This is a genomic window from Acinetobacter lwoffii (genome assembly GCF_022967985.1).
Taxonomy (GTDB): Bacteria; Pseudomonadota; Gammaproteobacteria; order Pseudomonadales; family Moraxellaceae; genus Acinetobacter.
Genome location: NZ_JALJVC010000016.1, coordinates 1 through 90,439, shown reverse-complemented (window position 1 = coordinate 90,439; position 90,439 = coordinate 1). Strand labels below are relative to the sequence as shown.

The following is a 90,439-nucleotide window of genomic DNA, read 5'->3' as shown; positions in this document are numbered from 1 at the left end:
CAAGGTGACAGCTTTGTCTGCGTCGAAAAGTCTAAAAATGTGACTTACTATAAAAAAGAAATTTTCCATCCAGATGCTTGGAATCATGATTATTACGTCTGTGAAAGCACCACAGATCAGCAAGCACGCAACTGGGTTTATGATATTCCATCCCGTTAATTGCATCTATTCAGGCTATAAATTAAACAATTATTAGAAGCAATAACTTGCATTACATTTCTGTGGTTGATTTTTCGTCCATGTTTCCTAAAACTGTATGAAAATAAAGCCAATAGGGAATGTTATGACTTATGAAATAGATGCCTTTGGCACTCTAGTAATTGCTGTTTTTTTCTTTTTATTGGGCGGTATCTTGTTAGTAAAATTAGCTTCTTTAGGAACTATAACTTACCTGAACCTGTAATCGGTGGTTTAGTCGCAGCGATTACGGCCTTTATTCTCTATAAATTGTTTAATATCAGTGCCACATTTGACGCACAAATTCAAACTATCCTAATGCTGATGTTCTTTACTTCTGTTGGCTTAAGTGCAGACTTTTTGAAACTGAAAGAAGGTGGAAAATCGCTCCTGACCTTCTTGGTCTGTGTCATTTTATTTGTAGTCGTGCAAAATGCGGTTGGTATGAGTTTAGCTACAGCGCTTGGACTTGACCCATTGATCGGGTTGATTGTTGGTTCTGTCACATTAACGGGTGGCCATGGTACCGCCGGTGCCTGGGGCGAGGTTCTGGAAACTCAATATGCGATCCAGAGAGCAGTTGTCCTTGGTATGGCAAGTGCTACCTTTGGCTTGATTATTGGTGGACTTGTGGGCGGTCCAGTTGCCAAGTTCCTGATTAAACGCAACCAACTGGCTGAAACATTAGCGCAAGAGACCAATGAACAGCAGCTCGAATCGCACATTAACACCGCACCCTTTGAGTATCCAAAGAAAACCCGATTAATTACATCCAGTAATGCCGTGTCGACTTTGGGGATGTTTGCCCTGTGTGTTTTTGTCGCCAATCAGATGACAGACTTCAGTCAGGGAAGATGGTTTGAATTGCCCACTTTTGTATGGGCTTTAAGCACAGGTGTGATTGTGCGTAATGTCTTGGAGCATGTGCTAAAAGTCGATATCTTCGATCGTGCAATCGATGTATTTGGCAATGCGTCTTTATCTCTGTATTTATCTATGGCTTTACTATCACTGCAACTCTGGTTACTGGCCGATTTGGCAGGTTCGCTCATTACCATTTTGTTGGCGCAGACAGCGGTATTGATTTTATTTACCGCAATTGTGACCTTTAGAATTATGGGCAAAAATTACGATGCAGCAGTATTAGTAGCAGGGCATTGTGGTTTTGGTATGGGGGCAACACCGACAGCGATTGCCAATATTCAGGCGGTGACCAATAGCTATGGTCCATCACATAAAGCTTTTTTAATTGTACCGCTGTGTGGTGCATTTTTTATTGATATTGTGAATGCTGTGGTGATCCAAAGCATCATTGCATTTTTCGGCTAAATGTTAATACGTTTTTAAAATCATACATGCAATAAAAAGCCCCATGGTTAAGTGCTATCCCAAATAGCTGAATTATAATAATATTCTATGGGGTTTTTTAATAAGACTATATAAAACAATAAATTAAATAAAAATGAATAACATGATACACCCTAAAAACTTCTTCTTAAATCCATTCTAATTGAACATATTGGACGTTTTGGACGAAAAATAAGTTAAGATGAAAGACTATTTACGCCAAGATTACGCCAGAAATGAAACTACCAAAAGCAAGGAAACGTGGAGAGTCATACCGCATTGAACTGATGTTTAATGGTAAGCGCATTAGTGCTACGCGAGATACTGAAAAGGAATGTGAGCAATGGGCCATGCTCAAAATTCTAGAATTAAAAACTGAGCAAAATAAAAATCAGAGCGAAGTCAAACAACACTATCCATTTTCCGCATTAATGCATAAGTACTATGAGGAAATTGGAAGGCATAAGAAATCTAGCCGAACCATTAGAATCTCAATCAAGCAGTTTCTTGATACTTATCCCGTCATCTCGGAAATGTCAGTGCACGACATTACGCCACAAATTCTGACTGACTGGCGCAACTCAAGATTAAAAAGCGTGAGTGTTGGTACTGTGCTTCGTGATATATCTTTATTTTCTGCCATCTTTACCTATGCACAGAAAGAGCTTTTCCTTATTGAAAGTAATCCGTTCTCCATGGTTAGCAAACCATCTCAGCCAAAATCAAGAAATCGACGCATAAGCAATGCTGAAATTGATTTGGTGCTAGAGGCTCATAATTATGCGAGAGGGCAGATCCCAACCGAGATACAGCATTTTATTGCCTGGGCTTTTCTTTTCGCTATTGAAACAACTATGCGGCAAGGGGAGATACTATCCATTAAAAGGTCGAATATCCATAAAGACTATATCCACCTGCCTGACACAAAGAATGGCCATTCGCGTGATGTGCCGTTAATGGATAGTGCGAAAGAGTTATTAAAATTAATTCCAGACAATGGGTCTGACAAGCTAATTGAAATAAGCAGCAGCACTTTTCAAAATACGTTTAGCAAAAGGGTGAAAAAAGCAAATATTAAGGAGCTGCATTTCCATGATACCCGACATGAAGGGATTACCAGATTGGTTAAATTAAGAAAGGTGCCAATTGAGATTCTAATGAAAATTACCGGTCACAAGACTGCCGGTATTTTGATTAATACTTATTATAATCCCACAGCAAGCGAAATCAGTGAGATGCTGAACGGGTCTAATTGACCCGTTTTGATCCGCGTTTATTTCTTTGTGGCTTTGATAGGATCATCATGGCCACCTTGGTTTCATAAAGGTGCTTACCTTCAGTTCCTTGGTTATAGCCTTCAAGCTTTTTGATGATTGTGGTTTTGGTTAATCCATATTTCTCAACCAACCACGACACTGGAACTAAAGCGGGCAAATCCTCCATCTTAAGTTGAACAATTTTCCCACCAAAGATGCTCTGTCCAAGATAAAGCTGAGGCTCAACATCAGCTTCAACTGTAATGGTGTACTTAAGCGCTCCCATCATGACACCTCCATACAACTTTCTACATCTGCGATGGCTTGTTTAATTCGAATCCAATATGGTTCTGAATAACAACCTGAAATCATGTGTTCATATTCAGCAATTTCTACAGACTCAAAATCCTTTTCAATTAACTCATGACTTTCAACAAGGCGACGCAAACCAACAGCATCAATTAAAGTTGGCTTGTCCCATGTATCTCCAGGCATGTATATCTTGAACTCACTCGCATCATCCATGCAATGAAGAACTTTTTTGGCTTCTTTTATCCCAAACTTCTTCACAAACTCGTTCGCTTTCAAGACACTTCTCCCAAACTCTTCACCACGCCATACTGATCAAACTTCGCGATATATGACGAAAGCATGTGGTAATACAGGTCAGCATTGCTATTAATCTCAAGAATCACGCCAGTACCATTGTTCACGCGCTGCCTTAAAGTTGCCTCCAGCTTGCGAACAAAGTCACTGTGCAAGTGATGTGACTCACTCGCAATGCTGTATAAAGATCCGGTCTGGCCTGCATCCAAAGCCAAATTGAAAGGCTTCTCTTTATACAGTTGATCAATGATGTGGTTGGCCACAGCAATGTTTGTTTGTTGAATTTCAGTCATTGGCTGGCTCCTGTGGTTCGATTGCTGGATCATTGCCCAACACAGACCAATGTGTGATTAATTCCTGGTTGAGTGCGTCACCATCTTCTATAGATGAGAAGCCCCAAGGTGACTTCCATTTTGCGACCAATTGTTGGTTCATAATAAAGATCTGGTACGGGCCATCAATGCGAGGCGATTCAACTGTGTAATCTTTCCACTCCGGCACCGCTTGGGCTTTGGCTGGAACAACAAGAAAACCAGCTTCATTAATTGCCTTCAAAACTGCTTCTGCTTGCTCATCACCCCATTCATGGGAGTTGCGCAAAATTGCGGTTTTTACGACTTCTTTAATATCCATCACGCCACCTTCACATCTAAATAATCAGGGTTATCCAGGTGTTCTTCATATTCATCGAATAGCACCTGACATGCCGCATTACCTGTTAAATCTTTCTTTAAGAGCACGTAACTCAGTGTCTTGCGTGTGCCTTTGCCGCTAAATGTCGAGCTGCCATCCGCAAGTTCATTTTTGGCATAACCCAATTTTTCTAGCCAAAGCTTAAAGCCAACTTCATGCTTCTTTTTAATTCTGAAGATCATTTGTACCCCCAGGTGTTCGCAAAATTTCGAAGGCAATCATCAATACCGAATAGGTTGATGTTGCGGTAAGTTCTAACCCGACCTTTGTGCTGCACAAGCAGCACGCGGGTCATAGAAGAGTAGGAATAACTCATGGCGTTAGCGCCGCTTCTTGTGCTTCATACGCTGAATTAATCTGACTGATCTGCTCCTCAGTCATCTGAGCCGTGAAGGGCTCAAAGCGTGAAGCCATAATTGCGTTAAGTGATTCCAGATCGGTCGTGTTGCTGATCTCGTTAATTACTGACTGAATTGATTCATCGGGAAAAGCCTGGGCAGCTTTTAGCTCTTTACGCTTGGCTTTAAACACTTCGCCGATTTCAGACTTAGCTGGCTCACCTAAATTCAACTCAGCAATGTCAGCACCGATCTGATCGAGTTCCTTAAGAGAAGTGGCGTTATCAATACGTTGGTAGTACGGGGTTAGGTCAATTTCTGTAGCCACCGACTCGACAGCATCTTTCTTTTTGGCCATGCGCGCTTTCAGCGATGACGATCCGCTATTTGCCTTCGTTGTACTGGTTTCTGGTGCAGTGGGAGTAATATCAATTTCCTTATCTTTTTCCTCCTCAGCAATTGCCATACCCTTGAGCACATCTGGAAAAACATCACGTAGGGCATAAGAGCGAGCACGTAGCTTTAACATGCGTTTTGGATACTGCGTCCAAGGCCCCTGTTTACCTGATAGACCTGCCTTTTTCGCATCCTCCATTGTGAATACTGAAGCAACTGGTTCTTCATTTTTCCGCTTCACAGTTACAGTGGCTTTTTGACCATCTTCGGAAATTTCCTCGCGGATGAAATCGAGCAGACCGGATCCACGAACAAGGGCAAGCATTGCATCACCCCAGATAGAAGGGCGACCATTAATCACGGCAATGTTTTGCATAGCTTGTAATGGCTGCAAGCCAATTTCAGCACCCCATTGCATAGCAACAAGAATGTTCCCAGGCTTGCGCTGGTAGTCCTTCGGCACAATGTCAGACTCGGCAAGGATGCCGGCAATCTGCATTGCTTCTTGCAGGTTGTTCGGAGTTAAGAAATTAACGGCAGCGTTTTGGCCTGTTTTAACAATTGAGTTCATATTCTTCTACCTTAAATCTTAATTAATGCGCAGCACGCGAGTGCTTGAAGTCTTCACAAATTGTTCGTAAATATCCGGGTGAGCGGCTTTCAGTGCTTTGCTATCTAGGGTGTTGCGTTCTTGGTATTTGAATGTTGCTAGACGCTTTTCCTCAGCAATAATCATCTCCGCATCTTCCATGCGGGTGCAGATTTGTAGCTTGAGGGTATCTAACTCACCACTGGCTTCTTTGATCGTGGCGTTTAGGTCCTTATATTCAGCGACCAGCTGAGCAAGGTCGTCATCTGCCTGTAGTGCCTGATCAGGATTATGAGTAGACCAGCGATGCAGAACATCATCAAACGTGGTTGGAGCTGGTGGGACGTCAGCCTGAACATGCTCATTCCAGAACTTTGAGCATTCATCTGTAAGCATTTCAAACAGCTCAGGATCGAATGCGACTTGATAGCTACGGAACTTCTGACCACCGATCAGCACACCCAAGCCACACATCGAAGCGCCTGTAATACCCATATACCACTGCACTTGCGTCAGGTAGTAATCTGGCACCTGTTCAGACTGCTCATCACCCCACAATTTAGCCAGGTACTGGTTAGCAGTCTTGCATTCCAGAATACGGTCAGTAGTCAGCTTTCCATCTTTGATACGGACATTACCTGCAATTTCTGGATTGATAATGGCACGGTCAATATTGGCACGCATCCAGTCATGTTCAGGGTGGGCGATTGTTGCATTAACACGCTGCACCTTAACGCCATTACGTTTGGCATACTCTTTGGCTACGATGTCCTCCAGCATGTTGCCCCAGTACGCAGGCTCACTGGTACTGTCTTCCAGTTCAGAGCGACCTGTCTTATCCAGCCACAATTGATAGGGAGAGCTGTATTTGCTCAAGCCTAAGATTGCCGCTACATCAGAACCACCAATACCAAGACGGCGTGATTGCAACCATTCTTGACGAGCATCTTCGATGCTTTGTAAATTTACTTGAGTATTCACTTCACACCCCCAACTGCCTTAACAATTGATTCCGCTTGATAAGCAGATTGTTTTTCGGCTGCATGAAGAATCATTACTGAAAGGCCAAAAAATACTGAAAATAGAACCATCCACGCAGCTAAGTTTTTAGTGATTTCCTTTGCTACAGATTGTTTGGGTTCTGGATGTTGATACAATCGCTCAGATGTTTGGCGCGACTGGCCGAACTCCGGCAGGTTGCTTTGAATAGGATTTTTGTTCATAATTGATCTCGCAGTTATCTGTAAAAGCGCTTCGGGTCTCAAACTTCGGCGCTTTTTTGTTGTCTACGAGAACTAAAGTAAGTTAACTTACCTAATAAGTCAATACAAATGGTAATAAAAATTACTTTTGTGTTTTAATAGACAAAAGAAAACCCATCACAGGGATGGGTTGGATGGAGTCATTAGAATGATTGGTATTACAAAAGAAGGTCAGTTAATAGAGGTAATGGATTCATCTCCACTAACCGGGGTGAAACTTATCGGTGTTTTAATTACTAATCCTAATGATTTAAGCGAAAACCATTTAAATATCGCTAATCACTTTTACCACAAAGATTCCCAACAACTTCATAAGTTAGTCCTAGAGGCTTTACGTATAAATCTGAATCACCACCATTTGTCGAGTGAGCAACCTTAACAACTTCATATAAAACCCCTTCGTCATTTTCATCTATTTCAATCCATTCACCTACGCGAGGATGGGTTTTGAATTGTCTAGCATAGAGTGATTTTGGTTTAGTTTCAGATATATCAATAACAATTAATTCAAGCATAAGTTCTCCACCCGATCCAAGAGCCGCTCGGGTTGCAGCATTTGATTAACTTTTATTAATGTTTTATAATCCATACATGGACCGGGGATTCCCAGTCGGCGAAAGGCTCTAGCGTTATGTTAGGGCCTTTTGTTTATTTATTATTTGGGAAATACTTTTAACCCATAACCGCGATATCCAGTTCCAACTCCCTTACGGCCATTCGCGCTATAAAATTTATACTTCAATACATCAAATGCTCTATTAACCTGTTCTGGCTTTAGGACATGATTACCTATAGGTCGTGCAACCAAATCAGCAATTTGCAGTCCCGATGAATTTACTTTTTTTGAAGCCATTTTGATTTCAAATGGTAGGCAAATTTTTTCGTAATTATTTCCATCACAAACCCTCCTAAATTCAAGTTCTAAATCCCTATCTTCCTGTAATCCGCGTTGTTCAAATACGATGAACGTTTTCTTATCCTGCTGATTTTTCTCTACTAAGAACTTATAAATGCGCTCTAAGCCGAACTCTAAAGCAATAAAATATGGGTTTTTAGGAGTCGCATATCTTTGAATTAAAATATCTTTTCTAACAACACATGAGATTAAAATAAAATCTGTTTCTTGCATTAATTCGGTGAGGTCACTTAAGAGCGCTTCTTTTTGGTCTTTGGATGAATAATTCTTAAAATCTCCCGTACCTTTAAGAATATCTCTTTCATGCATCACAATAATGTCGTGACCAAAATGCTTAAATTTAAGCTGCTCCAATTTCTTGATTACAGTTTCTGTGTAATATCTTTTATGAAAAATACAAAAGGCCAGAACAAATACAGGGTACTTTGCATTGTACCCATTTACGGTATGGTCCCCACTTTCATCAACATAAACAATATAATCGCTAAATTCCATACCACATCCCAATACCGACTAAGCCGCACATAGCGGCCAATCCCAACTACATAAAAAGCTGAATACGCTTAAACTTTTTATTTGCTTCAATTTCTGTTTTATAAAACTTGTCTTTATCAGTCGAATCCATAAATTTAGCAAAAGTATTGGATTCGAGTAGCCGGTATAGAAATCTTTCACCCGTCTGAAGTACTACAGTCAACAGGTGGTGCTGATAAAGCACATGACTGATCTTGTGGGAATTGATTTCAATTTTTTGCATATCACACTTCCCATAATTAAAATTGTGTTCAACCCAAGCCGCCTATAGCGTCTTTTAGTCACCGGTGAATTATTTTTCAAACATCCCGATATAATCCAACGACCTTACCAACAAGCTTGCAACCCAGGATCAATGGCATAGTCTTTTCCGGCCAATCAGGATTTAAAGGTTGTAAATACATATTGCCACTTTCAACAATCAACTTTTTGAAAGTTGCTTCTGCATCACCTTCGCAAGACATAATCACCAGATCGCCAGTTTTCAATTCATCTGGCTGAAAATCAGGATTTACATAAATCTTATCGCCTGGGCGAAAGTCTGGGAGCATTGATTCGCCCACGACTTCCAACCCATAGCCATTCTTTCCACACTTTGGATTTGGCGGAAGCCATTCATCAAATTGTGTACCTGCAGGAACGGATTCGACAGAAGTCCAGCTGCCTGCTTGAACCCATGAAATAACAGGGACAAGGCGACCAGCAAGTGGGAGGGGAATGCTAATATTATTGTCAAAGGAAGAGCCCCCTTTACCATTTAAAAGGTAATCAGAAGTAACCCCTAAAACTCTGGCTAAAGCCATTAAACTATCGTGCTTTGGAAGGTTTTCATCTTTCTCCCAATAGATTACGGATGTTTTAGAAACACCAATTGCATCAGCTACTTGTTGTTGAGTTATTTTTTTATTTTTTCTCAAGGCTTTAAGCCGAGTACCTAAAGTTTCCATAAATTCAAGCCGATCCTGTTTGTAAGAAATCTTACCATTTGACTAGGTAAGTTTTATGCTGTTTAATAAGGTAAGAAAAGTTACCATTGAGGCATTATCTATGACCAAATCAGAAGCTTTAAAACTCTTGAAATGTAATGTCACTGAGTTGGCAGACAAACTAGGCATTAGTTCGCAAGCAATCAGCCAATGGCCTGAGCAAAAAATTCCATTAGCGCGTGAATATCAAGTGCGTGATTTAGCAAATGGATTAAAACCTCTAGATTCCACTGTCTCAAACGTAGCTTAAGCCATAGCTAACTTACAAAAACGTTCAAAGGAATCTTAAATGAACATAACTGATGCGGCATACAACACTGTTCATGATTATCCAGGTGGCGCAAGTGCAATAGCTCCACGTCTAGGAATTAAAAGCCCAGCTGTGCTTAACAGCAAAGTTAATCCAAATACCGATACACACCATCTCACATTAGCGGAAGCCTCCAAGATCATGGCTATCACTGGTGACTTTCGTATTTTGCAAAGCCTGAATGCGGAACATGGCAAGGTATCCATTGATCTACCAGTAATACCTGAATGTCGGGATATAGCATTAACGGATCTTGTCTTAAGCATTGGGATGGGGGGAGGTGATGTTTGCGCAGTCTTCAAGGAAATGATGGCAGATGGACGTATAACACAAGGGGAAGCAATGGATATGTCAAAAGTAATTCATCAGCTTCATATGCTTTTAGCTGAACTGGATACACAAGTTCATACCTGTGTAGAAAAAGAAAAAGCCTGATTTCGTGGATCAGGCTTTATCAATTCAAAACTTTAGAGGGCATTGAATATGAAATCAAATTTAGCACACAAGCAGGGGGTAGACAACGATATTTCGTTACACCCATCCACTGCTAAAAAATTAGAGCGACAAGCCATGTCGAAAAAAGATGATGGGTATTCACCCTTGCCTAATTTCATCTGTGACGAAGGTTATCTGGCTGTATTAAGTGGGGATGCTATTAAGTGCATCGTTCTACTAAATCGTCACATCAAAGGATTTCACTTGGATCAAAAGTCATTAGGTGAAACCTTGGTGATGAAGATCACTGGAATTAAGGACAAGCGGACTGTACGCAAATGTATGGCTGATTTAGCTAAATACCAATTGATCAGCATCACTAAAACCTTGGGTAAAAGCAGCTCTTACGCACTGACTTTAGGTGATCGTATTTCTATTGAAGCAGTAGCATCAAATGTAACTACATCTAATGCAGTTACATCAAATGTAGTTACATCTCATGTCACCACACCAGTAACATCAAATGCTACTACACCAGTAACATCAAATGTCACCACCACTAGTGACATCAAATGTCACTCTGTAAAAGAAATAGATTTAAAAGAAAATATTAAAGAAAACTTTAAAGAGAAAAACACGCAAGAAAATTCAGTTGATCAGGTTCTGAATCTCTGGACACCAGATTTACATTCTCTGAATTCCTGGTTACAGAGATCAGGTGAAACTCCGATGACCCAAGAACTGGTGAATCAGATTTTACTTGAAGTGAATGCTCACTACGAACCACGTTTGAACGCAGGTCAGATTACAGACACCCAGATGTATTCAAACTTCGTGAAGTGGATCAAGCGAAAGTTCACTCAAAAACAAAATTCACACTCTACAGCACCCGCCCAAAACAACCGCAACGTAAATCAAAACTGGGGCCAGGTTCAACAATACGCACCCGCAACCGATGACATCGACTTGGAGGGCTTAGTATGAATGCAGCAGCTCTACTTGGTTCAAAAATTCAGATCAGCTCTGAATACTGTGACCGCCACCAAATGCAAAAAGTTCAACTGGGTAACCAGTCAATTTGCAAACAGTGTGCATCTGAAATCTTAAATCAGGCCCATCAGGATCATGCAGCCTCTGTCAATCAGATGGTTCGTGAAAAGCATTTTGAAGGCGCGAAGTTACCAGGTCGTCATGCAAACAGTGGTTTTAAGGAATACATCACCACTAACGACGGCCAGAAACATGCCAAAGCTCAGTGTGTGAAATTCACTAAAGACTTTCTGGAAGGCATCACTCTCAATCTGATTATGGCGGGTCGTACTGGTACTGGAAAAACCCATTTGGCATGCGCAGTCGCTCGCAACGTTCTGGAGGCGCGTAAATACGCCCGCTACGTCACTTCTGAAGATATGGCTAATGAGATTGCCAACGCTTGGAAAAAAGCCGATGACAACGAAGCCAACGCAATCTGGCGCTATACCGATTATGACCTTCTGATTCTGGATGAATATGGATTGCATGATCGCCATGAAAACCGCCTGCAACTGGTTCACAAGGTTTTATATGCGCGTTATGACGCAGGTAAGCCGACCATGCTGATTTCAAATATGACCAAGGATGATTTGGCGACTGATTTGGGTGATCGACTATGGTCCCGGTTCCAGCATGACGGATTGGCTGTGGTTGAGTGCAATTGGATGGATCGGCGTGTAGGGGGTGGGGTGTGAATACAACAATTGAAGAATTCTTGAAAAATGGTGGCGAGATTAAGCAAATTGATTCTGATGATCAGTCAAAAATCCATAGGAAAGTTAGCTTTGAAGATCAGATAAGTTTGATGCTTTTTGCTTGTTATGCCACTACGCCATTTTCAGTGAAGGATGTGCAAGAAGCTGTTTTTGATTTTCATAGAACCACTATTTACAGCCTGCTTCAGGAGCATGTCAAAGGTGGTTATTTGGAGCGTGTATCAGAGAGTCATTACCGTGCAACTGCATATGCCAAAGACATTATGAATGTAAAGGGTGAAATTGCCGTATGAAGGATCTAAACAAAGCGCTGATGTTTATTTTCATGGCTATTGGCGCCGTTGTATTGAGGATGTGGTGTGAATGACCAGCTACTCAATCGCTGAATACAAAAAGATGGTGAAAGCCACCAGACCAAAAGTGCGCTCCAAGCGTCCTAAGGTGAAAGGCGAAAAAGTACCGAATGAGTTTGAAGCGAAACTGGCCAGAGAACTCAAAACTTTAAAAATTGAGTTTGAGCAGGAATTTGAGTTTCACCCAAAGCGGAAATGGAGAGCTGATTTCCACCTGGTAGGAAAAAAGATACTGGTAGAGGTTGAAGGTGCGATCTGGAGTGGAGGAAGGCATACCAGAGGCAAGGGGTATATCGGGGACATGGAAAAATATAACGCAGCAACAATGATGGGTTTTCAAGTAATACGGTTTAGTACAGATCAAGTGAAGTCAGGTTTAGCGATACAGCAAATTGAGAAGATGGTAGGGGATTTGGGATGAATGCGACGGTAAAGGCAGAAGTAATGGATTGGGCGAAGTACAACATTGATGGGTGGTTGGAACAGTTTGGGGCATGGTGTGAAACCGTTCGGATGAAGGGCGGAGATTTGCCAGATGGGTTACATGTAAATCAAATTTATTGGTTGATCCGTGAGGCTGATAAAACTCCGCGTAACTCTAAATGCTATATCAAGTGCGAGATTAGTGATTTTGAAGCGGATAAAGTTCAGGAATTACTGAAAGGTGTATTTCAGGCCGATACAGCGGATTTTACAACTAAGTTTGCTTTAATGTGTTTAGTGAAAAACAAAGTGGAAAATAAAGGGCTGAGTCGAGTGGCTCAAGAAACCAATCAGTCGAAAGCTCAGGCAGCAATTATGGTGAGTTGTGCTAAATTCTATCTTTCAGGACATGATAAAAGGCTGAAAATTTAAATGGGTAGAATAGTCATTACCTGTGGGAAGGCTAGTTATTGGCTGGCTTTCGGCATGATGAGGGATGGTAAGTTTCCTCTAGAAACGGTGGTAAATAAATTTATAGATGGAGATACGGGCTATATTTATATTGAGGCTGATGAATTGGAAATCAATGAAATTGAAATACCTCAGGTAATGAGAGCAGTATCAAGCTTGGTAAAAGAAAAAGAGCCTAAAATTAACGTGTTTAAGGATTGACCGTCTAGACGAGATATGGCATATTTCTGTTATAGTGATCGAAGTGTACGTTAAAGCACTAGATTGATTTAAAAGCTCGTCAAATGGTGGGCTTTTTTGACATTATTTATTCATAAAATTAAGTGATAATGCCTTTTTGTTTTTGAGCTCTAATTGAAATGGCGATTTTAACTGTTAAAAAACTAGAAGATACTCTCGGTAAATTAGTGGCTGAAGGCGAAAAGCCTGAAAAGATTTTATTAGGCTATAAAGCGTATGGCGAGCTAATGAATGATCGTAGCTTTTTTGAGGAAGTGGCTGGCTCGGCAATGGATCCAAACAAGCGAAAATATAAAAATATTAAAATTAAAGTCACTCAAGACGAATACCAGTTTAACGTGAAATGTCAAAAATAGGTTTAAGCATCAAGGAAAGCTCGCCAAATGGTGGGCTTTTTTAATATTTCTTTAATCAACAAGATGTCATACTTGGAACTATATTCAGAGCAAGTGAGTATAGTCTTGGAACGTAAAAATCTTATATTTGTAGGCGGAATATTGTTCACGTCCATATTTTTATTATTTTTCTGCTTCTATCAGTATAGGTCTGATAAAAAAAGACAGATTGAAAATCTTGAGAAGGTAGTTGAAAAGATAGAGGCCTCCAAATAGATTTCTTGAGGCTAAACTGAAAGCTCATTTCAATATAGGATTTTTTTTGATGATTAGAATTTATTATTTGAAAAGAAAATTAACTCAAGCTCAACATTTGAAAACATTTTCTTAGTATTTTCTATACTTTCTGGTTAAAGCGTTAGTGCTATATTGTTTTTGCGATAAGAAGAAGATGCAATACGAAGAAAGTGACTACAGCACTGGCCCACTTATTTGACGAGTAAGTGGGCTTTTTATTGAACAAATAAAATGATTTTTACTGTTGATTAAAAAATAAACTTAGATAGAATAGTCACCTAGATTCTATGCTGTAGAGTCTTTCTAATTCTGCCTCCTTTCCCTATAAAGGAGGTATTTTTTTGCCTATATTTTTCTTATGTCATGTGTTGCTACATTGTTTGATAGGTCACATTTAATAGTGAATTGATACAAGCATCTATAATTAAAAAACATAATATTCTGATAGATTAAAATTACAACAAAAAGTCTGGAGGTTTGTATGACACGTATACCAAACGGAACACAGGTTATTCATCATATCTCACTTTTCGATCATGCTTACTATAAGGAAGAGAATGGAGTCTTAAGGGTTTGGAGCAAGGGAGAGTGGATAGAGGCACTGATACCCAGTATTAATAAAATGATTGATAACGGTTTTGAATTAGAAGTTCTTCATAGCTAAGAATGTTCAGGTGATGAGGAATTGTTTTCCCGCTTAATAAGCTGTAATGACCCCATTTTTTAGTGGGGTTTTTAATATCAGGAGAAAAGTATGCTCCAATTTATATTCTGCTTATTCGGTCTTCACGGTGTAACTGAGATCAGTGATAACCAGAAAGAGTGCCGTGATTGCTTGAAAGAGGTTGGGTGATTACCCCTTGGTCTAAAGAAGCAAATAATTATATTTAGTTAGATAAATTATTTGCTAAGATACAGGTGTATAAAAACAATGAAAGAAATTGTTGACCTGACATGAGCCTGCTTAATTTGGGAGAGTTAAGTGGGTTTTTTTAAATTTCAATATTTAAAGAAGTGTATTAACATTGTTGATATGGCTAGGCTTGCTCAAGCCGACCTAGGTATCATCCTGCTTTTATATGTTAAAGATAGAAGCTTATGAAAATTATTTATAATGTGTCACTTATTATTGCAGCAGTGACTTTGACTGCTTGTGCAGGTACTCCTGATACAGAAATTGTTCACAAGCCTGAGATGATGAAAAAATGCGTGCCTGAAAGTGCAGCAAAATTAGCACGTACGACATTATCGAGCGAGGCTGATATCAAATCAAAAACAAATTCTGAGGTTGTTAGACTGGTTGCACCGGGCCAACCTATAACTAAAGATTATCATCCAGGACGAGTTACTGTAATTGCTGATCCACAAACCCAAACTATTCTTAAGGCATTTTGTGGTTAAAATTTAAATCTATGCATAGAACCTCCTTTGGGAGGTTTTCCCGTTATCACTGTTAAAAGTCTGGGGAATGCACTAGATAACTATTGCGACAGTTCATTATTTTTCTGATTAAGCAGAATATATAGACTGTTGTTAAGCCTGCAACCGATACTTTCTTATTCGGTATGATTAATTTTTTATTCCAACAAGACAGAAACTTATGAAAATTATCCAGAATTTATCTTTAATTCTAGTAGCAGTTACATTGACGGCGTGTGCAAATAATCCTGAACAGATGCCTTCTCATCAACCAAATACGATGACTAGCTGTGTAGCAGAGGAAGCAACCAAACTTGTTGGACAAACTGGTTTATCTGAAGCAGCAATTAAAGCCAAGACTAATGCTGAAATTGTACGTATGGTAGCACCTGGCCAACCGGTAACTTTAGATTACCGTTTAGAGAGAGTTACGGTAGTAACTGACCCACAAACTAAAATTATCGTTCAAGCATCTTGTGGCTAATAGCTCAAGACTGAATAATAAAAAACCATCTTCGGATGGTTTTTTATTGGGTAATATTCATGGATCCAGACCTCTATAAATGCTTAACCGCCAAAGGCCCAATCAAAACCAAACCCCGCAATAAACCTCTACCTAAGGCTAGAGAAAAATATTTAGAAGCTGAAGAAACCTTATTTCAAGAATTAGAAGAATACCGAATTGGCTACAGACGGAAGTTTCAATTTGAATCAACCAAAAATTGGCGGTTTGATTTTTATATTGTGAAGTTGAATCTTCTTATAGAAATTGCGGGCAGTCCATGGGCGGTTGGTCGCGGCGGAAGAAAGATAGCGAATTCATTTAATAAGTATGATCTTGCTGAAGATCAAGGTTATATATTTGTGCGTCTTGAACCCCATCAAATTGAATCAGGTTATGCAATTAACTGGATTCGAAGTCAGTTAGAGAGATTAGAAGATGGAACAGTTCAGACCATTCCCACCGACGGATCTGATTGATCAGGCCGAGGAAGAAGAAGCCATTCGCTTGGCACCTGCACCAGAGCTTAAAGAATGGGTTATTAAAAACTGGCTCACTTTAGGTGGTGAACTTCATAACCCGGATCATGACCATATTGCTGAATTACTCCATGACAATGAAGAGTTCCTTGCATTCGCCTGGGCTTCATCGGCCGCCGTAGCGAAAAAACGTATGGTGCTTGGGCAATGTGAAAAGGTCATGTTTAACGTGGGTGGCTGGAAGAAAGCACGCCAGGAACAACAGATGCGGGATTGGTTCGGCTTTGTACCTCAATATCTGATTACTGTGGATGCTGCTTTCTGTGAACAAGCCTCAGATCGTGAATTCTGCCGTTTGATTGAACATGAGCTGTATCACATTGGTGTAGAGCGGGATGCTGATGGCGAAATTATCTATAGCGATATGACTGGACTGCCTAAACATTATTTGGCTGGCCATGATGTCGAAGTGTTCTTTGGTGAGACCAGACGGTGGGGTGCAGACGAGTCTGTCAAACGACTTTTGGAAATTGCTAAGAATGCGCCGTTTGTATCCGAAACAAGTATTGCTGCGTGTTGTGGGAACTGTGTGATTAATTGAGCCTAACGGCTATTTTTTTTTGCCTATCTTGTACGACGTAGAACGACAAAGAGGTGTTTATGGCAGCATTAAAAGAGCCTGTAAAAATGTTTATAGTTCAGTCTCTTGCTTGCTTTGAAACCCCTCAACAAGTAGCAGACGCGGTAGAAGAAATATATAAGATCAAGATTGATCGAAAACAATGTCACAGTTATGACCCGACAAAATATGCAGGTCGTAATCTCAGTAAAAAGTTAAAGGATTTATTTGAGCAAACTCGCAAAGAGTTTCGTGAAAATATTGATGATATTGCGATTGCTAACAAGGCGTTTCGTTTACGTGAGCTTCAGAAGATGTATGAGGATTCTGGAAAAAATAAACGGGCAAAACAAAATCTGCTGAAACAGGCATTCCAAGAAACAGATGGCCGTGTGACAAAGCAAGAAATTACTGGTCCAGACGGCGGGCCTATTCAGCAAGAAACCAAATCAACACATCAATTCACACCAGATGAGCTTAACGGACTATCCGCTCAAGAGCTTTCGCGTTTAGCAATTAATGGCAAGTTATGACTTATGCAATCGAAGATATAGCGCCACTAATTAAAGAGTGGACGATCAATACACGTCTGCCTGAAATCATTGAAGAAATGAAACGGCGTTATTACTACCGGATGCTGATAGAGCAGAATGAACTAAGTCGAGAGGCTGAAATCTACAGATGTAAGAATGATCCGGCTCATTGGTTTAATCACTGGGTATGGACTTACGATCCACGGGGCATGCCTTTTGGACTGCCTGCGAATATTCCTTTTGTTTTGCGTCCTGGTCAGGTTGAACTCGTTGATTGGCTGATTGAACGTGAAGGTACCCAGACACACGGTTTAATTGAAAAAAGTCGTGACGAAGGGATGAGCTATGTAGTCTTGGGCTTTTATTTGCACCGGTGGTTATTCGTTGAAGGCTTTGCTGGTGGCGTCGGTAGTCGTAAAGAAGATCTGGTTGATAAAAAAGGCGATCCGAAAACGTTACTGCACAAATTTAGGGATATGTTTTCCAAGCTGCCAGACTGGATGAAACCTAAAGGCTTTGTCGAGAAAGTGCATGACAACTACATGCGAATCATCAACCCGGACAACGGCGCAACGGTTACGGGTGAGGCTGGTGACAATATTGGCCGTGGTGGTCGTACCACAATGTACTTTCTGGATGAATGGGCATTCGTAGAGCGGCAAGAAGCTGTTGATGCTGCCATTTCTCAAAACACAAACGTACATATCAAGGGATCTACACCAAACGGTATTGGGGACAAGTTTCACCAAGATCGTTTTAGTGGTCGTTACGCCGTTTTTACGATGGCATGGCGTGATAACCCAGATAAGAATTGGCAGGTCGAATTTAATGGCAAATTAATTTACCCCTGGTATGAAAAACAATTAGCCACTCTTGATGACATTGTTTTAGCTCAAGAGGTTGATATTGATTATGCCGCCTCGGTAGAAGGTGTGTTGATTCCATCAGCATGGGTACAAGCTGCCGTTGATGCTCATCTTGAATTAGATATTCAGCCGTCAGGGGAATGTATAGGTGCGCTTGATGTGGCAGATGAGGGCAAGGATAAAAACTCTTTTGCCGCACGTCATGGCATCGTACTGCAGTATTTGGATACTTGGTCAGGCGTTGGTGATGACATCTTTGGCACAACTCAGAAAGCTATTGATGCTTGTCTTGATCTACGTTTGAACTCGTTTTATTACGATGCCGATGGTCTTGGTGCTGGTGTGCGTGGTGATGCCCGAGTCATTAATGAGCAAAATAGATCCAAAGGTATTCCGGAGATCGAAGCAAATCCATTCCGAGGCTCAGGTGCGGTGCACAACCCGGAGCAGGAAATGGTTGAGGCGCGTAAAAACGTAGACTTCTTTGCCAATCTTAAAGCTCAGATGTGGTGGTCATTGCGTATCAGATTTCAGAATACTTATCGAGCCTTACAAGGTATGCAATATGACCCAGACAATCTTATTTCGCTTTCTACCAAAGATATAAACAAGCAGGAGCTTGAACAGCTCAAGCGAGAGTTATCACAACCCACTTATACGAAGAATGGTGCAGGCAAAATCCTAGTCAATAAGCAACCGGACGGGGCATTGTCTCCAAACCGAGCAGACGGCGTCATGATTTGCTTTAGTGATATCCGTGAGCGAAAACGGAAAAAACCTGCAGGTGCAGGTACTCGAACCTATTGATAAGGAAAAAACATGGCAAAGTCTAAAAAGGACAAAGCGTCAAAGAAGGCTTTGTCTTACGGCAATTTATACACTCAAGAAGCAGTCACTCAGTTTCTGGTGAACTTTGGCAAGCAACCAGATACTGATGAAGTGCTGCGCAAAGCTGGAATTACACGCCACAGATTGCGTGTACTGCTTGATGATGACGAGATTGCACAAGTAGTTGAAACACGGATTGATGCACTTTTAGCAACGCCATTGCGAATTGAACCAAATGATACGGATGAAGCGGAAAAGCTGAATCTCATCCTGAAAGAATGGTTCCATGAAATTGCGACTGCTGCCATGAGTGCACTGTTCTTCGGGTACTCGGTTCAGGAAGCTGTATATGAGCTAAAGTCGGAAGGTTATATTGGTTTGCAATGGATTGGTGAAAAACCGATGCAATGGTTTGAGCCTAAGAATGATGGTCGGCTAATCTATCGTCAGGATGGAAACAATGCAGATCATGAGGTAGATCAAGCATTCAAATTCTTCTTAACACGCCGTAAAGCCACATACGAACAGCCATATGGTAAAGCGCTATTAGCCACGCTGTATTGGTTATTCTTCTTTAAGCAGAATGGCTTCAAATTCTGGGCGAAATTCCTCGAACGTTTTGGAACACCAATCTTACTGGGTAAGTGCAAAGATACTGAAACTGATGATATGAGCAAAGCCTTGTTAACTGCTCATGCTCAAAGCGTATTATCGATTGATGCAGATGATGATGTTCAGATTCTTTCCGCACCAGGAACAAACGGTTCAGCAGGGGCAGCGTTTGAGGCATTTAATAATCAGCTGATTCGTCAGATCCAGAAAGTTGTACTAGGGCAGACGCTTACCAGCGGAACAGATGGGAAGGGAAGCTACAGTCTTGGTCAAGTGCATGAAAATGTACGAATGGATAAGCTTAAATCTGATATTAGGCTTGTCACACCGACTTTACAGGCTGTGGTCAATGCTCTATGCGCTTTAAACGGTTGGGGTGATTATGAAGTAATGCTTGGTGAAAAGCCAAAACCGCTGAATAAGGATCAGGCTGAGCGTGATGTTCATTTAAAGAATGCTGGGGCCAACCTTTCTAAAGATTATTTTATTCGTGAGTACGGACTGCAGGATGGGGATCTGGTTGAGCAAACACAAACTGCCTTCAATCAATTCTCTGCAGTACCGCGTCAGGCATTCAACTTTAAGGCATCAGCAAACAAGCTTTCACCTGAACAACAGGAAGTTGAAGAACTGACTGATGGCCAGGATGAATTGCAGCTACTGAAACCGGATCAGGTCAAGGAATTAGTATTCAAATCTGATAATCCTGAAAGTCTGGCTTATAACCTGATGCAATTAATACCTGGTGCAACTCAGACACAATTCACGGCCAATCTGGATCAGGCTTTGTATGCTGCAGATGTATTGGGGTATGTGACGGCTCAAAATGGGAAGTAAGTTATGCAACCAGTCACGTTCCTTGAGGCGCTTCGGTACGCTCATAGCAAAAAGATCGTGCTGCCTGATGAGTTTTATTCGATGGATCTAAAGACTCGGCAGATGGCAACCACGGTTAGCTTTCTATCGAGTCTTGAACAGATTGAGACGGTCATTAAGGCAGTGAATAAATCGATTGCCGACGGCGGTACTTTCAAGGATTTTCAGAAGTTGATTGAAGAATCTGAAATCATTCTGCCAAAGCACTACCTGGACAATGTATTTCGTACGAACATCCAAAGTGCTTACGGTCATGGTCGATGGATCCAGCAGCAACGGAACAAGAAACGCCGTCCTTATCTAATGTACTCAGCTATCGATGATAGTCGGGTGCGTCCTAGTCATTTGGCTTTGAACCGGATCGTATTGCCTATTGATCATCCGTTCTGGCTGACACATTATCCGCCGTTGGGCTTTCGTTGCCGGTGCACCGTAATTGCTTTAACAGAGAAACAGGCGCTGAAATACGGCATTACACCTGATGATCAGTTACCAGAAATTGCCGAGGCTTTGGATTGGAGTTCTCATCCATTGCAGTTTGGTGAACTTGAATCTTTAGTTGATAAAAAGATCAGTGCTTCAAGTCTAGATAAGCAATATCTCCTCGAGCAGAAGGAACTTATAAGAGCTGAGTGGACGGCGAGTAAAAAGCTGACCAGTCTGTTCGCTCCAATGGATGATAAGGCTCGGGACCTATTCGACACAGTGGCCAATACGGTTATTCCTCTTGATCCGAGTATCCGACCTAGTGCGATTCGGACTCTCCTTGATTATGTACAGGGAAATGATGCTTCACTGAGCAGCTACTTAAACTCTGCTACAAGCTCTCTGGCTGATGATGTACTTAAGCGCTGGCTGAGTACCGACATGACAGCTATTCAAATTGTGGCGAGCAATACAGCTTCAACCGTGGTGGGTGCTGCGACACTTAATCAAGTAGCGGCTTATCAGGTGGGGCAGACAGTTCAATTGAATGCGCCGTTACTGATGGTTGATACAGCTTCAGATATCGTAATCAAGATTGAGAATGCAAAAGGTTTAGGTATTGATCTGGATGCACTGAATGCTGGCAACGGCGTTCTCATGCCGATGGGATTGTCTTTTGAAGTGGTTTCGATTGAAACGGTTGAAGGGCAAATGGTTTATACACTCAAGCCCTTGTTGAACTAATTTAAAAATGAATATGACCGCCTTCTGGGCGGTTTTTTTATGGAGCATGAAAAATGCCAGATCCAAATGAAGAACGGCTGAAGTATTTATTCAATGCCTCAGCAATCGAAGTACCGAAAGCCGAAGAAGGGCAAAAACGAAAATTCAAAGGCACTGCCTATGCCGGTGGTCGTGTAGATGGTCACTGGTATTGGGGACGCTCAGGTGTGGTCTTTGATCTTGATGGGATTGAGATTGATAAGCCAACAGCCTTACTTGAAGAACACTTTGGTTCAAGTCGAATTGGTGTTGTTCAAACCGTAGATACCAACGGGAAGATTGATGTATCAGGTGACTTTCTCACGAATGCAAAAGCACAGGAAATTGTTCAGGACTCCGATGATGGTTTCCCTTTCCAGATGTCCATGATGATTGATCCGGGATCTGTTGAGGAAGTTTCTCAAGGCAAGACAGTCATTGTGAATGGTCAGTCGTTTGAAGGCCCAATCACAATTTTCCGTCAAAACCGCATTCGTGAATTTACGATCTGCTCGACTGGTGCTGATCGCAATACATCAATCAAAGCCTTCTCGGGCAAAGCTAATCCAAACCCAACCAAAGAGGACACAGACGTGACCGAATTAGAAAAAGCACAACAGGCCAAAGAGCAGGCAGAGCGTGAACGTGATGAAGCACTGGCTGAACTGAAACAATTCAAAGCACAGAAACGTGCTGATGAAATTACAGCTTTAGAAACTGAGCTGAAAACACAGTTCAGTGCTGAAGATAAAACGGCTTATACCAATATGGATGATTCAGTTTTTGCCTTTACTGCAAAGCAACTTCGTCAGTTCTCGGTAGGTAGTCAACAGCAGCCAGCTGCACCACAGCCACAACAAACACCAAGTATGAATCCAGCATTTGCTCACTTGTTTACTCATCAAGCAAACCCGGGGCAGGGTGGTCAAGCTCCACAAGGCTCGGCTTTAGATCAGGCATTCAATCAGTTTATGGCAGCGCAGCAACAAGGAGCTAAATCATGAGCCAAGTATTAACAGGCACTATTGAAAATAAACAGCTAGTGGTCGGTGATGGCGTACGTACAGAAAATGCCAAAGTAAAAACTGGTACAGCATATAAGCGCGGCGATTTACTTAACGTAGATGCCAATAATGTGGCTGATCATCCTGCAGTTACCACGGGTGTGGTGGGTGACTGGAATGCTATTGCTGTATCAGATTTCACAGCAGAGCAAGCTACTTACCATGCTGCAAATAATTTTGAAATGCCGCTCTATGTACAGGGTGCATTTGATATTGCAGTAGTAACAGTGAATGGAACGCCGCTGACCACCGCTCAATATGATGCTGTACGCGCACAAGCATTAAAAAACAAAATCGAACTTCGTAAAGTTGTGGGGAACTAAGACATGAGTCAAACTTTTACATTTCAAAATGCACCGGTTGAATTGCTGGATGTGCCACAACTTTTATTGTTAACAGATACCACTCAAAAAGTTGATACCTGGTTGATGGATCGCTTCTTTCCACAACGTGTTTCATACACTAAAAAAGAAGTACCAGTTGGTGAGTTAAATACAGCGACTCCACTTGCGCCGTTTGTTACCCCAACTGCAGCAGGTCGTCAAATTAAAGTGGGTGAATCTGGCAACGTGAAATTCGTTAAGCCGGCTTACCTGAAACCTATGATGACGGTCATGCCAAGTGAGGTGCAGAACACAGCGCTTATTGCACGTTTACGTCGATTTGGTGTAATTGCGACCGGTTCAAATCGTTTGTCTGATGCGGATCTATTGCTGATTGATCAGGCTCAAAAGGCTTTATATCTTCGTCAGTCAATTGAAAACCGAAAGCTATTAATTGCGCGTGATGTGCTTCTCTACGGTAAAACTACTTTTGCTTCTGCAGACTTCCCGATGTACGAAGTGGACTATGAGCGTAATCCAGCTTGTAACTACGCACCATTAATTAAATGGGGACAGGTTGGTGCTACTCCAGTGAAAGATATTCAAGCCATGATTGACTTGTCTATCGAGCACTCAGGTACATCACCTATCATGGCCTTGACCACATCTAAGGTATATAACACCTTAATCAAGGATCCAGAGTTCAAGGAGAAGTTCATTGCGCCGTATGCTGGTATCAGTGTTCCATTAACTCCGACTTTCGATCAAGCTGATAAGCCCCAATTCCGTGGCACAGTGGATAACATTGAAATCTGGACTTATGACGTGAGTCACAATATGGGCGGCTCCTCTGATCGCTTTATTCCTGAAGACTTTTTTGGTCTTGTTTCGGATGCGAATGGATGGATTGCACATTGTGCATTACAAAACGTTGAGGCATTTGGCCAAGCTCTAGAATTCTATTTGGGTCAGTGGCAAGAAAAGAACCCTTCAAGTATTCAGATGCTTGCTGAATCATCTCCGCTTGCTGTTCCAAACAACAAGAACGGTTTAGTCGGCGGTCGTGGATTCGTTTAAGGAGTAATACATGTCGAAGTACATTGCAAAACAATCGATCGGACATTTTCGTCCAGGTCAGGAAATCAAAGGGCTTGAAGCTAAACAACTTCAGGCCCTTTTAGCATCTGGCGCTATTGAAGAATATCAAGAGCCGGAAGAACCTAAGGCAGATGGCACGGCCGCACGCTTGGCTGAACTTGAAAAGTCCAATGCTGAGTTAACAGCAGCAAATAAAACCTTAACTGAAGCCAATCAGGCAGCAGTTGCGGACAAGGCCAAGGCTGATCAAGAAGTTGCTGAGCTAAAGGCAAAAGTGGCTGAACTTGAAAAGGTGAAACCTGCCGCAAAACCTAAAGCCGGTGAAAAACCTGCTGATGAAACCAAATAGGTGATCTATGTATGCGACTAAAGATGATTTAGTCGCTCGATTTGGTGAAAACGTACTTAACCTTGCGCTCATGTTTCCTGCTGATGCTCCAGATCCATTAGACACAGCATTGCAAGATGCTTGTGAGGAAGTGGACGGATATCTAGCAGTACGTTACCCATTACCCTTGCCCAATGTGCCTAATAATTTAAAGCGAATAGTGTGTGAAATTGCTCGCTATAAACTTTATTTCGAGGAAGCACCTGAAGCTACCGAAGTCCGTTACAGGATGGCGATAGATTTCTTAAAGGGTGTGCGTGATGGTAAAAACTCACTGGCAATTCTAGATACCAGTAACCAAATCAGCGACGACCAACCTAAAGGGCGACCTTCGACGGCGCCAGTCGGTACTTCATATACCGGTGGTGTATTTGGGGATTCTATCCTAGATCAAATGCCCAGCATGAAGTGAGGTGTTTATGGCTTTTGCAATAACCATTCAGGCAGATAGTTCACCTATTGAAGCGGTGCTGAATCAATTAGGTGACTTTGATTCACTCAAGAGCCAGTTGTTTGATGAGATCGGTGCTGGGCTTGAAAGTAGTGTCCACAATCGGTTTTTAACCGGTACTGGTGTGGATGGTAACCCGTGGAAGATTTCATGGAGAGCCAAGCTGCAAGGTGGCGAAACACTGCGTGATACTGGTCGTCTAATGAATTCCTACACACACAATGTACTTTCAAGTGGTGTGGAGGTGGGTACAGATGTTGTGTACGCACCACATCTGCATTACGGCGCAACAATCCTGCCCAAGAATGGCCAATACATCACTTTTGCAGTGGGTGGCCAATATCGGAAAGTTAAGCAGTCGATTTTACCGCCTCGGACTCAACTCGGTCTTGATGCTGAAGATGAGGTTATGGTTTTGGATATTGTTGGGAGTTTTATAGATGAGCACCTTCTTCGCGGTGCGTGATGAGATTGCAGAAAAGCTGAAAGAAATTCCAGAATTTAAGCAGATCTATACGCCGTTGAATTCAGTCACCGTAACCGAGATGTCGCAGGTCACGCCGTCAGCACATGTCAATTTTGTCCGCATAGACAAGAAAGCTAGTGCAGGTCGTGGAAGCATCAATCAGATCGGTCAGCAATGGGCGGTTACGGTTGCATGCCGCAATGCTCAATCTCAAATGACCGATGGACGTGCTGTAAGTGATGAAGCGGGGCTTTTGACTGAAAAAGTAATTCAACTACTTTCCGGTTGGCAGCCTCAAGCATCACGCACAACACTGGATTTCATATCGGTTCGGGATGGTTATAGTCCGGGCTTTGCATACATCACTATTATTTTTGAATCACAGAAATTCATTTAGGAGCCAGTCATGGCAAAACAATACAAGGCAACTCAGCCTGTCGGTCGCTTTCAAAAGGGCGATGTGGTAGGTGGGCTAGATGATGCACAAATCCAAGATTTATTGCAGCGTGGAGTGATTGAGGAAGTCAAGCAATCACAAAAAGCTACAGTAACAACTAAAACAGAAAAAGAGGTGAAAGCAGATGTCAAAGCCTGATTTAATTTCATTACAGGGTGAATGGTTTGCAGCAAAATATGTTGAAGGTGTGGTAGGTGCATTGTACCCGATGGGCAATACGACTGACGCTGCTATTGCAATTACTACTGAAAGTACAGACCATTACACATCGAAAGATGGTACACGTGCAAAAGATATGGTTCTGCGCAAAGCAACCGGCGTGACTGGATCCATGACTGCTGAAGAGGTAACTAAGCAGAATAAAAATATTGTGTTCAGTGGTAATACAAATACAGTTGCTGAGTCCACTATTACTGATACCACACTTGGCACTGTAACCGTGGGGCAAATGATTAATCTTGGAAAGCGCAACCTGAGCAGCGTTGTGTTCAAATCTGGTGAAGATACAGTCGGAGCATCAACGTATGTGCTCGATCCGGTATTTGGAACTGTGATTTTTAATCAGGCACCAGCAGGACCAGTTGTTTGGTCTGGAACGTCTGGACCTGTTGAACGTACTTCAATTGCAAACAACCTCGGTAATGAGTATGCCTTGTTATTTAAGGGCATTGACACAGTAACCGGGGATAAGCTAGCTGTTGAATTATGGCGTGTTCAATTTTCACCAGAAACTGAATTTGCGCTGATTAATGAGGATTTTGCTAGCTTTGACCTTGAATTTGAATGTCTTGCTGATTCAACCAAAGCGCAAGATGCGCAGTTAGGCCCATTTGGTGTGGTTGAGCGTTTTAAAATCGCAGCATAACCCCACGCAGGCACAAAGAACTCCACGGCGCTATGCGTCTTTTTTTGTGCCTGCCTTATAGTAATAAGTCTTAAAACATTTAAGATGAAACTTAATAAATAGTAAAAAATAAAGATTATGTAATCTTTTGTTATTCTAATTTTCATCTGATGGGGATATAAAAGATATTCAGTTCATGTTAAGAATAAAACTGCTATGACTAAAATAGAAATATTTGTCTCCATCCTAGCCGTAATAATTATTTCTACTTTTATTTATTTTGTATGTCAGTAAGTTAGTAAGCTAAGAACCGCCTTTGGGGCGGTTTTTTGATAAGTGGAAGTTTCACCTGGATATATAGGGTCAATTTTAAAAAGACTTAAAATAGTAAAACATAACTTTACAAATCCACTCTCCCGAGGCTTTAAATAAGATTGAAAATTAATGTAAAGTGTCGCCCTTAATACATGGGGATATTATGAAAAATTTAAGCTTATTCTTTTTTATTGTGATTTTAGCTGGGTGTGGACACAAGGAATCTAGTGGTCAGCATCTTGATTTAGAAACAAGCAAAAAGGAACAGCTTGAATTTGCAAAAGAAGCTACAAAAGAATTTATTCCCAACCCTGATTCGGCAAAGTTCCGCAATCAAATAGGAGAGTGTGGAGAGGTAAGCTATAAAGAAGCAGATAGTGATTATGTTCCCTTCCAGCGTTTCATTGTGCTTCAGAAAAATATAGTGCTTGTAGAAAATCAGACGGATCAAAAGCAATTTGAGTTGTCATGGAAGAGTGCTTGTACGCCAAGCTGGAATTAATTAAAAAGCCCTTTAATTAAGGGCTTTCTTTTATTCACCAGATGATTCGGATTTTTGGTCCTTACCATCTCCATATTCTAAAGCAACCTGTTGCGCTTCAGCTGCGGCAGTGGCTTCTATTGGAATCGAGTCAGCTGCGATAGCCACGGTACCAGTAAATCCCATTAAAGCTAAGATTAGAATTTTCGAATACTTTTTCAATTGAATTTCCTCTACGTTTCTAAGACCTAATTTCAGTGTAGAGAATGATTTAAATCACGGATGTATCAGCTATGTCGGGATATGTAAGATATTCAGGTCTAAAGTTATAGGTTTCTAGGTTTGCGTAAGAATGCTTTTCTGATGAAATTATTTTGTAGATTTGATTAACGAAATGTTAGTAATTTTCACAACATAGACGAGTACTAGACTAAATCTTTAATAGAAAGCACCTTCGGGTGCTTTTTTAATGTCTAAAATTTATTTCAGAGACCCATCATGAATGATTTTTTCCTAGCAACGAATCGGAACCTCAAAATCAATGACATTGAAGTACGTCAGATCCAGATGAAAGACTTCGACACTTGGGCAATGCATGCTGAAGTATTGAAGAACTTCATCAAAGACCAAAATAATTCAGATGAGATTTTGACAGGGCTATTTAAAGCTCACGGTGTGCAGGTCATTTCGACTGTGGCATGCGTCACCGATCTGGATCATGAATCACTGGTAGAACTTGCTGCTGATGAGCAAAGATTCAAAGATCTGCTTAAAGCAGTGCTTCTCGTTAATCAGGCTTACTTCAAATATGAAAAGCCAAAGCGTGGAGCTAAAAAGAAAGATGACTCGACTTGGTTTGATTCATTCCAGTTTCTGGTATCCATGGGCCATCAGCATAGCGAGATCATGAAAATGACCTACGGCGCATTCCAGGGCTACGTTAAGGCTGCAAACAAGATGTATAAACAGGGAATCTTTAATAACGCCGTAGCTGCACGTGTGGCACAATCTGATAAGAAAGGCTTTGAGTCATTTAAGATAGAAATGGTTTCTGATTGATCGTGCAGCGCCCTAAAGTTATGATTGGAAAATAACTATTTAGGGGGTTATTGTGAAAAAATTATTATTAGCTTTATGTTTGGTGTCGGGGTTCACGTATGCAGAAAGGACAACTACCAGCATTCGCACTCCATCCGGTGATTTGGTAAGAATTGGGGATAGTCATCAGGCACTTAAAAGTAAACTTGAGCTTGGTAAGCCGAGATTCTACGTCCTGGAAGATGGAAGACTTCACTGTGCAGCTACTGAATATGTAAAAAGTGTTGATCTTCAGGAGTACACCATCATTTTATGCCGAGACAGAATTGTGAAAATCTTATGGCGTAATTTGTAATGAAAAATAAATTAATTGCAGTATTCCTTTGGTTTTTTGGGGTGGTCTTTATTATTAGAGGGTTGTCACTGCTTGGCGAGAGCTTTTTAGGCAGTATATTTATGATATTGGCTGGTATTTTGATGTTACCCCCAATTCAGAAAAAGATAACTGAAATAAGTCCATCTATTAAAGGTCTCTGGTTGGGTGTGGGTATATTTTTCTTATTAGGTTTTTCAGGCATACTCCTTCAAGCTTCTGAAGAGAAGGCTTTAAAAAATGGAACAGCAAGTCCTGAGCTGCTAGCTCGTGAAGCAGACCGTAAAGCACGCTCTGAAGAGCAACAAAGGATCGAGGCTGAACGTGAGGCCACTAAATTAGCTGAGAAAGAACGGCGTAATCGGGAGAGAGAGGCACGTGATCGTGCTATTGCAATGCAGGTGGATGCTGAAATTGCATTGAAGAACTTCCTGAAAGATCCTGAAAGTGCACAAATACGTAATCAGAACGGTATGTGTGGTGAAGTAAATAGCAAAAACAGTTTTGGTGGTTACACTGGGTTCAAACGATTTATAGCAAGTCCTGCGATAGTTGCTATCGATGGGGAGAATATAGAATCTAGTGAGTTTCAAACTGTATGGGAAAAGTTTTGCACATAATGCTTAACATCTAATTTTTATAACCCTGCCCCTGAGCAGGGTTTTTTATTGCGCAAAGTTCAGAGGTTTATATGTCCGGTAAAAACTTAACCTTCAAATTGATCCTGGATGGAGATTCCAAGGGATTAGTACAGAATGCTAAAAGTGCAGAGAAGGCTTTTAGTGATTTACAGCAGGCAATTAAACAGGGGACAGCCAGCTTTGAGGGTGAGGCTAAAAAGACATCGGATGCTGTTTCTAAAATTGTGCCGAAAGAATCCTTGGAATTAGCTGATAAGCTGAAAGCCACACTAAACGGTGCAACGGAAGCAATCAAAGGTGCAGGGGATGGAGCTAAAGAAACAGCTGATAACTTCAAGGACTTTGGTAGTAAGGCTGAGAAAGCACTTGAGCAACTAAAAGCTGATCTGGTTGGAGCAAAGCAATCACTCCAAGAATTTTCCAAAACCAATGCTTCACCACACGATATTGAAGCAGCTAAGCAAAAGGTAGACCAGCTGGAGCAGGAGGTAGAGCAAGCTGAGGTAGCATTCAATGAGTTTGACACCGCTGTAAATAAAGCCAATACAGAACTCAAGGAAACCAGTAGTGCAGCTGATAAGGCCAAACAAGGGTTTAATACCGCCAAGGCAGCAGTAGGGACACTGGCAGCAGGATTAGCAGGCCTGGGTCTTGGTCTTACTGTTAAAGAGCTATTACAGACAGCCGATGCTACACAGCAGATGGGCGAGCGTATCAAGAACGCTACTAATAGCACAGAAGAATACACCATGGTGCAAGCTAGGTTGTTAGATCTGGCCAATAAGACCTTCCGGCCACTCCAAGAGGCTCAGGAGGTGTATCTAGCGACAGCTGGTACGATGAAGTCGCTGGGCTACACCACAGAGCAAATTCTAGCGGTTACAGAGAGTCTATCACTATCTTTTACGCATAATGCCACTAGGGCAGACCAGGCATCATCAGCACAGGATGCTTTAGCAAAATCCATGGCTAAGGGTGCAGTGGATGCAGATGCATGGATGTCAATTATTACGGGTGCAGATAATGTCGTAAAAGACATGGCTGAAAGTACTGGGCGCACCGAAGAAGAAATTCGCCAGCTAGGAGCAAGTGGTAAAGTCTCAATTAAAGAACTCACTACGGCGCTTATTGAGTCAAGAGATCGCAATGAAGAGTTGGCCAACTCAATGGAGAATTCTACAGCCGATGCAGCAGTAGCACTTAGGAACAACTTAACAGACGTTATTGCTAAGCTAAATGAAAAACATCAGATCTCAGCTCGGCTATCAGAGGCCATGCTTACATTGGGTGGGGATATGAGCTGGCTCACCACCTTGTTTGAAGATGCTATAGGTGCTGTAGAGGCCATAACAGAACGATATGCAGGGCTAGAGTCAGAAACTCAGGCATTAAAAGACGCTTTGAGTTCAACTTATGAGCTATTCAAGAGCATTATATCTGGAGCTTGGGAACTAGGAAAAACTATAGATGATGTATTAGGGGCAGCATTCACAACCTTTGCATCCCTGCTTGGCTCATTTGTTGGTGATGCCACATCTGCTGGAGAGCAAGTAAGTTTCTTAACAAGGGTTTTGCAAGGATTATCACTTGTTTTTGGCATGGTTGAAGATGGCATAGCAGGCATTAAGATTGGACTTAATCTGATTACAGGCGCGTTCTACACTTTGGCCTCAGCAGCCAATAGTGTTATGGCAGCAATCACATGGGGTGATGTGAGCAAGCAATTTGCTGCCAATGCTGATCTGATGAAAGACAAGGCTAAGCAGTATTATGCTGAAGCAGACAAAGAGGCTATGGGGTTTAAGTCCAAATACGTTGAACGCCTAGAGGAGATGTCCAAAACTGAGCAGCAGAAAAATCAGGAAAAGGCTGATAGCGCCAAAGCTACTCTGGAGAAGATCGATGCAGACGAGGCATCTAGTGCACAGAATCGGATTAAGGCAGCACAGGATTATGCCAATGCAGCCATAGCAGCCAATGAAGGCGTGCTATCAGAACAGCTCAAGTCCGAACTAGCGGCCAAGGGCTACGCCGTAGCAATGGATGAGGCAGGGAAGGTCACAGTTGCTGCTATGGATGCTGCGGGGCAGAAACTGACAGAGGCACAGCAGAAAACTGAAGCCATTAAAGTGGCTACGGAAAACCTCAGAATAGCGGATGAAGAATATCTGGCATTTCAGAAGCAAGCCGCTATTGAGCGCGCAGCTCTAGAAAAGCAGATCCAACAAGCCAAGGCTTCTGGTGACCTGAACGAGCTTAAACAGGTTCAAGACAAGATCAACCAGATCAACACCAAGGAGCAAGAGCTACAAACTAATCGAAATCAGAGACAGACGGAGTTACTGGCACTTAACCAGAAAACGGCTGACGGCTCTGCCACGGCGTACACAAGAGCTTCTGAGCTGGCCCAAAAATTTGGGGTAGATCTAGATAAAGCGCTTAACAAGGTATCTGAACAGTTTACTAAATCTAGCGAGGATATAGATAAGCTAGGTGTGGACCTGAAAGAGCTTGGTGTCAATGGTAAACAGGCCGGTGATGTCACCTATGAAGCATGGTTAAAATGGCTGGAAACAGCGAAAAGCCAAGCTGAAATTGATATGGCCAAAGCAAAACTTCAGGAGTTCGGGGACCAGGGCAAAGTTTCAACAAGTCAGGTAGAGCAAGGCCTCATTGCTATCAAGTTGCAGGCTCAAGGACTACCGGATGATATTGACCCGGTAACCGAAGCTTTCAAGCGTCTAGATATTCAGACCAAAGAGCAGCTCAAGCTTTCCGCTCAACAAGCTTTGATGGATTACATCACAATCCGGGATAGCGGCAAGGCTACAGCTGAAGGTATCCAGAAAGCTTACGAAAAAGCCGCTCAGTCTGCCGCTGCATCTGGTGATGCTGGCGTTATTGCTGCAACCAATGCTGCAAATGCTGGGCGTAATCTTGAAATTCAAATTGATGACACAGGCGTTGCTGCCGTCAAATCCATGGATGAGTGGGAAAAATCTAATCACCGCGTCAGAGATTCTGCACGCGGTATTGGTGATGGGTATCGTCATGCTGGTCAAATCGCAAGAGAGGAGGCCAAAACTTCCACTGAGGCTTGGGCTGATGCAGTCAATAAAGCCAAAGGTGATTTCAATAAAGAGATGAAACGTCAAGGCGAAGCATTGAGCAAGGGAATTTATGGATATGACTCCTATACCAAGGACGATGTCTTATCTCAACTCAAGAGCAAAGGCTACAGCGATAAGGAAGCACAAAAGCTTGCCGGCACCATCTGGTCTAAGGCTTTGGAAGCAGATCGTGATGCTAAAGCTCAAGGGCTTGGTAAGGATGGCAATCCAGCCATGAAAGCATTAATCAATGCTGAATTTGATCGGGCGGCAGCGAATGGTCTGACCACTCAGCACGGTACCAACAAGATCAACGAATTACTTCGTAGTATCAATATGTCTTCAACTGGATCGAGTGGCCTGAATGACTATGCGCCGTCTATTCCTTCGGTGCCATCTGTCAGAGATACTAGTCAGCCTACCAAAGAAGTTACTTATAACTTTGATTTCAATGGTAAGCAGATGCAATTTAGTGGACCAGCAGGTCAGGAGTCTTTAATGAATGAGCTTGTGAATCAATTAAAAATACAGGCGAGATCTACATGAAATTAATCCGCTTAAGCACATCCGAAACCGTCCCATTAGAGGACGGTTTTTTATGGCCTGATGAATTCTCCTGGAAGGCCATTGAGCAGAATCAAGGCTATACCATGGATGGCTCCCTGATCATTCAGGAAGGCAAAAAGAAGTCTGGTCGGCCAATCACCTTGCAACCGGCTGATCCACAGATGGGCTGGATCAAGCTGCGCGAACTGCGGACTGTTTTGGAGTGGTCCAAGCTGCAGGGTGAGAATTTCAAACTGCAGTTTGAGCAACCACATGATAGCCGTGAATTCACTGTCAAATTTAACCACCAGGATGGGGCTTTAGAGGCTGCACCGGTGAAAGGAATTCCGGCCGTTTCGCTGGATGATTATTTTAATGTGACCTTGCGCTTTACGGAGTTAGACGATGGCGATTGAAACCAAGGATTTAGTAATCTACAAGTCTGAACGCTTGACGGATAACTCGGATGGCGGTGGTAAGTATTCCGGTGTTGTGGTGCAAGATGGCATCAGCAACAACCTATTCAATGATGTGTCCGAGATGGATCGAACCATGGGTGATGTATCAAAGCGCAAGGTCTTTCCAGCGGTTACGACTGAAGACACTGATTTACTCATGGGAGCAACAGTCTTTATATCTGAGCTGCCAAAGGATCCAAACGTATCAGCATTATTGTTCAGCACCAAAAGCTGGACGGATGAACGTCAGTCTGCTCAAAACCGGGTAGAAAACTACTTGGCCAAAGGTGGTCAGATTGCCGGTATACCACTGGACACGCATTGGCAGGGCATGTCATCACTGCAAGTGGCCATGTTTCCGCAAGAAACTGAGTCCTCTGTGGGGGATACCATTGTGCTGATCAGTGATGAGGGTAAGGCCTTAGAACGTGAGCAGTATGTGCGTATTACCAAGGTTGAGACCCGTACTGCAATCATGGTCATCGATGGTAAAAATGTTGAATACAAGATTGCCACTTACTCACTCAATGATGCATTGGAAATAGATTTTGTAGGGCTTTCATCACGTCAGTGGTACAACGGTGAGAAATCAAAAACCATTATCCGGGATACGATTGTTGCTGATACCGGTCTGTACTACTCATCCACTGCATTAGCATCTGATGCGAATGTAGGTGAGTTCACAGTCAATGCCCAAAGTATCTTTGCTCAGTTAATTCCATCTGCTCAGACTGAAACGCCAATTATTGATGTGAATGCAGCGGGTGAAAGTGTGGTACTGGTCGCAGGTAATGAAAGCACTATTACAGTCAATTACCCGAATATGGTGATTGGTGTCAGCCAGAACCTTTACATTGGCTCTGCGGTAATTCCATCAAGTCTGTCTTTTAGCTTGCAAGGCCAGCAAATTAATGACCAAGGTGGGTTGTTAAAGAATACTCAAGGCACGCAAGTCGGTACGATTGATTATCAACGTGGCTTAATCCAATGGACTGCAGCAGCACCGGCTGGAACCATGAGTCTGAATATTGCATTCAAGCCCGCCGCTGCACCGAATCAGTATTACCAAAGCTACGCCATTCCGGTGACCCAGAATAACCAGAGTACCAGTTGGACCGGAGTATTGATTCCAATCCCTGCACCGGGAGCTTTATCAATTTCCTACATGTCACAGGGCAAGTTCTATGAACTTAAAGATGATGGATCAGGCCAATTAAAAGCTTCAAGTTCGTCTTTTGGTTCAGGCATGATCAACTATGAAACAGGCTCGTGGCTATTAACCACTGGTGCACTGCCTGATGTAGATACGCCGATTTTGCTGAACTGGGGCACACCAATTGTCACTTTCGTGCGATCTAATTTAAGTGTGGAAAAAGCAGCATTTGAGTTTGACTTAGGTCGACCAGGTGTATTGCCGGGTATTACGATTAACTGGATGCTTGAAGGTGTTGCCAAAACTGCCACATCAAATGCTCAAGGCAAGTTTACTGGTGATGCGACAGGTGAAATCAACTATGCCACCGGAGTTGGAAAGATCATCCCAAGCAAGCTACCCCAAAAAGGCACAGCTTTCTCCGTGATCTATAACTACGGGTCGTCAATTAATCAATCCAAACTAGATATTACCCCTGCTAATCAAAAGCTGACCTTTACCATTGGTACCGGACCAGCAATTCAGCCAAATAGTGTTGAGTTAAAAATTCCACTTCAAAGCAATGAGGGTATTACAGGGTCTGTAACCCTGACAGATGTGCCAGTGAATGCCACCATGGGGAATTTAGTGAATAGCCGTGGTCAAGTGCAAGGCACCATTCTCTATGCTACTGGCGCAGTTGAAGTCACACCAAAAAGTACAGCAAGCAGATTTGTGCAAACCTTTACACCTATGGCTATCTATTCGGCTGCCTAGCGAGGAAATATGTCTTTTTATTCTCCACAAACATCAGACATTCAGGGTCAGCAGGTTGAACTAAAAGCCCTTAATACTATTGATGTTCAAGTTAAATACCGTGATACATCCGGCTCCAATTCAGCAACCCACACCGTGACGGCCAACAAGTTAAAGCTGAATCTATCCTCTGGCTTTGATGAGCAGATTTTGACAGGCTCAGCCCGATTCAAAGTTGGTGCGGACACTTATCTAGATCGCACTGGCTTGCTGTATCGCAATGTAAATCCGGCGAATAACAGCGGGATTCAGTCTGGTGTGATCCAGTATGGTACCGGTATCGTTGAAATCGACTCATGGACACCGAATGCAGATAACACAATTACTCTGGAATCCTTGACCACTACAACTGACTTGTTGCCAGTCAATAAGATTAGCTTTAGATCGCCGATCATGCCAATCCGACCACAGTCTTTAACCGTGGTGGTGGGTACCATTGAATTTGGTCAGCTCACACTAACCGCTGATGAAAATGGGATAATTGAGACCAGTCGGGCGCATGGTCAGGTGAACTGGGATAATGGCTTTGTGACGATTTACTTCTACACTAAAACCAAGATCACTGAAGCCAACCGGACAGAGATCGAAGCGAATGACTGGTATGATCCACTGCTGGAATATCAGGAGGGGGCAGATACTTATATCAATGTCCCAGTCTGGGTCGATGCTTCATCCGTACGCTATAACGCAGTCGCTTATACCTATATTCCACTGGATTCTGAAATTTTAGGCCTATCAGCAACTCGTTTGCCGATTGATGGCCGGGTGCCGATCTTCCGGATTGGCGGCATCGGAATTGTCAGCTCAAGCAAGGCGCAAGAGTTACCAAATGCAATTGCAGGGACCACATATGACCTGAACGATCAGCGTATTTCATGGGCTGAACTTGAAGATGCTAACGGAACGAAAGTAGCTTTCGATTTATACACAGTTGATTATGATTATGGCCGTGTGACGTTGGGTGGTGATTTTGTACTGGGTAACCTGGTTGCACCGCTGACAGTGAAATATCGTTACCAAGACATGGGATTGATCCGGGATGTACAAATCAATGGTCAGTTGACCTTCACCAAGCCTTTAACGCATAACTATGATGCGGTGGATACCATTGTTGGATCGGCGCTGGTGATTGGTGATATGCAGGCACGTTACACGCGTAAGTTCGTACAAGGATCATGGAGCAATGCCTGGGCTGACGAACCAAGCTCAAGCATTTTAGCGAACTATAATGACTCGCTCTATCCACTTCAGGTGACTAATAAAGGAGCGATTCAAGAGCGCTGGGCATTGATCTTTACTGACGCACAATCATTTCGCTGCATTGGTGAATACTCTGGCCAGATTGGTACCGGTACCACCAATGCAGACTATGCACCAATCAATCCCGTCACTGGTGTGCCGTACTTCACCATTAAAAAAGAAGGTTGGGGTAGTGGTTGGGCTAATGGTAATGTCTTGCGCTTCAATACGATTGCCGCAAACTTTCCAGTCTGGGTGATTCGCACAGTGAAACAGTCTGAGCCGGCAGTATTGTCAGACCAGTTCCAAATCATGCTGCGTGGTGATATTGACCGCATGGTTTAAAAGTTAAATCAAATATGGCCGCTTTAAGCGGTCTTTTTTATGAGTAAAAAAAGATGGCAGGTTTAGTAAAGCATTATCAAAACTCTATGCAAGGTATCCCGCAACTGGGCAATACGTGGGGTTCCATGATCAGGCTGCTTGATGCGGTATTGGTGAATGGCTTTAACCATGTACCTATACTGGGATTAACGAAAGCAAACGCAGAATCCATCACAGCAACAATTAATCTGGGTAGCAGCCATGGTTTTATTGATCGTCAGGTGGTGCGCATTGCTGGATCTACAAACGGATGGGATGGTGATTATAAGGTTTTAAGCGCAGATAGCACATCAATCACAGTTGAGTGCACCGCCACACATGCGAGTGCAATTTTAGGCACAGCAACTTGTTTTACTGCACCACTGGATTTTGAAATTGTGCATCAGACCCCGGCAGAATCAACAACTCCAAAACGCGCATATCGCTCTACAAACACTGAATCACTTGGCTTAATTTTACTTGTGCATGATTTTTGCTCCTCTGGTGCCAATGCGTCGGGGGCAAAATTTGCAAAAGTGGGCATTGTATCCAGCATGTCTGATATTGATACGATTACAGGTATTCAGATGCCGTATTCTGAGGCAAATCCACAGCGAAACTGGACATTCAGTGGTGGCATGCATGGTTGGGCAAAATGGTACTACAGAGTTCAAAATACGAACGCAAGTGTGCAGGATTCTGTAGCCCCGCCAAACACGAATGCGGCATTCAATATGGTTGGTAATGATGAAACATTCTTTATTGATTGCTTGGTTGGTGGCTCAACTGGTTATGCACTATCAGGCGTTGCAGAGTTTCATGATTCACATCTTAATGCCAAAAATATAGCACTATTTGCAGCCGGAATAATCACACCGAGAACGGAAACATGGTATTACCAAGCCAATTCTCAAGGTGCTTATTTAAAATCGATTTCGGATGGTCATGCATCAACACAAGTGAGTGCCAATATTTTCTTTAATAAGGACGGATTAAATATCCCTGAGCCACTCACAAAAAACATAACAATCGCGGCCGCGTCACAAAGTGACAGTATTCTTGTTGATGCTGTTGTATTTGATAACAACAACAATCCGCGTGGTGTAGTTCCATTTGTAAAAAATCATGTTTCAACCACAAGCAAAATTACATATCTTCAAGATGCTGGTAAAACTGTTTTCCGATACATATCCGATCAATATGCAACCTTACAGTATGCATTAACATTGGAGAATGAGTAGTGTTATTAAAGGTTGGAGTGCATAAGGAATCAACAAGCCAGCAGCATGTGATTGCGGGGCAAATTTTTGAGCTAGGGGTGCCAGTTTCTCGGCTAGTATATGTATTTTCCAGAAACTCAGGGAGGCTGCTTGCAGGAACAAGAAGTGATCCAAATGGACACTATAAGCTATATGTACCTCGGGATATGGCTTATACCATAATCTCAAAAGATCCAAACCGAAAATTTAACGCAGTCATTCAAGACAACGTGGTGCCAAAATGAGTAAAACATCAGTCAATGCTCAGCTTGCCATGATTCAAGCCTTTGCAAATTTTATGGATAGCGGTAGCCAAAGTGCTACCGTTATTTTTTATGAGGGTGTGCAGCCTGCCAGCCCTGCGGTTGCAGCAGATTCGAATAATGCTTTGGTAACACTGAATTTTCCAGAGCCATGTATTAAAGAAGTCACAGCCAGTTATGTAGAGCTTCATCCAACCGACACAGCAACGGTTATTAAAACTGGTACCGCAACTTGGGCGCGAATCTACAACGGTGCTGGCGGGGTCGCTGCCGATCTTACTGTTGGCACAGATATATCTTTAGCGAATACCAATCTGGTTGTGGGTGGTACCTTGTCTATCCAATCAATAAAACTCAGACCTTAATTTAAAAGGGTGCTCATGTGGATTTTAAAAATAAGCTCGGCACCGTTGATGCGCATAACCTAAACCTAAACTTTAAGCCTGATAATACTGATAGCCATAACATCATTCTGAATTTTGAGCATCTAGCCGACGGATCGACCAATCTCAATTTCGGTGATGATGTTTCTGCTGTAATCGATACAGTACTTGATACTGAGTTTTCACTTGAAGTCACAGCAGTCTATGCAGATAGTGGTGCAAACACTGCAGTTATAGACACGGTAATTGATATTGAGTTCAGCTTTGATGTTGTCGCAGTCTTTAAAGAGAACACCGATGTCATTGGGCACATTGATACAGTTTTAGATAAGAGCTTTAGTTTTGAAATCGAAGCGGTATTTAGTGAAAACCTGTGCACGATTGATACGGTTTTAGATACTGGGTTTTCATTCGAAGTTAAAGCACTATTCGATATCAATCATCTGGTGGGCGTGTCTTATGGCTTTGATATGCGATATAAGAAAGCCATCGCAGCCTTGAGCACCACAGAAATACCATGGGCCAAGCCTATATTAAGAGTCTCAAATGAGGCTCTTTTTTATGACCAGGGTTTGGTGATTTCCAATCAGAAAAATATTCAATATGAGCAAGCAGGGTCATTGAATCGCGCGGTTAGATCGATACATGAGCAAGCAACCGGTTTAAGTTCAGATGCATATGTGATTTGGGAAGAGGGTGATAAACGCTTTATTCATCAGCGATATGTGCATGAAGAAACCGTCAAGCTGCGTCATAACCGAGAAACAGTCTGGCAGGAGATGATCCGCCGGCGCAAGACGTTTACTTATTCGCATGAAGTAGCTCAGGTCTTTGAGCACCGTTTTTCATTTGAGTGGGATAAAGGCCTTGAGATTGTCACCAAGTCAGATTTGCCCTGGGATAAAGCCAAAGCGATTCATTATCGCAAGCATCCGGTTGTGCCTTGGCCAAAGCCTGAACCTCAGCCATATCAGGGTAGTACAGATTTAAACTTTATCTGTCTCTGTCATGACGTTGATTCACACAATGTTATTTTAAATTTTGGTGCAGATGACTGTATTCCAGCACTGCCGAACAGAAACTGGTGGTATATCGTGAATACATTAACAGCCGAGCGATTGGATACCGGCGAAAAGATCCAGGTGATGGATGGTACCTACAGTGCCAGCCGATCACAGTGGTGCTGGACCTATTCTGTGACAGTTGCTCATACTGAAAAGGAAAAACTGCAGCCGATTGATGACCAGCCGGTGATTCTTAAGGTCATGATCAATGGATATGAGCACCATATTTTATTGGAAGATCCAGAAGAAACCCGGCGTTTTGCCAGTGTTTTATATACTTATCCTGGTCGAAGTGTGACTGCATTAAATTCTGATAAATATGGGCCTTTACGTTCGTTTATTCAGGATAACGAGAGAACATCAGTGCAACTGGTTCAGGCTGAACTGGATCGAGCGAATAGCGGTACCAGTTTGGATTGGAAGCTGATTGATGAACTGGGCTGGATCGTGCCTACTGAAAGCCTGAGTTATGCGGAACTTGCACCCATCGATGCAATCAAGCAGGTGGTTGATGCAGGTGGTGGCTTTATCTATAGCCAGAAAGCCGGCAATATACTGTCGATTTTGCCCCGATATCAAAAAGGCTATTGGGATTCTTTGACCGTTGATGATTACGACATTCTATTGTCTGAAAGCCTGGTGATGCAGCAGAACATCAAGAAGAACGATGAATACATTGCTGACTTTAATGCCATTACCATAGTGAATAGTCGAAGTGGCGAAAGCCTGAAGGTACAGCAACGTGGTACCTCGGGTGATGTGCCGCTAGAAACAGTCACGGGGCCATTATTTAATGTGGTATCGGGTGCCAGCTATGGCAAAAATGAACTGGTGAAAGCCAACATTCAGGAGTTGCACACCTTTTCTGATATTCCAGTCAGTCAGGAAATTGGCGAGATGCTACCCGGCAAATCGATTGCATTTAATGGCCAGTGGTGGGGCGTGATTGATGGGGTGAGTGGCAGCTTTTCGCATGAAAAGGTGAATGAAACCATTACCGTGGAGCGTATCAGCCGTGACTAATCCTTTATTTGAACTGCGCAAGCTGCTTAATCCGACCCATGCTGAGTACATCGGCACCATCACATCAGTGAAGCATCCAGAGTATCGGGTGCAGATCGATGGTGGATCTGGTCCAGTGCTTTGCACATCAGGCACAGCTTATAACCTGGGTGCCAGAGTATTTATCTCAAATCAGGTGATTTTAAGGCCAGCACCAACTGGTCAGCATTCAGAAATTGAAGTTTAAGTAAAAAATACCAATCGCACCCAACCGGGTGCTTTTTTATTGCCAAAAAATAGGGGTATGTATGACTAAAGGGGATGTATATGGACTTTCTTAGTCAAGTATTGGAAAGCATAAAGAACCATTCACACATCCTTTTTACAGGTGTGCTGGGGGCAACTTTTGGCTTTCTATTAAGTAAGGAGCCTACTCGGGATCGCTGGATAGGATTCTTTGCCGGCTTCATTTTATGTGTGGTCTTTGCTAAACCGGCAAGTTTATTTCTTGCTAGCGGTAACTACCCAGAGCTATTTGGTTTCATTCTGGGCGCTGCTGGTAAAAGTACAGCTGAAGCATTGCTGAGTTTGGCTCGATCAAGAGTTCTTGGTTTAGTCAAAAAGGAGAGTGAAGATGCTGCTAATCATAAGTAAAACAGCTTTGGTGTTATTTATAGTTTCGTTTGCAATCATGGTGTTCCATCCAAAAATTAAACTACCAAAGCACATCGATTTTCTTTTGATGCTGTCAATTATTTTTGGGGTGGCGCTCTTTGTAAAAGATGACTATTCACCTAGTCCAGCCGGAACTCTTTTTTACACCACGGTAAGTATTGTATTTGTGCTTTTCACCCGACAGCTTTATATCTGGGGGAAGGAGGGTGCACGTCCTAAATTTTTTAATACGGATAAAGATGATGAACACCACTCAAATTAAAAAACTCCAAAGAGCAGTAGGTGTGCATGATGACGGCATCATTGGCCGTGGCACATTGACTGCAGTATTTAAAAAACTAGGTGCCAGTCAAGCGCGTGCTGAAGAACTTGGTCTGGCTGCCAATGTTCACATGCGGACCTATGGCATCCTGGACAACTCACTTCGCTTTATTCACTTTCTTGCACAGCTGGCACATGAGTCCGGCAACTTCCGCTATATGGAAGAAATCGCGTCAGGTGCAGCGTATGAGGGGCGAAAGGATTTAGGCAACACACAGCCAGGGGATGGCAAGCGATATAAAGGCCGTGGACCAATTCAATTGACCGGCCGTACCAACTATCGCAAGTATGGGCAGCAGCTCGGCATCGACTTTGAAAACAATTCTGAAATTGTGGCAATCCCAAGTATCGGCCTTATGGTTGCTTGTAAGTTTTGGTCTGATAATGGCTTGAATGCCTTGGCTGATAAAGATGATGTGCTGACCATCACGCGCCGGATCAATGGTGGCACCAATGGCCTTACAGATCGTAAAGCGCACTTAATGAAATTAAGAGCACTTGTTTAATAAAATAGATAAATGCCCTCACATGAGGGCTTTGTTTATCATTAAAATAAGTGACTGGTTATTAATTAATCCTCAGAATCCCTTCCCAACTAAAATAGTTCTGAGTCAGGTTTTGTCTGGCCATTGCCCATGCGCGACCATGCATTTTGCATGGGCCAATTGCTATTTTCTTATCTCCAAATCTCACCTTAACCTGCTCAAGGGCAGATTGAAGTTTCTCATTTTTCTCTATTTGAGTACTATCAGATAGAAGGTCATATATGTATGTCGATTTTGGCTCGATTGCGGTCAATATCACACCACATTTCTTAAACTCGATTCCTTCTTGAAACAGCTCATTCATTCGCTTCATTACAGCCCGGTTCATAACAGCAGCACAGTCAGTCGGCTCAGCAAATCCGATATTGATCGACTTGTTATAGAAAGGCCTGTTCTTATCAAAAGGATTGGATTGGGCAAAAGCAATCACACAACCACAAAGAGATTCATCTTCTCTTAACCGCTTAACAGCGTTATGCAGGTAATCACTCATTGCCTCAGATAATGATTCAATATCGGTTACCCGTGCGCCAAATGAGCGTGATGAAATGATTTGCTTCTTGGTTGGCGCAGCCTGCTCAAGTTCGATACATGAAATCCCTTGCAGTTCCATGACAGTCCTCTGCACGACCACTGAAAACAGTTTTCCCATTTGATGTGGATTAGAAGTGGCTAAATCAAGAACAGTATTAATACCTAAGCCTTTTAGTTTTTTACTATGCTGACGACCAACTCCCCAGACTTCGGAAACATCAATCAAACTCGAAAAATAATCTCGGTGCTTCGGATCCATAGAAACCAGATCACAAACCCCATTAAAGCGTTTAGCCTTTTTAGCCATATGATTGGCAAGCTTTGCTTCGGTTTTTGATCGACCAATACCAACACAAACCGGTAATCCGATCCACTGCAAGATCCGCTGTCGCATATTTTGCGCATATTCAACCAGGTCATAATTTTCAGAATAGGCAGTAAGCTTTAAAAAGCACTCATCAATCGAATAAACTTCCTGTTCACCTGGCGCCACGTAATCAGCCAGAATTGAATGGAAACGTTGAGACATTTCAGCATACAAAGCATAGTTACTCGAAAGTACCTGTACATTATGTTTTTCGACAATATCCCTAATCTGGAATAGGGGAACACCCATCTTAATACCAAGATCTTTTGCTTCTTGGGAACGTGCAACTGCACAGCCGTCGTTATTTGAAAGAACAATGACCGGCACATCTTTAAGTTTAGGATTAAATAGGCGCTCACAGCTTACATAGCAATTATTTACATCAATGAGCGCGTATATTTCATTGTTATAGCTCATCTGAATTTCTTGATTACATTTGTGACTACACCCCAGATTTCAAATTGCTGACCTTCTTGGGGATGAATATCTGGATAACCCTCATTCTCAGCTTTCAACCAGCAACCTTTCGCATCAATAATTAGCCGTTTCACTGTCAATTCATTATCGATACTGGCAATCACAATATCTCTATGCCTAGCCTGAATACTGCGATCTACAACCAAGGCGTCATTAATATCAATTCCTGCATTTAGCATAGAAAGAGAATCCGCACGAACAATAAAAGTAGCATTCGCATTATTAATGAGGTACTCATTCAGATCGATTTTTTTATCAATATAATCTTGAGCGGGCGAGGGGAATCCAGCTTGAACGCGTTCGGTTGCCAAGGGTATTTCTATTTTTGTGACAGGATCAAACTGACGGATATCACTAATTTCATTTTCTTTTTTAAGAGATTCTAGGTATTCTTTAATATCAAGAATTTTAGATTCAGGCACTCGAATAACTTTAGTCTCTTCAGACTTTTTTCGACCGGCTCCAGCACGAAAGCCCCCATGAGTACTGTTCATAACTTTACGACTCCTTGATTTTTGTAACAATAATCAAGATTGTAAAGATTCAATAAAAATCAAACAAATAAAATAAATCTTTTAAATTCAAAGATGCGTCATAGAGTGACGCAAAATTATGATATTTCGGATGAACGGTTACAGTACTAATTGACTTGGTAAAGACTCTTAGGCAGAGCTGCACAGCCCATTCAATTACGACGAATGTGAATGTGGGGATATGTGTGAGGGTAGTCTAAGCTCTATAATACTGGCGTAGCTCTTCAATTACAGATCTATATTTCATCCTGCTATTTTCACACACCTCATTATACTTTTTAATGAAATCATCAGGCATAGGGGCATGAAGATCCCTAAACGTGTTATCTACAACCCCATAATATTCCTCTAGATCATCAATAACTTTTTCTAAGTTTGGTAAAATTTTTTGGTTATATTCATTTTTTGGTATTATGTGGCCTAATATAGATAAGGATGAAGCCATAATATCTATAACACCTCTAAGCTTATCCAAGTTGATATCGAACTCCTGCGCATAAAAAACCTTGTTAGGTGAACTTAAATAATCTACAAAAAAACTGTTAATTCTAAGAAGAGTTAAATCGCAATCGTAAATTGAATTTATAACTTTCATGCAAAGTTGTGCATCCATGTTTTTATTGTGACTGATTCTCCAATCATTAAATAAATAAGCAGCAATAAAAGCAGCCCAAAGGGTCGCAACCCCTCCAAAATAACTACCTAAAACATTAATAGCCTCCCTAGCTGCATTAGGTGAATCGAAACATAAAAATAAAACCCAAAATAAAATATAGGTTGCTGCGAATATAGACACCCCGCCGACAACACTTAAAGCCAATGGATTGATTTTTTTCAACTCCACACCCCACTCAAAACCACATAATTACTCTTTAAATTTAAACCCCACCCAGATTCCTTCCTAAAAACCTCTCCATTCTTAATCGTGTGCTCTATGTAAAAGTAGGTCCATGTTTTCATTTTTCCATCCATTCTTTTTATTTCAAGATGAGTGATATAATAAGCATAAACAAGAAGTTGTTAGCTGTGGATAACTTTAGGATTACGCCAGTTTTTCGCCAGTTATTTATAAGTATTTGTTTTCAGGCAATAAAAAGCCCCATGGTTAGGGGCTAGTCGTATATAGGTCAAGCCCATATACTGTAAGAGGCTCATCTCAAACTAAGCGTATTAGAACACAGCAGCCTGCAAATAACCATCTAAATCTGATTTAAACAGCCAATTGTTGCTCAATCACCGGCCATAAATTCTGATGCGATTTCTTAAACATCAGCATATGACCAATGGCCTTATAGGCATAACTTTTAGGTTTAAGTTCAATTATTTGAGTTTTTGCGTTCGGATATAAACGCAGTAAATCTTTCACGTTGGCTTCCGTGGCAATTTCATCATCCGATGACCAAATCGAGGTAATCGGGCAGGTGATTTGAGTATGAAAATCTGCTTTAGGTGATACAAGTTTACCGACCGCATTCATCACATAGCCCGGTTTACTGCAAAACAGTGCCCATTCTCGTGCCACATCTTTAGGCAGGTTTTCACCCATACCAATCGCTTGAGTCGGGCCATAGCCTTTAGTGATGCGTGCCAGTGGGAAAATAACATTAAACATCACTGGCGCAAGTAACTTGGTTTTACCTTTGAGTCCTTTCACATGTCCAGTAGAGCCAGAGACGGCCACCACTTTTGCGACTTTATCGTAATTTGGCACAATACCTAAAAGCTGACCACCGGCACTATGTCCAAGTAGTATCACTTTTCTTGCATTGGTACGCGTTAATAAAGCATCAATCGCGGCCGGTATATCCAGTTGACCCCATTGCACAATACTGGCTTTTGAATTTTTCAACGGGCCATGTAGTGAATCACCAATCCCCCGGAAATCAAAGACCATAACGGCATAGCCTTGAGCTTGTAACCACACACAAAACTGATGATAAAACTGTTTAGTAATGCCAGTTGCCGGACAGACTAATACTGGAAGTTTGTCAGTTTCAGAAATAGCTGCATAAAAACGTGCACTTAAGCGATAGCCATCTTGGCACTGGAGAGTCAATGTTTCAAATTCAGACATACGTTACACTATATTTTTTAGAATCCTGATGAAGCTTTTACTGTATAGATTTTTAGCAGGGTAGCTCGGGGAAAACATGACTTTAAAGTCAGTCAAATAATAAACATGGAATGATCTTATGCAGCTAATGGAACTTGAGCTGGCCGTTAAAATCGGCATTATTTTTAGTGGAATCTTCTTGTGGATCGGGATGTTTACTGGTGTCTGGAAATATTGGCAGATCCGTCAATCACCTCAGTCACGTGCACATTATTATGTCGATATTGCCCATCGTAGCAGCCTACTTTATGCGCCCGCGACCTTAATTTTGGCAATGCTGGCCTATTGTTCAGTGTTACCGAGTATGGTGAATCTGATTTGCGTACTAGTCAATATTCTGTTTTTTAGCTTCTCGATTGCCGCTTATATGCTACATGGTTTTCTGCAAGACACGACGAATCAGTTTAAACAACCGCATCAGCTGGGTAAGTTTCATTTGCCAGGAAGTTTGATGACTTTAGCCATGCTAGGTTTAATTATCGCAGAATTGGGCGGGACGGGGATCTTGCTCTATGGAGCATTTATCGGATTATTTTAATGTTCTTTTTATAGTTATTCTGAAAGGATGCTGGAATTCTTGAAAGTTAAAACACTTTTTTCACCAGATGGATGACTGGCCAAATCATCCATCTGGGCTAATTAAAAATTTGATTATCGGTATTTCTGGTCTATGGCAGCCCATAGGAAAAACGCAGCTGAGACAATCAGTGCATAGCCGAAGTATTCAAGTTTTAAATTACCTTGAATTAAGCAATGGACGGTTAAAGTCAGCATGAGTGCAAAAGTGGTGCATATAAATGTCACCAGATTGGTGTTGTTGGCTTTAAGAGCGTCAATGAAGACTTGCTTGTTGAAATGTAATGATAACATCTCCATCCCTCCCATTTATTTATGTTATTGAAGATTAAAGCAGATTTAATCAGTCAGAATTGAATATATAGTTGTACTGTTTAATTTGAACCTTTGCAACTGCTGTGGCAGGCTTTTACAGTCAAAATGGCCATCTTTAGTCGTATAACCACATAATCACTTGATTAGGCAAGAATTATATTTTCAGATTTCACCTCCAGTTAATTTTGGAAATAAGATGTAGTCATCATTTAATTAATGCGACCAGATAGAAAATGCAAATTTTACGCCAAAGATATGTAGGGTTAATCAATACTTTGTAAGTCTGCGTATGACTCGGAAGGGAACTTGGTTTAAGTTGGCAACAATAAGTATCTAACATCAGAAAATCAAAAGTTCTGTTTATATTTATATAAAAAATAAAATAATTAAAGTGCGATCTTATTTATAGAAACGATTTTTTATAGAAAATCTTAGTATCAAGATTTACAGCGGTGATTTGATGTCATCATTAAGAAACAATAAATGTCCGTTTGGATAAAACCTGACAATTATTGATCACGCTCAAACCGGATTTTGGGTAAAAATACGATTTTTCAGACATCCTAGAAATTTTAGTTTCTAATACGGTCAATCACAGCTGTAATCAGCAATACAATCATGGACGGGATAAACCAGGCCAGACTCTGTTCTGATAGAGGTAAGTTTTGCAGTAATGCAGGCAATTCAAAGCCAGCGACTTTTAATCCGTCAAAAATACCAAAGATAAAGGCTACCAAGGTCGCTGGTGCAATCACATGAGCTGGTTTCTTGAAGAAGCTTGCACAGAAGCTCAGCATAATGACGCTAATTGCAGGTGGATAAATCGCGCTCAAGACTGGAACCGAAACAGCAATCAGTTTGGTTAAACCCAAATTTGAAATCACCAGTGAGAAGCCCACTAGAATGAATACAAAAATCTTGTACGGAATCTTGGTCAAGCTGGAGAAATACTCAGCGCAGGCACAGGTCAGACCAATTGCAGTCACCATACAGGCAATAAAAATCATGCCAGACAGGAAGTAAGCACCCATATCGCCAAAAGCATGTTGTACATATGCATGCAGGATAATGGCACCATTGGCTGCATTGGGGGCAATCTCATGGCTACCCAGTCCAAGTTTAAACAGACTTAAATACACCAGAGTTAAACCAATACCAGAGATAATGCCGGCATTGACCGCATATTTGGTAATCAGTTTTTTATCGGTTACGCCACGTGAAGTAATGGCTTTGACAATCACAATACCGAAAACTAAAGCGCCTAAAGTATCCATGGTTAAATAACCATTCACGATGCCTTCAGTCACTGGACTGGTAACGTAATTATCGATCGCTGTAGGCGGATTACTGGCAGGAATCATCACGGCTGCTACACCCAAAATTATCAAAGAAATAATTTTAAGTGGCGACAGGAAATAGCCGACAGTATCCAGAATCTTGTTTGGATATAAGGACACGATGGTCACCACAGCAAAATAGATGATGCTGTAAATGAGCAGACTGCCAGATTCATTGCCAAAGTAAGATGAAAAACCGATTTCATAAGAAACGGTTGCGGTACGTGGCGTCGCAAATAAAGGACCAACAGCTAAGTAACAGATTACAGTCAGCAAAATACTGGCTGCTTTGCCCAGAGGCGAGCTTAGTGCCTGAATGGAGCCTTCAACGCGAGACAACGCAATAATGGTAATCACGGGTAAGCCGACTGCTGTAATAAGGAAACCTAAAGCAGCGAGCCATACGTGTTCACCGGCTTGTTGAGCCACAATCGGTGGGAAGATAATGTTGCCCGCACCAATAAACAGTGCAAAGGTCATAAAACCTAGGGCGACAATATCCCGAGTACGCAGACTTGTCATAAAGGGAGATCAATAGAACAAAAGAAAGCGATTTTAGTGTATATGTCCAATTTTTTGGAGTTTATTTTAAGGCTGGAAGCCTTGATTCTAGTGAGTTTGCGGATCACATAACCGGTCATTCAAATCTTGGTAGAAATATATGTTTGATAATTCGCTGAAAAATATATTTTTCCTTACAAGCTCAAAAAATATCTGCACTTGATATCAAAATATGTCAGTTATTGTTTGTACAAATAAACAGCAGTGAAAATTCCTATTTCAAGGAAAATTGCTGTGCCGAAACTCAACAACTGCCACATATTTCGCAAAAAAGGGATTATAATTCAGGGATTCATAGTGAGGATAGGTATATGCGCGCTCCAGCGATTAGTCTTAAAACTGAGCAAGATGTTGAAAAATTGCGGATATCTGGGCGTTTGGCTGCAGAGGTTTTAGCGATGATCGGGGAGCATGTCAAGCCAGGTGTCACGACTGAATATCTGGATGATCTCTGTCAGGATTTTATTGTAAATACATTAAAGGTGACGCCAGCCAATATTGGCTATTATGGCTATACTAAAACCACCTGTATTTCACCGAATGAAGTGGTTTGTCACGGCATTCCATCATCGAAACTCGTTCTGCAAGATGGCGATATTATCAATATTGATGTTGCCATTATTAAAGACGGTTATTTCGGTGATACCAGCCGGATGTACTATGTTGGAACTCCATCTCCAGAAGCCAAGCGACTGGTCAATACCACTTATGAAGCCATGGTGGCCGGGATTCATGCGGTGAAGCCGGGCGCGACCTTGGGTGATATTGGTTATGCGATTCAAACTGTTGCACAACGTGAAGGCTATTCCATTGTGCGTGAATATTGCGGTCATGGCATCGGCAAGGTCTATCACGAACAGCCAAACATTCTGCATTATGGTCAGCCAGGTCAGGGCATTAAATTGGTTCCGGGAATGGTGTTTACTATTGAGCCAATGGTGAATATGGGCAAAGCTCGCGTCAAAGAGCTGAAAGATGGCTGGACTGTGGTCACCACGGATAAATCCTGGTCTGCCCAATGGGAACATATGGTTTATGTGACTGAAACCGGGTTTGAAGTCTTGTCGCCTTGGCCTGAAGGCACAGGTGAGTATCCGGAAATTTAAAATATTGATTGAATGATCTTTATTAAGATAATCCACTTACATAAATTACAACTCACTCGTTCTTGCTGACGAAAACATACAAAACACTACATTAAACAGTGGTTTAGGATTTTATATCTGATTAAACTAAGAGTCAGATACATAGGTTCCCTTTTTTTCGCTCACTATGCTGTAGTGAAAGTTTCTCTAGCTCATTTTTCCCCAAGAATGAGCTATTTTTTTGTCCAGTTTTTCTCAAAAGTACTTCACTTAGCGCTGATTTAATTCAGCAACCAGATAATCAATAAAGACCCGGACTGCGGGCAATAAGCCGCGACGTGAAGGATAAACCACATGGAAAATACCATGTGGTGCTTTCCAGTCAGGAAGCACCCGAACCAGTTCACCACTTGCCACGTACTGCTCGACCACGTTATCTGGCAACAAAGTGACGCCTGAGCCTGACGCGGCCAGTTGTGCCAGCATATTTAGGTCAGAACCCATGACGGTGGGACTGACACGGATTTTTTTCTGTTCCTGCTGTTCATTTTGTAAGGTCAGAAACTGTTCGGTATGGTCTTCGGCCATACTCAGGATTTTATGCTCAGCCAGTTGCTCAGGGTTTTTCAGTTCACCAAATTCGTTTAAATAACCCTGACTGGCGAATAAGTGCTGCTCAATTTTTTCAAACTGGCGAATCACCAGATTCGGATCATCATCCAGGCTGGAACGGACACGTAAGGCCAGATCAAAGCCTTCATTGATAATATCGACCCGTCGATTGGTGATCATCATCTGGACTTTAATTTCAGGATATTTTTTCAAAAAATCCGGCAGAATTTTTGCCAGTTCGTTTTGGGCAATAGAGACGGGCAAGCTGACTTTAATAGTTCCGCGCGGTTCGGTACTCAGGTGGTCCACCAGATCATGCGCCGCCTGTGCAGCACTCAGCATAACTTGGGCATGCCGGTAAATATTCATGCCGATATCGGTGACGGCAAAATGACGAGAACTGCGCTGAATCAGACGTACACCCAGACGCTCTTCCAGATTAAACACCCGACGGCTGAGTTTGGATTTGGGAATATCGGTCGCACGTTCGGCTGCACTAAAGCCGCCATGTTCCACCACCTGAGCGAAACAGTAAAAGTCATCCAGATCAGACAGCATGGTTTAATTCCATCCTTGCAACGATAAGCTGATTAAAAATTGATTGTTGCATACTGTCAATCAGAGAATGCAGCATATAAAAAAAATTTAATTCCCGGATTTCAGTAAACCTAGCAGTGTTTGCATGCCATCGGTCGCGTTTTGGGGGATTTTGTAAAACTGTGCAGGCAAATGCTGCTGCTCGGCTTTCGGGTCGATGTAATAGGCCGGACATTTCGCAGGAATCTCATGAATTAACCCGGCAACTGGATAAACTTGAAGGCTGGTGCCAATCACCACGAAAATATCGGCATCCTGTACACAGTCTTGAGCTTCTTCATACGCGGGTACGGCTTCGCCAAACCAGACCACATGAGGACGCAGCGGATAGCCTGCCTTACAAAAGTGTTGATTTAAATCTAATTCAGAGCCTTCAATTGGATAAAACTCGGTTGTGCTTTGTGCATCGGGGCCTGAGCTTTTGGCCAGGCGAATATTGCCATGTAAATGGATCACCTTGGAGCTGCCGGCACGTTCATGCAAGTCATCAATATTCTGGGTGATTACATGCACATCAAAGTTATCTTCAAGATTGGCGATCAGCTGATGGGCTGCATTTGGCTGTGCTTCCAGAATGTTTTTACGGCGGGCATTATAAAAGCGTTGTACCAGTTGTGGGTTTTTGGCCCAGGCTTCGGGTGTGGCGACTTCTTCTATACGATGCTGTTCCCAAAGTCCATCACTGTCACGAAAAGTATTAATGCCACTTTCGGCGCTCATGCCTGCACCGGAAAAGACCACCAGCTTTTTCATTATTCTGTCTCCTGAATCTTTAGGTAGCTGAACCGCTAGATTGCGAATTTTCTTTCAAGAAGATGCCAAGTTCTCGGGAAAATTTTAGCGGTTCAGTCAGTAAAGGCGTATGGCCAGACTTGCTGAAAATTATCTGTTTGGCATGAGGCAGGCTTTCTGCAATCAGGCGCTGACCTTCAAAAGGATACAACTTGGATTGTACACCGCTAAAGAAGGTCACCGGACAGCTAAGCTGAGCTAGAGCCTCGCGGTAATCTTCACGATGATATAAATAATTATTGATATACCACGCCATATAATCCACCCGGCTGGAAGGTAATAACAGGCTTTGCAGGCGAGGTTGATTTAGGATAAATGCGAAAGCTTTCAGACTATATTTTTGTTCATTTTGTAGCTGAATAAACTTTAGCCATAGGGCAGCGATTTGTTTACGTACCGAAATGTCGAGATCGCGGATCAATTCAACTTGCTGGTATTGTGCAAGTAGGGCAGAGAGCTGCTGCAGGATGTCGATAAATTCCTGATGACGTGGACCAAAAAGTCCAAAAGCCCAAGCATCATCGACCGGAATTTTAGGTGTTTGATCGATATGTAAATAAGCAGAAATCTGACTGGAAAAGTTGCCATAATGTATGCCGTGCATTGCTGTGGTTGCGCCCATAGAGTAAGCAAGCACAATGAATTTATCTAAATTGAGCTGTTGAATTACCGACTGAATATCCAACCAGTGACTGGAAATCGCATCCCTATCTGGCGGAATTTTACAGCGACTGGAAGCCCCAAAGCCGCGCCATTCTGGAATAATGAAACGGAAATTTTTCTGATGCGGATAGAGAAAAGCTTTCCATTGCCAGCTCAGCATGCCAAGTCCAGAGAGTACCAGTACCGGCTGTCCCCGACCGTATTCGCGTACAAACAGCTGTTCACCATCGGGCATGCGATAAAAGGGCATGTGTGTCTCCGTATTTATAATTGTTGTGCGTCAAATTGTTGCAGTCGCGGAATAACCTGTTCCAGCCAGGAAATCCAACCCAGTTCCTGATCAATTCCCAGTTGCAGAATCATTTTATGAATATATAAGGTACGGTCAGTTTTGTCCGCTTGAGCAAAGTCTTTGGCAAAAATCTGCTGATAGGTTTTCAGTTTTTCTTTATGCAGTTCCAGATGGCGTTCCAGTTCTGCCAAGGTGTTATTGCCACCAAGTTGGGCTTCGGCACGCAGACGTACCATTAGTTCTTCGCGCAGTTGTGCCGGTGGGCTTTGTTGTAGCATCCAGTTGGCCAGTTCTTCCCGGCCCAGACGTTTTACCTGATAAGTTTTTTTGCGGCTATTCGAGTCTTCCTCTTCTATCGTCGAAATCCAGCCTTTTTGCAGCATGGCATTCAGCTCGCGATAAATCTGCTGATGAGTGGCATTCCAGAAGAAGCCCATGGAACGGTCAAAACGGCGAGCCAGTTCGATTCCGGTGCTAGGTTTTTCAATCAGGCTGGTCAATAAAACATGCGCTAAAGACATAAACGTCTCAAAAAAGTGACTCGGGATTATTATGCAACATGTTGCATAAAAATCAATTCTGGCATATAAATTAGTGCAACAAGTTGCATTAAACTGGAAAGATTGAGGGATCAAACTGCCAGTTGCTAAAACAATAGCCAGCCTAAACGCATGCTCAGGAGTTGAAATGTCTAAATATCCGAATTTACTTGCCCCATTGAACTTGGGTTTTACCACACTTAAAAACCGCGTATTAATGGGTTCCATGCACGTTGGTCTTGAAGAAGCACCCGGCGGATATGATCGGATGGCAGCTTTTTATGCAGAGCGCGCCAAAGGTGGAGTCGCTTTAATCGTCACCGGCGGGATTTCACCAAATGATCATGGCGTAACGTTTCATGGCGGTTCCAAACTTGACACCATTGAAGAAGCTGAAAAGCATAAGGTGATTACCCAGGCCGTACATGAAGCGGGCGGGAAAATTGCCATGCAGATTCTGCATACCGGACGTTATTCTTATCAGGCTGAAAATGTCGCGCCATCCCCAATTCAGGCACCGATCAATCCAGTCAAACCGCATGCTTTAACTTCGGCTGAGGTGCAGCAAACCATTGATGATTTTGCCAATTGTGCCAAGCTGGCTCAATACGCCGGTTATGACGGTGTAGAAATCATGGGCTCGGAAGGCTATCTGATTAACGAATTTATTGCAGCACGTACCAACCATCGTGATGATGAGTGGGGTGGAAGCTATGCAAACCGCATCCGTTTCCCGATTGAAATCGTACGCCGTACCCGTGAAATGGTCGGTGAGAACTTTATCATTATTTATCGCCTATCTATGCTGGATCTGGTCGAAGGCGGTTCAACTCTGGAAGAAGTCATCCAGTTGGCCAAAGAAATTGAAAAAGCCGGTGCGACCATTATCAATACTGGCATTGGCTGGCATGAAGCGCGTATTCCGACGATTGCCACCAAAGTGCCACGTGCAGCCTTCACTTGGGTCACGCGTAAGCTGAAAGGTCAGGTGAAGATTCCTTTAATCACTTCAAACCGTATTAATACTCCGGAAATGGCTGAATATGTATTGGCGTCTGGTGATGCTGATATGATTTCTATGGCCCGTCCGATGCTGGCAGACTCTGAGTTTGTCCTGAAAGCGGAGCAGGGTCGTAGCGATGAGATCAATACCTGTATAGGTTGTAATCAGGCCTGTCTGGATCATATTTTCTCAATGAAAATTGCCACCTGTCTGGTCAATCCACGTGCCTGCTATGAAACAGAGCTCATTTTTAAAGAAACCAATGTAGCAAAAAATATTGCCGTGATTGGTGCGGGTCCTGCAGGTTTAAGCTTTGCTGTATATGCAGCAAATCGCGGTCATCAGGTGACGGTATTTGAAGCCGCTGCTCAGATTGGCGGGCAGTTTAATATTGCCAAGACCATTCCGGGCAAGGAAGAGTTTTATGAAACCTTGCGCTACTTCAAGCGTCAGATTGAATTACAACCACGTATCAAATTGCAACTGAATCATAAGGCGAGTCTGGAAGAGCTGGCTCAGTCAAGCTTTGATGATATTGTGGTGGCAACAGGCGTGACACCACGTCAGCTTGAGATTCCAGGCATTGATCATGCAAAAGTACTGTCTTATCTGGACGTTTTGAAAGAACGTAAGCCGGTGGGTCAGCGAGTTGCCATTATTGGTGCAGGCGGTATTGGTTTTGATACAGCCGAATTCTTGAGCCATGAAGGGGAAAGTGGCAGTATCAATCCGGAAAAATTCTATGATGAATGGGGTATTGATACTGACTATGAAAATGTCGGTGGCTTAAAAGCTGCAAATGTAGAAAAACCGCAACGTGAAATTTATTTATTGCAACGTAAAGCTGCTTCAGTCGGCGCGAGTTTGGGTAAAACCACAGGTTGGATTCATCGTACCGGTTTAAAACACCGTGACGTAAAAATGATTGCGGGCGCCAATTATGAAAAAATTGATGATCAGGGCTTACATATTGTCGTGAATGACAAGCCTGCTGTGTTGGAAGTCGATCACGTGATTATTTGTGCCGGTCAGGAATCTTATACCGCCATGTTTGATGAGCTAAAAGCGGCGGGTAAAAATGTGCATCTGATTGGTGGAGCGAAAGAAGCGGGTGAGCTGGATGCCAAGCGTGCAATCCGTCAGGGTGCTGAATTGGCGGCGGTGATCTGAAAATATTAAAACCTGCTTTTTCCCCTCTCCTTTATTAAAGGAGAGGGTTAGGGAGAGGATTTGTAAGAAAGAATCCCCCCTTGCGAAGCAGTACTTCTCACCTTTAATAAAAGGGGGAATTCTTTCAATTAAAAGAAAGAAGTATTTAAGCTTTTATTAAAAAATATCAAAAAAGAAGGAATCCAAAATGACCATCGAAAATACCAGAAAATCCATTGCACGCTGGCATGAGATGCTGGAAACCCGTGATATGTCGATCTTGAATGAACTACTTGCTGAAGAAGTGGTATTTCGTTCGCCTGTGGCTTTTCAGCCTTATCCTGGAAAACAGGTGGTATTTTTTATTTTGACCAATGTCATTCAAGTCTTTGAAAAATTCACCTATCACCGTGAATTTATAAGTGAAGATGGTAACAATGTCGTACTTGAGTTTTCTGCCAATGTGGGCGATAAAAAACTAAAGGGAGTTGACATGATTCAGTTTAATGAAGAGGGGCAGATGATTGATTTTGAAGTCATGATTCGACCTAAGTCCGGACTTGAAGCCTTGGCTGTACAGATGGGCCAGCGGATGCAATCATTCCAAGCTAAAACTTAATTCGAACTATTGATTCAAGTCGGCATGAAATTTGTAAATCACAGCTAGTACAACTAGAGGGGGATGACAGATGAAAATGTTGCTTAAAAAATTGGGTCAGCTTTCCAGTGAGTATCTGGATCGTTTCAGTGGAGCAGACGAGCCGACCCTGTATTACAATCCGAATGGTGTATTTTCAGGACTCATTGAGCGCTTACCGCAGCTGCAACAAAAATATCGTCCTACACCTTGGTTAGCCAATGCACACGCACATATTCTGTATTTCGATTTAATTAAAAAACGTACCATTAAGCTGAAATATGACGCGCTTGAACAGCTGAAAATGTCAGATGGCGGAATTACCGGTATTGCCTGGTATGGACTGGATCTTCCTGCAAATACCCCTACCATTGTTTTATTGCATACGATAACCGGTTCTCCTGAATCAATGCGTGAACTGGTTCGTGATCTGCATAAATATACGGGTTGGCGTGTTGCATTGTGTTTACGCCGTGGTCATGCAGATTTACCCATGCCTGTGCCTAAAATGAACCTGTTTGGTTCAACTCAGGATTTGCGTGAACAACTCTTGTATATACAGGACAGATTTCCTCAGTCCGATCTCTATGGGGTTGGCTCTTCTGCGGGTACGGGATTGTTAGTGCGTTATCTGGGCGAAGAGGGTGAACAAACCCCATTAAAAGCAGCTTTTGCTTTATGTCCTGGCTATAACACTGAAACTGGTTTTGCCAATGTGCATCCGTTTTACAGTAAAGTTATGGCCAAAAAACTGATTAAGCGCTTTATTCATCCTTATCAGGAAACCTGGCAGGTCTGCCCAAGCTGGAAACAGTTATTAGAAGTTAAAGATCTGTCCGAATTTGAAAAACTCTATTTTGAACTGGCCGGATTTACGGATTATGCCAGTTATACCCAGGCAACCAATCCGATTTATGTATTTGAAAGTATCAAAATTCCGCTGATGATTTTAAATGCGGAGGATGATCCGGTTTGTCACATCCGAAATTTAGAACCTTATAAAGAAAAAATTCGGGCGATGTCCAATATTATGGTGATTACCACCAAAAAAGGCAGTCATTGCGGCTTTTATCAGGGCTTGATGCAAACCGAATCTTGGGCTACCCGACTAATGGCAGACTATTTGATTCACTTATCTCGTGCACCGGCAACAGTATCTGCTTAAAAAGTTCCAATAAAAAACCCAGCATCTGCTGGGTTTTTTGATGAATGATCCTGTAATTAGTCAAGTGCTGGCATCGCTGCGGCAATCGCGTCAGCAACCGCATCATCCTCAGACTTGTTTTCTGGATTTGAATTGGTTTTAGGTGTGGTCTCAGCAGGCTTTGACGCAGGTTCTTCGCGGGTTTCAGGCACTGGTGCCGGCTCAGTAGTTTCTGGTTTTTTGATTTCACGACGGATTTCAGTCGTGGTGTTTTCAGTTTGCTCACGTTGAATTTCAACCGTTGGCGCTACTTCCTCTTCAATTGCCGCTGGCTCTACAGGTTCAAGCGGTTCAAATTGCGTTGGTTCTGGAGTCGAGATTTCAGATGCTGGAGTAACTTCTACTTGCTCTTCTTCTTTTGGTGCTTCTTTTTTTACACACGCAGTTAATGTCAGGCCAGTCAGGATTAGGGTGGAGATTAAAAGTTTCTTCATCATCATTGCATCAAACATAAAAGTGTGGAGTGGATACACTATTATAGCAGCAAAATGCAAGATAGAAATCATATGAACTTACTGTAATTTTTTATAGGAATTGCTGTTAGAATAGTCAATTGTTTATTGTTCTTTGAATTGATGCGGATTGACTTTGCTTTCTAGGTACAAGGTAAAGTAAAATTGCGCAACATTGCAGGCCGATTTAGGCTCGATTGTACGAGAAACCCAATGACCCATTTTATTTTCGTTACTGGTGGTGTAGTTTCATCACTAGGTAAAGGTATTTCAGCTGCTTCTGTTGCTGCACTTTTAGAAGCTCGTGGTTTAAAAGTGACCATGGTAAAAATGGATCCATACATTAATGTCGATCCAGGGACAATGAGCCCATTCCAGCATGGTGAAGTTTTTGTTACAGAAGATGGTGCTGAAACAGACTTAGACTTGGGTTACTACGAACGTTTCTTGCGTCGTGCGAAAATGACCAAACTAAATAACTTCACATCAGGCCGTGTTTACCAGGATGTTCTAAACAAAGAACGCCGTGGTGACTATCTAGGCGGTACTGTTCAAGTTATTCCACACATTACTGACAATATCAAAGAGCGTGTACTTCGTGCAGGCGAAGGTTATGACGTTGCGATCGTAGAGATCGGCGGTACTGTAGGTGACATTGAATCTCTCCCATTCATGGAATCTGTACGTCAGTTAATGGTTGAACTTGGTCATAAACGTACCATGTTAATGCACTTAACGTTACTCCCATACATTAAGTCTGCAGCAGAATTAAAAACCAAACCAACACAGCACTCTGTTAAAGAACTCCTGTCGATTGGTATTCAGCCAGACATTCTCATCTGTCGTACAGAGTACGATGTAGATGCAGATACGACGCGTAAGATTGCATTATTTACCAACGTTGAAGCACGTGCCGTTGTGGTATGTAAAGACGCACGTTCGATCTACCAGATTCCACGTACATTCTACGAACAAAATGTTGATGATTTAATCTGTGAACGTTTTGGTTATAACGATCTTCCTGAAGCTGATTTAACAGATTGGGATAACGTTGTAGAAGCATTACTGAACCCTGAATACACCGTACGTGTTGCAATGGTCGGTAAATACGTTGAACTTCCAGATGCTTACAAATCTGTCAACGAAGCACTTTTACATGCGGGTATTCAAAACCGTGTGAAAGTTCAGATTGACTACGTAAACGCTGAAGAGCTTGAAGGTCAAGATGTAGCAGAAGTATTGAAAGATGCTGATGCGATTCTAGTTCCTGGTGGTTTCGGTGAGCGCGGTACTGAAGGCAAAATGAAGGCGATTCAGTTCGCACGTGAGAACGGTGTGCCGTTCCTCGGTATTTGCTTGGGTATGCAGTTGGCTGTGATCGAATACGCACGTAATGTTGCTGGTATTGCAGACGCGACCTCGACTGAATTTAACCGTTCAACCAAATCTCCATTGATTGGTTTAATTACTGAATGGTTAGATGAGCGTGGTGAAGTTCAGCAACGTTCTGCTGATTCTGATCTGGGTGGCACGATGCGTTTAGGCGCGCAAAAATCTGAACTGGTTGCAGGGACTAAAACTGCAGAAGTTTATGGTTCTGAAGAAATCATCGAGCGTCACCGTCACCGTTACGAGATGAACAACCGTTATATCCCAGTGCTGGAAGAAAAAGGCATGAAGATTTCGGGTTATTCTCCGGTACAGCATCTGGTAGAAACTGTTGAAATTCCTGCACATCCTTGGTTTATTGCAGTACAATTCCACCCGGAATTTACCAGCTCGCCACGTGATGGTCACCCATTATTTGCAGGTTTCATTGATGCTGCGAAAAAGCAGTACCAAAAAACCAAATAATCGGTGCGTAGGACACAACTAGGGAAGTTTAAATGTCGCAATTAAAACCACAAGAAATTGTACGTTTGGGCGATATACAAATGGCAAATCATTTGCCATTTGTATTATTCGGCGGAATGAATGTACTTGAATCTAAAGACCTGGCTTTTGAAATCGCAGAGACTTATGTCGATATCTGTACACGTTTGGGCATTCCTTATGTGTTCAAAGCCAGCTTTGATAAAGCCAACCGTTCAAGCCTGAACTCTTTCCGTGGCCCAGGCCTGGAAAAAGGTCTCGAGTGGTTAGCTGACATTAAAAAACACTTTAATGTGCCGATCATCACCGATGTGCATGAGCCGTATCAAGCGGCTCCTGTTGCAGAAGTGGCAGACATTATTCAATTGCCAGCTTTCTTAAGCCGTCAGACGGATCTTGTGGAAGCCATGGCAAAAACGGATGCCATCATCAATATCAAAAAAGCCCAGTTCCTGGCTCCACACGAAATGCGCCATATTCTGCATAAGTGTCTGGAAGCTGGAAATGACAAACTGATCATTTGTGAACGCGGTTCGGCATTTGGCTATAACAATCTGGTTGTAGACATGCTGGGCTTCGACATCATGAAAGAAATGAATGTCCCGGTATTCTTTGATGTGACCCATGCCTTACAAACCCCAGGCGGCCGTGCAGATTCTGCCGGTGGTCGTCGTGCGCAAATTACAACGCTTGCGCGTGCGGGTATGGCAACGGGTCTTGCTGGTTTGTTCTTAGAGGCACACCCAGATCCGGAAAAAGCCAAGTGTGATGGTCCATGTGCGCTGCGCATGTCTCAGCTTGAGCCTTTCCTGGCACAGCTAAAAGAATTGGATACCTTGGTCAAAGGTTTCGAAAAGTTAGATACACACTGAGTTTATCACTCTTGCGCTGCCGTATAGGCAGCTCATATTAATCAACTGAGGAATAGTTCATGAGCCAAATCGTTGACATTCGTGCACGTGAAATTTTGGACTCTCGTGGTAACCCTACCATCGAAGCAGACGTAATCTTAGCATCTGGCGTAGTTGGCCGTGCATGTGCACCATCTGGTGCTTCAACTGGTTCTCGTGAAGCTTTAGAACTTCGTGATGGCGATAAAGCGCGTTACTTAGGTAAAGGCGTTAAAACTGCGGTAAATAACGTAAATACGTTAATCCGTGACGCTTTGGTCGGTAAATCAGTATTCGAACAAAAAGACATCGATAACACGATGATCGCGCTTGACGGTACTGAAAACAAAGAAAAACTAGGTGCAAACGCAACTTTGGCAGTGTCTTTGGCTGCTGCTCGCGCTGCTGCTGAAGAAAAGAAAATTCCTCTTTTCCAATACATCGCAGATCTTCGCGGTCAAACGATTCTAACTATGCCTGTACCAATGATGAACATCATCAATGGTGGTTCACATGCAGACAACAACGTCGATATTCAAGAATTTATGATTGAGCCAGTAGGCTTCACTTCATTCTCTGAAGCGCTACGTGCCGGTGCTGAAATCTTCCATTCACTTAAATCAGTTTTAAACAAAAAAGGTTTAAACACTGCGGTAGGTGATGAAGGTGGTTTTGCGCCGAACTTACGTTCAAACGAAGAAGCAATCACAGTTATTCTTGAAGCAATTGGTCAAACTGGCTACAAAGCAGGTTCTGACATCATGCTTGCGCTTGACTGTGCATCTTCAGAATTCTACAAAAATGGTCAGTACATTCTTGCTGGCGAAGGCAACAAAGCGTTCACAAGCAACCAGTTCTCTGACTATTTGGCAGGTCTGGTAAACCAATACCCAATTATCTCGATCGAAGATGGTCTGGACGAATCTGACTGGGAAGGCTGGTCTTACCTGACTTCTATTCTTGGCGACAAGATCCAGTTGGTTGGTGACGACTTGTTCGTAACGAACCCGAAAATTCTGCAACGTGGTATCAACGAAAAAGTGGGTAACTCGATTCTGATCAAATACAACCAGATCGGTACCTTGACTGAAACTTTAGATGCCATCTACCTTGCGAAAGAGAATGGTTACTCTACTGTAATTTCACACCGTTCAGGTGAAACGGAAGATTCAACGATTGCTGATCTTGCAGTAGGTACAGCAGCGGGTCAAATCAAGACTGGTTCACTTTGCCGTTCTGACCGTGTAGCGAAATATAATCAATTACTTCGTATTGAAGAATTGACTAATGCTGCATATCGCGGTAAAGCTGAGTTCAAAGGTTTGAACTAAGCGACTTATGTCAATGTTAAATGTATTCGACTCGACTGCGAGTAAAGTACTGTTGGGCCTTGCGATCATTTTGATCGCAGGGTTTCAATATTTATACTGGTTTGGTGAAGGTGGTTATCATGATCATCAGCAACTGACCCAGAAAATCCAGCAACAAATGGAATTGAATGATGAGCTGAAAGAGCGTAATCGCGTTCTGGCGGCAGAAGTTTATGATTTGAAGAATGGTATTGAAGCCATCGAAGAACATGCGCGTTTAGATCTTGGTCTGATTAAGCCACGCGAAACTTTTATTCAAATGAGCACGATCAGTACTCAATATAAACCGATCTATCTTAATCCTAATTCTAAAGTAGACCTGCGAACCAATGAGTCAGCTGAAGCACCAACCACACCCTGAACTTTGGGTCATTCTTCCAGCTGCAGGTTCGGGTAGCCGTTTCTCCAAAACAGAACTGAAACAATATCAGATGATTCAAGAGCGAACTGTTCTTGAACATACGGTGGCTCGTCTGAATCAACTGCCTTTGGCGGGTTATGTCCTGGCGATTGGTGAACAGGACAACGTCGCAAAAATGCTGCCATTTTCCAGTCAAGAGAAAGCCCATTTCTGTCTGGGCGGTGCCGAGCGGGTGAATTCCGTGTTAAATGCACTCACGTATTTATCTCAAATCGCTTCTGAAGATGAGTGGGTGCTGGTACATGACGCGGCGCGTCCCTGTGTCGGTCTGGATTGTCTGCAACAGTTAGTCAATACGGCGATTACAAATGATCAGGCTGCGATTCTGGCGATTCCAGTAAGAGATACACTTAAGCGTGTAGTAACCAATTTTGATATTGAGGAAACAGTGGATCGCTCAATGCTATGGCAGGCACAAACACCACAAATGGCCAAGCTAGGTGTGTTGAAACGGGCGATTGAGCAGGCTTTGCAAGATGGTGCTACGATTACTGATGAAGCCAGTGCGCTGGAACATATCGGCGAACAGGTGAGTGTAGTACAAGGGCGTTCCGATAATATTAAAATTACCTATCCGGACGATCTGGAACTGGCCAAGCTGATTTTACAGGCTCAGGCTTAAAAATATATTCAAATAATATTTAAATAAAAGCAGAATAAATCTGGCTATAGCGATCTATTCGCTATAGCTTTCACTTATAATTTTGCCATCATTCTTTTTCACCTTTTGGCCAATGATACCTTCACAGCAGTATCGGTTTTTACGTCACTCTTTGCGTGATGGACGTAGTATTAACCCGCAAGATTCATCTCGATGGACCAAGTTGCACCTTGATCCCTGGTTATTGTGCTTTCTAGTTCTCAATGCAATCCTGGGTTTAATGGTGGTGTATAGCGCGACATCCGAAGACTCTGGCATGGTGGTGCGTCAGGCGATCAGTTTTGGAATTGGTTTTGTGCTGCTGTTTATCTGTGCGCAGATTCCACCGAAAGTCTATCAGGCGATTAGTCCATACCTGTATGCCTTCGGGATCTTCATGCTGCTTCTGGTCTTTGTGATTGGTGAAAAACGTTTGGGTGCAACCCGCTGGATTACCTTGCCAGGGGTGGGAAGCATGCAACCGAGTGAGGTGATGAAATTTGCCATGCCTTTGATGATGGCATGGTATTTTGCACGTAAGCCATTTCCTCCCAAATTTTTGCATATTGTCGGGGCTTTGATTCTATTGGGCGTACCATTTGTTTTGGTGGCACTTCAGCCTGACTTGAACATTGGCTTGGTAATTCCTGGTATTTTTGTTCTATTTTTAAGTGGGATGTCGTGGCGTCTGATTGGTGGTGCAGCAGCGGCGGTAGCTGTGGCAGCTCCGGCTGCATGGATGTTCGTACTACAAGAGTATCAAAAAAAACGTATTACCACGTTATTTGATCCGGAATCGGATGCCTTGGGTGCAGGCTGGAATATCATCCAGTCCAAAATTGCGATTGGTTCAGGTGGTTCCACGGGCAAAGGCTATACCGAAGGTACCCAATCACATTTAGGTTATCTGCCTGAACATCATACTGACTTTATTATGTCGACTTATGCCGAAGAATTCGGTTTTATCGGTGTTTTCCTGCTGTTTAGTTTATTCACTGCCATTATTATTCGCTGTCTGATGATTGGTTTAAACAGCTTTCATAACTTTGGCCGTTTATATGCTGGAGCCATGGGACTGACTTTCTTCTTCTTTGTATTTTTAAACTCAGGCATGGTGAGCGGGATTTTACCTGTAACTGGAGATCCATTACCGCTCATGAGTTATGGTGGAACGGCAGTGATTTCCATGCTGGCCGGGATGGGCATTGTGATGTCGATTCATACTCATCGATAAATCATTCTAAAAGTCGGACTGGTTCCGGCTTTTTATATACTTAAAATAAGTTGTTTTAAAAATCCTGTTTTGGCCAGAAGAAAAAAGAAGAATATTTTAGAATTCGTATGAAATTAAAAAGCCCTCAAATGAGGGCTTTTTAATTTCATACTTTAACTGAGAAACCAGGTGTAATAACCCCAGATCATTAAAGGCCATGCTAGGAAAGGGCTAAACAACCATTTCCAGAACCAGTGGCGCGGCATAAAACCAACACCATGGACAAAGCCTCCAGAAATACCAATCATGATATACATCATGGCACTATGGCTATATTCACCGTTGGCATCCAGCATTGCAGAAGGATGAACCAATAACACTGCTGCGAGAGGAAAAGCCAGGAGGCAGGAAATCATCATCGCAAATTTGTTTGGTTTCTTGTCTACAACGGTTTTCTCAAGCGCAGCTTCGGTCATGTTTTATTCCTCATCTAGGTCTTGGTGTTGTTCCATGTAAATGGCAGCAATCACACTGGCAAAACATGCCATCAGTACACCCAGAATCCAAGCAAAATACCACATAGTTGTCTCTCCTTAAGACACAGCCCTTAGTACAGGCTGTGTGAATTATCTTCAATGTGTTTGTTGGTAATCACGCCCCACATCTTGTAATAACACCAAGTGGTATAGATCAGGATCAGTGGAACAAAGATACAGGCAGCAACGGTCATTACAGTCAGGGTATTTTTACTGGATACCGCATCCCACATGGTCAGACTTGCAACAGGATTAATGCTTGAAGGCATCAGGAAAGGGAATAGGGCAAAACCGGCAGTCAGGATGGCACCGATGACAGCCAGAGATGAACCCAGGAAGCTCAAGCCAGCTTTGTTTTTACCTGCTGCCAGTACAATGATCAAGCCACCCAAAATGCCAGCAATAGGCGCTGCCATCGTGATTGGATAAGTCGAGTAGTTATTCATCCAGCCTGGATTGGCATTGGTCAATACTTCTTTGGCGAGCGGGTTGGCAACACCATTGGTATCAAAAGGTGTAACTAAGGTATAGCCCTGAATGCCACCAAAATACAACCATGCACCGGCTGCCAGGAAAGTTGCTAAATACACTAGTCCCATGATTTGTGTTGCTTTGGCAGAACGTTGGCGTAGGTCACCATCAGTACGCAGCATTAACCATGCACCACCATGTGCACACAGCATCGATAAACTGACCAGACCACAGACAATCGCAAACGGATTCAGCAGGGCAAAGAAGCTACCAGTATAAGTAGAACGTACAGTTTCATCTAAAGTAAATGGTACACCGAGAAACATGTTGCCGAAAGCTACACCAAAGACTAATGCAGGCACTGCACCACCAATGGCTAGACCCCAATCCCATGAATTACGCCATTTGGTATTTTCCAGTTTTGAGCGATAGTCAAAACCGACTGGACGCAGGAACAGGGCAAACAGGACCAGCAACAGTGCCCAGTACATACCAGAGAAGGCGGTTGCATAGACCATTGGCCAGGCAGCGAACAAAGCACCACCGGCAGTAATAAACCAAACCTGGTTGCCGTCCCAGTGCGGCGCAATGGTATTGATCGCTGCACGGCGCTCGCTATCATTTTTGCCCACAAATGGCATGATCGCCATGGAGCCCATATCGAAGCCATCAGTGAGGGCAAAGCCAATCAGCAATACGCCGACCAGCACCCACCAAATGATTTTTAATAATTCATATTCGATCATGCTTGAGTCTCCCCATTTGCCTTCTCTGCAGCTGCAAGCTTTTCAAAATGGTATTTACCGGTATGCAGTGAGCTTGGGCCAAGACGTGAGAACTTGATCATCAGATACATCTCAATAATCAGTAACACGGTATAGAATGCTGCTAATGCAAGGATTGAACCCCATACATCACCTGTGCTTAAGCTTGATGCTGAAAGATGCGTCGGTAATACCTCACCAATGGTCCAAGGTTGACGACCTACTTCTGCCACATACCAGCCAGTTTGCGCAGCAACCCAAGGTAAAGGCAGTGCAAATAAAGCAAATTTCAATAACCATGGTTTGTTTTCAGCATTACGTTTTGCTACCGCAAAGGTTGCCAGTGCAAATAGAAGTAGCATCAAGAAGCCGGAAGCCACCATGGCACGGAAGGCCCAGAACAGGCTTGGTACGTGTGGAATGGTATCTTTAGCGGCTGCTTTGATTTGCTCTTCAGAGGCATCAACGACATTTGGCGTGTATTTTTTCAGAAGCAGACCGTAGCCTAAGTCTTTTTGGCTTTCTTCAAAAGCTGTTTTCAGTTCTGGAGACTGATCACCAGCACGTAATTTTTCCAGTTGTGAATAGGCCACCATACCATTACGGATACGCGCTTCGTGCTGAACCAGCAGGTCTTTAATACCCGTAACTTGTTCAGTCGTAGAGCGTGTAGCGATCAGACCCATTACATAAGGAATTTTCACTGCATAATCTGTAGTCATGGTTTCCTTATTCGGAATGCCGAACAAAGTAAATGGCGCAGGTGCAGGGTGAGTATCCCATTCTGCTTCAATCGCTGCCAGTTTGGTTTTCTGTACATCGCCCAGCTCATAACCTGATTCATCACCCAGTAAAATCACTGAAAGTGTGGAAGCAAGCCCGAAGATGGCTGCAATGGCAAAAGAACGGCGTGCAAAAGGCAGGTCACGTTTTTTCAGCATGTAGTAACTTGAAATAGCCAGTACGAAGATGGCACCTGTGACATAACCGGCAGATACTGTATGCACAAATTTAACCTGAGCGACCGGGTTAAAGATCAATGCAGCAAAGTCCACCATTTCCATACGCATGGTTTCATAGTTAAATGCCGAACCGACCGGGTTTTGCATCCAGCCATTGGCGACCAGAATCCAGAGTGCGGACATGTTCGAACCCAAAGCGACTAGCCAGGTGACTGCCAGATGTTGCACTTTGGACAGACGATCCCAACCAAAGAAGAACAAGCCAATAAATGTCGATTCAAGGAAGAAGGCCATCAAACCTTCAATCGCCAGCGGTGCACCGAAAATATCACCGACATAATGCGAGTAATATGCCCAGTTGGTTCCGAACTGGAACTCCATGGTCAGGCCTGTGGTTACCCCTAAGGCAAAGTTAATACCAAACAGTTTTCCCCAGAACTTGGTCATGTCTTTATAGATTTCTTTGCCGGAAATCACATAGGTGGTTTCCATAATGGCAAGCAGAAAAGCCAGGCCTAAAGTGAGTGGAACAAAAATAAAGTGATACATCGCGGTCATGGCGAACTGGAACCGCGAGAGATCGACCACGCTTTCAGAAATCATCAACGTGTCTCCTGGATTTGGGAAGGATTGCCGGCGATACGCTCGGCGACTTGGTTATCAAAATTTTTAGGAATCGTAGGCGCATCAAACCAGATGTTTTTAATTACCATCAGTAAAATAACCTTGATAATTAAAATGGCGGTTATTTCTCTAACCACTCTCTGGTTTAGATTTTTGGGAACTAAGCTCATTCGACTAAGCCTGTTATATGACTTGTTGTATATTATTAATCTATTGTAACTAAAAAATAAATAGACGATACAGTTTAAATAAATATATATTTATAAGTATTTGAAAATAATAGATATATATTTATATGAGTTAAAATTTATTATAAATATTTTTTATTATTTTATGTAATTTTATTGGTTTTTAAATCCGACTAAAATGCTTATATTTATATATTAGAATGTAGATTATTTTAGTTGGATTAATATTTTTTAATCTGATTAAAATGCTTGGTTTTAAAATAAAGAATAAACTTAATCAAACTAAATTGGTTGGTTCTATAAGGGTTGAATATCAGTGTCACAATCTTTCTCATCATTTTATATTGATAAAAAACACGCAAAAAAAAGAACATGCTGGAGGCATGTTCTTTTTAAGCTTTTTTGTGAGGGAGACTGGACTTAGAAGTCGTAACGCATGCCTAGAGAAAGACCTAGGCTGTCTTCACCGCGTACGCCCCCTACAGTATTGGTACGACCTTGTGCCCAAGGGGTAAGGTTTGAGTTTTCATCATTTAGTACAGTTGCTATGTTGCCATAAACGCGGACTGTTGGATCTAAACGGTGTTCAAGCCCGATTGCCAGTAAAGTTGCATTCGCATCATCCGCATCGACATCGCGGTGGAATACTTCACCACGGAATGAGGTTTTTGGTGCAAATTTATATTCACCCGCTACACCAAATACTTGTGCATCTGGGTTTGCTTCAGAATTATCATGTTGAAGGAATTGGTATAAACCACCCAGGTTGAACTCAGGTGTGATTTTGTAAGCACCTGCAATACGGAAACCATCACGTTCGCCACGGGCAGCTTCTTCTTCATAATGTTCATAGGCAGCAGCGAAATCAACTTTACCTTCTTTATAGGTTAAAGCGAGGTCGTAAGCTTTATCTTTGTCTTTAGCACCATCTTTAGTGGCATCCGGGCTATTTGTTTCATGTAGTGACATCGCACCTAATACGTTGAAACCGCCACCAAACTTAGGTGATTTATATTCAATGGTATTGGCATTACGTTCATCAAAACGCAGGTTGCCTACACGCGTGACGTTACGAACGTCACCGACCATATCGCCAAAGAAGTTGACCGGGCCACGTGCTACTTTGAATGGGCTGTCAAAACGGCCGATACGTGCTTGACCGAAATCACCTTTTAAACCAACAAAAGTATCGCGAGTTGCAAATTCAACATCATCGTTTGCAGAACCACTTGCAAAGTTAATTTCCTGTTCGATTTGACCAAATACGGTCATACCATTTTCTAATTTTTGTTCAGCTTTAAAACCCAAGCGTGAAGAATTTGAAGAAAGACCTACTTCGTTATAATCCTGGCCATCATCCAGATAATCTAAAGAAACGTGTGCACGACCATACACTTTAACATCAGCCGCGGCTGCCATCACTGGTGTTAAAATTGTTGCCCCGATTGCTAATGCAGATAACGTTTTTTTCATGTGTTGCTCCAATAAAGACTTTTTTATTCATCGTCTTAAAAACAAGTTTCAGTATTGTTTTGAAACATCTACTGCTCTATTGGTGCCAAGTATTCATTACAAATAAGTCAATATGATTAAGGAAATATTTCAGAAATATTAAAGACAATCATTGTCTTATTTTTTATAGGATTATGAGTGGGATTAGCAAGATTGATGCAAATACAGCTAAGCTCGGTGTTTGCTGCAAAACTTAAAAATAGGCTAGGTGACTTTTACTGATATTTTATTGGCTTAATCAAGAGTGAAATACATTAGACATAAAAAATGGAGCCGAGGCTCCATTTTTAGGTATTAAGAATAGCTTAAAGGGCAGCTTTAATTTTCTCAGCTAGCGCTTTAATTTTTTCCTGGTCGCCCATTTGTGCTGCATGTTTGCCCAGATTGTGCAAAGAGGTAGGAACCAGATGGAAATGTACGTGTGGTACGGTCTGACCCGCTGCGGCCCCTGATAATTGCATCAGCACGATACCGTCCACACCTAAACCTTTTTCAATAGCTTTTGCAACTTTCTGTACGATCTGAATCGTATAGGCTGCAGCTTCAGGGGGTAGATCCAGTAAAGTGATCGCCGGAGTTTTCGGAACCACCAGAGTATGACCTTCTGCCTGAGGCATGATGTCCATAAATGCAAGAACCTGGTCATCTTCATACACTTTTATCGCAGGAAGTTCACCGCGTAGAATTCGTGCAAAAATATTCTGATCATCATAAGTCATAAGTACATTCCTTGAGCGTTATTAAACTGAATTATTTACAGTTCAATTCTTTCTGACGATCTTTGATCGCGTCAAGACGTTGTTGCTCTTTTTCCGAGAATTTTGGCTTGGTTGTATAGCAATTGTCATTACCAAACTTGGCTTTTGCTTCAGGATCTTTGAAACAGAAACCTTTAGACGCATAAATCACGTCATGATCATTTTTTAATTTTTTGCACTCTTGTTCAGATGCAAGAACCGATGTTGAAGCCCCGAACAAAGTTGCAAAGCTAATCAATGCTGCAACAGAAAATTTCTTCATGAGAGTTTCCTCTGGGTTATCCACTATATGTGCCTGCCTACTAGTCACAATATGAGGTTTCGTTATCATTATTCAATGGCGAGATATTACTCGATGGTAATATTACTCCATGATTCATACATTTTCACAGCACTGGAAAAATCACTGTTTTTATCCGACAGACCGCTGGCCGCCTGAATCAGATTCTGGGTCAACGAGAGCACAGGCGCAGAAAGTTTGGCTTCACGCGCAAGGTCGATTGCGATACCTGTATCTTTGGCCAAGAGTGGCAGGGCAAAGGTTACAGGAAAACTGCGATTTAAAATACGCTGTGGTAATACGGTTTCAGTCACCATACTTTTACCACTTGAAGCATTAATACAATCCAGCGCTTCATGAAGGTTTACCCCATGCGCTTTCAGTGTAGTAAAGCCTTCTGCGACGGCACACAGGTTTACAGCCATTAACATATTATTTACGGCCTTCACTGCAAAACCCGCACCAGACTCACCGACATGCTTGATCAGCTTGCCAAATGCCTGCATCGCAGGAAGGGCTTTTTCATAGCCCTCTGCATTACCGCCCACCATCACGGTTAATGTACCATTTTCAGCGCCAATGGTTTGACCGCTGACCGGTGCATCCAGAAAGATTACCCCATGTTCAGCCAGTTGTACTGCCAGTTTTTGGGCAGAATCCGGTACACCACTGGTGCAGTCGACCCAGACTGAACCGGATTTAAGCGGTAAATTTTCCAGAAGTCGTTCAACGTCAGCGCTAGTTGGCAAGCATGAAAAAATCACATCTGCCTGTACGGCCTGTTCCAGTGTGACGGCTTGGGTGCCATATTCAGCAGCATGTTGCTCTGCTTTGTTAAAGCTGCGGTTCCAGACATAGACTGTATCAAAATGCTTGGGCAAATGTGCTGCCATACGAAAACCCATTGCACCTAAGCCGATAAATGCCACTGACTGAATCATGCTGTACCCTCTGAATATGTTTAAATCTATGGATAGTTTTTAATGTTTTTGCCAGTCTGGGGAATCTACACTAAGCATCAAGACGCGTAGAGCGCTGCACCAGCCAGGTCGTCATTTTTGGCCAGAATGTATTTGCCGTTTTCTGATTAGACATGAGTCCCAGATGACCACCTGGAATCAGAGTAAACATCTTATCCTGGCTACTTGTCAATTTCATCAAAGGCTTAGCTGACTGTTCTGTGACAATCTGATCGGTTTGACCTGCACCCACCAATAGGGAGCAACTGATATTTTTAAGATCAATGATACGACCATTCAAAGTGATAGAACCCTGTTTTAAAGGATTTTGCAGCCATAAATGCAGCACCATGTCCTGATTAATCCCACCTGGATAATCAATCATCTTGTTCAGGAAATTTCCCATGGTGGCATGTTCATAGACATCTTCGACATGATCCAGATTCAGCAAAAACTGCTTCTGGCTTTTGAGCCAGCCGATCGGATCGAGTAATTTAAAGCCCAAGGCATTTACAATACCCGGCGTATGAATATATTGCTTTGGAATCAGTCCTTGATGAATGGCTTGTTGCAGATTTTTGTTTTTAGAAATCAGTTTGTTTGTCGTAGAAAAAAGTTTGCCGACACGTCCTGACGCATAACTGTCGATAGGACTGCCCACCACGATCAGATTCTTGACATGTTCAGGCGAATGTAGGGCGGTATAGAGCGTGACAAACACGCCAGCCATACTCCAGCCATGCAGGGAAATGAACTGACTGCCCGAATGCTTGCAGATGGTTTCAATGGATTGAGGAATGGCTGCATCAATAAAAGATAAAAAGTTCAGGTGGCGATGTTTAAAGTTAAAACGTTTCCATTCCACCAGATAGACATCAAAACCGCTATGCTGAAAATGCTTGACCAGAGAGCGATAAGGATACAGATCATAGATATCCATCTTAATCGCCAAGGGTGCGATGAAGACCAGAGGCTCCTTATATTTTTTCTTGGGTGAAGCGTAATAGCGAATCTTGCAAAACTCGGTGCCGGCAATATATTCAAAAGGGGTTTTTTGCGACAGGATCAGTGAGGAGGCATTAAACATCCGGGTGCTGAGGTGTTTCAATTTTTTTTGCTGGCGCTGAAAGTTTTGTTTTAACTGAATCATGTAAATAAAATATCCGTATCCGCGGGAGGATTGATCGAAGTCTAAGCAATAATCGCTTATTATGCCTTGACCTGAAATAGCTTAGGCGCTCAAAATGTTGGCAAATTTTTACAAAAGGCAGCCTGAGGGCTGAGGTAAAGCGATGAGCCAGCAAGATGATATTTCTTACCAATTAGAAACTTTAGCCATTCGTACCGGCCATACCCGCACTTTTGAAGGTGAGCATGGCGAACCGATTTTTCTAACATCGTCCTTTGTTTATGAAAATGCTGCAGAAGCCGCAGCCAAATTCTCAGGCCAGGAACCGGGCAATATCTATTCTCGCTTTACCAATCCGACCGTTGCCATGTTTGAAAAGCGTCTGGCTGCACTTGAAGGTGCAGAACGCGCCGTCGCCACCAGTTCGGGTATGGCAGCCATTATGGCAGTGATGATGGCATTCTTAAAAGCCGGCGATCATGTGATTTGTTCACGTGCAGTCTTCGGTTCTACGGTTTCCATGTTTGAAAAATATGTCGCAAAATTTGGTGTCAGTGTTGATTTCGTCGATTTGACTGATCTTGATGCATGGAAAAATGCCATCAAGCCTGAAACTAAAATTCTCTTTGTTGAATCTCCATCCAATCCTTTAGCAGAAGTAGCCGATATACATGGACTCGCCGATATTGCGCATGCCAATGATGCTTTACTGGCGATTGATAACAGCTTCTGTACCCCAGTGTTACAACAACCACTCAAATTTGGTGCAGACCTGGTGGTGTATTCTGCGACTAAATATCTGGATGGCCAAGGCCGTGCGCTAGGTGGTGCTGTCGTGGGTAATCACAAGCTGCTTGAAGAAATTTTTGGCTATGTGCGTACTACCGGCCCATCAATGAGCCCATTTAATGCCTGGGTTTTCCTAAAAGGCTTGGAAACACTACGTTTGCGTATGCGTGAACATTCAGCAAGTGCACAGCAGCTGGCTGAATTTTTGAATCAGCATCCAAAAGTAGAAAAAGTATATTATGCGGGCCTGCCTGAGCATGTCGGTCATGAAATGGCAGCCAAACAGCAGAGCGGTTTTGGCGGTATTGTGTCTTTTGAAGTGAAAGGTGGCCGTGAGGAAGCATGGACTGTCATCGACAATACCCAGTTTATCTCGATTACCGGCAATCTGGGCGATGTGAAATCAACCATTACCCATCCGGCAACCACGACACACGGTAAACTGTCGCCTGAAGCCAAAGAAGCTGCCGGTATTCGCGAAGGTTTAATTCGCGTATCTGTTGGTTTGGAAGAGATTGGTGATATTATCCAGGATATTCGTCGCGGTTTAGACCTGATTTAATTTTATAAATTTATGTTCGGAGATATTTATGAACATTAACATGTTGATGCAGCAAGCTCAGCGCATGCAGAAAGAAGTTGAAAATAACGTAAAAAAAGCCAAAGAAGAGCTTGCGCAAACTGAAGTGCATGCCGAGGCGGGTGGCGGTCTGGTGAAAGTAACTATGACTTGCCGTAACGTAGTGAAGCGTATCGAAATCAATCCTGAGTTACTTCAGGATGATCCAGACATGATCGAAGACCTGATTGCAGCGGCAATGAATGATGCAGCACGTCAGGCAGAAGTGGTATCTGACGAAAGAATGAAAGCAGCGAATTCGGGTATGGGTTTACCGCCTGGTCTTGCAGGTATGTTCTAAGGAAGAATGCGCAATGTTTAGTGATCGTTTTGATCAACTCGTTCAAGCATTACGCATTTTGCCAAGCGTTGGACCGAAATCGGCTCAACGTATGGCATTGCATATGATCATGAAAAATCGTGAGGGTGCTATTGGTCTGGCACATGCGCTGACTGAGGCAACCAATTACATTCATGAATGTTCAGTCTGTCATTCTTTGACCGAAGACGAAGTCTGCAATATCTGTACTTCGCTGGATCGTGATGATGAATTGCTTTGCGTAGTAGAATCACCTGCAGATGTCATGGCGATTGAACAAAGTGGCAGCTTCAGAGGTAAATATCATGTATTGGGTGGACATTTATCGCCACTGGATGGTATTGGACCAGAAGAAATCGGTATTCCGTACTTATTGCACCGTTTGGCCAATGGTCAGGTGAAAGAAGTGATTCTGGCGACCAATGCTACGGTAGAAGGTCAGGCCACGGCGCATTATCTGGTTGAGGCCAGCAAACATTTGCCGATCCAGATGACCCGAATTGCCCAAGGCGTACCTCAAGGTGGTGAGCTGGAATATGTCGATAGCCATACCTTGAGTCAGGCAGTACATAACCGGATGCGCATGAAGTAAGCTGAGCTTAAATATCTTGTTAGTTTTAATATAAAAAAGATATTAATTAGAATATAAAACCTGATAAGTAAGCGCCATTTTTTGGGAAATAGGGCAGAATTGACCTTATTTTTTATACAAAAATTCTATAGATCAGTTAATATGGATCTATCGAGAATCTAATCTTAGACTCAGTTCTATGTTTCAATTTATTCAACATCAAAACGACTTAACTCATGTACTGAAGCTGATGGATCAGAATTCAGTGTATGGGCTGGATACCGAGTTTATCAAGGTTGATACCTTATGGCCTAAGCTGGGTGTTTTTCAGATTAACGTAGACAACAAGGTCTATTTGTTGGATGGAACCACGCTGGATCTGACTGAGTTCCTTAATAAAATTTTTAACGCACAGCAGAATATTTTTCATGCCTGTAGTGAAGATATCGATCTGATTTATCACTATACCCAGAAGAAATTGCTGAGTAATGTGTTTGATACCCAGGTCGGCATGTCATTTTTGGGGCATGGTCTGCAAGTCAGCTATCAAAATGCGCTGAAGCAGATGCTGGAAGTCGATATCGAAAAAGACCAGACCCGTTCTGACTGGCTGGCGCGTCCACTCAGTTCCGAACAGTTGCTCTATGCTGCCAATGATGTGCATTATCTGATGCAACTGTCAGAGAAAATCAAACGGGATCTGGAGTCGAAAGATCTGCTGGATTTTGCCTTGCAAGATTGCCGTTTTCTGACTCAGGAAATTGGCGAAGATACCCCAACTGCCTTGTTGTATCAGGATGTCGGCAATTACCGGCATTCACGCCGTCAGCTGATGCAATTGCAGCAATTAATGGTTTGGCGTGATCAGATTGCCAAAGCACTAAATCAGCCACGCAGTTTTATTTTAAAAAATGCCAGCATGATTGATCTGGTGGAAAAATTCCCGCGCAATAATTTCCAGCTGAGTCATGTGAAAGACATTCGTTCGAATGTGGTTCGTGAGCATGGCAAAACCATTTTAGATTTACTGAAATTCCTGCCGGAGCCGGCAAACTGGCCTTTACGTCTGGCACGTCCAATTCGCCATTCTTCCAAAGATATCGGCGAAAAAATTGATTCAATTATTCAGAACGTCGGCAATGAAACCTCAATTCCGAAAGAAGTCCTGATGCGCAAGAAATGGCTGAATGCTTTGTATCAGCATGTGGTTTTTCATAAGGACGAGCAGGATCTGCCGGGTTATCTACTCGGCTGGCGCTATGAGTTATTGACTCAGCCCCTGATTCAGGTATTGCATCAGGATGAATCTTATCTGTCTACCCAGATGAAAGTCAGCGAGTGATTGGCTGCGCAGGATTGGTTAAAGAAAAAGCAATTATACAAAATCACGACTGATGCATGAGACGTGGCTAATGTTTCTGTCTTTTTTTTGATGTATCCTTGCGGTTGTTTTTCCAGAAAAGTCGTTTGAAATATGCAAGTGTCTATCTACAAATCCAGCAAAAAAAGTGAAATGTATCTGTATGTGGCGCGTCCTGCGAATGAAAGCGAAACTGAAACATTCGAACCTTTAAGCGTATTGACTGAAGCAGTACAGGCAGCATTTGGACGTGCGACTTTTGTCATGCATCTTGAATTAAGCGAATCACGTAAACTGGCACGTGCCAATGTCTTGCATGTCATGGATTCTATTGAAACCCGCGGTTTCTTCCTGCAAATGCCGCCAGAAGGCTTGATTGATCCAAACGCTGTGGCACCAGAAGGTTTACGCGGTGCTTAATGTTGATTCAGGAGTTGTGAAATGAATGGTTATGTGGCTGTATTAGACTCAATTCCTGAACAGAGCATTGCCGTAGCAGTTTATCTGCTCGGCAGCCTGATTGCTTTATGGTGCTGGTATGGCGTGACCAAACGCCTGCCTAAACCTATGGGCGGTTTTTTGTGGATTGTGGCCTTTGCCATTCTGCTAACACCGACGGTATCCGAGGGGGCGAATGCATCCATTGCACCCGCGATCTTTGGTCTGTTATTTGGGGTGCTAACCAAAGAGCAATCCCTGGTTTGGATTAATGCGTCACTTATTTTATTTGTCATTGGGATTGGATCTGTGATTGGCTATTGCTGGTCGACCTATGTGTCGAACAAAAGCAATATTCGTGTTCACGAGAAAAGTTCACCGCTGTAAGTAAAAAATAAGGTTCAATCATGTCTGCTGATATTCAACAATTTTCAGGTACCGATCAGTACATTGCGACTGACAGTTTAAAACTTGCGGTGAAAGCTGCACGCAGTTTGCAAAAACCGTTGCTGGTCAAAGGTGAGCCGGGTACAGGTAAGACTTTGCTGGCCGAGCAAGTCGCAGAAAGTCTGGGTTTGAAGCTGATCACCTGGCACATCAAGTCCACTACCAAAGCACAACAAGGCCTGTATGAATACGATGCCGTATCCCGCTTGCGCGATAGTCAGTTGGGTGATGACCGTGTCTATGACATCAAGAACTACATCAAGCCGGGTAAATTATGGGAAGCGTTTACCAGTGAAGAGCGCTGTGTCCTGTTGATTGATGAAATTGATAAGGCAGACATCGAGTTTCCAAATGACTTGCTGCATGAACTCGATAAAATGTCGTTCTATGTGTACGAGACAGGCGAGACCATTACCGCAACTCAGCGCCCAATCGTGATCATTACCTCAAATAATGAAAAAGAATTGCCAGATGCTTTCCTGCGTCGTTGCTTCTTCCATTACATCGAATTCCCAGATGAAGCCACCATGCGTGAAATCATTGATGTGCATTTTGCCAATATCTCGACCACATTGGTCAATGAGGCTTTGCAAGTCTTCTTTAAATTACGTCAGATTCCGGGTTTAAAAAAACCACCTTCAACTTCTGAACTGATCGACTGGCTCAGCCTGCTTATGGCTGACGACATGCCGGAAGATATTCTGCGCAATACTGATAAATCCAAAGCAATTCCGCCCCTGTACGGCGCATTAATCAAGAATGAGCAAGATGTGCAGTTGCTCGAACGTCTAGCATTTATGTCACGTCGTTAAGGGAGAAACACGCATGTTTGTGCGACTGTTTTATACCTTACGCAAATACGGCGTGCCGGTATCGACCCGCGAACTGATTGACCTCAATCAGGCAGTTGCCGCAGGACTGGTCTTTGCCGATCAGGACGAGTTCTATCAGCTTGCCAAAACTATAATGGTCAAGGACGAGCGCTATTTCGACAAGTTCGATCGCGCCATGAAAGACTATTTTGATGGTATCGCGACCTTTGATCTGGATGAGCTGCTAAATCAGGTGCATAAGCTGCCCAAAGACTGGTTTGATCTGGAGTTGCTGGAAAAGCATTTGACCCCGGAGCAGCGCGAAGAGCTGAAAAAAGCCGGATCGCTGGAAGAACTGATGAAAATGCTAGAAGAGCGTCTGCGCGAACAGCATAAAAAACATCAGGGCGGCAACAAGATGATTGGTACCGGTGGCACTTCACCCTTTGGTGCCTATGGCGATCATCCTGAAGGTGTGCGTATTGGCGGGCCGGGGCGTAAGCGTTCTGCGGTGAAAGTGTGGGAGCAGCGTCAATACCGCAATCTGGATGATGAACAGATTTTAGGTAGCCGCCAGATGCAGATGGCATTGCGCCGTCTACGAAAATTTGCCCGTCAGGGTGCAGCCGAAGAGCTGGATATTGACGGGACAATTCGTGAAACTGCCAAGCAGGGGATTCTGGATGTGCAATTGGTGCCGGAGCGTCGTAACCGCATCAAAGTACTGATGCTATTTGATGTTGGCGGTTCGATGGATGCGCATATTGCCCAGTGTGAAAAGCTGTTCAGTGCGGCGAAAACCGAATTCAAGACCCTGGAATATTTCTATTTCCATAACTGTCTCTATGACTATGTCTGGAAAGACAATATCCGTCGTTCCAGTTCACGCATCAATACCTGGGATTTGTTCAATACCTATGGCCGTGATTACCGCGTGATTGTGGTCGGTGATGCCAGCATGGCACCCTATGAGCTGAATTCTGTCGGTGGTTCGGTTGAATATATGAATGATGAAGCTGGACAGGTCTGGTTACAGCGTCTGCGTCAGCATTTTGATAAAACTGCTTGGCTGAATCCGGAAGAAGAAAAATACTGGCATTACACCCATACCATTGGTCTGATCCAGCAGATATTTGAAAATCATATGTTTCCAATGACGCTGAAAGGCATTGAAGACATGACCAAATATCTGGCGCGTTAATTCCATTTATCTATAAGTGACTTTAGTTAGAGTTATTAGTGATTTCAAACAAATTATTCTAGTATAAAGTCACTCATTATCTCTTATTTAAAATTTCAGGCATCATTATGGCTCATCAAATTAATGGTATTGCGTTACCAAATGAAGAGGGTTTTTTTGGTCAATATGGCGGTCAGTTTATTCCACCCGATCTGAAACAGGCCATGGATGATATTAATGTGGCCTATCAGGAAATTCGTCAGACTGAAGAATTTCAGAATGAATTGAAAGACCTATTTGCTCATTATGTCGGTCGTCCAAGTCCACTATTTCATGCCAAACGTCTTTCTAAACAGCTCGGTGGAGCCCAGATTTATTTGAAACGTGAAGATCTGAACCATACTGGCGCGCACAAGATTAATCATTGCCTAGGTGAAGCACTACTGGCCAAATATATGGGCAAGACCAAAGTCATCGCAGAAACTGGTGCCGGCCAGCATGGTGTTGCTTTGGCAACTGCATGTGCCTTGGTGGGTATTCCGTGTGAAATTCATATGGGGCAGGTGGATATCGAAAAAGAGCATCCAAACGTCGTCAAGATGAAAATTCTGGGTGCCAAGCTGATTTCTGTGACTCGCGGTACAGCCACACTCAAAGATGCAGTCGACAGTGCTTTTGAAGAATATTTAAAAGACCCGAAAAACTACATCTATGCCATTGGTTCGGTAGTCGGGCCGCACCCATTCCCGATGATGGTACGTGATTTCCAGTCGATTATTGGTGATGAGATTAAAGTTCAGGCCAATGAGCGTTTTGGTGCAAATCCTGACTATGTTGTTGCCTGTGTCGGTGGCGGTTCTAATGCAGTTGGCGCATTCACTGCATTTTTAAATGAACCAGATGTGAAACTGGTTGGCGTTGAGCCGGCAGGTCATGGTTTAGATACCGATATGCATTCAGCTACTTTGACCTTAGGTAAACCGAGCCAGTTACATGGTATGGCCTGTTATGTGCTAGAAGATGAACAGGGCGAGCCATTGCCAGTGCATTCAATTGCTTCTGGTCTGGATTATCCGGGTGTGGGGCCGCAGCATAGCTTGCTGAAAGATTTGGGTCGGGTTGAGTATACGACTGCAACCGATCAGGAATGTCTGGATGCATTCATGACACTGTCACGCGTAGAAGGCATTGTACCTGCATTAGAAAGTTCGCATGCGGTGGCTTGGGCCATTCGTGAAGCAGGGAAACTGCCAAAAGATACCAAGATTGTAGTGAACTTATCGGGTCGTGGTGATAAAGACTCAGATTACGTCGCAGAAAAATTAGGTCTAAACTGATTTTATTCAGAATGTTCATATAAAAAATCCCGGTACACATACCGGGATTTTTTATGGATCAGATATAAAACTTTATCTTGGTGTCACTTAAGTGATCTTCAAATGCCTTAGAGAAAGCTAGATGATGTTTTAACCTGAGATATATTGCTGTAACTGTTCAATCAATTTGCGTTGGTCATCCATGGCGGCCTTGACCAAATCCCCAATTGAAATCAGACCGATCAGTTTTTCATGTTCGACCACGGGTAAGTGGCGTAGGTGGCGTTCAGTCATCAAAGATAAACAGTCTTCTACGCTAGTAGCTGTATTTACGGTAATCACTTTAGAGGTCATGATCTCATTAACAGTGGTGTCGAATGAGGTTCTTTGCATCAGCGCGATCTTACGCGTGTAATCCCGCTCTGACAAAATCCCCACCACATTGTCTTCATGGGTTACCACAAGCGCCCCGATTCCTTTATCCGCCATCAAGGTGATGGCTTCTAAAACAGTAGAATCTGGACGAATGGTATAAATAGCTTGATGCATTTTTTCACTGAGCACCTGTGCCACATTGGTCATGCTTAATCATCCTTATTGGTCAATTTATTATTAATCCTAGAGTATGTATTCAACCTGAACATCTCTAAGTGTTTAGGTTTTAGTCTTTATAAATAGCATGTTATTTAAGCAATGTGCAGTCTTTGTTGCGAAAAAAACAGATGACGCATCTGTGCAGCAGTCAGTTTGAGTTTGGTTCCATTGGTGTTGAACAGCGCTGGCGTAACATTCAGTCGCGACAGGGTCGGCAATAATGCATTTTCAAAATCTTCAGAATTGATTTTACGTGGAATGTAATCCGGCCAATGTTGCTGGGCATAATTTTTAGCATCCAGCGGATTGAGCCAGAATGGAAAGATACAATCTTCCTGGTCACGCATCATCGCCCAGCCTTGGTGATATGCGCCCCATAGCTCGCCACAATTCATCAAAGATTTAAGCATCGTGATCTTTAACAGAAAGTTTTTGCAGATCGGATCAATTTGAATAATTTTTCGTGGTTTCATTAGAATAAAGTGCTATTGGAGTTCAGGCTCTATTCTAGGAACTTTATATGAAATTACTGTTTCAGCTTTGCAAGGATTCGTAAGAAAATATGTATTGATTGCTATTTATTGAAAAAAGGACTGAAAAAAACGCCACCTAGGTGACGTTTCTTTATGCTTGCATGGTGGCCATGTTTTGCCAGTACTGGGCTTTGAGTGAATCTCGTTCTACACGGAAACCTTGATAATAAAGTTCTGCTAAAAAGAGCGCTGCTTTACCATGGCCTGCACGAGCGGCTTCTTCAAGCTGTTTTACCGCATCAGCAAAGTTCATTTGCGATTGAATGGTATTCACGGCATCTGCGTACAGATGTTCCAGATCGTGTTGAGAGAGTTGTTGTATCATATAAAAACTCCTTAATTTTAATTATGATTACAGGATAGACTATTTAGTCTAAATACAAATATAAATTAGTATTGTTAAACTAATATTACAAAATAATGGAAAAGTCAACTATTCGATTTTATTTGTTTACTTCAGTTATAGTTTAACTGATTAAACTATACACAACTATAAATATTATTAAGCTACATTGTAAATGGATAGCAAACAATAAGGAGAAGGCCATGATGACAAGAACTTTAGATGGTGTGAAATTTGATATGCCTCCGACTGCAGGTCAAATTATGGAACTTGCCGATTTGCATCGTAAAAAACTCGATCAAGCTATATTCAGTAAATATACCCATCTAGGTGATTATGGGCTGGCACAACGTAAAGAAGTCTACGACTTTACCCGGGCGCTGGACGAAAACCAGCGTGAGCAGTTTTATAAACTCTATAATGGTGAGCTGGTCCGCATTGCAGATGAGGATCGCTTACATCCGCCTGAAGCAGAAGCCGGCTTAAGTAAATTTGCAATTGCACTGGTATTGCTTGTTGTTGCATTGGTACTGTATTCAACAATTATTACCAGAATAATGAATTAGTCCTCGAAATAGCAGGATTCAGCTCTTATGAATATTCAGTGCGCTGACTTGAACTTATGTAACTGCGACCATACACTACCTCTAACCTGAGGTAGTGTATGTCTATAGATACAGAAAAACTAAGCCAATTTTTCAGCCGAATCAAACTGGAACAGATTTATAACAGTGTGGTTATTTTTATTATTGCGGTCATTCTACTTTTAGCCGCATTTGCTTTATATCGTCCGCTTAGCCTTTCCCAAGTGACTCAGATTCAGCAACTGTCTAAACAGCAAAACCTTCCCCAAACTCAAGATATGGCACTCGCCTTGTTAGAGCAGCAGCATATCCGTCGTGGGCAATATCTTAAATTGATGCAGGCTTATCAGCAGGAATCACTTCGGGCACGTCAGCTTCCGCCGGTCTCTGTGGAGATGCCTTAGGCATAGGGTTTGTTGGTAAGTAATAATTGGCATCCATTAAATTTCGCTCCAAACGCATTTTCAAGGCATTTTGATCCAGTTCTTTGTTGACGACGACTAGGGTTAAGCGATCAGGATGAAAATGCTTGCGCACTGCATTTTGTACATCTGCCGCTGTGATTTTAGCCAAGCGTTCTGGATAACTGGATAAATAATCAGTTTGCTCACTATAAAAACCCATATTGCCTAGCTGGGCATTAATGGTGGCATTACTGCTGTAATTATTAGGAAAAGCACGTAACATGCCTGCTTTGGTTTCTTCCAGACGCTGAGTATCAATAGGTTGGCTGACAAAGTGGATAAATGCTTGATGTGCGACCTGAATGCTGTCTAGCAGTTGATCCTGACGCGTGGAATACTTAAAGCTGAATAAGCCCGGTGCCTGACTAAAGCTCAACGAACTATAAGCGCCATAAGTAAAACCACGTTTCACCCGCAGTTCCTGCATCAATACCGCATTAAATCCGCTACCGCCAAACATGCGATTGGCGACCTCTAAAGCCAGTTTATCTTCAGTAAAGCGAGTTGGGCCTAAATGCCCAAAGGTGACATGCGCCTGAGACGAGTTATAGGGTAGATGTACCACTTCAAAACCAGATTGAGTTTCAGGTTGTGGCAATCGCACTGCTTTTTGCCCTTGGGGTAAATTACCGGCAATGCGTTCAGACAGTTCCAGTGCCTGTTTCGGGCTGAGTTTTCCAGTAATGGAAATATTCATATTTTGCGCCACCAAAAACTGATCACGAAATTTTTTCAATAATTCTGCGTTAATTTTCTTGGTACTGCCTTGGGTACCAGTGATTGGTTCTGCATAAGGGTGTTGACCATATAGGGCACGATAAAAACGGATATCCATGAGTCGGCTTGGATTTTCCTGCAGCTGTTTTTGTCCCACTTGGGTATTGCTTAAAGCCAGATTAATGCTGGATGGTTTAAATGATGCATTCTTGAGAACCTCCATCAGCATGCCCAATGCGGGTTCCAGTTTTTCCGGGTCTGAAAGCGTACGCAGACGAACCACAAACATATCCCGATAGGCTTGTACGCTGAATTGTGCTCCGGTTTGGTCAAAAACTTCCGCCACCTGATTGGCGCTATATTTGTCGGTTCCTTCACGCATCAACTTAGCTGCCATATTGGATAGACCATATAGGCCTTTGGCAATTTCCTGATCACGGGCCGAACCGGCATTAAAGGTCAGCTGGATATCTACCATGGGAAGATCTTGCGTTTCAACAAACAGCGTGCGTACTTTGTAGCGATTGTTTAGATCATGAATATAAGGCGCCTGAAAATCCCGTTGCTGATTAATATTTTTTAAGCTTTGCAGCAAAGGGATAGACTGTAACTGACTCGGATTATCATTTTGGTTAGGCTGGGGATCCAGATAGTTTTCTGCATGGGTAGCCGAGCTAAGACTTAAAATTGAAATAAGCAAAAATGAACGAAGTTGAAGCATTATAATCCCCGTTGCTGGGTGTTTTGTTCAGGAGAGAGATAAAGCGTGCTGAGATTTTCACGTACAAAATAGGCGTTTGCGACACGCTGGATATCCTGAACGCTGACACTTTCAAAGTGTTTCGGTAATTCATCCATCAGGCGATAACTCAAGCCATTGACCTCTAGATTTCCAATCATTTTGGCTTGTCCGGCAATATCATCCTGGCTATAGATCAAATTGGAAATAAAGCGGGTACTGATACGATCCACTTCCTGTTGGGTCATCGCTGTAGTTTTAAGTAAATCCACTTCATCCTGAATTGCTTGTTGTGCTTCTTGCAAAGAGATGCTCGGCGCAGGTAAGGCAGAAATACCAAACAGGCTGTCGCCGCGATTATAGGGATCATAAGAAACGCTGACAGAGGTCAGAATTTTACGATCACGTACCAATCGGTCTTGCAGGCGCGAAGAAATGCCACTGTCCAAAAGACTGCGAATAATGGTCAAGGCATAAGCATCTTGGGGAGTTTTGGCAGTGCCAAGGGATTTTACATTCCAGGTCATGTACAGATTGGGCACCTGAACATTGCTATTAATTTCCATATGTCGATAGCCCAAACGCTCAAACTCTAGTACATCATTGCGTGCTGGTATTGGGCGTGAGGGAATGTCAGCAAAATATTTTTTTACCTGAGCCAAAGCAGCTTCAGATTCTACATTTCCAACAATCACCAGAATGGCATTATTCGGACTGTACCAGTCCCGATACCATTTTTTGACGTCATTCAACTGAATATTATTCAGGGTTTTCATGTGTCCAATCACCGGCTGGCGATAATGGCTGGTCGGATAACTGATCCATTTAAACCGTTCAAAGGCTTGCGCACGCGGATTGTCATCGGTACGCTGGCGCCGTTCTTCCATGACGACTTTAATTTCTGGCTCGAAGTCCTGCTGTCGAAGCAGTAAATTACTCATACGATCAGACTCGAGTTCCAAGGCCATAGGGAAATAAGCCTTAGGATAGAGCTGATAATAATTGGTGTAATTGGTAAAGGTGGCTGCATTGATACTGCCGCCATAAATCCGGCTAAGACGGGTAAATTCATCATTTGGCACTTTATGAGTGCCTTTGAACATCATGTGTTCAAGCGCATGTGATACCCCCAGAATATTTCCAGATTCATCGCTGCTGCCAACTTTGTACCAGATTTGTGTCATTACCATGGGCGCACGATGGTCTTCCCGAATAATGACTTTTAAACCGTTACTTAAAGTGGTTTCAAAAGTAGTCCGTGATAATTCGCTTCGGGTTTGTGCCTGAGCCGTACTAAAAGTCAGACTGAGTAAGACAGCGCTGAGTGGATAAAGCGTCTGTTTGATCATTTGCGAGAAAGAGGAGATAGTCAAAAAGGTGATGAACACTAGATCTCCTGAAATAGGCATTTGTATTTAGGGTTATTTTTAATAAATGTGTGCTTAAAAGCAACCGAGAGCTGTAGCTTTTTGGTATGTTTGTCCAGCATTTGCATTGCTAGCTGCAAAGCAGGCAAGTTATGGTAGAATCTGGGTTTTTAACGCAATGCTTTTCAAGGATTCGGCATGCAACAGCAATCTAATGGGCAAAACAAATTTTTGATTGATGCTGATATCGGAGATGATGATGTCACATTACCGAGCTTACCTGCGGTCAATGTGCCTATTGTAGAAACGCCAAGCGAAACAGCTGTAGTTTCTGCACCTGTCGAAACAGAAACTGAAAATGAAGATTCTGCGGCGAAAGGTGGCTTCTTTAGCCGTATGAAAGTGGGTTTAACCAAAACCCGTAAAAACCTTGCCGATGGGATGGTCAATATCCTGATTGGCGGTAAAGAAATTGATGATGAATTATTAGAAGAAGTCGAAGAGCAGCTTCTGGTAGCAGATATTGGCGTGGAAGCAACCAAGACCATTATTGCTAACCTAACTGAACGTACAGCACGTGGTGATTTGATCTACTCGCATTCACTCTATAAAGCGCTTCAGGAAGAACTGGTGGCTTTATTGGCACCACGAGTAAAACCGCTGCATATTGATCCGAATAAATCGCCTTATGTGATTCTGGTGGTTGGTGTGAATGGTGTCGGTAAAACGACTACCATTGGCAAGTTGGCAAAGCGTCTGCAAGGTGAAGGCAAGACTGTCATGTTGGCAGCAGGCGATACTTTCCGTGCAGCTGCAACGGAACAGCTACAGATCTGGGGTGAGCGTAATAATATTGCGGTTGTTGCTCAGGGTCATGGTGCAGATTCAGCTTCAGTGATTTTCGATGCTTTTGAAAGTGCGCGTGCCAAAGGCGTGGATGTATTGATTGCAGACACAGCGGGCCGTTTGCATAACAAAGGTCATTTGATGCAGGAATTGACTAAAGTAAAACGTGTGATGCAGAAAATTGATGCCACTGCACCGCATGAAGTGATGTTGGTGGTCGATGCCGGTACTGGCCAGAATGCCATTAATCAGGTCGAGATGTTTGATGAGGCGGTAGGCTTGACGGGCTTAACTATTACCAAACTTGATGGGACTGCCAAAGGTGGTGTACTGTTTAATATCGCCAGTCGTACTCATGTGCCGATTCGCTTTATTGGTGTCGGTGAAAAAATTGATGACTTGCGTCCATTCTCTGCCAAATCTTTTGTTGCTGCATTATTTGAAACTGAAAAATAAATAATGCGCAATGCTTCACATAAACTCCGCCAAGTGCGGAGTTTATTGTTTTTAGCCAGTTCGAGTGTTGTAAAAACCGACAGTAAAACCACCACTAAATCTGCCTATCTTAATAAAGGCCTTATAATTGTAGGGGATTCTCTAAGCTGATTTGGCTTGTTTTTTGTGGGGTAGAAAATGGCATTGCTAAATAAGATTGGTCAGGTATTAACAAGCGATATAACCAAGGATTTTAAATTTTCAAGAAAAAATAAACTGAATGATGATTTAGAATTGACTTTTGTCGATCAATTGAAAAAGCGCCGTAGTATCGATCAACTCGGTAAGCGGGTACATTCTAGTCAGGCTTATCTTGGCGAAATCATTCAGGAAGCAGTGCGGAGTTGTCCTTCGGCTTATGATTCTCAAACTACGCGCATTGTGGTGTTATTCGCAGATTCTCATCATCAATTCTGGGAAATTGTGAAACAGGTACAGCGTCAGCATATGCCGGCATATATTTACGAAGGGATGGAAATCAAGTTGAATCAATGTGCTGCTGCCTATGGCACGGTTTTGTTTTATGAAGATCAAGCCGTGATTCAACAATTGCAAAAGAAAATGCCATTAAATAGTGAGGATTTTCCAGCGTGGTCGGAACAAACTTCCGGTATGGCGCAATTTGCTGTGTGGATGACGCTGGCAGATTCTGGTTTGGGAGCATTCTTGCAACATTATAATCCACTGATTGATGAAAGGGTCGCAGAGCATTTTCAGATTGAAAAGAACTGGTTATTACGCGCACAACTTTGCTTTGGGTCAATTGAACAAACAGTAGAAGCAAAATTACAAAAACCGGATCAGCATCGTTTCAAAGTATTTAATTAAAAGTTTATAGAACACTTTATATGTGACAGCATGGAAGCTGCGGATAAAATTAGATACAAATACGCTACCCAGATCTAAATCTGATTGTTCTATAAATAAAACACATTGTTATCGAAATGCACCTGTCTTGGGTGTTTAAAGCACGTAATATGACTTTATCGATTTTCAAATAATCAAAATATACAGAGGTGGGTTCATGGCATTTTTAGATCAAATCAAACAACGTCGTAGCATTTATTCAATTGGAAAAAATGTAGATCTGGATCAGACAGAAATTGAGAGAATTATTAAAGATGCGGTGAAGCACAGTCCGTCATCTTTTAACTCGCAAACCTCGCGTGTGGTGATTTTATTTGGTCAATCACATGATACCTTCTGGCATATTGTACGTGAAACTTTACGTGACCTTGTTTCAGCAGATGCATTTGAATCAACCAATAGCAAGATCAATGCTTTTGCTGCAGGTTATGGTACCGCACTGTTTTATGAAGATCAGAATGTGGTGAAGTCGATGCAGGAGCAGTTCGCACTCTATGCCGATAACTTCCCGGTCTGGTCTGAGCATTCTTCCGCTATTGCACAGTTTGCAACCTGGACCGCTTTGGCAGAAAAAAATATCGGTGCTTCATTACAGCACTATAATCCAATTATTGATGAAGAAGTCGCACAAACTTTCGAAATACCATCTCACTGGAAGCTTCGCGCTCAACTGGTATTTGGTTCGATTGAAGCTCCTGCAGGTGAAAAAACCTTTATGGATGATGCAGAACGCTTTAAGACCTTTGCATAAATAGTTTTAGATTAAAAAGAAGCACTTTGATGCTTCTTTTTTTATGTCTTAGAGTTGTATTTGGATATGATGGGGTATATTTACCCAAATAAATGCTAAGAACACAGGCTGTATCGCTCCAGCCTTTGTCATAAGATTGTCATTTAGAAGCGGCATAGTGCGGCTAATTTTTAATAAACAACCAAAAATGAGTAAAGGATATGGATTTACGTATTGCGGCAACTGCAGCAGTGTTTCTGTTTAGCACATCAGTTTTTTCGGCAGTGACCGTCACAGTACCTGAAGAAATAAAAATTGTTGCCGTAAATGATCAGGAGGTGAACTCGGGTCTATTGCGTTCTAATCAGAGTTATAGCTTGGATGCAGGTGTAAATGCGATCAGTGTACGCTATAACGAATTTTTCCAGCATTCAGACAATTCACATGACATTTTAAAGTCGGGTGTGGTTACGGTAAAAACACCAAGCCTTAAAGAGGGCGAAACTTATCGTTTAGCACTCATTCAGGCGCCTAAAGATTTTGATGCAGCGCAAAAATATAAAGATCAGCCCATTATTGGTCTATATGATGCAAAAAATCAGCTCTTAGTCCAGCAGACGGGCGCTAAAGATGCAGCGAAACCATGGTTTGGAAATCGAGTGTTGACTAAAAAAGTAGATATGACAACTAAAGCTGCGACAGCAGTTAATCAACCTGCAGCTGTATATACTCACTCAGCAGACCAGAATGATCAGCAGCTGATTCAATTATGGAAGAAGGCTTCTAAAGCTGAGCGTCAAAAATTTATGACTTGGCTCGCTGAACAGGCAAATTAAAAAATTTTGATGAAGAATCAAAAAGATCACCATTAAGGTGATCTTTTTTTATGAGATGAGGGCAAGAAAATTAACATTTGCTTAAACTTTTCATGCGGAATTAGCTAGAAAAATGCAAAAAAAGTGTTAAAAATAGCCTTTCAGATTAAAAAATAAACGCATGATTGGTTTTTTTGAATATTTTTAAGAAAAGCCCTTGCGCTCGTTTTGAAACTGTATAGAATACGCAGCACACCAACGCAATGCATGAAACGAAACGTTAAATAATTGGGTTGGAGCTTGAAACTGACGAGGTTT

106 protein-coding genes and 2 pseudogenes are annotated in these 90,439 nt (G+C 42.6%); 69 read left to right on the top strand and 39 right to left on the bottom strand.

Annotated elements, in window-relative coordinates:
- Positions 1-283: 283 nt before the first annotated feature.
- Positions 284-1,506, top strand: a pseudogene (gene gltS, locus MWG72_RS10820) (sodium/glutamate symporter).
- Between the two features lie 254 nt (positions 1,507-1,760).
- A complete protein-coding gene (locus MWG72_RS10815; RefSeq protein ID WP_195725912.1) occupies positions 1,761-2,780 on the top strand; it encodes a tyrosine-type recombinase/integrase in 1,020 nt (339 codons plus the stop codon).
- Here the strand turns inward: MWG72_RS10815 and MWG72_RS10810 are convergent.
- The 12 genes from MWG72_RS10810 to MWG72_RS10755 all read right to left on the bottom strand — a co-directional run bounded on the left by MWG72_RS10810 (position 2,773) and on the right by MWG72_RS10755 (position 9,061).
- Positions 2,773-3,069, bottom strand: a complete 297-nt coding sequence (locus MWG72_RS10810; RefSeq protein WP_228129707.1) for a hypothetical protein — start codon at positions 3,067-3,069, stop codon at positions 2,773-2,775. The genes MWG72_RS10815 and MWG72_RS10810 overlap by 8 nt on opposite strands.
- Positions 3,066-3,368 (bottom strand): hypothetical protein, encoded by a 303-nt coding sequence (locus MWG72_RS10805; RefSeq protein ID WP_247144040.1) that lies wholly within the window; start codon positions 3,366-3,368, stop codon positions 3,066-3,068. The genes MWG72_RS10810 and MWG72_RS10805 overlap by 4 nt, the downstream gene beginning before the upstream one ends.
- On the bottom strand, positions 3,365-3,679 hold the full coding sequence (locus MWG72_RS10800) for a hypothetical protein (RefSeq protein ID WP_247144039.1): 315 nt from the start codon (positions 3,677-3,679) through the stop codon (positions 3,365-3,367). Before MWG72_RS10800 ends, MWG72_RS10805 begins: the two co-directional genes overlap by 4 nt.
- Positions 3,672-4,019 (bottom strand): hypothetical protein, encoded by a 348-nt coding sequence (locus tag MWG72_RS10795; RefSeq protein WP_247144038.1) that lies wholly within the window; start codon positions 4,017-4,019, stop codon positions 3,672-3,674. The genes MWG72_RS10800 and MWG72_RS10795 overlap by 8 nt, the downstream gene beginning before the upstream one ends.
- Entirely contained in the window at positions 4,019-4,261 is a 243-nt protein-coding gene (locus MWG72_RS10790; RefSeq protein WP_159515990.1) for a hypothetical protein, read from the bottom strand. Before MWG72_RS10790 ends, MWG72_RS10795 begins: the two co-directional genes overlap by 1 nt.
- Positions 4,262-4,391: 130 nt before the next feature.
- Positions 4,392-5,384 carry a recombinase RecT gene (locus MWG72_RS10785; protein WP_247144037.1) on the bottom strand — a complete coding sequence of 331 codons (993 nt, stop codon included), beginning with the start codon at positions 5,382-5,384 and terminating at the stop codon, positions 4,392-4,394.
- A gap of 18 nt (positions 5,385-5,402) precedes the next feature.
- A complete protein-coding gene (locus tag MWG72_RS10780; RefSeq protein ID WP_247144036.1) occupies positions 5,403-6,383 on the bottom strand; it encodes a YqaJ viral recombinase family nuclease in 981 nt (326 codons plus the stop codon).
- Positions 6,380-6,625 carry a hypothetical protein gene (locus MWG72_RS10775; RefSeq protein ID WP_247144035.1) on the bottom strand — a complete coding sequence of 82 codons (246 nt, stop codon included), beginning with the start codon at positions 6,623-6,625 and terminating at the stop codon, positions 6,380-6,382. The genes MWG72_RS10780 and MWG72_RS10775 overlap by 4 nt, the downstream gene beginning before the upstream one ends.
- A 314-nt stretch (positions 6,626-6,939) precedes the next feature.
- Positions 6,940-7,179 (bottom strand): hypothetical protein, encoded by a 240-nt coding sequence (locus MWG72_RS10770; protein WP_034171176.1) that lies wholly within the window; start codon positions 7,177-7,179, stop codon positions 6,940-6,942.
- A gap of 140 nt (positions 7,180-7,319) precedes the next feature.
- Positions 7,320-8,075: a DUF3800 domain-containing protein gene (locus tag MWG72_RS10765; protein WP_247144034.1), complete on the bottom strand. Its 756-nt coding sequence runs from the start codon at positions 8,073-8,075 to the stop codon at positions 7,320-7,322.
- A 46-nt stretch (positions 8,076-8,121) separates the two neighbouring features.
- Positions 8,122-8,337 carry a KTSC domain-containing protein gene (locus MWG72_RS10760; protein ID WP_247144033.1) on the bottom strand — a complete coding sequence of 72 codons (216 nt, stop codon included), beginning with the start codon at positions 8,335-8,337 and terminating at the stop codon, positions 8,122-8,124.
- Between the two features lie 76 nt (positions 8,338-8,413).
- Positions 8,414-9,061, bottom strand: a complete 648-nt coding sequence (locus MWG72_RS10755) for a LexA family protein (RefSeq protein ID WP_064101978.1) — start codon at positions 9,059-9,061, stop codon at positions 8,414-8,416.
- A gap of 100 nt (positions 9,062-9,161) precedes the next feature.
- Here MWG72_RS10755 and MWG72_RS10750 point away from each other — a divergent pair, with 100 nt between their 5' ends.
- The 28 genes and pseudogenes from MWG72_RS10750 to MWG72_RS10615 all read left to right on the top strand — a co-directional run bounded on the left by MWG72_RS10750 (position 9,162) and on the right by MWG72_RS10615 (position 27,542).
- On the top strand, positions 9,162-9,350 hold the full coding sequence (locus MWG72_RS10750; protein ID WP_064102162.1) for a Cro/CI family transcriptional regulator: 189 nt from the start codon (positions 9,162-9,164) through the stop codon (positions 9,348-9,350).
- A 39-nt stretch (positions 9,351-9,389) separates the two neighbouring features.
- Positions 9,390-9,845: a phage regulatory CII family protein gene (locus MWG72_RS10745; protein WP_064101979.1), complete on the top strand. Its 456-nt coding sequence runs from the start codon at positions 9,390-9,392 to the stop codon at positions 9,843-9,845.
- 48 nt (positions 9,846-9,893) lie between these two features.
- Positions 9,894-10,829 (top strand): replication protein, encoded by a 936-nt coding sequence (locus MWG72_RS10740; RefSeq protein WP_247144032.1) that lies wholly within the window; start codon positions 9,894-9,896, stop codon positions 10,827-10,829.
- Positions 10,826-11,572, top strand: a complete 747-nt coding sequence (locus MWG72_RS10735; protein WP_247144031.1) for an ATP-binding protein — start codon at positions 10,826-10,828, stop codon at positions 11,570-11,572. The genes MWG72_RS10740 and MWG72_RS10735 overlap by 4 nt, the downstream gene beginning before the upstream one ends.
- Positions 11,569-11,886, top strand: coding sequence for a hypothetical protein (locus MWG72_RS10730; RefSeq protein ID WP_004730172.1), 318 nt, complete (start codon positions 11,569-11,571; stop codon positions 11,884-11,886). Before MWG72_RS10735 ends, MWG72_RS10730 begins: the two co-directional genes overlap by 4 nt.
- A gap of 70 nt (positions 11,887-11,956) precedes the next feature.
- Positions 11,957-12,367 carry a DUF559 domain-containing protein gene (locus MWG72_RS10725; RefSeq protein ID WP_247144030.1) on the top strand — a complete coding sequence of 137 codons (411 nt, stop codon included), beginning with the start codon at positions 11,957-11,959 and terminating at the stop codon, positions 12,365-12,367.
- On the top strand, positions 12,364-12,801 hold the full coding sequence (locus tag MWG72_RS10720) for a hypothetical protein (RefSeq protein ID WP_247144029.1): 438 nt from the start codon (positions 12,364-12,366) through the stop codon (positions 12,799-12,801). Before MWG72_RS10725 ends, MWG72_RS10720 begins: the two co-directional genes overlap by 4 nt.
- Positions 12,802-13,041, top strand: a complete 240-nt coding sequence (locus tag MWG72_RS10715; protein ID WP_247144028.1) for a hypothetical protein — start codon at positions 12,802-12,804, stop codon at positions 13,039-13,041.
- 158 nt (positions 13,042-13,199) lie between these two features.
- Positions 13,200-13,436 (top strand): hypothetical protein, encoded by a 237-nt coding sequence (locus MWG72_RS10710; RefSeq protein WP_004646432.1) that lies wholly within the window; start codon positions 13,200-13,202, stop codon positions 13,434-13,436.
- A gap of 757 nt (positions 13,437-14,193) precedes the next feature.
- Positions 14,194-14,376, top strand: coding sequence for a hypothetical protein (locus MWG72_RS10705; RefSeq protein WP_247144027.1), 183 nt, complete (start codon positions 14,194-14,196; stop codon positions 14,374-14,376).
- 434 nt (positions 14,377-14,810) lie between these two features.
- A complete protein-coding gene (locus MWG72_RS10700; RefSeq protein WP_163166426.1) occupies positions 14,811-15,113 on the top strand; it encodes an I78 family peptidase inhibitor in 303 nt (100 codons plus the stop codon).
- Between the two features lie 304 nt (positions 15,114-15,417).
- A pseudogene (locus MWG72_RS10695) lies at positions 15,418-15,615 on the top strand (I78 family peptidase inhibitor); the annotation flags it as partial.
- A 59-nt stretch (positions 15,616-15,674) separates the two neighbouring features.
- Complete coding sequence (locus MWG72_RS10690; protein ID WP_247144026.1) at positions 15,675-16,112, top strand: hypothetical protein; 438 nt, start codon at positions 15,675-15,677, stop codon at positions 16,110-16,112.
- Positions 16,072-16,713 carry a putative metallopeptidase gene (locus tag MWG72_RS10685; RefSeq protein ID WP_247144025.1) on the top strand — a complete coding sequence of 214 codons (642 nt, stop codon included), beginning with the start codon at positions 16,072-16,074 and terminating at the stop codon, positions 16,711-16,713. Before MWG72_RS10690 ends, MWG72_RS10685 begins: the two co-directional genes overlap by 41 nt.
- 59 nt (positions 16,714-16,772) lie before the next feature.
- Positions 16,773-17,264 (top strand): DUF2280 domain-containing protein, encoded by a 492-nt coding sequence (locus MWG72_RS10680; RefSeq protein ID WP_010117574.1) that lies wholly within the window; start codon positions 16,773-16,775, stop codon positions 17,262-17,264.
- A complete protein-coding gene (locus MWG72_RS10675; protein ID WP_247144024.1) occupies positions 17,261-18,937 on the top strand; it encodes a terminase large subunit in 1,677 nt (558 codons plus the stop codon). The genes MWG72_RS10680 and MWG72_RS10675 overlap by 4 nt, the downstream gene beginning before the upstream one ends.
- 12 nt (positions 18,938-18,949) lie before the next feature.
- On the top strand, positions 18,950-20,407 hold the full coding sequence (locus MWG72_RS10670) for a phage portal protein family protein (protein ID WP_247144023.1): 1,458 nt from the start codon (positions 18,950-18,952) through the stop codon (positions 20,405-20,407).
- Positions 20,408-20,410: 3 nt separating this feature from the next.
- Positions 20,411-21,616 (top strand): phage head morphogenesis protein, encoded by a 1,206-nt coding sequence (locus tag MWG72_RS10665; RefSeq protein ID WP_247144022.1) that lies wholly within the window; start codon positions 20,411-20,413, stop codon positions 21,614-21,616.
- Between the two features lie 53 nt (positions 21,617-21,669).
- Positions 21,670-22,638: a hypothetical protein gene (locus MWG72_RS10660; protein WP_247144021.1), complete on the top strand. Its 969-nt coding sequence runs from the start codon at positions 21,670-21,672 to the stop codon at positions 22,636-22,638.
- Positions 22,635-23,021 carry a hypothetical protein gene (locus tag MWG72_RS10655; RefSeq protein WP_247144020.1) on the top strand — a complete coding sequence of 129 codons (387 nt, stop codon included), beginning with the start codon at positions 22,635-22,637 and terminating at the stop codon, positions 23,019-23,021. Before MWG72_RS10660 ends, MWG72_RS10655 begins: the two co-directional genes overlap by 4 nt.
- A 3-nt stretch (positions 23,022-23,024) precedes the next feature.
- Complete coding sequence (locus tag MWG72_RS10650) at positions 23,025-24,098, top strand: major capsid protein (RefSeq protein WP_247144019.1); 1,074 nt, start codon at positions 23,025-23,027, stop codon at positions 24,096-24,098.
- A gap of 10 nt (positions 24,099-24,108) precedes the next feature.
- On the top strand, positions 24,109-24,468 hold the full coding sequence (locus MWG72_RS10645) for a hypothetical protein (protein WP_247144018.1): 360 nt from the start codon (positions 24,109-24,111) through the stop codon (positions 24,466-24,468).
- Between the two features lie 7 nt (positions 24,469-24,475).
- On the top strand, positions 24,476-24,919 hold the full coding sequence (locus MWG72_RS10640; RefSeq protein WP_247144017.1) for a gp436 family protein: 444 nt from the start codon (positions 24,476-24,478) through the stop codon (positions 24,917-24,919).
- 7 nt (positions 24,920-24,926) lie between these two features.
- Entirely contained in the window at positions 24,927-25,424 is a 498-nt protein-coding gene (locus MWG72_RS10635) for a phage virion morphogenesis protein (protein ID WP_247144016.1), read from the top strand.
- Entirely contained in the window at positions 25,399-25,821 is a 423-nt protein-coding gene (locus MWG72_RS10630; protein ID WP_247144015.1) for a phage tail terminator protein, read from the top strand. Before MWG72_RS10635 ends, MWG72_RS10630 begins: the two co-directional genes overlap by 26 nt.
- Positions 25,822-25,830: 9 nt before the next feature.
- Positions 25,831-26,019 carry a hypothetical protein gene (locus MWG72_RS10625; protein WP_247144014.1) on the top strand — a complete coding sequence of 63 codons (189 nt, stop codon included), beginning with the start codon at positions 25,831-25,833 and terminating at the stop codon, positions 26,017-26,019.
- Complete coding sequence (locus MWG72_RS10620) at positions 26,006-26,746, top strand: phage tail tube protein (RefSeq protein WP_247144013.1); 741 nt, start codon at positions 26,006-26,008, stop codon at positions 26,744-26,746. Before MWG72_RS10625 ends, MWG72_RS10620 begins: the two co-directional genes overlap by 14 nt.
- Before the next feature lie 457 nt (positions 26,747-27,203).
- Complete coding sequence (locus MWG72_RS10615) at positions 27,204-27,542, top strand: hypothetical protein (RefSeq protein ID WP_247144012.1); 339 nt, start codon at positions 27,204-27,206, stop codon at positions 27,540-27,542.
- A gap of 30 nt (positions 27,543-27,572) precedes the next feature.
- Here the strand turns inward: MWG72_RS10615 and MWG72_RS10610 are convergent, their stop codons facing one another.
- Positions 27,573-27,743, bottom strand: coding sequence for a hypothetical protein (locus MWG72_RS10610; protein ID WP_184413110.1), 171 nt, complete (start codon positions 27,741-27,743; stop codon positions 27,573-27,575).
- A gap of 276 nt (positions 27,744-28,019) precedes the next feature.
- On the opposite strand from MWG72_RS10610, the gene MWG72_RS10605 reads away from it, so the two are divergent.
- The 13 genes from MWG72_RS10605 (at position 28,020) to MWG72_RS10545 (ending at position 42,710) form a co-directional block, all read left to right on the top strand.
- On the top strand, positions 28,020-28,580 hold the full coding sequence (locus MWG72_RS10605; RefSeq protein ID WP_247144011.1) for a hypothetical protein: 561 nt from the start codon (positions 28,020-28,022) through the stop codon (positions 28,578-28,580).
- 333 nt (positions 28,581-28,913) lie between these two features.
- Complete coding sequence (locus tag MWG72_RS10600) at positions 28,914-29,552, top strand: hypothetical protein (RefSeq protein ID WP_247144010.1); 639 nt, start codon at positions 28,914-28,916, stop codon at positions 29,550-29,552.
- A 71-nt stretch (positions 29,553-29,623) separates the two neighbouring features.
- On the top strand, positions 29,624-33,229 hold the full coding sequence (locus MWG72_RS10595) for a tape measure protein (RefSeq protein ID WP_247144009.1): 3,606 nt from the start codon (positions 29,624-29,626) through the stop codon (positions 33,227-33,229).
- Positions 33,226-33,645, top strand: coding sequence for a hypothetical protein (locus MWG72_RS10590; protein ID WP_247144008.1), 420 nt, complete (start codon positions 33,226-33,228; stop codon positions 33,643-33,645). Before MWG72_RS10595 ends, MWG72_RS10590 begins: the two co-directional genes overlap by 4 nt.
- Entirely contained in the window at positions 33,635-35,596 is a 1,962-nt protein-coding gene (locus tag MWG72_RS10585; RefSeq protein WP_247144007.1) for a hypothetical protein, read from the top strand. Before MWG72_RS10590 ends, MWG72_RS10585 begins: the two co-directional genes overlap by 11 nt.
- A 9-nt stretch (positions 35,597-35,605) precedes the next feature.
- Entirely contained in the window at positions 35,606-37,219 is a 1,614-nt protein-coding gene (locus tag MWG72_RS10580; protein ID WP_247144006.1) for a hypothetical protein, read from the top strand.
- 53 nt (positions 37,220-37,272) lie between these two features.
- Positions 37,273-38,478 (top strand): hypothetical protein, encoded by a 1,206-nt coding sequence (locus MWG72_RS10575; protein WP_247144005.1) that lies wholly within the window; start codon positions 37,273-37,275, stop codon positions 38,476-38,478.
- 259 nt (positions 38,479-38,737) lie between these two features.
- Positions 38,738-39,124: a hypothetical protein gene (locus MWG72_RS10570; RefSeq protein WP_243475367.1), complete on the top strand. Its 387-nt coding sequence runs from the start codon at positions 38,738-38,740 to the stop codon at positions 39,122-39,124.
- 17 nt (positions 39,125-39,141) lie between these two features.
- A complete protein-coding gene (locus MWG72_RS10565; protein ID WP_247144004.1) occupies positions 39,142-41,229 on the top strand; it encodes a hypothetical protein in 2,088 nt (695 codons plus the stop codon).
- Positions 41,222-41,455, top strand: a complete 234-nt coding sequence (locus MWG72_RS10560) for a hypothetical protein (protein WP_004893916.1) — start codon at positions 41,222-41,224, stop codon at positions 41,453-41,455. The genes MWG72_RS10565 and MWG72_RS10560 overlap by 8 nt, the downstream gene beginning before the upstream one ends.
- 80 nt (positions 41,456-41,535) lie before the next feature.
- The gene (locus MWG72_RS10555; protein ID WP_004731279.1) at positions 41,536-41,862 is read left to right on the top strand and encodes a hypothetical protein; all 327 of its coding nucleotides are present in this window, start codon (positions 41,536-41,538) and stop codon (positions 41,860-41,862) included.
- On the top strand, positions 41,843-42,145 hold the full coding sequence (locus MWG72_RS10550) for a hypothetical protein (protein WP_247144003.1): 303 nt from the start codon (positions 41,843-41,845) through the stop codon (positions 42,143-42,145). Before MWG72_RS10555 ends, MWG72_RS10550 begins: the two co-directional genes overlap by 20 nt.
- Positions 42,126-42,710: a glycoside hydrolase family 19 protein gene (locus MWG72_RS10545; protein WP_247144002.1), complete on the top strand. Its 585-nt coding sequence runs from the start codon at positions 42,126-42,128 to the stop codon at positions 42,708-42,710. Before MWG72_RS10550 ends, MWG72_RS10545 begins: the two co-directional genes overlap by 20 nt.
- A gap of 61 nt (positions 42,711-42,771) precedes the next feature.
- Here the strand turns inward: MWG72_RS10545 and MWG72_RS10540 are convergent, their stop codons facing one another.
- From MWG72_RS10540 to MWG72_RS10525, 4 genes are all read right to left on the bottom strand, one after another.
- On the bottom strand, positions 42,772-44,067 hold the full coding sequence (locus MWG72_RS10540; RefSeq protein ID WP_247144001.1) for a Y-family DNA polymerase: 1,296 nt from the start codon (positions 44,065-44,067) through the stop codon (positions 42,772-42,774).
- Positions 44,064-44,621, bottom strand: coding sequence for a LexA family protein (locus MWG72_RS10535; protein ID WP_044112759.1), 558 nt, complete (start codon positions 44,619-44,621; stop codon positions 44,064-44,066). Before MWG72_RS10535 ends, MWG72_RS10540 begins: the two co-directional genes overlap by 4 nt.
- Positions 44,622-44,856: 235 nt before the next feature.
- Entirely contained in the window at positions 44,857-45,498 is a 642-nt protein-coding gene (locus MWG72_RS10530; protein ID WP_247144000.1) for a hypothetical protein, read from the bottom strand.
- Positions 45,499-45,870: 372 nt separating this feature from the next.
- Positions 45,871-46,734 (bottom strand): alpha/beta hydrolase family protein, encoded by an 864-nt coding sequence (locus tag MWG72_RS10525; protein WP_247143999.1) that lies wholly within the window; start codon positions 46,732-46,734, stop codon positions 45,871-45,873.
- A 118-nt stretch (positions 46,735-46,852) separates the two neighbouring features.
- Here MWG72_RS10525 and MWG72_RS10520 point away from each other — a divergent pair, with 118 nt between their 5' ends.
- Positions 46,853-47,311 carry a hypothetical protein gene (locus tag MWG72_RS10520; RefSeq protein ID WP_247143998.1) on the top strand — a complete coding sequence of 153 codons (459 nt, stop codon included), beginning with the start codon at positions 46,853-46,855 and terminating at the stop codon, positions 47,309-47,311.
- Between the two features lie 113 nt (positions 47,312-47,424).
- Here the strand turns inward: MWG72_RS10520 and MWG72_RS10515 are convergent, their stop codons facing one another.
- Together MWG72_RS10515 and brnQ are read right to left on the bottom strand one after the other, a co-directional pair.
- Positions 47,425-47,643 (bottom strand): hypothetical protein, encoded by a 219-nt coding sequence (locus MWG72_RS10515; protein WP_004645284.1) that lies wholly within the window; start codon positions 47,641-47,643, stop codon positions 47,425-47,427.
- Positions 47,644-48,236: 593 nt separating this feature from the next.
- Positions 48,237-49,523 carry a branched-chain amino acid transport system II carrier protein gene (gene brnQ / locus MWG72_RS10510; RefSeq protein ID WP_247143997.1) on the bottom strand — a complete coding sequence of 429 codons (1,287 nt, stop codon included), beginning with the start codon at positions 49,521-49,523 and terminating at the stop codon, positions 48,237-48,239.
- Positions 49,524-49,873: 350 nt separating this feature from the next.
- On the opposite strand from brnQ, the gene map reads away from it, so the two are divergent.
- Positions 49,874-50,668, top strand: a complete 795-nt coding sequence (gene map / locus MWG72_RS10505) for a type I methionyl aminopeptidase (RefSeq protein ID WP_247143996.1) — start codon at positions 49,874-49,876, stop codon at positions 50,666-50,668.
- A 249-nt stretch (positions 50,669-50,917) separates the two neighbouring features.
- Here map and MWG72_RS10500 read toward each other — a convergent pair whose 3' ends face one another.
- From MWG72_RS10500 to MWG72_RS10485, 4 genes are all read right to left on the bottom strand, one after another.
- Positions 50,918-51,817, bottom strand: coding sequence for a LysR substrate-binding domain-containing protein (locus MWG72_RS10500; protein WP_005103429.1), 900 nt, complete (start codon positions 51,815-51,817; stop codon positions 50,918-50,920).
- Positions 51,818-51,904: 87 nt separating this feature from the next.
- Positions 51,905-52,609 (bottom strand): SIR2 family NAD-dependent protein deacylase, encoded by a 705-nt coding sequence (locus MWG72_RS10495; RefSeq protein ID WP_180037339.1) that lies wholly within the window; start codon positions 52,607-52,609, stop codon positions 51,905-51,907.
- Between the two features lie 19 nt (positions 52,610-52,628).
- Positions 52,629-53,561: an alpha/beta fold hydrolase gene (locus tag MWG72_RS10490; RefSeq protein ID WP_180037338.1), complete on the bottom strand. Its 933-nt coding sequence runs from the start codon at positions 53,559-53,561 to the stop codon at positions 52,629-52,631.
- A gap of 14 nt (positions 53,562-53,575) precedes the next feature.
- Positions 53,576-54,124, bottom strand: coding sequence for a PadR family transcriptional regulator (locus tag MWG72_RS10485; RefSeq protein WP_148334890.1), 549 nt, complete (start codon positions 54,122-54,124; stop codon positions 53,576-53,578).
- 166 nt (positions 54,125-54,290) lie between these two features.
- On the opposite strand from MWG72_RS10485, the gene MWG72_RS10480 reads away from it, so the two are divergent.
- The 3 genes from MWG72_RS10480 (at position 54,291) to MWG72_RS10470 (ending at position 58,096) form a co-directional block, all read left to right on the top strand.
- Positions 54,291-56,315, top strand: a complete 2,025-nt coding sequence (locus MWG72_RS10480) for an NADPH-dependent 2,4-dienoyl-CoA reductase (RefSeq protein WP_247143995.1) — start codon at positions 54,291-54,293, stop codon at positions 56,313-56,315.
- A gap of 187 nt (positions 56,316-56,502) precedes the next feature.
- A complete protein-coding gene (locus MWG72_RS10475; RefSeq protein ID WP_044108912.1) occupies positions 56,503-56,913 on the top strand; it encodes a nuclear transport factor 2 family protein in 411 nt (136 codons plus the stop codon).
- A 70-nt stretch (positions 56,914-56,983) separates the two neighbouring features.
- Positions 56,984-58,096 (top strand): YheT family hydrolase, encoded by a 1,113-nt coding sequence (locus MWG72_RS10470; RefSeq protein ID WP_086044730.1) that lies wholly within the window; start codon positions 56,984-56,986, stop codon positions 58,094-58,096.
- 56 nt (positions 58,097-58,152) lie between these two features.
- On the opposite strand, the gene MWG72_RS10465 is transcribed toward MWG72_RS10470, so the two are convergent.
- Positions 58,153-58,575, bottom strand: coding sequence for a hypothetical protein (locus MWG72_RS10465; protein WP_373683213.1), 423 nt, complete (start codon positions 58,573-58,575; stop codon positions 58,153-58,155).
- Positions 58,576-58,800: 225 nt separating this feature from the next.
- Here MWG72_RS10465 and MWG72_RS10460 point away from each other — a divergent pair, with 225 nt between their 5' ends.
- From MWG72_RS10460 to rodA, 6 genes are all read left to right on the top strand, one after another.
- On the top strand, positions 58,801-60,441 hold the full coding sequence (locus MWG72_RS10460; RefSeq protein ID WP_004278723.1) for a CTP synthase: 1,641 nt from the start codon (positions 58,801-58,803) through the stop codon (positions 60,439-60,441).
- 32 nt (positions 60,442-60,473) lie between these two features.
- The gene (kdsA, locus tag MWG72_RS10455) at positions 60,474-61,331 is read left to right on the top strand and encodes a 3-deoxy-8-phosphooctulonate synthase (RefSeq protein WP_004278721.1); all 858 of its coding nucleotides are present in this window, start codon (positions 60,474-60,476) and stop codon (positions 61,329-61,331) included.
- 59 nt (positions 61,332-61,390) lie between these two features.
- Positions 61,391-62,680, top strand: coding sequence for a phosphopyruvate hydratase (gene eno, locus MWG72_RS10450; RefSeq protein WP_004278719.1), 1,290 nt, complete (start codon positions 61,391-61,393; stop codon positions 62,678-62,680).
- A gap of 7 nt (positions 62,681-62,687) precedes the next feature.
- Positions 62,688-63,080, top strand: coding sequence for a septum formation initiator family protein (locus tag MWG72_RS10445; RefSeq protein ID WP_004645271.1), 393 nt, complete (start codon positions 62,688-62,690; stop codon positions 63,078-63,080).
- Positions 63,049-63,762 carry a 2-C-methyl-D-erythritol 4-phosphate cytidylyltransferase gene (ispD, locus tag MWG72_RS10440; protein ID WP_247143994.1) on the top strand — a complete coding sequence of 238 codons (714 nt, stop codon included), beginning with the start codon at positions 63,049-63,051 and terminating at the stop codon, positions 63,760-63,762. Before MWG72_RS10445 ends, ispD begins: the two co-directional genes overlap by 32 nt.
- Before the next feature lie 112 nt (positions 63,763-63,874).
- A complete protein-coding gene (rodA, locus tag MWG72_RS10435) occupies positions 63,875-65,014 on the top strand; it encodes a rod shape-determining protein RodA (RefSeq protein ID WP_004645269.1) in 1,140 nt (379 codons plus the stop codon).
- Between the two features lie 152 nt (positions 65,015-65,166).
- Here the strand turns inward: rodA and MWG72_RS10430 are convergent, their stop codons facing one another.
- From MWG72_RS10430 to MWG72_RS10385, 10 genes are all read right to left on the bottom strand, one after another.
- Positions 65,167-65,469 (bottom strand): cyd operon YbgE family protein, encoded by a 303-nt coding sequence (locus MWG72_RS10430; RefSeq protein ID WP_004278714.1) that lies wholly within the window; start codon positions 65,467-65,469, stop codon positions 65,167-65,169.
- 3 nt (positions 65,470-65,472) lie between these two features.
- On the bottom strand, positions 65,473-65,574 hold the full coding sequence (gene cydX, locus MWG72_RS10425) for a cytochrome bd-I oxidase subunit CydX (protein WP_004278713.1): 102 nt from the start codon (positions 65,572-65,574) through the stop codon (positions 65,473-65,475).
- 26 nt (positions 65,575-65,600) lie between these two features.
- A complete protein-coding gene (gene cydB / locus MWG72_RS10420; protein WP_004731264.1) occupies positions 65,601-66,746 on the bottom strand; it encodes a cytochrome d ubiquinol oxidase subunit II in 1,146 nt (381 codons plus the stop codon).
- Positions 66,743-68,329 carry a cytochrome ubiquinol oxidase subunit I gene (locus MWG72_RS10415; RefSeq protein ID WP_004731262.1) on the bottom strand — a complete coding sequence of 529 codons (1,587 nt, stop codon included), beginning with the start codon at positions 68,327-68,329 and terminating at the stop codon, positions 66,743-66,745. The genes cydB and MWG72_RS10415 overlap by 4 nt, the downstream gene beginning before the upstream one ends.
- On the bottom strand, positions 68,329-68,520 hold the full coding sequence (gene cydP, locus MWG72_RS10410) for a cytochrome oxidase putative small subunit CydP (protein ID WP_004278707.1): 192 nt from the start codon (positions 68,518-68,520) through the stop codon (positions 68,329-68,331). The genes MWG72_RS10415 and cydP overlap by 1 nt, the downstream gene beginning before the upstream one ends.
- A gap of 438 nt (positions 68,521-68,958) precedes the next feature.
- Positions 68,959-70,011, bottom strand: a complete 1,053-nt coding sequence (locus tag MWG72_RS10405) for a porin (RefSeq protein WP_005106662.1) — start codon at positions 70,009-70,011, stop codon at positions 68,959-68,961.
- 344 nt (positions 70,012-70,355) lie between these two features.
- Entirely contained in the window at positions 70,356-70,769 is a 414-nt protein-coding gene (locus MWG72_RS10400; RefSeq protein ID WP_004278705.1) for an HIT family protein, read from the bottom strand.
- 31 nt (positions 70,770-70,800) lie between these two features.
- Complete coding sequence (locus tag MWG72_RS10395) at positions 70,801-71,070, bottom strand: YARHG domain-containing protein (RefSeq protein WP_247143993.1); 270 nt, start codon at positions 71,068-71,070, stop codon at positions 70,801-70,803.
- A gap of 86 nt (positions 71,071-71,156) precedes the next feature.
- A complete protein-coding gene (locus MWG72_RS10390; protein WP_247143992.1) occupies positions 71,157-72,029 on the bottom strand; it encodes an NAD(P)-dependent oxidoreductase in 873 nt (290 codons plus the stop codon).
- A gap of 70 nt (positions 72,030-72,099) precedes the next feature.
- Positions 72,100-73,197: an alpha/beta fold hydrolase gene (locus MWG72_RS10385; RefSeq protein ID WP_247143991.1), complete on the bottom strand. Its 1,098-nt coding sequence runs from the start codon at positions 73,195-73,197 to the stop codon at positions 72,100-72,102.
- Between the two features lie 142 nt (positions 73,198-73,339).
- On the opposite strand from MWG72_RS10385, the gene MWG72_RS10380 reads away from it, so the two are divergent.
- The 9 genes from MWG72_RS10380 (at position 73,340) to trpB (ending at position 81,048) form a co-directional block, all read left to right on the top strand.
- A complete protein-coding gene (locus MWG72_RS10380) occupies positions 73,340-74,527 on the top strand; it encodes an O-succinylhomoserine sulfhydrylase (RefSeq protein ID WP_247143990.1) in 1,188 nt (395 codons plus the stop codon).
- A gap of 28 nt (positions 74,528-74,555) precedes the next feature.
- Positions 74,556-74,885: a YbaB/EbfC family nucleoid-associated protein gene (locus MWG72_RS10375; protein ID WP_004278699.1), complete on the top strand. Its 330-nt coding sequence runs from the start codon at positions 74,556-74,558 to the stop codon at positions 74,883-74,885.
- A gap of 13 nt (positions 74,886-74,898) precedes the next feature.
- A complete protein-coding gene (gene recR / locus MWG72_RS10370; protein WP_004278698.1) occupies positions 74,899-75,495 on the top strand; it encodes a recombination mediator RecR in 597 nt (198 codons plus the stop codon).
- Between the two features lie 178 nt (positions 75,496-75,673).
- A complete protein-coding gene (locus MWG72_RS10365; RefSeq protein WP_247143989.1) occupies positions 75,674-76,816 on the top strand; it encodes a ribonuclease D in 1,143 nt (380 codons plus the stop codon).
- A 132-nt stretch (positions 76,817-76,948) separates the two neighbouring features.
- Positions 76,949-77,254: a YcgL domain-containing protein gene (locus MWG72_RS10360; protein WP_247143988.1), complete on the top strand. Its 306-nt coding sequence runs from the start codon at positions 76,949-76,951 to the stop codon at positions 77,252-77,254.
- Positions 77,255-77,275: 21 nt separating this feature from the next.
- Entirely contained in the window at positions 77,276-77,659 is a 384-nt protein-coding gene (locus tag MWG72_RS10355) for a hypothetical protein (RefSeq protein ID WP_005106668.1), read from the top strand.
- Between the two features lie 20 nt (positions 77,660-77,679).
- The gene (locus tag MWG72_RS10350) at positions 77,680-78,531 is read left to right on the top strand and encodes an AAA family ATPase (RefSeq protein WP_004278691.1); all 852 of its coding nucleotides are present in this window, start codon (positions 77,680-77,682) and stop codon (positions 78,529-78,531) included.
- 13 nt (positions 78,532-78,544) lie between these two features.
- Complete coding sequence (locus MWG72_RS10345; RefSeq protein WP_247143987.1) at positions 78,545-79,732, top strand: vWA domain-containing protein; 1,188 nt, start codon at positions 78,545-78,547, stop codon at positions 79,730-79,732.
- Between the two features lie 107 nt (positions 79,733-79,839).
- A complete protein-coding gene (gene trpB / locus MWG72_RS10340) occupies positions 79,840-81,048 on the top strand; it encodes a tryptophan synthase subunit beta (RefSeq protein ID WP_247143986.1) in 1,209 nt (402 codons plus the stop codon).
- 129 nt (positions 81,049-81,177) lie between these two features.
- Here trpB and MWG72_RS10335 read toward each other — a convergent pair whose 3' ends face one another.
- From MWG72_RS10335 to MWG72_RS10325, 3 genes are all read right to left on the bottom strand, one after another.
- Positions 81,178-81,609 carry a CBS domain-containing protein gene (locus tag MWG72_RS10335; RefSeq protein WP_004278688.1) on the bottom strand — a complete coding sequence of 144 codons (432 nt, stop codon included), beginning with the start codon at positions 81,607-81,609 and terminating at the stop codon, positions 81,178-81,180.
- 104 nt (positions 81,610-81,713) lie between these two features.
- Positions 81,714-82,094 carry a DUF2750 domain-containing protein gene (locus MWG72_RS10330; protein ID WP_004278687.1) on the bottom strand — a complete coding sequence of 127 codons (381 nt, stop codon included), beginning with the start codon at positions 82,092-82,094 and terminating at the stop codon, positions 81,714-81,716.
- Between the two features lie 151 nt (positions 82,095-82,245).
- On the bottom strand, positions 82,246-82,479 hold the full coding sequence (locus MWG72_RS10325) for an SEL1-like repeat protein (protein WP_004278686.1): 234 nt from the start codon (positions 82,477-82,479) through the stop codon (positions 82,246-82,248).
- 224 nt (positions 82,480-82,703) lie between these two features.
- Between MWG72_RS10325 and MWG72_RS10320 the strand changes: the two genes are divergently transcribed.
- Together MWG72_RS10320 and MWG72_RS10315 are read left to right on the top strand one after the other, a co-directional pair.
- Positions 82,704-83,063 (top strand): hypothetical protein, encoded by a 360-nt coding sequence (locus tag MWG72_RS10320; protein WP_004278683.1) that lies wholly within the window; start codon positions 82,704-82,706, stop codon positions 83,061-83,063.
- A gap of 98 nt (positions 83,064-83,161) precedes the next feature.
- Positions 83,162-83,485: a hypothetical protein gene (locus tag MWG72_RS10315; protein WP_004731236.1), complete on the top strand. Its 324-nt coding sequence runs from the start codon at positions 83,162-83,164 to the stop codon at positions 83,483-83,485.
- Here the strand turns inward: MWG72_RS10315 and MWG72_RS10310 are convergent.
- Together MWG72_RS10310 and MWG72_RS10305 are read right to left on the bottom strand one after the other, a co-directional pair.
- Positions 83,409-84,983 carry a M16 family metallopeptidase gene (locus MWG72_RS10310; RefSeq protein WP_247143985.1) on the bottom strand — a complete coding sequence of 525 codons (1,575 nt, stop codon included), beginning with the start codon at positions 84,981-84,983 and terminating at the stop codon, positions 83,409-83,411. The two genes, MWG72_RS10315 and MWG72_RS10310, sit on opposite strands and share 77 nt — an antisense overlap.
- Positions 84,983-86,389, bottom strand: a complete 1,407-nt coding sequence (locus tag MWG72_RS10305; RefSeq protein WP_247143984.1) for a M16 family metallopeptidase — start codon at positions 86,387-86,389, stop codon at positions 84,983-84,985. The genes MWG72_RS10310 and MWG72_RS10305 overlap by 1 nt, the downstream gene beginning before the upstream one ends.
- A gap of 177 nt (positions 86,390-86,566) precedes the next feature.
- Here MWG72_RS10305 and ftsY point away from each other — a divergent pair, with 177 nt between their 5' ends.
- The 4 genes from ftsY (at position 86,567) to MWG72_RS10285 (ending at position 90,142) form a co-directional block, all read left to right on the top strand.
- Positions 86,567-87,670, top strand: a complete 1,104-nt coding sequence (gene ftsY / locus MWG72_RS10300) for a signal recognition particle-docking protein FtsY (RefSeq protein WP_004278679.1) — start codon at positions 86,567-86,569, stop codon at positions 87,668-87,670.
- Between the two features lie 177 nt (positions 87,671-87,847).
- Positions 87,848-88,537, top strand: coding sequence for a nitroreductase family protein (locus MWG72_RS10295; protein WP_243475142.1), 690 nt, complete (start codon positions 87,848-87,850; stop codon positions 88,535-88,537).
- A gap of 196 nt (positions 88,538-88,733) precedes the next feature.
- Positions 88,734-89,327 carry a nitroreductase family protein gene (locus MWG72_RS10290; RefSeq protein ID WP_086044744.1) on the top strand — a complete coding sequence of 198 codons (594 nt, stop codon included), beginning with the start codon at positions 88,734-88,736 and terminating at the stop codon, positions 89,325-89,327.
- A 200-nt stretch (positions 89,328-89,527) separates the two neighbouring features.
- Positions 89,528-90,142 (top strand): DUF2057 family protein, encoded by a 615-nt coding sequence (locus MWG72_RS10285; protein ID WP_247143983.1) that lies wholly within the window; start codon positions 89,528-89,530, stop codon positions 90,140-90,142.
- Positions 90,143-90,439 lie beyond the last annotated feature (297 nt).

Coding starts and splice junctions, on each gene's coding strand:
- MWG72_RS10295 (WP_243475142.1), top strand. CDS start 87,848: ATGGCATTGCTAAATAAGATTGGTCAGGTATTAACAAGCGATATAACC.
- MWG72_RS10290 (WP_086044744.1), top strand. CDS start 88,734: ATGGCATTTTTAGATCAAATCAAACAACGTCGTAGCATTTATTCAATT.
- MWG72_RS10575 (WP_247144005.1), top strand. CDS start 37,273: ATGGCAGGTTTAGTAAAGCATTATCAAAACTCTATGCAAGGTATCCCG.
- MWG72_RS10355 (WP_005106668.1), top strand. CDS start 77,276: ATGAATGGTTATGTGGCTGTATTAGACTCAATTCCTGAACAGAGCATT.
- MWG72_RS10285 (WP_247143983.1), top strand. CDS start 89,528: ATGGATTTACGTATTGCGGCAACTGCAGCAGTGTTTCTGTTTAGCACA.
- MWG72_RS10710 (WP_004646432.1), top strand. CDS start 13,200: ATGGCGATTTTAACTGTTAAAAAACTAGAAGATACTCTCGGTAAATTA.
- MWG72_RS10430 (WP_004278714.1), bottom strand. CDS start 65,469: ATGACCGAAGCTGCGCTTGAGAAAACCGTTGTAGACAAGAAACCAAAC.
- MWG72_RS10775 (WP_247144035.1), bottom strand. CDS start 6,625: ATGAACAAAAATCCTATTCAAAGCAACCTGCCGGAGTTCGGCCAGTCG.
- MWG72_RS10795 (WP_247144038.1), bottom strand. CDS start 4,019: ATGGATATTAAAGAAGTCGTAAAAACCGCAATTTTGCGCAACTCCCAT.
- ispD (WP_247143994.1), top strand. CDS start 63,049: ATGAGTCAGCTGAAGCACCAACCACACCCTGAACTTTGGGTCATTCTT.
- MWG72_RS10750 (WP_064102162.1), top strand. CDS start 9,162: ATGACCAAATCAGAAGCTTTAAAACTCTTGAAATGTAATGTCACTGAG.
- MWG72_RS10480 (WP_247143995.1), top strand. CDS start 54,291: ATGTCTAAATATCCGAATTTACTTGCCCCATTGAACTTGGGTTTTACC.
- MWG72_RS10740 (WP_247144032.1), top strand. CDS start 9,894: ATGAAATCAAATTTAGCACACAAGCAGGGGGTAGACAACGATATTTCG.
- MWG72_RS10600 (WP_247144010.1), top strand. CDS start 28,914: ATGAAAAATAAATTAATTGCAGTATTCCTTTGGTTTTTTGGGGTGGTC.
- MWG72_RS10360 (WP_247143988.1), top strand. CDS start 76,949: ATGCAAGTGTCTATCTACAAATCCAGCAAAAAAAGTGAAATGTATCTG.
- MWG72_RS10700 (WP_163166426.1), top strand. CDS start 14,811: ATGAAAATTATTTATAATGTGTCACTTATTATTGCAGCAGTGACTTTG.
- MWG72_RS10770 (WP_034171176.1), bottom strand. CDS start 7,179: ATGCTTGAATTAATTGTTATTGATATATCTGAAACTAAACCAAAATCA.
- MWG72_RS10765 (WP_247144034.1), bottom strand. CDS start 8,075: ATGGAATTTAGCGATTATATTGTTTATGTTGATGAAAGTGGGGACCAT.
- MWG72_RS10465 (WP_373683213.1), bottom strand. CDS start 58,575: ATGATGATGAAGAAACTTTTAATCTCCACCCTAATCCTGACTGGCCTG.
- MWG72_RS10390 (WP_247143992.1), bottom strand. CDS start 72,029: ATGATTCAGTCAGTGGCATTTATCGGCTTAGGTGCAATGGGTTTTCGT.
- cydP (WP_004278707.1), bottom strand. CDS start 68,520: ATGAGCTTAGTTCCCAAAAATCTAAACCAGAGAGTGGTTAGAGAAATA.
- cydB (WP_004731264.1), bottom strand. CDS start 66,746: ATGATCGAATATGAATTATTAAAAATCATTTGGTGGGTGCTGGTCGGC.
- MWG72_RS10500 (WP_005103429.1), bottom strand. CDS start 51,817: ATGCTGTCTGATCTGGATGACTTTTACTGTTTCGCTCAGGTGGTGGAA.
- MWG72_RS10330 (WP_004278687.1), bottom strand. CDS start 82,094: ATGAAACCACGAAAAATTATTCAAATTGATCCGATCTGCAAAAACTTT.
- MWG72_RS10635 (WP_247144016.1), top strand. CDS start 24,927: ATGGCTTTTGCAATAACCATTCAGGCAGATAGTTCACCTATTGAAGCG.
- map (WP_247143996.1), top strand. CDS start 49,874: ATGCGCGCTCCAGCGATTAGTCTTAAAACTGAGCAAGATGTTGAAAAA.
- MWG72_RS10630 (WP_247144015.1), top strand. CDS start 25,399: ATGAGCACCTTCTTCGCGGTGCGTGATGAGATTGCAGAAAAGCTGAAA.
- MWG72_RS10445 (WP_004645271.1), top strand. CDS start 62,688: ATGTCAATGTTAAATGTATTCGACTCGACTGCGAGTAAAGTACTGTTG.
- MWG72_RS10645 (WP_247144018.1), top strand. CDS start 24,109: ATGTCGAAGTACATTGCAAAACAATCGATCGGACATTTTCGTCCAGGT.
- MWG72_RS10755 (WP_064101978.1), bottom strand. CDS start 9,061: ATGGAAACTTTAGGTACTCGGCTTAAAGCCTTGAGAAAAAATAAAAAA.
- MWG72_RS10310 (WP_247143985.1), bottom strand. CDS start 84,983: ATGCTTCAACTTCGTTCATTTTTGCTTATTTCAATTTTAAGTCTTAGC.
- MWG72_RS10580 (WP_247144006.1), top strand. CDS start 35,606: ATGTCTTTTTATTCTCCACAAACATCAGACATTCAGGGTCAGCAGGTT.
- MWG72_RS10785 (WP_247144037.1), bottom strand. CDS start 5,384: ATGAACTCAATTGTTAAAACAGGCCAAAACGCTGCCGTTAATTTCTTA.
- MWG72_RS10720 (WP_247144029.1), top strand. CDS start 12,364: ATGAATGCGACGGTAAAGGCAGAAGTAATGGATTGGGCGAAGTACAAC.
- MWG72_RS10725 (WP_247144030.1), top strand. CDS start 11,957: ATGACCAGCTACTCAATCGCTGAATACAAAAAGATGGTGAAAGCCACC.
- MWG72_RS10400 (WP_004278705.1), bottom strand. CDS start 70,769: ATGACTTATGATGATCAGAATATTTTTGCACGAATTCTACGCGGTGAA.
- trpB (WP_247143986.1), top strand. CDS start 79,840: ATGGCTCATCAAATTAATGGTATTGCGTTACCAAATGAAGAGGGTTTT.
- MWG72_RS10485 (WP_148334890.1), bottom strand. CDS start 54,124: ATGTCTTTAGCGCATGTTTTATTGACCAGCCTGATTGAAAAACCTAGC.
- MWG72_RS10790 (WP_159515990.1), bottom strand. CDS start 4,261: ATGATCTTCAGAATTAAAAAGAAGCATGAAGTTGGCTTTAAGCTTTGG.
- rodA (WP_004645269.1), top strand. CDS start 63,875: ATGATACCTTCACAGCAGTATCGGTTTTTACGTCACTCTTTGCGTGAT.
- MWG72_RS10385 (WP_247143991.1), bottom strand. CDS start 73,197: ATGATTCAGTTAAAACAAAACTTTCAGCGCCAGCAAAAAAAATTGAAA.
- MWG72_RS10615 (WP_247144012.1), top strand. CDS start 27,204: ATGAAAAATTTAAGCTTATTCTTTTTTATTGTGATTTTAGCTGGGTGT.
- MWG72_RS10365 (WP_247143989.1), top strand. CDS start 75,674: ATGTTTCAATTTATTCAACATCAAAACGACTTAACTCATGTACTGAAG.
- eno (WP_004278719.1), top strand. CDS start 61,391: ATGAGCCAAATCGTTGACATTCGTGCACGTGAAATTTTGGACTCTCGT.
- kdsA (WP_004278721.1), top strand. CDS start 60,474: ATGTCGCAATTAAAACCACAAGAAATTGTACGTTTGGGCGATATACAA.
- MWG72_RS10625 (WP_247144014.1), top strand. CDS start 25,831: ATGGCAAAACAATACAAGGCAACTCAGCCTGTCGGTCGCTTTCAAAAG.
- MWG72_RS10350 (WP_004278691.1), top strand. CDS start 77,680: ATGTCTGCTGATATTCAACAATTTTCAGGTACCGATCAGTACATTGCG.
- MWG72_RS10595 (WP_247144009.1), top strand. CDS start 29,624: ATGTCCGGTAAAAACTTAACCTTCAAATTGATCCTGGATGGAGATTCC.
- MWG72_RS10545 (WP_247144002.1), top strand. CDS start 42,126: ATGAACACCACTCAAATTAAAAAACTCCAAAGAGCAGTAGGTGTGCAT.
- ftsY (WP_004278679.1), top strand. CDS start 86,567: ATGCAACAGCAATCTAATGGGCAAAACAAATTTTTGATTGATGCTGAT.
- MWG72_RS10650 (WP_247144019.1), top strand. CDS start 23,025: ATGAGTCAAACTTTTACATTTCAAAATGCACCGGTTGAATTGCTGGAT.
- cydX (WP_004278713.1), bottom strand. CDS start 65,574: ATGTGGTATTTTGCTTGGATTCTGGGTGTACTGATGGCATGTTTTGCC.
- MWG72_RS10490 (WP_180037338.1), bottom strand. CDS start 53,561: ATGCCCTTTTATCGCATGCCCGATGGTGAACAGCTGTTTGTACGCGAA.
- MWG72_RS10620 (WP_247144013.1), top strand. CDS start 26,006: ATGTCAAAGCCTGATTTAATTTCATTACAGGGTGAATGGTTTGCAGCA.
- MWG72_RS10655 (WP_247144020.1), top strand. CDS start 22,635: ATGAGCCAAGTATTAACAGGCACTATTGAAAATAAACAGCTAGTGGTC.
- MWG72_RS10325 (WP_004278686.1), bottom strand. CDS start 82,479: ATGATACAACAACTCTCTCAACACGATCTGGAACATCTGTACGCAGAT.
- MWG72_RS10570 (WP_243475367.1), top strand. CDS start 38,738: ATGAGTAAAACATCAGTCAATGCTCAGCTTGCCATGATTCAAGCCTTT.
- MWG72_RS10745 (WP_064101979.1), top strand. CDS start 9,390: ATGAACATAACTGATGCGGCATACAACACTGTTCATGATTATCCAGGT.
- MWG72_RS10475 (WP_044108912.1), top strand. CDS start 56,503: ATGACCATCGAAAATACCAGAAAATCCATTGCACGCTGGCATGAGATG.
- MWG72_RS10415 (WP_004731262.1), bottom strand. CDS start 68,329: ATGATTTCTGAAAGCGTGGTCGATCTCTCGCGGTTCCAGTTCGCCATG.
- MWG72_RS10540 (WP_247144001.1), bottom strand. CDS start 44,067: ATGAGCTATAACAATGAAATATACGCGCTCATTGATGTAAATAATTGC.
- MWG72_RS10705 (WP_247144027.1), top strand. CDS start 14,194: ATGACACGTATACCAAACGGAACACAGGTTATTCATCATATCTCACTT.
- MWG72_RS10810 (WP_228129707.1), bottom strand. CDS start 3,069: ATGATGGGAGCGCTTAAGTACACCATTACAGTTGAAGCTGATGTTGAG.
- MWG72_RS10585 (WP_247144007.1), top strand. CDS start 33,635: ATGGCGATTGAAACCAAGGATTTAGTAATCTACAAGTCTGAACGCTTG.
- MWG72_RS10680 (WP_010117574.1), top strand. CDS start 16,773: ATGGCAGCATTAAAAGAGCCTGTAAAAATGTTTATAGTTCAGTCTCTT.
- MWG72_RS10800 (WP_247144039.1), bottom strand. CDS start 3,679: ATGACTGAAATTCAACAAACAAACATTGCTGTGGCCAACCACATCATT.
- MWG72_RS10535 (WP_044112759.1), bottom strand. CDS start 44,621: ATGAACAGTACTCATGGGGGCTTTCGTGCTGGAGCCGGTCGAAAAAAG.
- MWG72_RS10345 (WP_247143987.1), top strand. CDS start 78,545: ATGTTTGTGCGACTGTTTTATACCTTACGCAAATACGGCGTGCCGGTA.
- MWG72_RS10550 (WP_247144003.1), top strand. CDS start 41,843: ATGCTGCTAATCATAAGTAAAACAGCTTTGGTGTTATTTATAGTTTCG.
- MWG72_RS10670 (WP_247144023.1), top strand. CDS start 18,950: ATGGCAAAGTCTAAAAAGGACAAAGCGTCAAAGAAGGCTTTGTCTTAC.
- MWG72_RS10815 (WP_195725912.1), top strand. CDS start 1,761: ATGAAACTACCAAAAGCAAGGAAACGTGGAGAGTCATACCGCATTGAA.
- MWG72_RS10665 (WP_247144022.1), top strand. CDS start 20,411: ATGCAACCAGTCACGTTCCTTGAGGCGCTTCGGTACGCTCATAGCAAA.
- MWG72_RS10315 (WP_004731236.1), top strand. CDS start 83,162: ATGTCTATAGATACAGAAAAACTAAGCCAATTTTTCAGCCGAATCAAA.
- MWG72_RS10555 (WP_004731279.1), top strand. CDS start 41,536: ATGGACTTTCTTAGTCAAGTATTGGAAAGCATAAAGAACCATTCACAC.
- MWG72_RS10760 (WP_247144033.1), bottom strand. CDS start 8,337: ATGCAAAAAATTGAAATCAATTCCCACAAGATCAGTCATGTGCTTTAT.
- MWG72_RS10685 (WP_247144025.1), top strand. CDS start 16,072: ATGGAACAGTTCAGACCATTCCCACCGACGGATCTGATTGATCAGGCC.
- MWG72_RS10605 (WP_247144011.1), top strand. CDS start 28,020: ATGAATGATTTTTTCCTAGCAACGAATCGGAACCTCAAAATCAATGAC.
- MWG72_RS10515 (WP_004645284.1), bottom strand. CDS start 47,643: ATGTTATCATTACATTTCAACAAGCAAGTCTTCATTGACGCTCTTAAA.
- MWG72_RS10335 (WP_004278688.1), bottom strand. CDS start 81,609: ATGACCAATGTGGCACAGGTGCTCAGTGAAAAAATGCATCAAGCTATT.
- MWG72_RS10495 (WP_180037339.1), bottom strand. CDS start 52,609: ATGAAAAAGCTGGTGGTCTTTTCCGGTGCAGGCATGAGCGCCGAAAGT.
- MWG72_RS10320 (WP_004278683.1), top strand. CDS start 82,704: ATGACAAGAACTTTAGATGGTGTGAAATTTGATATGCCTCCGACTGCA.
- recR (WP_004278698.1), top strand. CDS start 74,899: ATGTTTAGTGATCGTTTTGATCAACTCGTTCAAGCATTACGCATTTTG.
- MWG72_RS10470 (WP_086044730.1), top strand. CDS start 56,984: ATGAAAATGTTGCTTAAAAAATTGGGTCAGCTTTCCAGTGAGTATCTG.
- MWG72_RS10715 (WP_247144028.1), top strand. CDS start 12,802: ATGGGTAGAATAGTCATTACCTGTGGGAAGGCTAGTTATTGGCTGGCT.
- MWG72_RS10660 (WP_247144021.1), top strand. CDS start 21,670: ATGCCAGATCCAAATGAAGAACGGCTGAAGTATTTATTCAATGCCTCA.
- MWG72_RS10375 (WP_004278699.1), top strand. CDS start 74,556: ATGAACATTAACATGTTGATGCAGCAAGCTCAGCGCATGCAGAAAGAA.
- MWG72_RS10675 (WP_247144024.1), top strand. CDS start 17,261: ATGACTTATGCAATCGAAGATATAGCGCCACTAATTAAAGAGTGGACG.
- MWG72_RS10735 (WP_247144031.1), top strand. CDS start 10,826: ATGAATGCAGCAGCTCTACTTGGTTCAAAAATTCAGATCAGCTCTGAA.
- MWG72_RS10395 (WP_247143993.1), bottom strand. CDS start 71,070: ATGAAGAAATTTTCTGTTGCAGCATTGATTAGCTTTGCAACTTTGTTC.
- MWG72_RS10590 (WP_247144008.1), top strand. CDS start 33,226: ATGAAATTAATCCGCTTAAGCACATCCGAAACCGTCCCATTAGAGGAC.
- MWG72_RS10405 (WP_005106662.1), bottom strand. CDS start 70,011: ATGAAAAAAACGTTATCTGCATTAGCAATCGGGGCAACAATTTTAACA.
- MWG72_RS10640 (WP_247144017.1), top strand. CDS start 24,476: ATGTATGCGACTAAAGATGATTTAGTCGCTCGATTTGGTGAAAACGTA.
- MWG72_RS10525 (WP_247143999.1), bottom strand. CDS start 46,734: ATGTCTGAATTTGAAACATTGACTCTCCAGTGCCAAGATGGCTATCGC.
- MWG72_RS10520 (WP_247143998.1), top strand. CDS start 46,853: ATGCAGCTAATGGAACTTGAGCTGGCCGTTAAAATCGGCATTATTTTT.
- MWG72_RS10460 (WP_004278723.1), top strand. CDS start 58,801: ATGACCCATTTTATTTTCGTTACTGGTGGTGTAGTTTCATCACTAGGT.
- brnQ (WP_247143997.1), bottom strand. CDS start 49,523: ATGACAAGTCTGCGTACTCGGGATATTGTCGCCCTAGGTTTTATGACC.
- MWG72_RS10690 (WP_247144026.1), top strand. CDS start 15,675: ATGGATCCAGACCTCTATAAATGCTTAACCGCCAAAGGCCCAATCAAA.
- MWG72_RS10380 (WP_247143990.1), top strand. CDS start 73,340: ATGAGCCAGCAAGATGATATTTCTTACCAATTAGAAACTTTAGCCATT.